General features: G+C 69.9%; 109 protein-coding genes and 1 tRNA gene (1 of these 110 only partly in view). 64 read left to right on the top strand and 46 right to left on the bottom strand.

The annotated features are described in order from the left end of the window. On the bottom strand, positions 1-2093 hold a 2093-nt coding region (locus FHW12_RS21350), incomplete at its 3' end, for a carboxypeptidase regulatory-like domain-containing protein (RefSeq protein ID WP_259393091.1). Between the two features lie 85 nt (positions 2094-2178). After that, the gene (locus FHW12_RS14500) at positions 2179-3039 is read right to left on the bottom strand and encodes a DUF4097 family beta strand repeat-containing protein (protein WP_182531764.1); all 861 of its coding nucleotides are present in this window, start codon (positions 3037-3039) and stop codon (positions 2179-2181) included. Positions 3040-3354: 315 nt separating this feature from the next. On the opposite strand from FHW12_RS14500, the gene FHW12_RS14505 reads away from it, so the two are divergent. Together FHW12_RS14505 and FHW12_RS14510 are read left to right on the top strand one after the other, a co-directional pair. Continuing rightward, positions 3355-4503 (top strand): pyridoxal phosphate-dependent aminotransferase, encoded by a 1149-nt coding sequence (locus tag FHW12_RS14505; protein WP_182531765.1) that lies wholly within the window; start codon positions 3355-3357, stop codon positions 4501-4503. A gap of 1 nt (position 4504) precedes the next feature. After that, positions 4505-5314, top strand: a complete 810-nt coding sequence (locus tag FHW12_RS14510) for an amidohydrolase (protein WP_182531766.1) — start codon at positions 4505-4507, stop codon at positions 5312-5314. A gap of 21 nt (positions 5315-5335) precedes the next feature. Here FHW12_RS14510 and FHW12_RS14515 read toward each other — a convergent pair whose 3' ends face one another. Genes FHW12_RS14515 through FHW12_RS14525 form a run of 3 tightly spaced genes read right to left on the bottom strand, consistent with a single transcriptional unit; the run spans position 5336 to position 8012 of the window. Continuing rightward, positions 5336-5539 carry a hypothetical protein gene (locus FHW12_RS14515; RefSeq protein WP_182531767.1) on the bottom strand — a complete coding sequence of 68 codons (204 nt, stop codon included), beginning with the start codon at positions 5537-5539 and terminating at the stop codon, positions 5336-5338. Positions 5540-5595: 56 nt separating this feature from the next. Beyond that, positions 5596-6933 (bottom strand): amino acid permease, encoded by a 1338-nt coding sequence (locus tag FHW12_RS14520; protein ID WP_182531768.1) that lies wholly within the window; start codon positions 6931-6933, stop codon positions 5596-5598. Between the two features lie 5 nt (positions 6934-6938). Further along, entirely contained in the window at positions 6939-8012 is a 1074-nt protein-coding gene (locus tag FHW12_RS14525) for an aromatic ring-hydroxylating oxygenase subunit alpha (RefSeq protein ID WP_182531769.1), read from the bottom strand. A gap of 96 nt (positions 8013-8108) precedes the next feature. On the opposite strand from FHW12_RS14525, the gene FHW12_RS14530 reads away from it, so the two are divergent. From FHW12_RS14530 to FHW12_RS14540, 3 genes are all read left to right on the top strand, one after another. After that, positions 8109-9848, top strand: a complete 1740-nt coding sequence (locus FHW12_RS14530) for an ArnT family glycosyltransferase (RefSeq protein WP_182531770.1) — start codon at positions 8109-8111, stop codon at positions 9846-9848. A 49-nt stretch (positions 9849-9897) separates the two neighbouring features. Continuing rightward, positions 9898-12315, top strand: a complete 2418-nt coding sequence (locus tag FHW12_RS14535) for a winged helix-turn-helix domain-containing protein (protein ID WP_182531771.1) — start codon at positions 9898-9900, stop codon at positions 12313-12315. Between the two features lie 344 nt (positions 12316-12659). Beyond that, a complete protein-coding gene (locus FHW12_RS14540) occupies positions 12660-14630 on the top strand; it encodes an LVIVD repeat-containing protein (RefSeq protein ID WP_182531772.1) in 1971 nt (656 codons plus the stop codon). 96 nt (positions 14631-14726) lie between these two features. Here the strand turns inward: FHW12_RS14540 and FHW12_RS14545 are convergent, their stop codons facing one another. Further along, positions 14727-15113 (bottom strand): helix-turn-helix domain-containing protein, encoded by a 387-nt coding sequence (locus tag FHW12_RS14545; RefSeq protein WP_310735247.1) that lies wholly within the window; start codon positions 15111-15113, stop codon positions 14727-14729. A 418-nt stretch (positions 15114-15531) separates the two neighbouring features. Here FHW12_RS14545 and FHW12_RS14550 point away from each other — a divergent pair, with 418 nt between their 5' ends. The 6 genes from FHW12_RS14550 to FHW12_RS14575 all read left to right on the top strand — a co-directional run bounded on the left by FHW12_RS14550 (position 15532) and on the right by FHW12_RS14575 (position 20898). Beyond that, positions 15532-16368: a hypothetical protein gene (locus FHW12_RS14550; protein ID WP_182531773.1), complete on the top strand. Its 837-nt coding sequence runs from the start codon at positions 15532-15534 to the stop codon at positions 16366-16368. Between the two features lie 123 nt (positions 16369-16491). Continuing rightward, positions 16492-16743, top strand: coding sequence for a hypothetical protein (locus FHW12_RS14555; protein WP_182531774.1), 252 nt, complete (start codon positions 16492-16494; stop codon positions 16741-16743). After that, entirely contained in the window at positions 16740-17054 is a 315-nt protein-coding gene (locus FHW12_RS14560) for a hypothetical protein (protein WP_182531775.1), read from the top strand. The genes FHW12_RS14555 and FHW12_RS14560 overlap by 4 nt, the downstream gene beginning before the upstream one ends. Before the next feature lie 76 nt (positions 17055-17130). After that, complete coding sequence (locus FHW12_RS14565) at positions 17131-17817, top strand: YceH family protein (protein ID WP_182531776.1); 687 nt, start codon at positions 17131-17133, stop codon at positions 17815-17817. 43 nt (positions 17818-17860) lie between these two features. After that, positions 17861-18961, top strand: coding sequence for an alpha/beta hydrolase family protein (locus FHW12_RS14570; protein WP_182531777.1), 1101 nt, complete (start codon positions 17861-17863; stop codon positions 18959-18961). A 302-nt stretch (positions 18962-19263) separates the two neighbouring features. Further along, positions 19264-20898: a hypothetical protein gene (locus FHW12_RS14575; RefSeq protein WP_182531778.1), complete on the top strand. Its 1635-nt coding sequence runs from the start codon at positions 19264-19266 to the stop codon at positions 20896-20898. A 29-nt stretch (positions 20899-20927) separates the two neighbouring features. On the opposite strand, the gene FHW12_RS14580 is transcribed toward FHW12_RS14575, so the two are convergent. Continuing rightward, positions 20928-22676 (bottom strand): hypothetical protein, encoded by a 1749-nt coding sequence (locus FHW12_RS14580; protein ID WP_182531779.1) that lies wholly within the window; start codon positions 22674-22676, stop codon positions 20928-20930. Between the two features lie 286 nt (positions 22677-22962). On the opposite strand from FHW12_RS14580, the gene FHW12_RS14585 reads away from it, so the two are divergent. Continuing rightward, positions 22963-23038 (top strand) — tRNA-Phe (locus FHW12_RS14585). Between the two features lie 200 nt (positions 23039-23238). Here the strand turns inward: FHW12_RS14585 and FHW12_RS14590 are convergent. From FHW12_RS14590 to FHW12_RS14600, 3 genes are read right to left on the bottom strand one after another with little or no spacing between them, the layout of a single operon-like run. Continuing rightward, a complete protein-coding gene (locus FHW12_RS14590; RefSeq protein ID WP_182531780.1) occupies positions 23239-23781 on the bottom strand; it encodes an RES family NAD+ phosphorylase in 543 nt (180 codons plus the stop codon). Positions 23782-23818: 37 nt separating this feature from the next. Continuing rightward, a complete protein-coding gene (locus FHW12_RS14595) occupies positions 23819-24157 on the bottom strand; it encodes an antitoxin Xre/MbcA/ParS toxin-binding domain-containing protein (protein ID WP_182531781.1) in 339 nt (112 codons plus the stop codon). 40 nt (positions 24158-24197) lie between these two features. Further along, positions 24198-25502 carry a hypothetical protein gene (locus tag FHW12_RS14600; protein ID WP_182531782.1) on the bottom strand — a complete coding sequence of 435 codons (1305 nt, stop codon included), beginning with the start codon at positions 25500-25502 and terminating at the stop codon, positions 24198-24200. A gap of 358 nt (positions 25503-25860) precedes the next feature. Here FHW12_RS14600 and FHW12_RS14605 point away from each other — a divergent pair, with 358 nt between their 5' ends. Then, entirely contained in the window at positions 25861-26154 is a 294-nt protein-coding gene (locus tag FHW12_RS14605) for a hypothetical protein (protein ID WP_182531783.1), read from the top strand. 14 nt (positions 26155-26168) lie between these two features. Here the strand turns inward: FHW12_RS14605 and FHW12_RS14610 are convergent, their stop codons facing one another. From FHW12_RS14610 to FHW12_RS14635, 6 genes are all read right to left on the bottom strand, one after another. Continuing rightward, positions 26169-26813, bottom strand: a complete 645-nt coding sequence (locus FHW12_RS14610) for an aquaporin (protein WP_182531784.1) — start codon at positions 26811-26813, stop codon at positions 26169-26171. Further along, a complete protein-coding gene (gene arsN2 / locus FHW12_RS14615) occupies positions 26810-27247 on the bottom strand; it encodes an arsenic resistance N-acetyltransferase ArsN2 (protein ID WP_182531785.1) in 438 nt (145 codons plus the stop codon). Before arsN2 ends, FHW12_RS14610 begins: the two co-directional genes overlap by 4 nt. Then, positions 27244-27729, bottom strand: a complete 486-nt coding sequence (locus FHW12_RS14620; protein WP_182531786.1) for an arsenate reductase ArsC — start codon at positions 27727-27729, stop codon at positions 27244-27246. The genes arsN2 and FHW12_RS14620 overlap by 4 nt, the downstream gene beginning before the upstream one ends. Positions 27730-27734: 5 nt before the next feature. Next, on the bottom strand, positions 27735-28205 hold the full coding sequence (locus FHW12_RS14625; protein WP_182531787.1) for an ArsI/CadI family heavy metal resistance metalloenzyme: 471 nt from the start codon (positions 28203-28205) through the stop codon (positions 27735-27737). Beyond that, entirely contained in the window at positions 28202-28543 is a 342-nt protein-coding gene (locus FHW12_RS14630) for an ArsR/SmtB family transcription factor (RefSeq protein ID WP_182531788.1), read from the bottom strand. Before FHW12_RS14630 ends, FHW12_RS14625 begins: the two co-directional genes overlap by 4 nt. A 749-nt stretch (positions 28544-29292) precedes the next feature. Beyond that, positions 29293-29481, bottom strand: coding sequence for a hypothetical protein (locus FHW12_RS14635; protein ID WP_182531789.1), 189 nt, complete (start codon positions 29479-29481; stop codon positions 29293-29295). 238 nt (positions 29482-29719) lie between these two features. Between FHW12_RS14635 and FHW12_RS14640 the strand changes: the two genes are divergently transcribed. From FHW12_RS14640 to FHW12_RS14650, 3 genes are read left to right on the top strand one after another with little or no spacing between them, the layout of a single operon-like run. Next, positions 29720-30070, top strand: a complete 351-nt coding sequence (locus FHW12_RS14640) for a hypothetical protein (RefSeq protein ID WP_182531790.1) — start codon at positions 29720-29722, stop codon at positions 30068-30070. Positions 30071-30072: 2 nt separating this feature from the next. After that, complete coding sequence (locus tag FHW12_RS14645) at positions 30073-30312, top strand: hypothetical protein (protein ID WP_182531791.1); 240 nt, start codon at positions 30073-30075, stop codon at positions 30310-30312. After that, positions 30309-30659 (top strand): hypothetical protein, encoded by a 351-nt coding sequence (locus tag FHW12_RS14650; RefSeq protein WP_182531792.1) that lies wholly within the window; start codon positions 30309-30311, stop codon positions 30657-30659. Before FHW12_RS14645 ends, FHW12_RS14650 begins: the two co-directional genes overlap by 4 nt. A gap of 91 nt (positions 30660-30750) precedes the next feature. On the opposite strand, the gene FHW12_RS14655 is transcribed toward FHW12_RS14650, so the two are convergent. Genes FHW12_RS14655 through ftsY form a run of 4 tightly spaced genes read right to left on the bottom strand, consistent with a single transcriptional unit; the run spans position 30751 to position 33908 of the window. Continuing rightward, positions 30751-31023 (bottom strand): oxidative damage protection protein, encoded by a 273-nt coding sequence (locus FHW12_RS14655; RefSeq protein WP_182531793.1) that lies wholly within the window; start codon positions 31021-31023, stop codon positions 30751-30753. Next, positions 31020-32066, bottom strand: coding sequence for an A/G-specific adenine glycosylase (gene mutY / locus FHW12_RS14660; RefSeq protein WP_182531794.1), 1047 nt, complete (start codon positions 32064-32066; stop codon positions 31020-31022). The genes FHW12_RS14655 and mutY overlap by 4 nt, the downstream gene beginning before the upstream one ends. Beyond that, entirely contained in the window at positions 32063-32740 is a 678-nt protein-coding gene (locus tag FHW12_RS14665; protein ID WP_182531795.1) for a hypothetical protein, read from the bottom strand. Before FHW12_RS14665 ends, mutY begins: the two co-directional genes overlap by 4 nt. Next, positions 32733-33908, bottom strand: a complete 1176-nt coding sequence (ftsY, locus tag FHW12_RS14670; RefSeq protein WP_182531796.1) for a signal recognition particle-docking protein FtsY — start codon at positions 33906-33908, stop codon at positions 32733-32735. The genes FHW12_RS14665 and ftsY overlap by 8 nt, the downstream gene beginning before the upstream one ends. A gap of 67 nt (positions 33909-33975) precedes the next feature. Between ftsY and rsmD the strand changes: the two genes are divergently transcribed. The 8 genes from rsmD (at position 33976) to FHW12_RS14710 (ending at position 39986) form a co-directional block, all read left to right on the top strand. Beyond that, positions 33976-34563 (top strand): 16S rRNA (guanine(966)-N(2))-methyltransferase RsmD, encoded by a 588-nt coding sequence (rsmD, locus tag FHW12_RS14675; RefSeq protein WP_182531797.1) that lies wholly within the window; start codon positions 33976-33978, stop codon positions 34561-34563. Between the two features lie 23 nt (positions 34564-34586). Further along, positions 34587-35102 (top strand): pantetheine-phosphate adenylyltransferase, encoded by a 516-nt coding sequence (gene coaD / locus FHW12_RS14680; protein WP_182531798.1) that lies wholly within the window; start codon positions 34587-34589, stop codon positions 35100-35102. Positions 35103-35109: 7 nt separating this feature from the next. Beyond that, positions 35110-35619 (top strand): hypothetical protein, encoded by a 510-nt coding sequence (locus tag FHW12_RS14685; protein ID WP_182531799.1) that lies wholly within the window; start codon positions 35110-35112, stop codon positions 35617-35619. Positions 35620-35679: 60 nt separating this feature from the next. After that, complete coding sequence (locus FHW12_RS14690) at positions 35680-35925, top strand: YfhL family 4Fe-4S dicluster ferredoxin (RefSeq protein WP_182531800.1); 246 nt, start codon at positions 35680-35682, stop codon at positions 35923-35925. A gap of 161 nt (positions 35926-36086) precedes the next feature. Next, on the top strand, positions 36087-37772 hold the full coding sequence (gene ggt / locus FHW12_RS14695; protein ID WP_220484481.1) for a gamma-glutamyltransferase: 1686 nt from the start codon (positions 36087-36089) through the stop codon (positions 37770-37772). A gap of 158 nt (positions 37773-37930) precedes the next feature. Continuing rightward, on the top strand, positions 37931-38794 hold the full coding sequence (locus tag FHW12_RS14700; protein WP_182531801.1) for an MBL fold metallo-hydrolase: 864 nt from the start codon (positions 37931-37933) through the stop codon (positions 38792-38794). Next, positions 38794-39495, top strand: coding sequence for a TMEM43 family protein (locus FHW12_RS14705; protein WP_182531802.1), 702 nt, complete (start codon positions 38794-38796; stop codon positions 39493-39495). The genes FHW12_RS14700 and FHW12_RS14705 overlap by 1 nt, the downstream gene beginning before the upstream one ends. Positions 39496-39587: 92 nt before the next feature. After that, on the top strand, positions 39588-39986 hold the full coding sequence (locus FHW12_RS14710; protein WP_182531803.1) for an MAPEG family protein: 399 nt from the start codon (positions 39588-39590) through the stop codon (positions 39984-39986). Positions 39987-40241: 255 nt separating this feature from the next. On the opposite strand, the gene FHW12_RS14715 is transcribed toward FHW12_RS14710, so the two are convergent. Next, positions 40242-40778, bottom strand: a complete 537-nt coding sequence (locus FHW12_RS14715; protein WP_182531804.1) for an NUDIX hydrolase — start codon at positions 40776-40778, stop codon at positions 40242-40244. Between the two features lie 73 nt (positions 40779-40851). Here FHW12_RS14715 and FHW12_RS14720 point away from each other — a divergent pair, with 73 nt between their 5' ends. Beyond that, the gene (locus tag FHW12_RS14720; RefSeq protein ID WP_182531805.1) at positions 40852-42330 is read left to right on the top strand and encodes a hypothetical protein; all 1479 of its coding nucleotides are present in this window, start codon (positions 40852-40854) and stop codon (positions 42328-42330) included. 186 nt (positions 42331-42516) lie between these two features. Here FHW12_RS14720 and FHW12_RS14725 read toward each other — a convergent pair whose 3' ends face one another. Both FHW12_RS14725 and FHW12_RS14730 read right to left on the bottom strand, forming a co-directional pair. After that, on the bottom strand, positions 42517-43407 hold the full coding sequence (locus FHW12_RS14725; protein ID WP_182531806.1) for a 5'-3' exonuclease: 891 nt from the start codon (positions 43405-43407) through the stop codon (positions 42517-42519). Between the two features lie 4 nt (positions 43408-43411). Next, positions 43412-43996 (bottom strand): nitroreductase family protein, encoded by a 585-nt coding sequence (locus FHW12_RS14730; RefSeq protein ID WP_182531807.1) that lies wholly within the window; start codon positions 43994-43996, stop codon positions 43412-43414. A 141-nt stretch (positions 43997-44137) separates the two neighbouring features. On the opposite strand from FHW12_RS14730, the gene FHW12_RS14735 reads away from it, so the two are divergent. The 7 genes from FHW12_RS14735 to FHW12_RS14765 all read left to right on the top strand — a co-directional run bounded on the left by FHW12_RS14735 (position 44138) and on the right by FHW12_RS14765 (position 51767). Next, positions 44138-45268: a Re/Si-specific NAD(P)(+) transhydrogenase subunit alpha gene (locus FHW12_RS14735; RefSeq protein ID WP_182531808.1), complete on the top strand. Its 1131-nt coding sequence runs from the start codon at positions 44138-44140 to the stop codon at positions 45266-45268. A gap of 50 nt (positions 45269-45318) precedes the next feature. Beyond that, the gene (locus tag FHW12_RS14740; RefSeq protein WP_182531809.1) at positions 45319-45705 is read left to right on the top strand and encodes a GxxExxY protein; all 387 of its coding nucleotides are present in this window, start codon (positions 45319-45321) and stop codon (positions 45703-45705) included. Between the two features lie 64 nt (positions 45706-45769). Continuing rightward, positions 45770-46063 (top strand): NAD(P) transhydrogenase subunit alpha, encoded by a 294-nt coding sequence (locus FHW12_RS14745; RefSeq protein ID WP_182531810.1) that lies wholly within the window; start codon positions 45770-45772, stop codon positions 46061-46063. Between the two features lie 49 nt (positions 46064-46112). Beyond that, positions 46113-47522: an NAD(P)(+) transhydrogenase (Re/Si-specific) subunit beta gene (locus FHW12_RS14750; protein ID WP_182531811.1), complete on the top strand. Its 1410-nt coding sequence runs from the start codon at positions 46113-46115 to the stop codon at positions 47520-47522. Positions 47523-47704: 182 nt separating this feature from the next. Beyond that, a complete protein-coding gene (gene pgi / locus FHW12_RS14755; RefSeq protein ID WP_182531812.1) occupies positions 47705-49357 on the top strand; it encodes a glucose-6-phosphate isomerase in 1653 nt (550 codons plus the stop codon). Then, a complete protein-coding gene (pgm, locus tag FHW12_RS14760; RefSeq protein WP_182531813.1) occupies positions 49354-51003 on the top strand; it encodes a phosphoglucomutase (alpha-D-glucose-1,6-bisphosphate-dependent) in 1650 nt (549 codons plus the stop codon). The genes pgi and pgm overlap by 4 nt, the downstream gene beginning before the upstream one ends. 110 nt (positions 51004-51113) lie before the next feature. Further along, a complete protein-coding gene (locus FHW12_RS14765; protein WP_182532132.1) occupies positions 51114-51767 on the top strand; it encodes a DsbA family oxidoreductase in 654 nt (217 codons plus the stop codon). Positions 51768-51853: 86 nt separating this feature from the next. On the opposite strand, the gene FHW12_RS14770 is transcribed toward FHW12_RS14765, so the two are convergent. From FHW12_RS14770 to FHW12_RS14780, 3 genes are all read right to left on the bottom strand, one after another. Then, positions 51854-52279, bottom strand: coding sequence for a hypothetical protein (locus FHW12_RS14770; protein WP_182531814.1), 426 nt, complete (start codon positions 52277-52279; stop codon positions 51854-51856). A gap of 111 nt (positions 52280-52390) precedes the next feature. Next, on the bottom strand, positions 52391-52801 hold the full coding sequence (locus FHW12_RS14775; RefSeq protein WP_182531815.1) for a GNAT family N-acetyltransferase: 411 nt from the start codon (positions 52799-52801) through the stop codon (positions 52391-52393). Next, positions 52798-53475: a pyridoxamine 5'-phosphate oxidase family protein gene (locus tag FHW12_RS14780; RefSeq protein ID WP_182531816.1), complete on the bottom strand. Its 678-nt coding sequence runs from the start codon at positions 53473-53475 to the stop codon at positions 52798-52800. The genes FHW12_RS14775 and FHW12_RS14780 overlap by 4 nt, the downstream gene beginning before the upstream one ends. An 88-nt stretch (positions 53476-53563) precedes the next feature. Here FHW12_RS14780 and FHW12_RS14785 point away from each other — a divergent pair, with 88 nt between their 5' ends. After that, positions 53564-55024 (top strand): PLP-dependent aminotransferase family protein, encoded by a 1461-nt coding sequence (locus FHW12_RS14785; protein ID WP_182531817.1) that lies wholly within the window; start codon positions 53564-53566, stop codon positions 55022-55024. On the opposite strand, the gene FHW12_RS14790 is transcribed toward FHW12_RS14785, so the two are convergent. Next, positions 55017-56951, bottom strand: coding sequence for a hypothetical protein (locus tag FHW12_RS14790; RefSeq protein WP_182531818.1), 1935 nt, complete (start codon positions 56949-56951; stop codon positions 55017-55019). The two genes, FHW12_RS14785 and FHW12_RS14790, sit on opposite strands and share 8 nt — an antisense overlap. Positions 56952-57074: 123 nt before the next feature. Here FHW12_RS14790 and sufT point away from each other — a divergent pair, with 123 nt between their 5' ends. The 4 genes from sufT to FHW12_RS14810 all read left to right on the top strand — a co-directional run bounded on the left by sufT (position 57075) and on the right by FHW12_RS14810 (position 62230). Then, positions 57075-57629, top strand: coding sequence for a putative Fe-S cluster assembly protein SufT (gene sufT, locus FHW12_RS14795; RefSeq protein WP_182531819.1), 555 nt, complete (start codon positions 57075-57077; stop codon positions 57627-57629). Positions 57630-57787: 158 nt separating this feature from the next. Next, positions 57788-58207: a hypothetical protein gene (locus FHW12_RS14800; protein ID WP_182531820.1), complete on the top strand. Its 420-nt coding sequence runs from the start codon at positions 57788-57790 to the stop codon at positions 58205-58207. Positions 58208-59076: 869 nt separating this feature from the next. Then, complete coding sequence (locus FHW12_RS14805) at positions 59077-61599, top strand: pre-peptidase C-terminal domain-containing protein (protein WP_310735250.1); 2523 nt, start codon at positions 59077-59079, stop codon at positions 61597-61599. A gap of 130 nt (positions 61600-61729) precedes the next feature. Continuing rightward, positions 61730-62230 carry a GNAT family N-acetyltransferase gene (locus tag FHW12_RS14810; RefSeq protein WP_182531821.1) on the top strand — a complete coding sequence of 167 codons (501 nt, stop codon included), beginning with the start codon at positions 61730-61732 and terminating at the stop codon, positions 62228-62230. 28 nt (positions 62231-62258) lie between these two features. Here the strand turns inward: FHW12_RS14810 and FHW12_RS14815 are convergent, their stop codons facing one another. Then, positions 62259-62750 carry an asparaginase domain-containing protein gene (locus FHW12_RS14815; RefSeq protein WP_182531822.1) on the bottom strand — a complete coding sequence of 164 codons (492 nt, stop codon included), beginning with the start codon at positions 62748-62750 and terminating at the stop codon, positions 62259-62261. Positions 62751-62789: 39 nt separating this feature from the next. Then, complete coding sequence (locus FHW12_RS14820; protein WP_428993630.1) at positions 62790-64448, bottom strand: acyl-CoA dehydrogenase family protein; 1659 nt, start codon at positions 64446-64448, stop codon at positions 62790-62792. A 126-nt stretch (positions 64449-64574) separates the two neighbouring features. Between FHW12_RS14820 and FHW12_RS14825 the strand changes: the two genes are divergently transcribed. The 3 genes from FHW12_RS14825 (at position 64575) to prmC (ending at position 70128) form a co-directional block, all read left to right on the top strand. Next, complete coding sequence (locus tag FHW12_RS14825) at positions 64575-65129, top strand: Pycsar system effector family protein (protein ID WP_182531823.1); 555 nt, start codon at positions 64575-64577, stop codon at positions 65127-65129. 77 nt (positions 65130-65206) lie between these two features. Then, a complete protein-coding gene (locus tag FHW12_RS14830; protein ID WP_259393093.1) occupies positions 65207-69295 on the top strand; it encodes a hypothetical protein in 4089 nt (1362 codons plus the stop codon). After that, positions 69292-70128, top strand: coding sequence for a peptide chain release factor N(5)-glutamine methyltransferase (prmC, locus tag FHW12_RS14835; RefSeq protein ID WP_182532136.1), 837 nt, complete (start codon positions 69292-69294; stop codon positions 70126-70128). The genes FHW12_RS14830 and prmC overlap by 4 nt, the downstream gene beginning before the upstream one ends. 9 nt (positions 70129-70137) lie before the next feature. Here the strand turns inward: prmC and FHW12_RS14840 are convergent, their stop codons facing one another. The 5 genes from FHW12_RS14840 to FHW12_RS14860 form a co-directional block, all read right to left on the bottom strand. After that, positions 70138-70851 (bottom strand): GGDEF domain-containing protein, encoded by a 714-nt coding sequence (locus FHW12_RS14840; protein ID WP_182531824.1) that lies wholly within the window; start codon positions 70849-70851, stop codon positions 70138-70140. 8 nt (positions 70852-70859) lie between these two features. Further along, positions 70860-71261: a DUF1987 domain-containing protein gene (locus FHW12_RS14845; protein WP_182531825.1), complete on the bottom strand. Its 402-nt coding sequence runs from the start codon at positions 71259-71261 to the stop codon at positions 70860-70862. Between the two features lie 4 nt (positions 71262-71265). Continuing rightward, positions 71266-71817 (bottom strand): SiaB family protein kinase, encoded by a 552-nt coding sequence (locus FHW12_RS14850; protein ID WP_182531826.1) that lies wholly within the window; start codon positions 71815-71817, stop codon positions 71266-71268. After that, positions 71814-73064 (bottom strand): SpoIIE family protein phosphatase, encoded by a 1251-nt coding sequence (locus tag FHW12_RS14855; RefSeq protein ID WP_220484482.1) that lies wholly within the window; start codon positions 73062-73064, stop codon positions 71814-71816. The genes FHW12_RS14850 and FHW12_RS14855 overlap by 4 nt, the downstream gene beginning before the upstream one ends. 484 nt (positions 73065-73548) lie before the next feature. Then, complete coding sequence (locus FHW12_RS14860) at positions 73549-74874, bottom strand: right-handed parallel beta-helix repeat-containing protein (RefSeq protein ID WP_182531827.1); 1326 nt, start codon at positions 74872-74874, stop codon at positions 73549-73551. A gap of 196 nt (positions 74875-75070) precedes the next feature. Between FHW12_RS14860 and FHW12_RS14865 the strand changes: the two genes are divergently transcribed. Next, the gene (locus FHW12_RS14865) at positions 75071-75349 is read left to right on the top strand and encodes a hypothetical protein (RefSeq protein ID WP_182531828.1); all 279 of its coding nucleotides are present in this window, start codon (positions 75071-75073) and stop codon (positions 75347-75349) included. 21 nt (positions 75350-75370) lie between these two features. On the opposite strand, the gene FHW12_RS14870 is transcribed toward FHW12_RS14865, so the two are convergent. Continuing rightward, positions 75371-76648, bottom strand: a complete 1278-nt coding sequence (locus FHW12_RS14870; protein ID WP_182531829.1) for an acetyl-CoA C-acyltransferase — start codon at positions 76646-76648, stop codon at positions 75371-75373. A gap of 141 nt (positions 76649-76789) precedes the next feature. Here FHW12_RS14870 and FHW12_RS14875 point away from each other — a divergent pair, with 141 nt between their 5' ends. Both FHW12_RS14875 and FHW12_RS14880 read left to right on the top strand, forming a co-directional pair. Beyond that, complete coding sequence (locus tag FHW12_RS14875) at positions 76790-77986, top strand: glycosyltransferase (RefSeq protein ID WP_182531830.1); 1197 nt, start codon at positions 76790-76792, stop codon at positions 77984-77986. A gap of 142 nt (positions 77987-78128) precedes the next feature. Next, positions 78129-78713: a hypothetical protein gene (locus FHW12_RS14880; RefSeq protein ID WP_182531831.1), complete on the top strand. Its 585-nt coding sequence runs from the start codon at positions 78129-78131 to the stop codon at positions 78711-78713. 83 nt (positions 78714-78796) lie between these two features. On the opposite strand, the gene FHW12_RS14885 is transcribed toward FHW12_RS14880, so the two are convergent. Continuing rightward, a complete protein-coding gene (locus FHW12_RS14885) occupies positions 78797-79102 on the bottom strand; it encodes a YkgJ family cysteine cluster protein (RefSeq protein WP_182531832.1) in 306 nt (101 codons plus the stop codon). A gap of 451 nt (positions 79103-79553) precedes the next feature. Here FHW12_RS14885 and FHW12_RS14890 point away from each other — a divergent pair, with 451 nt between their 5' ends. Continuing rightward, a complete protein-coding gene (locus FHW12_RS14890) occupies positions 79554-79934 on the top strand; it encodes a PAN domain-containing protein (RefSeq protein WP_182531833.1) in 381 nt (126 codons plus the stop codon). On the opposite strand, the gene FHW12_RS14895 is transcribed toward FHW12_RS14890, so the two are convergent. Then, positions 79931-81331, bottom strand: a complete 1401-nt coding sequence (locus FHW12_RS14895; RefSeq protein ID WP_182531834.1) for an amidohydrolase family protein — start codon at positions 81329-81331, stop codon at positions 79931-79933. The genes FHW12_RS14890 and FHW12_RS14895 overlap by 4 nt on opposite strands. A gap of 145 nt (positions 81332-81476) precedes the next feature. On the opposite strand from FHW12_RS14895, the gene FHW12_RS14900 reads away from it, so the two are divergent. The 7 genes from FHW12_RS14900 (at position 81477) to FHW12_RS14930 (ending at position 86545) form a co-directional block, all read left to right on the top strand. Beyond that, positions 81477-81842, top strand: a complete 366-nt coding sequence (locus FHW12_RS14900; protein ID WP_182531835.1) for a DUF4398 domain-containing protein — start codon at positions 81477-81479, stop codon at positions 81840-81842. Further along, on the top strand, positions 81839-82648 hold the full coding sequence (locus FHW12_RS14905) for a hypothetical protein (protein ID WP_182531836.1): 810 nt from the start codon (positions 81839-81841) through the stop codon (positions 82646-82648). The genes FHW12_RS14900 and FHW12_RS14905 overlap by 4 nt, the downstream gene beginning before the upstream one ends. Before the next feature lie 38 nt (positions 82649-82686). Next, positions 82687-83169: a hypothetical protein gene (locus FHW12_RS14910; RefSeq protein WP_182531837.1), complete on the top strand. Its 483-nt coding sequence runs from the start codon at positions 82687-82689 to the stop codon at positions 83167-83169. Between the two features lie 122 nt (positions 83170-83291). After that, a complete protein-coding gene (locus tag FHW12_RS14915) occupies positions 83292-83786 on the top strand; it encodes a hypothetical protein (protein WP_182531838.1) in 495 nt (164 codons plus the stop codon). Positions 83787-83868: 82 nt separating this feature from the next. Further along, the gene (locus tag FHW12_RS14920; protein WP_182531839.1) at positions 83869-84828 is read left to right on the top strand and encodes a bifunctional enoyl-CoA hydratase/phosphate acetyltransferase; all 960 of its coding nucleotides are present in this window, start codon (positions 83869-83871) and stop codon (positions 84826-84828) included. Continuing rightward, positions 84825-85985, top strand: a complete 1161-nt coding sequence (locus tag FHW12_RS14925) for an acetate/propionate family kinase (RefSeq protein ID WP_182531840.1) — start codon at positions 84825-84827, stop codon at positions 85983-85985. Before FHW12_RS14920 ends, FHW12_RS14925 begins: the two co-directional genes overlap by 4 nt. Beyond that, a complete protein-coding gene (locus FHW12_RS14930; RefSeq protein ID WP_182531841.1) occupies positions 85982-86545 on the top strand; it encodes a hypothetical protein in 564 nt (187 codons plus the stop codon). Before FHW12_RS14925 ends, FHW12_RS14930 begins: the two co-directional genes overlap by 4 nt. Positions 86546-86570: 25 nt before the next feature. On the opposite strand, the gene FHW12_RS14935 is transcribed toward FHW12_RS14930, so the two are convergent. Further along, positions 86571-88892, bottom strand: a complete 2322-nt coding sequence (locus FHW12_RS14935) for a hypothetical protein (RefSeq protein WP_182531842.1) — start codon at positions 88890-88892, stop codon at positions 86571-86573. Between the two features lie 226 nt (positions 88893-89118). Here FHW12_RS14935 and FHW12_RS14940 point away from each other — a divergent pair, with 226 nt between their 5' ends. The 6 genes from FHW12_RS14940 (at position 89119) to FHW12_RS14965 (ending at position 92500) form a co-directional block, all read left to right on the top strand. Beyond that, the gene (locus tag FHW12_RS14940) at positions 89119-89658 is read left to right on the top strand and encodes a hypothetical protein (RefSeq protein ID WP_182531843.1); all 540 of its coding nucleotides are present in this window, start codon (positions 89119-89121) and stop codon (positions 89656-89658) included. Beyond that, positions 89655-90197, top strand: a complete 543-nt coding sequence (locus FHW12_RS14945; protein WP_182531844.1) for an ankyrin repeat domain-containing protein — start codon at positions 89655-89657, stop codon at positions 90195-90197. Before FHW12_RS14940 ends, FHW12_RS14945 begins: the two co-directional genes overlap by 4 nt. Beyond that, positions 90194-90667 carry a DUF2127 domain-containing protein gene (locus tag FHW12_RS14950; RefSeq protein ID WP_182531845.1) on the top strand — a complete coding sequence of 158 codons (474 nt, stop codon included), beginning with the start codon at positions 90194-90196 and terminating at the stop codon, positions 90665-90667. The genes FHW12_RS14945 and FHW12_RS14950 overlap by 4 nt, the downstream gene beginning before the upstream one ends. A 124-nt stretch (positions 90668-90791) precedes the next feature. Beyond that, positions 90792-90950, top strand: a complete 159-nt coding sequence (locus FHW12_RS14955) for a hypothetical protein (protein ID WP_182531846.1) — start codon at positions 90792-90794, stop codon at positions 90948-90950. Further along, positions 90947-91273 carry a hypothetical protein gene (locus FHW12_RS14960; RefSeq protein ID WP_182531847.1) on the top strand — a complete coding sequence of 109 codons (327 nt, stop codon included), beginning with the start codon at positions 90947-90949 and terminating at the stop codon, positions 91271-91273. The genes FHW12_RS14955 and FHW12_RS14960 overlap by 4 nt, the downstream gene beginning before the upstream one ends. A 3-nt stretch (positions 91274-91276) precedes the next feature. Next, positions 91277-92500, top strand: coding sequence for an NAD(P)/FAD-dependent oxidoreductase (locus tag FHW12_RS14965; protein ID WP_182531848.1), 1224 nt, complete (start codon positions 91277-91279; stop codon positions 92498-92500). Positions 92501-92514: 14 nt separating this feature from the next. On the opposite strand, the gene FHW12_RS14970 is transcribed toward FHW12_RS14965, so the two are convergent. Then, a complete protein-coding gene (locus FHW12_RS14970; RefSeq protein ID WP_182531849.1) occupies positions 92515-94746 on the bottom strand; it encodes an EAL domain-containing protein in 2232 nt (743 codons plus the stop codon). A gap of 240 nt (positions 94747-94986) precedes the next feature. Between FHW12_RS14970 and FHW12_RS14975 the strand changes: the two genes are divergently transcribed. Both FHW12_RS14975 and FHW12_RS14980 read left to right on the top strand, forming a co-directional pair. Beyond that, entirely contained in the window at positions 94987-95586 is a 600-nt protein-coding gene (locus tag FHW12_RS14975) for a hypothetical protein (RefSeq protein ID WP_182531850.1), read from the top strand. Further along, positions 95583-96011: a nuclear transport factor 2 family protein gene (locus FHW12_RS14980; RefSeq protein ID WP_182531851.1), complete on the top strand. Its 429-nt coding sequence runs from the start codon at positions 95583-95585 to the stop codon at positions 96009-96011. The genes FHW12_RS14975 and FHW12_RS14980 overlap by 4 nt, the downstream gene beginning before the upstream one ends. 23 nt (positions 96012-96034) lie before the next feature. On the opposite strand, the gene FHW12_RS21635 is transcribed toward FHW12_RS14980, so the two are convergent. The 6 genes from FHW12_RS21635 to parE all read right to left on the bottom strand — a co-directional run bounded on the left by FHW12_RS21635 (position 96035) and on the right by parE (position 103407). After that, positions 96035-96538 (bottom strand): putative metal-binding motif-containing protein, encoded by a 504-nt coding sequence (locus FHW12_RS21635; RefSeq protein WP_182531852.1) that lies wholly within the window; start codon positions 96536-96538, stop codon positions 96035-96037. Positions 96539-96625: 87 nt separating this feature from the next. After that, positions 96626-97774, bottom strand: a complete 1149-nt coding sequence (locus tag FHW12_RS14990; RefSeq protein ID WP_182531853.1) for a DUF11 domain-containing protein — start codon at positions 97772-97774, stop codon at positions 96626-96628. Positions 97775-98190: 416 nt separating this feature from the next. Further along, complete coding sequence (locus FHW12_RS14995) at positions 98191-100011, bottom strand: DUF885 domain-containing protein (RefSeq protein ID WP_182531854.1); 1821 nt, start codon at positions 100009-100011, stop codon at positions 98191-98193. Between the two features lie 135 nt (positions 100012-100146). Next, positions 100147-100317 (bottom strand): hypothetical protein, encoded by a 171-nt coding sequence (locus FHW12_RS15000; RefSeq protein ID WP_182531855.1) that lies wholly within the window; start codon positions 100315-100317, stop codon positions 100147-100149. Then, positions 100314-101378 (bottom strand): serine hydrolase domain-containing protein, encoded by a 1065-nt coding sequence (locus tag FHW12_RS15005; RefSeq protein WP_182531856.1) that lies wholly within the window; start codon positions 101376-101378, stop codon positions 100314-100316. The genes FHW12_RS15000 and FHW12_RS15005 overlap by 4 nt, the downstream gene beginning before the upstream one ends. A gap of 139 nt (positions 101379-101517) precedes the next feature. Then, positions 101518-103407, bottom strand: coding sequence for a DNA topoisomerase IV subunit B (gene parE / locus FHW12_RS15010; protein WP_182531857.1), 1890 nt, complete (start codon positions 103405-103407; stop codon positions 101518-101520). Positions 103408-103566: 159 nt separating this feature from the next. Between parE and mdtD the strand changes: the two genes are divergently transcribed. Next, entirely contained in the window at positions 103567-104982 is a 1416-nt protein-coding gene (mdtD, locus tag FHW12_RS15015) for a multidrug transporter subunit MdtD (RefSeq protein ID WP_182531858.1), read from the top strand. An 81-nt stretch (positions 104983-105063) separates the two neighbouring features. Here the strand turns inward: mdtD and FHW12_RS15020 are convergent, their stop codons facing one another. Continuing rightward, complete coding sequence (locus FHW12_RS15020) at positions 105064-106662, bottom strand: hypothetical protein (RefSeq protein ID WP_182531859.1); 1599 nt, start codon at positions 106660-106662, stop codon at positions 105064-105066. 242 nt (positions 106663-106904) lie between these two features. On the opposite strand from FHW12_RS15020, the gene FHW12_RS15025 reads away from it, so the two are divergent. The 4 genes from FHW12_RS15025 to eno form a co-directional block, all read left to right on the top strand. After that, positions 106905-108578 carry a CTP synthase gene (locus tag FHW12_RS15025; RefSeq protein ID WP_182531860.1) on the top strand — a complete coding sequence of 558 codons (1674 nt, stop codon included), beginning with the start codon at positions 106905-106907 and terminating at the stop codon, positions 108576-108578. Then, positions 108575-109405, top strand: coding sequence for a 3-deoxy-8-phosphooctulonate synthase (kdsA, locus tag FHW12_RS15030; protein WP_182531861.1), 831 nt, complete (start codon positions 108575-108577; stop codon positions 109403-109405). Before FHW12_RS15025 ends, kdsA begins: the two co-directional genes overlap by 4 nt. 132 nt (positions 109406-109537) lie before the next feature. Then, complete coding sequence (locus tag FHW12_RS21370) at positions 109538-109897, top strand: hypothetical protein (RefSeq protein ID WP_182531862.1); 360 nt, start codon at positions 109538-109540, stop codon at positions 109895-109897. Further along, a protein-coding gene (gene eno, locus FHW12_RS15040; protein ID WP_182531863.1) for a phosphopyruvate hydratase crosses the window boundary here: on the top strand, positions 109894-111015 show its 5' portion. The gene runs 174 nt beyond the window's last position; the window shows 1122 of its 1296 coding nt (coding positions 1-1122); the start codon lies at positions 109894-109896; its stop codon lies beyond the right edge, outside the window. The genes FHW12_RS21370 and eno overlap by 4 nt, the downstream gene beginning before the upstream one ends.

Consider the following 111015-nt stretch of genomic DNA (forward strand, 5'->3'; position numbering starts at 1 on the left):
TTGGTCGCGGTCGAGGTGCCGCCGTCGCCGAAGGTCCACGCGCGCGAGGCGATCGTGCCGTCGCTGTCGGTGGAGCTGTCGGTGAAGTTGGCGGTGAGGCCGCTCGTCGTCACGCCGAAGTTCGCCACCGGCGGAGTGTTCGTCGTCGGCGTGCCCGTGAAGTTCTTGCCGCTGACGTTCGCGCCGCTGATCGTCACGCTCGTGCTCGTCGGCGAGAACGTGTAGCCGGCGAGGCTCGGAGTCAGCGTGTAGGTGCCGTTGGCCAGGCTGCCGAGCGTATAGGCGCCGCTCGAATTCGTCGTCGTGCTCGCCGAGCCCGTGCTGATCGTGACGCCCGCGATGCCGACGCCGGCGCCGGTCGTGACCGTGCCCGACACCGACCACGTGCTCGGTGCCGCGCCGCAGTCGTTGAACTTGAAGTCCTGGATGCGCGTGTTCCAGCTGCCCGACGGACGGTACATGCCGACCATCCAGAACGTGCAGTCGTCGGTCGGGTCGACCGCCATCTGGTAGTAGTCGCCCCAGCGGCCCGACGTTTCCGCGGCGGCGCCCGCCGCCACGGTGTTCTCGCCGAGCGTCATCACGCCGGCGGCGTCGGACGCCTTGCGGCCGGTGTAGCCGAGCGTCGCGTAGATCGTCGGCGAGCTCGTCTTGGTGACGTTGTAGCCGAGGCCGATGTTGCCCTTGTTGTCGGTCGCGATCGAACCTTCGAGGTGGTTGGTGCTGGTGTCGCCGGGGCCGAACGTGCCTTCCTGCTGCAACGTCCAGTTGCCGCCGCCGGTGCGGCGCAGCTCGAACCAGCGGATGCCCGCGTTGACGGTTGTGCCGCTGCGCGCGGAATTCATGTTCGTCGCGAACTGGCCGACGATCGACTCGTAGGTACCGAGGTTGCGGTACACGAGCGAATTGAGGATGACCTCGCGGATCGGATCGAGCAGCGAGCTAGAGCCCGGCTGCGGCACGGTCGCGAACGTCGAGTAGTCGCGGAACCAGCTGTTGAACTCGCTGATCGTGATGCGCGGCAGCGTGGTGATCGCGCTGTTCGCCGGCGTGGTCCAGTCGACGTTGATCGAGTACAGGTCGATGAAGTCGTGCGTGGTGTCGGCCGAGGCGCCGGCATGCGCTTCGTCGTCGTCGTGGCGCGCGAGGATCTGCTGCGCACCGGCGGGCGGTGCATGCGCGCTGTCGCCCATGAACGATGCCGGGGTCAGCGCCTGGAAGCCGTAGCCGGCGAGCTTGGGCACGCTCGCGAAGCGCTGTTGCGCGCGCGCGGTCGCGCCGTTGAGCATGTTCGCGCGGTCGTAGGCGTACGCGGTCACGTTCGCCGCGCCTTCGTTGTCGGTGCAGACGTAGGCGTTGGTCCAGATGCCGCAATGCGGATAGTCGTTCTGCGTCGGCGTCGAGAAGCCGTAGAACCACCAGCCGCCGGAGACCGGGTTTTCGGTCTTGGAGATGTAGATGCACATCTTCGCCGCCGACGAGGTGCCGCCCATCTCGAGCAGGAACCAGCGGTTGGCGAGGCGGTCGAACAGCACGATCGGGTCGCTCACCGACGTGCGGCAACCGTCACCGGCGGGCGCGAGCGACGAGAACGTCGTCGGCCCGGCAAGCTTGGTGCCGGTCTTGTCGTAGACCGTGAAGTTGGTGCCGCTGCTGCCGTTGATGCCGTAGACGATGTAGTTGGCACTGACGTCGACGACCGGGTCGCCCGGCGACACGCCGGTCGAGCCGTTGTTGATGCTCACGCGGCCCGGCGTTCCGGCCTGCACCGCCGACAGCGGCGCGTTGTCGTCCCACAGCTTCTGCAGTTCGGGCAGGCGGTCGGGCGCCGCTTCCATCCAGGCCGGTGCAGCAGGGCTGCGCTGGTCGGGCGGGAAGAACTGGCGCTTGTGCGCTTCCTTGATCGCCATGCCCGGCTGCCACTGCGGCGCGACCGGCAACTGGCGAAGGTCGACGTCGATGCTGATCGGCGTGACCGGTTCGCCGACCTCGACGTGCGCGCCACCGGCGCGGGAAAGATCGGCTGCATGTACGGTGCCGCACAGCAGCGCCGTCAGGGCTGCTCCGGCGAGTACGGTCCTCAAGCGTTTCATTCGAAATTCCTCCTGCGCAAGATCTGCTCTGGCTCGGGTTTCCCTGCGACGTCCTTCGACCGGCGCCGTCCGTGCGGACGGCGCGTCAGTCACTGTCGTTGTCCTCGTACTCCTGGTCCGCGGACTTGCCGCCCAACGGCGTGAATGCGCTCCGGCGCAGCAGGCGGATCTCGCCGCGCCGGCTTTCCACGGTGATGTGCGCGTCGTCGTCGCCGATGACCGTGCGGGCGCGCTTGTTCGGTTCCTGGTTCGCGAGACGCTCGACGTCGAGCGAGAATTCGGTGGCGAACACGCCGGAGGTCGAGAGTTCGAGCGCGGCGTCGAGGCGGTCGTCGATCGCGAGCACGATGTTGCCGGTGCTGGTCGCGAGCCGCTGGCGCGACGCCTTCGGCGCGGCGTTGAACGAGGCTTCGATCGCACCGATGCCGGTCTGCGCCTGCACGCGGCCCTGCGTGCCGCGGATCGCGATGTCGCCGGAGACGCTCTCCAGGTCGATGTCGCCGCGCACGCCGTGACTTTCGATGAGGCCCTGCTCGGTGCGCACCGCGACGGCGTGGCCGAGCGGAATGAAGGCGACGACGTCGAGGCGCTGCCCTTCGGCGGCGATCGCGCCGGCCGGCAGGCGCGGCGCGAAGCGGTAGCGACCCGACGCTTCGTCCGGCTGCACCGCGATCGGTGTCGCGTTCGCGGGCTGCTGCAGCACCGCGTGGATCTCCAGCGCATGCGCGAAACCACCGAAGCGCAGGCGCACGTCGCCGTAGGGGTTGTCGATCGTCACGGCCTCGCCGTCGGCGAGCGTCGCGCTGAAGTCGAGGCGTTCGGGTTGCGCGGTGGCGATGTCCACCGGCGGCGCGGGGGCAGGCTGCGGCGCTGCCGGATGGTCGGCAGCGACATGCGCACACCCATGCAGCGCGGCGAGCGCTGCGGCGAATACGACCGTCCTCATCTGCCTCTCCCCAGGCTTTGGAAGACTTGCTGGAATGTCCGCGGGCCCGCATTGCGCGCGTGCCGGCCCTCTCCGGCACTACGCCCGTGGACTGATGTTGCGTAGGTCTATCGGATCAAGAATGCCCGGGTCCGGGGAGGATTACAATCCTGCAAACCGTGCGCGGGTTCTCACCTCGCCCCCGCCGGCGAGATGGGCGGACCGGCCGGCGACCGGGCGTCCCACTCCATCGGTACCCATCGCACGAGGCTGCGTCGCAGACGCGTGCTACCATCGATCGTTCAGGCCATTTGGCCGTCCAAACGCAAAGGCGACATGCAGATCGAAACCAAGCTGCCGAAAGTCGGCACGACGATCTTCACCGTGATGAGCCAGCTCGCCGCCGAGCACAAGGCCGTCAACCTCGGCCAGGGCTTTCCCGATTTCGACGGCCCGCCCGCGCTGCGCGAGGCGCTCGCGCGCGCGATGGCGGAAGGGCGCAACCAGTACGCGCCGATGACCGGCGTGCCGGCGCTGCGCGAAGCGATCGCGCGCAAGACCGAGCGCCTGTACGGCTGCAAGGTCAACGCGGACACCGAAGTCACCGTGACCTCGGGTGCGACCGAGGCGCTGTTCGCGGCGATCGCCGCGATCGTGCGCACCGGCGACGAGGTGATCGTGCTCGATCCGTGCTACGACAGCTACGAGCCCGCGATCGAGCTCAACGGCGGCCGCGCGGTCCACGTCGCGCTCGATCCAAGCGACTTCTCGCCGGACTGGCAGCGCATCGCCGACGCGGTCACGCCGAAGACGCGCATGATCCTCGTCAACTCGCCGCACAACCCGTGCGGCGCGGTGTTCGACGCGGCCGACCTCGACGCGCTCGCCGCGCTCGCGCGCAAGCACGACCTGTTCGTGCTGTCGGACGAGGTGTACGAGCACATCGTGTTCGACGGCGCGCTGCACCAGAGCGTGCTGCGCCACAAGGAACTCGCCGAGCGCAGCTTCGTGGTCAGTTCATTCGGCAAGACCTACCACTGCACCGGCTGGAAGGTCGGCTACTGCATCGCGCCGCGCGCGCTGTCGGCCGAGTTCCGCAAGGTGCACCAGTACCTCACGTTCTGCACGTTCACGCCGGCGCAGTGGGCGCTCGCGGAAGCGATCGAGACCGATCCGCAGCACTACCTCGACCTGCCGGCGTTCTACCAGGCCAAGCGCGACCGCTTCCGCGATCTGCTCGCAGGCTCGAAGTTCCGCCTGCTGCCGGTCGGCGGCGCGTACTTCCAGGTCGCCGACTACTCGGCGCTGAGCCAGGCCGACGACCTCGCGTTCTGCGAATGGCTGGTCAAGGAAGGCGGCGTCGCCGCGATTCCGATCTCCGCGTTCTACGAGAACCCGCCCGCGGGGCAGCGCCTCGTGCGTTTCTGCTTCGCCAAGAACGACGCGACGCTCGAACAGGCGGCCGCGCGCCTGAAGGCGCTCTGACGTGGGCGCGCCGAAGCACCCGTTGCGGGTGTCGCTCGTGCAGGGCGCGACGCGCTGGCACGACGCGCCGGCGAACCGCGACTACTACGGCGCGCTCGTGCGCCCGCTGCGCGGCACTACCGACCTCGTCGTGCTGCCGGAGACGTTCCTGTCCGGCTTCACCAACGAAACGCTCGGCAACGCCGAGTCGATGGACGGCGAAGGACTGCGCTGGCTGCGCGCGCTCGCCGCCGAGGTCGATGCGGTCGTCACCGGCAGCATCGTCGTGCGCGACGGCGAGCGCTGCGTGAACCGCCTCGTCTGGATGCGCCCGGACGGCAGCCACGCGCTGTACGACAAGCGCCACCTGTTCCGCATGGCGGGCGAGCACGAACGCTATGCCGGCGGCAGCGAACGCATCGTGGTCGAACTCCACGGCTGGCGCGTCTGCCCGCTGGTCTGCTACGACCTGCGCTTCCCGGTGTGGTCGCGCAACCGCTACGACCGCGCCGCGCAGCAGTTCGACTACGACGTGCTGCTGTACGTGGCGAACTGGCCCGGCGTGCGCCGGCATCCGTGGCGCACGCTGCTGCTCGCGCGCGCGATCGAGAACTGGTGCTACTGCGTCGGCGTCAATCGCGTGGGCGTCGACGGCAACGAGCTGCACTACGCGGGCGACAGCGTCGTCGCCGATTTCCTCGGCCAGCCGCTGGTCGAGCTCGGCGCGCAGGAGCAGGTCGTCACCGTGGCGCTCGATCCTGAAGTGCTCGCCGCGCATCGCCAGCGCTTCCCGGCATGGATGGACGCGGACGACTTCACGATCACGACCTGAGGCCTCGACCGATCGTGCGGCTCACGCCGCGATCGAGGCGAGTTCGCGCGTGACGATGTCGCGCTCGGCTTCGGCGCGGTGCGCGAACGTGCCGAGCAGGGCCTGCGAATGGGGAGCGAGCACCTCGTACCACTGCGCGGCGACGTCGCCGCGCTCGTCGAAGGTGCGCACGCGTTCGACGCGGTAGCCGAGGACGTTGACTTCGGTATGACGCTGATCACTCATGGCGGGTCTCCGTTGTTGTTGTCGGCGCAGCTTACGGAGGCGCGGTGTGAGCGCGGTTAACGCGGTGTTGCAGCCTGGTTAACCCGCGACGTGCGTCGCAGGTGCCAGTGGATCGGCCATCCTGCGGCGACGAGCACGAGGCCCCACAGCAGCGCCTTCGCACCGGTGCCGATCAGTGCCGCGATGCTGAACACGAGCGCGAACGCGGCGACCAGGCGGGCGACCACGCGTGAACTCCGCGTGCCGTTCGCGGTCATCCGATCCGCGCCGCGCAGCGCGGCCGCACTGCACACGACGTACGGCAGCAGGCAGGCCGCGGTCGAGAGCAGGATCGAGAACGTGAACAGGCCGACCAGGTTCTCCTGGTAGTTGGCGAGCACCAGCATGCTCGCGAGCGCGCTGCCCGCGAGCAGTCCCTGCAGCGGCGTGCCGCGTTCGTCGACGCGCGCGAACCATGCAGGCAGCACGCCGTCGCGCGCGGCGGCGAGCGGCAGCTGTCCCTGCAGCAGCACCCACCCGTTGAGCGCGCCGAAACAGGCGACCGCCGCGGTCGCCGCGAACAGGACGCCGGCCTTCGCGCCCCACAGCCTCGACGCCGCGTCCGCGAACGGCGCCGACGACGTCGCGAGCACGTCGGCCGGCACGATCGCACCGACCACGCTGCACGCGAGCACGGTCACGACGATCGCGATGGCCGAACCGATCAGCGTCGCTCGCGGCAGGTTGCGGCGCGGATGCTCGACGTCCTGCGCGACGACGGTCGCGCTCTCCACGCCGAGGAACGCCCACAGCGTGAGCGCGGTCGTGCCGAGCGCGACCGACCACAGGCTTTCGCCGCTGCGGTTGAACGGCTGCCACGGCGCGTGCGGCAGTTCCGGTGCGGCGAGCAGCACGAGCACGAGCAGCGGCAGCAGTTTCAGCACGGTCGTCACGAGTTGCACGAGGCCTGCGCTGCGCACGCCGAGCGCGTTGGCGAGCGTGCACGCCCACAACGCACCGAGCGCGGCGAGCGGCGCACCCGTCGCGGTCGCCGCGGGTGCGAACAGCGAGCCAAGGTAGCCGGCGAACGCGACCGCGATCGCCGCGTTCGCGCACCAGATCGACACCCAGTAGCTCCACGCGATCGCGAAGCCGGCGCCGTCGCCGAACGCGGCGCGCGCGAACGCGTACGGGCCGCCGCTGCACGGCAGGCGACGGCCGAGGTCGGCGAACACGAACGCGAGCGCGAGGCCGCCGAGCGCGCTCGCGCCCCAGCCGAGCAGGGCTGCCGGTCCGTACGGTGCGAGCGACGCGGGCAGCAGGAACAGGCCCGAGCCGATCATGTTGCCCGCGACGATCGCGATCGCGGTGGCGAGTCCGAGGGCGGCGCGCGGCGGATCGGTCGGCGCCGCCATCGACGTCAGCCCGCGGCGCCGCGGTACGCCGCGCGCAGCAGCTCGTGGAAATGGTGCACGCCGCTCTCGCGCTTCGGGTTCAGCCGTCCGGCGACGTAGGAACCGGAGGCGAGGCCGCGCTGCACGTGCTCGCAGATCTCGACGTCTTCCTTCTGCACGGTGTCGCTGAACACGAGGTCGCGTTCCCAGCGCCCGACCGCGTCGAGGTCGGCCGGATAGTAGTAGTCGAACTCGACGCGGCAGCGGTTGCCCGGCAGCGGCAGCACGCGATTGGTCTGCAGGCGGTCGGGCAGGATGTTGAGCATCGTGTTCGGCCAGATCCAGTAGTACAGCGCCTCGCCTTTGCCGTACAGCTCGCTCGCGCTCTCGAGCGGGCTCCACTGCAGCGAGTGCCACAGTGCGACCTCGGTCACGTAGCTGCGGTAGTCGAGCATGCGGTTGAGTTCCGGATGGATGTGCGGAACGTGGTAGCCCTCGAGGTAGTTGTCGACGTACACCTTCCAGTCGCAGGCGATGTCGTAGCCGACGCGGCGCTGGAACGCGTAGTCGTGGAACGCGCCGGCGCCGACGCGCGCGTCGATGCCGTCGAACAGCGCGGCGAGCGGCGGCGCGTCGCCGAGTGCGACGAACACGAGGTCGCGCCAGCGCGCGACGCGCGCTTCCGGCAGGTGCACCGCGCCGACGTCGAAGTTGCGCGCGGCGTCCATCTCGGGGGCGCTCTGCAGGCGGCCGTTCAATGCGTAGGTCCAGCCGTGGTAGCGGCAGCGCAGGCGCTTGGCGCCGCGGCCGTCGCACAGCGCGAGCGGGCCCGCGCGATGGCGGCAGACGTTGTGCAGCGCGCGCAACTCGCCGTCGTCGCCACGCACGATCACGAGCGGCACGCCCGCGACCTCGGTCACGACGTGGTCGCCGACGCCGCTCAATTGCGCCGCATGCGCGGCGAGTTGCCAGCTGCGGCCGAACACCGCGCGGCGGTCGAGCGCCTCGGCGGCCGTGCCGACGTAGTGGTGCGCCGCGAGCGCGGACGCATTGGCGAGTGCCTGCGTGGCGAACTCGGGATGGGTGGAGCCGATGGCCATCGCATGTCACCTCTGACCCGCGGCCAGTATCCGGGCACGCGGGCCGCGCGCGCAACGGCCGGGCGAGCGAGGCCGAGCTGATACGATAGCCGCGATATGACCCCGTCGAATCCGCTGACGGCGCGCGAGCGCCGCGAATTCTGGCTGTTCATGCTGTTCGCGCTGGTCGTGCTCGGCGTCGGCATCGGCCTGCGCGACCCGTGGCCGGCCGACGAGCCGCGCTTCGCGCTCGTCGCCAAGCAGATGGTGGAGTCGGGCGACTGGCTGTTCCCGCACCGCGGCCGCGAGCTGTACTCGGACAAGCCGCCGATGCTGTTCTGGCTGCAGGCGTCGGCGTACGAGCTGCTGCGCAGCTGGCGCGTCGCGTTCCTGCTGCCGTCGTTGCTCGCCGGCCTGCTCACGCTCGGCCTCGTCTGGGACCTCGGCCGGCGCCTGTGGAATCCGCGCGCGGGGCTGTACGCGGCGATCGGCGTGCTGTTCGCGCTGCAGTTCACGTTCCAGGTCAAGCGTGCGCAGATCGATCCGCTGGTGATGGGCTGGATCACGCTGGCCAACTGGGGCCTGCTGCTGCATTTCCTGCGCGGACCGGACTGGCGCGCGTACTGGCTCGGCTGCTTCGCGGCCGGGCTCGGCGTGATCACGAAGGGCGTCGGCATCCTCGCCCTGCTCATGTTCGTGCCGTACCTGTTCGCGCGCGTGCGCGGATGGGACGGCGTCGTGCGCACGTCCGGCGCCGGCCTGCGCTGGCTCGGCGGCGCGCTCGCGTTCCTCGCGCCGATCCTCGCCTGGGGCGGCACGGTCCTGCTCGTCGCGAAGTCGAGTGCGACGCCCGAGTACACCGCGTACGTCAATGATCTGTTCTTCCGCCAGACCGCGGGCCGCTATGCCGGCTCGTGGTCGCACCCGCAACCGTTCTGGTACTACCTGCCCGTCGTGACGTTCCAATGGCTGCCGCTGTCGCTCGCCTACGTCGGTGCCGTGCCTCGCTGGTCGCGCGACCTGCGCGCGCGCGACGCGCGCGTGCTGCTGCCGCTCGGTTGGGCGCTGATGACCGTGCTGTTCTTCAGCATCCCGACCGGCAAGCGCGAGGTGTACCTGATGCCGGTGCTGCCGATGGTCGCGCTCGCGCTCGCGCCGCACCTCGCGCAGATCGTCGCCGCTCGCTGGCTGCGCGTGAGCGCGCTCGTGTTCGCGATCGTTGCCGGCGCCGGGCTCGTCGGGCTGGGCGCCTGGGCGCTGCTCGGCGATTCGCCGTCGGCGAACGACTTCCTGCGCCGGCACGAACTCGAGGAGCTCGGCCATGTCGTCTGGGGCATGTTCATCGCGATCGGCGCGGTGTTCCTGCTCGCCGCCGCGGGGTTGCGCGCGCGACGCGGCGTGCACGCGTTGCTCGCCGGCATCGCCAGCCTCTGGCTCGTCTGGAGCGTGTGCGCGTATCCGCTGTTCAACGATTCGAGTTCGGCCGCGGGCATCATGCGGCGTGCGCGCGAGATGGCCGGCGCCGACAGCGAAATCGGCCTGGTCGCGTGGAAGGAACAGAACCTGCTGATGGCGCAGGGACCGGTGCGCGACTTCGGTTTCCGCGAGCGCTGGGACCGCCAGTACGTCGAGGCCGCGCAATGGCTCGCCGAGTCGCCGGCGCGGCGGCGCATCTTCATCCTCGACCAGGCGATGGACGCCGCCGGCGCGTGCGTCGATCGCGCGAAGGCGCAGCGCGTCGGCCAATCGAACCGGCGCGAATGGTTCCTGCTCGGCGCGGACGCGCTCGTGCGCGGCTGCGTGCCGCCGCCGCCGGCATCGCCCGCCGCGGCCGGCACCGATGACGCGGATCCATGACGCGGATGCACACCCGCCCGGTGCCGCGCCAACGCGGCGGCAGGCTTCGATGACGACGACGTACCGCTTCGACGACTTCGAGTTCCATCCCGCCACGCGCGAGCTGCGCAAGGCGGGGCGGCCGCTCGCGCTGCCCGCGCGTGCGTTCGACTGCCTCGCCTACCTCATCGAGCATCGCGAACGTGCAGTCGGTCGCGACGAACTCATCGCCGCGGTGTGGGGCAGGGTGGAGATCAGCGACGCGCTGCTCGGCCACACGATCGTGCGGATCCGCCGCAGCCTCGGCGACACCGGCAACGAACAGCGCACGATCCGCACGGTGCCGCGGTTCGGCTACCGCTGGGCGCTGCCGCTCGAGGCCGTCGCGGAAGACGCGGCGGCCGCTGCCGATGCCGCGACCGACGCGGCGGCGGGCGCGCCGGTGATCGACGTCGCCGCGATCGAACCGGCGCTCGACGCCGACGCGTCGTCGTCGCCGCGCCGGTCGCACTTCGCGCTCGCGGCGATCGCAGGCGTCACGCTCGCGTTGGGCGTGCTCGGCTACGCGACATGGCGCCAGCTGCAGCGCGCGACACCGGTGGCTTCGTCGAAGCCGGTCGTGCCCGCGGTCGCGAACGCCGACGATACGAACGCCGACGCGCCGATCGCGGTCGCCGCGCTCGTGCTGCCGGCCGCGGTCGACGCGCCCGACGAGTGGCGCTGGCTGCGCCTCGGCGTGATGGATCTCGTCGCCAATCGCCTGCGCAGCGGCGCATTGCCGACCGCGCCGAGCGAAAGTGTCGTGAGCCTGCTGCGCCAGCACGGCAATGCCGACGCGGCGGACCTGCTGCACGACGCGACGCTTGCGCAGGCCGCGGCGATGCGCGTGCTGCCGCGCGTGAGCCTCGCCGACGGCCGCTGGCGCGTGCGGCTCGAGGCATTCGGCACGCAGCGCTCGCTGACCGCGGAAGCCGACGGCGGCGACGCGATCAGTGCCGCGCGCGACGCTGCCGACGCGCTGCTGCGCAAGCTCGGCAAGCAGCCGCGTGCGGTGTCGGCGAGCGACGCGCCGCCCGCGCTGGAAGCGCTCCTGCAGCGCAGCGGCGCGGCGATGCTCGCCGACCAGCTCGACCAGGCGCGCGCGCTCATCGAGGCGGCTCCGCCCGAGCTGCGCGAACGGCCGCAGGTCGAGCACCGCATGGCACAGATCGAGTTGCGCAGCGGCGAGTACGACGCCGCCGAGGCGCGCATGCACGCGCTCGTCGACCGCCTGCCGCCCGGGCGCGACGACGCGTTGCGCGCGCGCGCGATGCTCACGCTCGCCGCGGCGCAGGTGCGGCGCAACCACGCCGAACTCGCGGCCGACCTCTACGACGAGGCGATCGCGTTGCGCGCGAACGCGGGCGACCACGAAGTGCTCGGCGTCGCGCGGCTCGGCCGCGGTACCGTGCTCGCGCAGCAAGGGCGCTACGACGAGGCGACCGCGGAGCTGTCGCAGGCGCGCACCGAACTCGCGACGATCGGCGACAGCCTCGGTGTCGCCAGCGTCGACGTCAACCTCGGCGAATTCCAGCGCATGCGCCATCGCCCGGCCGACGCGCTCGCGGTATTGAAGGGCGCGGCGCGCCAATTCGAGCGGCTCGGCGCACGCGAAGGCCGCGCCTACGCGCTCGTGCAACAGGCGCTCGTGGAGAGCGAACTGCTCGACGTCGACGCCGCGTTCGCGACGAGCGAGCGCTTCTGGCCGGCCGAAGCGAACACGAACAACCGGCGCATGCGCTGGCAGCTGACGCGCGTGCGCGCGGTCGCGCTGGTCGGCGTCGGGCGCGTCGCCGACGCGCAGGCGCTGCTCGCGCAGATCGACAAGGACGCCGACGCGCAGCGCGACGCCCCGACGCGCGCGCAGGCCGCGCTGCTCGCGGCGCGGATCGCCGAGCGCACGGGCGACGCCGCGGCCGCGACGGCGTCGATCGCGCGCGCGCGCGTGCCGGCCTTGCGCGACGCCGATCCGTCCGACTGGACGCGCGCGCTCGTGCTGCATGCGCGCATCCAGCGCGAGCACGGCGACCTCGCCGCGGCCGCCGCGACGACCGTCGCCCTGCAGGCGGAAGCGGCGGGCGACGAGTGGCGCAAGCTGCAGGCATCGCTTGCGGCGGCCGAACAGGCCTGGGCCGAACGCCGTCGCGAACCCGCGCTCGAACGTTTCGCGCAGGCGATGCAGGCGGCCGAGCGCTTCGGCGTCCCGGACGACCTCGTCGCGGTCGGCGCGCCGTACCTCGCCGCGCTCGTCGATGCGAGCCAGCTCGACAGCGCGCGCACGGTCAGCGGACGCATCGCGCTATGGGCCGAGCACGACGCGCGCGCGGCGGGCGCGCAGGCACGCCTGTTCCGCGCCCTCGGCCAGGACGACGCCGCACGCGTCGCGGAAGAGAACGAAGCGCGCCTGCTGGCCGGCTACACCGGCCTCGCCGCCGACCGTTCCCGCTGAGCGCGCACGGAGCCCACCCTGTGGGTGACCGCAGCGCGTGGCGATCGCGGACGTCGCGGTCGCGCAGCAGGGTGCGCTTCTACGGGCGAATGGTGCCGGCACCGGGTTCGCGGGATCCCGCTCGCCGCCGTGGTGTTCTGCTGCACTCCATTGTTTTTGCTGGCCTTTCAATTGAAACGACACGCGGTACATCGATCGCGCATCGTTGCCGCATCGATGCGACATGCGCGCGCGTGGCCGGGCCGCGAGGATCGTCGGGTCCGCCGTCGTCACGGCGGCGGACCGGCGTGCGACGCCGCGAGGTGTCGCCGCGTCCACCCTTCACCCTGTCGAGGAATACCCGAATGAAGTGGCTGCGCACGGTGGTTTCATTGTGGTTCGGCGTGTCGATCCTGGCCGGTGCGGCCGGTGCGCAGACGCTCCAGCGGGTCGATGTGGGCGGCGGTGCGCTGTCGTCGCCGGCCGTGCACGGCAATTTCCTCTACGTCGGCACCGGCGCGACGGTCAACGTCTGGGACATGAGCAATCCGGCCCAGCCCGCCTACGTCGGCCGTACCGGCGCGAGTCCGGCGCCGGGTCCGATCAGCAGCCTCGCGGTCGTCGGCGACTACCTGTATGCCGCGTGGAGCTCGATGGGCACGAGCGCGGGCATCACGATCTATTCGCTCGCCGACCCCGCGCATCCCGCCGGCGCGGGCGAGTACGACGACTACGTCGCGTCGGAATTCTTCGGCCCGGTCGGCCTCGTCGCCGCGGGTTCCAACCTCTACCTCGGCGATGCACAGAACGGCCTGTTCGTGCTCGACACGAGCAACCCGACCGCGCCGAGCGTGATCGGCCAGACCTCGGACATCTACGCGTTCGACGCGATGGCGATCTCCGGCACGCAGCTGCTCACGAGCGGCAGCAGCTTCCTCGGCGACCGCCTCGTCTACGCGATCGACGTCTCCACGCCGACCGCGCCGAGCGTCGAGGGCAGTGCCGTGCTCAGCGGCGGCTCGGTGCTGCGCGCCGTGCTCACCGACGGCTACGCGATCGGCGTCGGCAACGACCTGCTCGTCTACGACACGCACGACGGCGCCAACATCACGCAGGTCTACAGCACGCCGATCGATCAGGCCACCGGCGCGATCCGCCTCGGCAACGTGCTCTACCTCGTCGGTGACAGCGGCATCCAGGTGTGGGACTTCACCACGCCGAGCGCGCCGTCGCTGATCCGCACGGTGACCGCGCCGACGTTCGCGCCGGACCAGGCCGCGGTGACGCCGTTCGGCCCGCTCGTGCTCACCCACACCGACCGCGCGGTGCTGCTCGGTACCGCCGATCCGCTGCAGCCGACGCTCGCGGCGCAGTTCACCGTGCCGGTCGGCGTCGCCGTGCACGCGGCCGGCTTCGACGGCACGCACGCGTACTTCGCCGAGGAAGGTTACGGCCTCGGCGTCGCCGACGGCACCACGCTCGCGCCGATCGGCCGCTACGACGCGGACCTGCCGCCGTTCCTCGCCGCGCGCGACATGGAGGACATCTCGGTCGACGGCGGCCACGCCTACATCGCCGCCTGGGGCTACGGCGTGCTGATCGCCGATCTCGCCAATCCTGCCGCGCCGGCCGAACTCGGCCGCTTCGAGTTCCCGTTCGCGAGTGCGATCGAGGCGCACGGCGACCGCGTCTACGTCGCGAGCACCACCAACGGCGGCATCTTCAAGGTGCTCGACGTCGCCAACCCGGCCGCGCCGCAGGAACTCGGTTCGCTGCTGACGAGCCAGACCTACGACCTCACCGTGCGCGGCAACTACGCGTTCCTCGTCGACGGCGCCGACTTCGGCGACGGCGGCCTGCGCATCGTCGACGTGTCGAACCCGGCCGCACCGACGGTCGTCGGACAGGAGCAGAGCTGCCCGTACGCGAACGGCGTGTACGTCAGCGACGACGGCAACACCGCCTACGTCGCGTGCGGCAGCGACGCCACCTTCGCGAACGCGCTGCAGGTCGTCGACACGAGCAACAAGGCGCAGCCGCTGCTGCTCGGCAGCGTGACCCTGCCGGGCCTGCCGCCGAACCTCACCGACTACAACGTCGCGCATTCGGTCGTCGTCGTCGGCAGCACCGCCTATGTCGGCAACGAGTTCGGCCTCGACGAAGTGGACGTGGGCAACCCCGCGACACCGACGTGGAGCGTGCGCCACGACACCGGCTACTTCGTGCGCAAGGTCGAACGCGCGCCGGACGGCCGCATCTTCGCGTTCACCTCGATCGGCGGCGTGTTCGTGTATGCGCCGCAGGACGCGATCTTCGCGGACGGCTTCGACGGCTGATCGTGCATCGCCGTCGCAGCCGCGCGCCGCGGCTGCGGTGATCGCGACGAAACGCAAGGGCGGCTCATGCCGCCCTTTTTCGTGCGCGTGCGGTTGCTAGAAGAACTCTTCCATCCAGCGCACGAACGCCTCGCGCTTGCGTCGCGGGACGCGCCGGAACGCGACCAGCAGGCGGTCCTCGAACTCGTCCGCGGCGAGTTCCCCGACATCGATCGCCGGTGTCTCCGCCACGCCTTGCACCGCCGCGCCGCGGCCGGTCGCGAGCCATTCGAACGACACGCTGCAGACGGTCGCGATCCGTTCGAGATGCTCCGCCGTCGGCGAGGTGCCGCTCGGCAATTCCCATTGCGCCACCGCGCTGGCGCCGACCCCGATCGCCTCGGCCAGCTTCGCTTGCGTGAGTCGTGCCAGGCGTCGGGCATGCCTGATCCGGTTCGGGCGCGGTCCTGTGAACGCGTGTTCGCGTATGTCGCGGTCCTTCACTGCGGCGTCCCTCAGCAATGCTGCATGTTTAGTGATTTTGACCGTATTTCCTCAGGCGGCCTTCCCACTGCCGGTACGCGAGAACATTTTTATCGCTTTTCTCAGCAATGTGCAGCAGGGCTGGCACTCACCGAGGGAATTTCCAGCTTGTTGCACCCCGTCGATCCGAAGAAAGATTTGCCCAACGAGTTGAAGTTTATACCTATACACGAACAACCGGCATCACCGAGGTCGCTCGCGCGATCCACGACCGCAAGCATTGCAACGGGCACTCCGGCCACCCCCTGAACGGCCTGGACCCGCCCCTCGACTCGGATGGGCCGCCGCCTCGCGGTAGCCCAGAACGCGATCGACGCGATCGCAAGGAAAACGGTGCAACCGGCACCGTTTCGAATGTCGTAGCAACAGGAGAAATGCGATGACTCTGCATCTGGGAAACGTGCGCAAAGCCGCCCTTGCCGCCGCGCTGCTGGTCGGCCCCGTCGCCGCCTACGCCGCCAACCCGGTCGGCAACGCCGACGCCTATGACCTCTCGGTCCACATCAACCTCATCGGCATCACCCAGCTCAACGTCGGCGCGCAGACGAGCGCTTCGCTGGTGAATGTCGTCGCCAGCGCGAGCGATTCCCAGACGCTGCCGTCGTTCGGCATCACCGACCCGCTCGCGCTGATCTCGCTGAGCACGGGCGTGCTGACTTCCGAAGCGGAATACGTCGGCGGGCCGATGTCGGCGATCGCCGCCCGCTCGAGCGTGGCCGACCTCGACCTCTCCGCGGGCACCGCGATCGTCGACGTACTCGGCCTCGCCGCCGGCGCGGTTACCTCGACCTCGTCGATGTCCGGCTACTGCCCGACCGCCGTGCCGGCTCCGAAATCGCTGCTCGGCGACTTCGTGTTCGGCACCGGCTTCGACTTCGGCAACCTGAGTGGCGGCGGAGGCGGTGGTGGTGGCGACGGCGGCGGTCTCGGCGGCCTGCCTCCGGGCGGCACCGACCTCATCGACCCGGTCGTCTCGATCCTCGGCATTCCCGTGCCGGGCCTGCCGCTGAACCCGCCGCCGAACACGACGATCGACCTCAGCCAGCTCGGCATCGTCGGCGCGACCCTCGTCCTCAACGAGCACACGAGCGACGGCGACGGCGTGCATTCGCTCACGCTCGGTTCGAACGGCGTGCATCTCACGTTGAACGTCGCGGGCCTCGTGACCGGCGACGTGATCATCGCCCACACCGAAGTCAGCATGGCTTGCCCCTGAGCGCAGGCGGGCCCCGCGCATCGGCCCGGCTTCGCTCGAGACCGGCCGGATCCAGGGAACGGATCCGGCCCAGGGGCAGCCGCCCCGGACACCCCCACGTACACCTTTTCCCAGGAGCATTCCATGTTCCCGAAGATTCCCATTGCCCACGATCCCCACCTTCCGCTCGATGCCCTCGAGCGCGGTTGCGACGATTCGGCCCAGCTCTGCTCGCTCGGCGAACCGATGACCGACGCGCAACTGCAGCTGCGCGCCGAACTCGTCGCGAAGATCCTCGAAACCCGCACCAAGCTGCGCATGATCCGCGACAAGGCCGAGGAGCTGCAGCTCGCGCTGGAGCGCTTCACCGCGACGCGCGGCACGCGCCGGGCATGAGCACGGCGATCATGCACAAGGGCGAGTTCGTGGTCGGCATGGCCGTGCGGCCGGTCGGCAGCATGCACGTGATGACGCTCGGCGGCACGGCCGACGAATGGATCTGCTCGTGGTACGACAACGACGAGCACCGCGCGATGCGCTACATGCCGGAGGACCTCGAGCCGGTGTGCATGCTCGTCGGCGACATGGACGACGACGATGCCGGCGACGACGACGAGCGGCGCGACGCGGAGGCTGCGCGGTTCAACGACTGGACCGCCGAAACGCCGATCGGCGAGAGGGCGGAGCTGAGCCTCGGCGAGGACTGAACACCGGTCACGGCGGGCAGGGGCAGCCGCGCCATCCTGTTAGACTCGACGGAAGCAACCGACCGCCGAGGCGCCCGTGGAAGAGAACGACGCGCCGAACGCGCGCCCAGCGACCATCGAACTCGATCCGATCGAGGCGCGCATCATCGGCTGCCTCGTCGAGAAGGCGGCGACGACCCCCGAAGCGTATCCGCTCACGGAGAACGCGATCCTCGTCGCCTGCAACCAGAAGACCAGTCGCGAACCGGTCATGCAGCTCGAGCCGGGCACGGTCGCCCATGCGCTGCGCGCGCTCGAAGGCCGCGGCCTGGTCAAGGTGGCGCCGTCGTCGCAGCGCGCGCTGCGCTACGAGCACCGCTTCGACGCGCATTGGGGCACGACCGCACGCCAGCGCGCCGTGCTCTGCGTGATGCTGCTGCGCGGGCCGCAGACGCTCGCCGAACTGCACGCGCGCACCGATCGGCTCGCCGAATTCCCGAGCATCGACGACGTGCGCGACACGGTCGATCGCCTGGTCCAGCGCGAGCCCGCGCTCGTCGTGCGCGTGCCGCGCGCGCACGGACAGCGCGAGGATCGCTACATGCACCTGCTCTCGGGCGCGGTCGACGTCGAGCAGCTCGCCGCGTCGTCGAGCCCGTCGTCTTCGTCTTCGTCGTCCTCGTCGCGCACGGATCTCGCCGAGCGCGTCGAGCGCCTCGAAGCCGAACTCGCCGCGCTGCGCGACGCCTTCGACGCGCTGCGCCAGCGCATCGGCGACGACTGAGCCCGGCCCCGCGTCCCTTCGCGTCCACCCACGGATCACGCCCATGCGCAGCCTGCCGACGCTCGTCCTCTCCCTGCTGGTCGTCGCCGTCGGCGCGCAGGCGGCGCCGGCGACGACCGAAACCGGCACGCTCGAGGGCGCCTCGTACCGCGCCGACATCCCGGCCGACTGGAAGAAGGGCGGCGGACTCGTCGTGTTCTTCCACGGCTACTCGGACGAGCCGATCGAGTACGGCAAGGACGATCGCCTCTCGCCGATGTTCGATCCGATGCTGCGCGAAGGCTACGCAGTGATCCAGTCCGGCTACACGCAACCGGGCTGGGCGATCGAGCAGGGCAGTGCGGACAGCGAGCGACTGCGCAAGTGGTTCGTCGCCAAACACGGCGCGCCCGCGCACACGTTCGCGATGGGCATGTCGATGGGCGGGACGCTCACCGTGCACGCGCTCGAGACGAACCCCGAGGTGTACGACGGCGGCCTCTCGCTGTGCGGCGCGATCGAGCCGTCGGACCGCATGATGCAGCGCGACTTCGCCGTGCGCGCCGCGTTCGACTACTACTTCCCGGGCGTATTCGGCGAACTCGTGCCGGTGCCCGCCGGCTACGTCGCCGACGACGCGACCGCGCGCCGCGCGGCCGCCGCGATGCGCGCGAACCCGAAGGCCGCCGCATCGCTGCGTGCGATCTACGGCGCCGGCGACATGAACAACCTGCCCGGCGTGATCGCCGCGATCACCTACGACGTGAAGGAGATGCAGCAGCGCACGCACGGCAACCCGTTCGGCAACGCCGACCTCGTCTACACCGGTTCCGCCGACGACGACGCGCTCAACGACGGCGTCAAGCGCTACCGCGCCGATCCACGGGCGGCCGCGTACATGGCGCGCTGGTACACGCCGAGCGGCAAGCTCGGCAAGCCCCTGCTCGCGCTGCACGACACGCGCGATCCGCTCGTGATCGCGTCGAGCGCGTTCGAGTACGCGCTCGCCGTGCAGCGCGCGGGCCACGCGGACAACTTCGTGCAGCAGTACGTGAAGCACGAAGGCCACTGCGTGTTCACGCCGGCGCAGATCGGCAAGGCATTCGACAGCCTCGTCGAATGGACGCGCAGCGGAAAGCGGCCGCCGTCGGGCGCGCAGCCCTGAGCGTAGTGCCGCGCCCATTCCGTTCGCCCCGAGCGCAGCGCCACCACCCACCCCGTTCGCCCTGAGCGCCGCGCCACAACCCATTCCGTTCGCCCTGAGCGCAGCGCTGCAGGCGCGGAGTCGAAGGGGGCTCACGGTGGCGTTTCGACTGCGCTCGCTACGCGAGCTTCGCTCAACGCGAACGAAGGGGTGTGCGACTCGTCGGTGCCGTTGCCGCGCACCGCGCGCGGGCGCATGATGCGCGCGGACCGCGCCGGCGAGCGCGGCAGGGCGTTCGAGTCCGGATCCGCGGGAGGGCGTGGATGCGCACGGTGTCCGATGGTTTCGACGTGCAGGCGCGCACGCGGCTCTGCGCGATCGCGGGCCTCGCGCTCGTCGCCGTGCTCGCGCTGCTCCACCTCTGGTATCCGTTCGACGACGACCAGGGCCTGTTCACGTTCGGCGCACGCGAACTCGCGCACGGCGCGCGCATCTACGCCGACTTCTGGGACCTCAAGCAACCCGGCATCTACTGGTACTACGAAGCGGCCGGCTCGCTGTTCGGGTTCGACGAAGTCGGCATCCACCTGTTCGACCTCGGCTGGATGCTCGTCGTCTGCCTCGTGCTGCTGCGCCTCGCGCCGCACGTCGCCGCGCGCCCGCTGCTGGTCGGCCTCGCGCCGGTCGCCTGCCTCGGCCCGTACTGGGCGAAGGCCGACCCGATCCACCTGAGCCAGGTCGAGATCGTCGTCGTGCTGCCGATCGCGCTCGTCGCGTGGCTGCTCGTCGACGCGACGCCCGCGCTCGCGCGACATGCGTGGCGCTTCGCGCTCGCGGGTGCGCTCGTCGTCGCGGTGGTCGCGTTCAAGGTGATCCTCGGCGCGATCCCCGCGGCGCTCATCGGCGTCGCGCTGCTGCACGCGTGGACCGCGCAACGCCTGCGCTTCGCCGACGTCGTGCTGCGCGGTGCGTTGCCCGCGCTCGCGGGTGGCGTGGTCGCGGCGGCCCTGCTGTTCGCGTACCTGTGGCAGGCCGGCATCCTCGACGGGACCTTGTGGGTCGCGTTCACCTATCCGCACCTCGCGCTCGGCGAATACGACTGGCAGCCGTCGTCGATGCTGCAGCGTTCGCTCGCGTGGTTCTTCAGCGGCGAGCGTTTCCTGGTTCCGTTCGCGGCGTTCGGGGCGTGGCGCGAACTCGTCGTGCGCCGCAGCCGGCTCGGCTGGCTGCTGTTCGCCTGGCTCGTCGTCGGCGTCGTCGCCGTGCTCGCGCAGGTGCTGTCGTGGTGGCAGTACCACTTCAACCTGTTCTTCGTGCCGATCGGCCTCTACGCGGTCGGCGGTCTCGAGATGTTCGCGGCGTGGGCGATGCGCTTGCGCGGCGGCCGCTGGGCGCTGCCGGCCGCGCTCGCCGCGCTCGCCGTGCTCTGCATCGGCGTGTCGATGCTGCACAAGATGCAGCGCTACTGGTACTCCGGCCCGTCGCCGCTGGTCGACCGCGTCGCCTACCAGATGCGCGTCGAACAGCGCCTCGACGCGATGGTCGAAGGCCGCGGCTTCCTCGCGCGCGCGGGCGCGCTGCCCGGTCGCATCGCCAACCTCGGCGACCCGCGCATGTTCCTCTACGCGGGGCGCGCGGCGATCGGCGCGGTCAACGGCTCCGGCTACATGCTCGCCGCGCAATGGCGTGATGCCGCCGCGCTGCTCGAACGCGAACGCCCCGCCTACATCTACCTCGGCAACGACACGCGTTACATCTGGACCCACGGCGGCGACGGCATCCAGCGCCTCGTCGGCACGCGCTACACCTTGTGCCACGTCGACCATCGGCGCGGCGAGTGGTACGAACTGCGCGGCGCGGCGCCGAGCGGCGTGTGCGATGCACCGGTGGCTACGGCGTCAGCAGCGGCGGCCACCACCGCGCCGGGAGCGGCGCCCGTCGATGCAGCGGAGCACTGAGCTCGTCGCATGCCGCGCCGGGGCGCGACCTACGCGTCGTACCCGTTCGCGAAAATCACGTCGCCTTCCGCGCGCATCGCCCACACGAAGCCGACGGCGACGCGCTGTTCCCAACCCCATTTGCGCCACGGCGCGACGCGGTACGCGGTGAGCCCCGATGCCGGGCCGGCCGGGCGGATCCAGTAGTTCACGCCGATGTCGTAGCTGTAGTAGAGCTCGGCTGCCGTGTCGCGCAGCGTGGGATCGGGCAGGCCGGTGAGGTCGGCGAAGTAGCCGGCCCAGGCCAAGCCCGCCGCGACGTCGAGCGCATGCTCGATGTCCTCGTAGTTGCGCTGGCCGTCGCTGCCGTCGCTGAGCATCGCGTAGCGCGGCAGCGGCAGCGCGTCCTCGTAGGTGTCGTAGCTGTGTTCCGGCGTGATCACCACCGACGCGCGCAGGAAGGTGCCGAGGCGGCGGATCAGCTGCGCGGTCGGCGTATCCTCCGCGGTCGCGTACGCGCGCAGCGCGGCGTCGACGAGCAGCACGCTCATCCAGCTCGACGCGCCGTAGGACGTCTCGTTCCAGTCGTAGTCGTGCTGCGTGCCGAGGTGGTAGAGGCCGCCGTCGACGTAGGCGGGCGGGTGCGGGATCTGGCCGTCCGCGCCGTCCTGGTGGCGCACGAGTTCGGCGATCTCGGCATCGACCTTCGCGCGCTGCGCGCTGCCGCCGTCGAGTTCCCACGCGATCGCGTTCGCGAGCAGCTTGAACGCGGCGTGGCGCTCGGTCCAGAAGCGGTCGGGGTTGGTCACCCAGACGTCGGGGAACGTATCGTGCGCGGCGAGCATCGCCGGCACGTGCGCGAGCTGCGTCGTGTCGCCGGTGAGCCACGCGGTGTAGGCGAGGTTCTCCGGGTAGACGTACTTGGTGTCCTCGCCCTTGAGCGTGAACCAGCCGTTCGCGTCGATGTGGTCGGCGTAGAAGTCCGACGCGCGCACCGCTTCACGCAGCGCCTTGAGCAAGCCGCTGCGGAAGTACAGCGCATACATCGTCGCGCTGCGGTCGTACAGCCACGGCTCGTAGTCGGTCTTGTACGGGCACTGGTTCGCCGCGGCGACGCCGGCGTCGTCCTCGTTGATGACCGAGAAGAAGTTGTTCTTCTGCGCGTGGTCGGCCTCGACGTAGCCGGGCCAGTGCTCGGTCGCGTCCATCGTCGCCGGGTCGTCGCGCGCGGGCGCGACGCTCGCGTCGAACGGCACGTCCTGCACGCCCTTGAGCACGCCCCTGGCGAGCCAGTCCTTCGGCAGCACCGCGTAGACATCGGGCTCCTGCACGCCGTCGGCCGCGACGAAGCTGCCGCTCGCGACCGTGTGCCACGCAGTGCGCGGCGGCACGAGTGCCGGACGGTTCTGCGTGCGCGGCACGCCGCCCCAGCTCACGCTCACGTTCTCGCACGCGCTGCCGGTGAACGCGTGCTCGATCTGGATGCGCGCGACGCGTACCGACGTGCCGTCGAGCGCCGCATTGGTGCGATGGCGCCACGGCGTCAGCTGTTCGACGAACGCCGGCACTTCGCTCGCGCCGGACAGCACGCGCACGTTCGCGAGCTGCGCACCCGTGACCGACCCGCGCGGGAACGGCAGTCCGAACGTGACGAGGTGCGCCGCCCCCGGCGTCACCGCCTCGGTCGGGCAGAGCGGCACCACGAGCGACCCGACCGGGACCGGCGCGGCGATGAACGGCGCCGCCGCGAACGCGACCGACGGCAGGCACAGGGACAGCAGGACTACGGCGGCGCGCATGGGCTCTCTCCTTCCCGGGGCGACGCCGCAGCGTAGCGCGCCGCCCGGAACCCGTCCGCGACCATCCCCGCAAAAATCCCCGCAAAACCCGCGCTCCGCGCACGGCGCGGCACAGCGGCAGCGTGAACCTGTGGAGCGGCGGAAGCCGCGATGCTCTCCCTGCAAGGCGGCGTCACGGCTCCCGCGTCCGCGACCCTCGTACCAACCCTTGACGTCGCCCCCGCGTGCGGCTTTAATACGCGGCCCCGCTGCAGTCCGTTCGGACCGCACGCATGCAAGACATCCTGGCCGGGTAGCTCAGTTGGTAGAGCAGGGGATTGAAAATCCCCGTGTCGGCGGTTCGATTCCGTCCCCGGCCACCATTGCATTCCCTTAGCGTCTCTTTGGCAGGATGCTCTCGCGCCGGCCGCGTGTACGCGTTAGCTATGCCATGTCCGGGCAGCTGGTCGCTAGGAGTACGGCTTCCCACACCGTGGTTCGTAAGGTGCTCTGGTCCGGTTTTTGGCAATTTGCCGAGCACTCGAAGGCGACATTTCGCGCAACTAGCGCAAGTGTGGCCTTTTCAGGAATCGATGTCGGACGGCAGCTCCCATCGATTGTTCGCCTTGCACCATTCCTGCCAATTCACTTGGCGCGGCTCACCGACAAGGTCAAGCTGCGCCTTTAAGGCGCCGTTCTCAAATAGGATCAAGTTGTCGCAGTTCCAGCGCGCCGATGGAACGATGAGTCCATCGTTATCTAGAAATGCGACAGCAGATCCGATTTCTTGTGTATGGGTGTAGTCCAACTCGCCAAAGCGATCGAGGTCAACGCCCAGCACTTTCAAGTCGGCGCGAATCAATTTCAGCGTCTGAGTCGCAGACACCCTCAACGTGTGCAGGACGACGGGCTTCGACGGCCGTGGATTCATCAAGCTCCAATGGTGAGCGACCTCCGCGATTGCTCCGTCCGGTTCCAGGCTCGTATAGAGAGCCGGATAGTCGTCCTTCGGTGCCCATCGACCGCCCCACGCAGAGTAGGCCGTCGGGTCTAGGTTCATTCGTGTGGCTCGGTAGACCTGCCCCTCGAAAGGTTCGGTCTTGAATGCAGCCAGCTTGTCGAGCAACTCTAGGTCGTGAATCAAGCTTCCGCCCTCTCACGCGTTAAACAAAAACGCCTGCCTTGAGCCTCTCGATTACGTCAATAACGGCATCAGCCTTGCCCTCTTGAATCAGGTCGGCAGGACTGTTCCCGCCTAACAACTTCTGCCGAGAGAACAGCCATAGCCGAGCTTCTTTAGGCTCGTAGATGTCCGAAAGCTCGTCCACGATGTACTCCAAGGCGAGCAGATTTTTTTGCGCATCAGGTCGCGGGAATGCTTTCCCTTGATTCCAGCGAGATACCGTTTCCGGCCTAGCGCCCAATAGGTTTGCCACGTCTACGGAACGCATGGCACTTTTTGTCTGGATCGAATCCAGTTTCCGTGCGATAGCGTTACTCATGATGGGTTCTTGCGTTCAAAACGCCTCCAATTGGAATAAATCAACGACCGCCACGACTTTCGCGGACCACCCTGGTTTCGGGAATTACTGCATACGAACGCGGCGGTGCCTTTTCCAACAGCTTGCCGAGTGCTACGCGCAAGTTGTCCAAGCGTTTGCGGTTGGCCTGTAATTTGGTGCTCAGTTTTTCATCGCCCACGGACTGCGAGGCCGCCTGCAGGGCCTTGTCCGTCGCTGGACGCAAGTTCTTGTCGAGAAATTGATGTGCGCGGATCGCTTCGGGAAACTGACCCAGCTCAGCAACTTCCTGCATGCGCTGCACCAAGTAGTGCCGCTTCGGATCCATCAACATGTCCTTGACCCCGCGTTTGCAGCAATGCGTATCGCGGCATGCGAACGCCGCCTTCGCCTGAGGGCTTGCGTTAAGCAGTAGCTCTGCTTCCTTCGAGCTCAACATGGCGTCAATGCCGGGTATGTATACCGGCATAGTCGGCGTGAACGGCGTCGAATTACTGGTACTACGTAGGTGGCCGGAGTCGAACTTCTCGAACACACCGATGCCATGTGCAATGCCACCTACAGCACCAAACGCCATCAGCGCCAAACCGACCTTGCCGCCAATGCAATCGGCAACCAGCTTGCGGCCGAGCTGGTGGAAATCAGCCGCGCCAGCGATGAAGTTCTTGACCGCAGTGGGGGTCGCATGAGCCCCCTGAAGGCCATCAATCTTCAGCCAAATGGCATCGGCTTTGATATTGATCAGCGCGTTGATCACATGTGCTCGCATGTGTGACGTTCTAAGAATCTCGTAGCTGATTGCGAGCGGGTAAATAAGCGGAATGTGACGCCCGTTGTTCTGATCGAGGTATTCGCGCAGCCGACGTGTGGAATCTACGTCAATCGCCAGCCATGGGTCATCGAACGCACGCAGCAAATGCGTCGGCGCCAATACTTCCGTGTAGCCGTGTTGCAAGGTGTGATCTCCGATCGCGGCGATCAGTCGGCGCCCTGTCATGCCTTGAAAGTCGCCAGGCAGATGCATGCGCTCCTTGTCTGCCCAAGGAAGCTTTGCCAAGTTCTTGGTATAGCCACCCGGCAATGCGAGCTGCATGGCCTTGGTATCGAGAATGGTGTCGAGCCGATTTGCGAGCACTTGCTCCTTGAGTTCCTTGTGCCTGTCCTCTTGAGCGGCGTCGAACACTACGCCGAAACAACCGGTGTCTCCGGCTGCGATCAGATTCATGAGCGCCAAGTGGTCATTGCGACCGGCGCGCAAATAGAGGGCGAGCGGCTCCGGGGCAGGCCGGACGGCCCGCGGCTGCAAGTGACTCACATTGCTGCGCATCACGTCCCTCGCTTTTCGGATGGTATGTACTGAAGTGACTATAGCATTGACATTTGCATTGCGCAATTAATTGACGCCGGCCTAGGCGAGTTACCTACCCTGCTGATATATATGCTTTATTCAACTTGCGCGAGGCGGCGCTGGCCGCGAGCCGCCGTAAGCGACGCGCGCACTTAGTCTGCTCAGATTGTGGCGCCGCCTGCATCGGCGCAGCATAGACGGCGTGTGGTATCGATGGGGCACGAGGGGGTTACCGGGCGCACCTGAGGCGGCGTATACGAATGAATCTTGTGGCGCATGCGGAGGCAGAGCAAACTGGTGGAGGCGAACACGCGCGGCGCGCCGCTCAGGGGCTTCGATGGGCAATATAGAAAAGGTTTTGGCTGGCATCATCGCGTTCGACGCGGCGCGCCTTGTCGATGCGAATCGGGCCCTCGTCGAGGCGGGACTCGTGGAGGTCGACCTCGAACCTCGCGATGACGATGCTTCTTGCCCGAAGCATGACGACTTGACGATGTATCGCGTGCTCGTCGATCGACCAATCGGGACGCAGGCGGAAATGTTTCAGTGGGTGGATCGCGTCAGCGCGGTGATCGAGCCCATAGTAGGGCGCATGCACAACTGTATGGGCGGCACGAACGTGCGGGACTAACCGGGTCAGATTACCTACAATGCCGTCTTGCGCGCCGCCCACACCGCAACCCCCGCACCGAACACCTCCGCCACGACGAACATCGGCACGCTCTGCGGCGCGATCCCCGCGAACGAATCGCTGAACATGCGCCCGAACGTGGCAGCAGGGTTGGCGAACGACGTCGACGAGGTGAACCAGTACGCCGCGCCGATGTAGGCGGCGACGAGCGCGGCGACTTTCTCCTTCGGTGCGCGCAGCACGACGAGCAGCAGGCCGGCGGTCGCGACGGCTTCGCCGAGCCAGAGGCCCAAGCCGGTGCGCGCGTGGGCCGACCACTGCAGCACGCGCAGGTCGAACATCGCGTTGGCGAGCCAGGCGCCCGCGGTGGCACCGGCGGCTTGTGCAATGAGGTACGGCGCGATCTCGCGTCGTTCGTGATGTCCGCGCACGGCGAGTGCGGCCGTCACGAGCGGGTTCATGTGCGCGCCGCTGATCGGGCCGGCGATCTCGATGAGCACGTAGAGGATCGCGATCGTCGCGCCGGTATTCGCGAGCAGCGCGATCGCCGCGTTGCCGCCGGCGAGGCGCTCGCCCATGATGCCGGAGCCGATCACCGCGCAGAGCAGCACGGCGGTCGCGACGAATTCCGCGACGAGGCGACCGCGCAGGCGCGTCACAGCGCGACGGCCATGCAGGTGGCGGACGCGGGGCAGATCGAGCGGAACTCCGCGCTGTCGCGCACCGCGGACGGCGCGTCGTCGCGATCGATCGTCGCGTAGCCGAGGCGCGCGAAGAACGGCGCGGCGGTCTGCGTGAGCAGCACGAGGCGCACGACGCCCGCCGCGCGAGCGCGTGCTTCGAGCGCGCGCACGAGCTGCGTGCCGAGGCCGCTGCCTTTCATCGCGGGCTGCACGACGAGCGAGCGCAGCAGGCCGCTGTCGCCGTGGCGTTCGATGCCGACGACGCCGACGAGCGCGTCCGCGTCGTCGGCGACGAGGAACTCGATCGGGCTCTGCTCGAGATCGGCAGTCGGCAGCCGGGCGGCGTCGAGCAGCGCGACGATCGCCGCGCGGTCGACTGCGAGTGCGGGACGGATCGCGGGCTGCGTCATGGCGTCTTGCCGATCTCGTGCAGCCGTGCCTGCGTCGACAGGCGATCGAGCTTGTCGAGCGGCAACGCGAGCAGCAGTTCGACGCGTCGCCGCAGCGTCGTCATCGCGGCGAGGTACGCGCGGCGCTTGGTTTCGTCGTCGCCTTCGACCGCCGCGGGATCGGGCACGCCCCAGTGCGCGGACGCGGGATGACCCGGCCAGATCGGGCAGGTCTCGGCGGCCGCGTTGTCGCACACGGTGATCACGAAATCGATCGTGGGTGCGCCGGGTGTCGCGAATTCGTCCCAGCTCTTGCTGCGCAGGCGATCGGCCGGATAGCCGAGTTCCATCGCGAGCTCCGCGGCGATCGGCTGCACGCGCCCCGCGGGCTGGCTGCCCGCGCTGTACGCGGCGAAGCGCCCCTGGCCGAGCGTGCCGAGCAGGGCTTCGGCGAGGATGCTGCGCGCGGAATTGCCGGTGCAGAGGAACAGTACGTTGCGCATGGCAATCAACCGCAGCGCGACGTCGAGGCGGGGCCGCAGCAGGCTGCCTTGGTTTCCTTCACGACCGGCGCCGGTCCGCGGCACGCCGCGTCGTCGGTCGGTGCGAAGTAGGTGGTTGCTTCGCCGTGCGTCTGGAACGTTTCCCAGCGCAGGCCCTGCGGATCCTCGGACCAGTATTTGTCCGAGCGCGCGTAGCAGCAGGTCGTGCCGGTTTCGGCGAGCTTGATCGCGTCGGCCGCGGCGAGGCGCGCGCCGATCTCGGCGAGTTCGTCGGCGGATTCGGCCTGCAGGCCGAGGTGATCGACGCCGGCGACGCGGTCGCGACGCGAGATCGCGAAGTTGATGCGCGGGTCCTCGAGCATCCATTTCGCATAGTCGGGCTTCACCACGGCCGGCGTGGTCGCGAACAGCTTCGAGTAGAACGCGATGCTGGCGTCGAGGTCGGTGACGTTCACGTGTACATGGAAACGTTTCATGGCTTGCTTCTCCGCGTGGGTTTCGGTGCGCAGCCGCGCTCGGGCGTGCAGGCATCGCCGGCGCAGCAGTTTTCGGTGAGGTAGGCGAGCAGGGCGTTCATCCGAGCGTAGTCGGCGCGGACGCGGATCACGCGACCCTGGCGCTCGTCGCTGACGAGCCCGGCCGCGCGCAGCACGTTGAGGTGCGCGGTGAGCGTCGCGGGTGGAAGCTCCAGCTGGTCGCGCAGTTCGCCGACCGACAGCCCGTCCTCCCCGGCCTGCACGAGGCTGCGGTACGCGGCCAGTCGCGAGGCATGGCTGAGCGCTCCAAGGGCGGTGACGGCGTGATCGGCATCCATGAATCGATAATTCCAGAATTATGGAAGTGTGTCAACGGGCCCCGCCGAAAGCGGTCGATCGGCGTGCGACCGACGACGCGGCCGCGTCACGCGTGCAGCGTGACCTTGCACTCGCGAAGCCGTGGGTTCGACCGTTGCATGGTTCGGTTGGAATGCTGCACGCCAGGCTTGAACCGTTGCACCAGCGCGGTGCAGCAGCGAAGCAAAAACTTCGACTCACGCACGAAAAAGATGGAACCGTCGAACGGGGAGCATCGACTATTCCAAGGTTCGCCCTCGACGCATGCATCGTCCGCGTGCACCGATGCACGAAAAAGATCGACGCGTGCACGCCGAGCATGGACGCGCGCATGTCCGGCGTGCGACGTCGCAGCAAAAAGCTTCGATGCGTCGGAGTGGAACCTTGCAACGTCGAACGAATGGGTTGCGCGCGTGGACGTCGACCATGCAACGCTCGAACCCGTTGGATCAACGCTGCACCCGCGTGGTGCAGCGGTCGATCTTCTTGATGGAACGCCCGAAGTTTTTCGTGCGAAGGTCCAGGGTCAGGCCTGCGTGCATGCAGCCGATACGTGCTCGAACGCACGGCGCGCATGGACGCGCCGATGCGAGCGCCGCATCGACGGACGGGAACGGCTCGAGGAAGGTTGCGGCCGCTTCGCGCGGCGAGCTCGCGCGAGGTCGAGCGCAACCCCGTGGATCATCGCCCGATGAACATGTCGGGCGCATCCACGGATCGCGTCACGCACTCAACGGGCGAGACGAACCTTGCCCGCCGGCCTTTCGTACGGACGCGGGGCGGGGACCGGTACGAGACGGCGCACGGGCCAGCCCTCGTTCTCGGCGATCGCGATCGCCTGTGCGAGCGCGGGATCGCTGGCGAACGGAAGCACGGGTCCGCACAGGCTCACGTAGCGGTGCTGCTTCTCGCGGTTCATGAACGGAATTCCTTCATGCCGAGCATCGGCATCGATCACTGTACTCCCAAGCCGGGGAAGGGGTCCGCGCGTGCTATGATGCACGCCTCCCTCCCGCTCTTTCCTGCCGCGGAACGCAGCGAACGCCGGTTGATCCACGCGCAGTTCGCGCCCTGGTCGCATCGACCTGACTGTTCCCTGGTGGCATCGCCACCTTGCGCCTGATCTCGCAAGTTCCACGAGATAGGACCGTATGGACATGCAAGCTTCCCAACAGCGCCGCATGCGCTGCTTCGCGACATTCGAAACGTCCGCGCCGGCCGACGACATCCGACTGCTGCTGCTCTCCGAATCGACCTGCATCGGCGCCGAGATCCATCGATCGCAGGATTCACCCGCGAACGCGGACTGGTTCGACATCTATGCCGACGAGAACCACCTCGAGAACGCGTTCCACTCGACCGCTTCGGTCCTGATCGCGCTCGATTCCGCGGCGGATCGCGGCCTGTTGCGCGACTTCCGCGTGCTCTCGGGTTCGCGCCTTTCGAAGGCCGGAGCACGACGGCCGCGCTGGAAATCGTGCACGCACTACCGCAGCCGGAGGAACTGAGCATGGACGTACATGCATTGATCTGGAACTTCGCCGAGGACCGCCTCCCGCGCACGGGCACGATGGTCTACTTCGCTCCGTGCGACGACCGTCGCATGCTGAACGGACGGTTCGCGAACGGCGGCTTCAACGACCTCGCGTCGGGGGATTTCTACGCGCCTCGCAGCGTCGACCGCTGGCGCGCCGAACCCCGCAGTGCCACGCATGTCCTGCATCGTCGTCGCCCGTCGGATCGCCCATGAAGCTCTCGACGAATCCGGACGGCGGCTGGCAGGCGGTGGCGGTGTTCGAAGTCGAATCGGATGCCGCGGTCGCGGTGGACGCGTTCGTCGTGCAGTTCGACGACGACGTCGATCGCACGAGCACGTGCAAGCTGGTCCGCGCCGCCGATGCCCCGCGCGGCTATTGCTGGTTCGAAGCGCTGCTCGACTTCGGTTCCGGTGAATGGCGCGCGATCCGCCGCGCTTCGGCGCTGATCAGCGGTCTCGAGCGCGCGCGCCTGCCGGGCTACCGGCTGCTCGCGGGGCGCGAATGGATCGGCCTCGCCGCGATGCAGCGGCAGCACGAAGCCGAGGCGATGACGAGGTAGGCACGCCGTCGGCGCTTCCCGAGCGCTGGTCGCCGTGATCGTGCGCCGCACGCGGCGACGAGCGAGGTTTCCGCGGCCGCCGTCACCCGCGTCACGCGTCGGGCGCGACGTACCCCACGGGCTTGTCCGATCCGTCGCCGAAGAAATACTTCTCCATCTCAGCAGCGATGAATGCGCGCGTCTTCGGCTCGAGCGGGTTGAGGCGGTTCTCGTTGATGAGCATCGTCTGGTGCGCGAGCCACGCGGCCCAGGCTTCCTTCGATACGTGCTCGTAGATGCGCTTGCCGAGTTCGCCCGGCCACGGCGCGAAGGCGAGGCCTTCGGCGTCGCGGTCGAGTTTCACGCAGTGCACGGTGCGCGTCATCGTGATTCCTCCAGTTGCATGAGCAGTTTGCGCACCGGCGCGGGCAGGCCGAGCGCGTCGTAGTCGCTCGCGGCGTGCCAGCGCGCGTCGGCGTCGGCGACGCGCGTCGCGCGCGCATCGTCGAACAGCAAGGGCGTGACGTCGAGTCGATAGTGGCTGAACGTGTGCACGAACGGCGCGAGCGCGCGCGACGTCGGCGCGCTCACGCCGTGGCGCTCGAGCAGGCGCGCGGCGGCGTCGCCGGCGTCGTCGACCTCGGGCAGGCTCCACAGGCGCGCCCACACGCCGGTCGGCGGCCTGCGTTCGAGCAGCACGCGGCCGTCCGCGTCGCGCACGACGAGCATGGTCGTGCGACGCGTCGGCACGTCGCGTGGCGGCTTCGGCTGCGGCAGCACTGCAGTGAGATGGTCGCGGCGCGCGACGCAGCCGTCGGCGACCGGGCAGTCCGCGCAGCGCGGCCGGCTGCGCGTGCAGACGGTCGCACCGAGATCCATGATCGCCTGCGTGTAGTCGGCGACGCGCGTCGCCGGCGTGTGTTCGTCCGCGTGCGTCCACAGGATGCGCTGGGTCGCGGTCGAGCCCGGCCAGCCGGACACGCCGTGCCATCGCGCGAGCACGCGCTTGACGTTGCCGTCGAGGATCGCATGGCGCGCACCGAGCGCCTGCGCGAGGATCGCCGCCGCGGTGGAGCGGCCGATGCCGGGCAGGGCGGCGAGCGCGTCGACGTCGCGCGGCAGCTCGCCGCCGTGGTGTTCGATGCACAGCTGCGCGGTGCGATGCAGGTTGCGCGCGCGGCTGTAGTAGCCGAGGCCGGACCACAGCGCGAGCACGCGATCCTCGCCCGCCGCGGCGAGCGCGGCGAGGTCGGGCAGCGCGGCGACGAAGCGCTCGAAGTACGGGATCACCGTGCGCACCTGCGTCTGCTGCAGCATGATCTCGCTGAGCCAGACGCGGTACGGCGTGCGCGGATGCTGCCAGGGCAGGTCGCGGCGGCCGTGGCGGTCGTACCAGGCGAGCAGCGCGTCGGCGAACGTATCGCTCATCGCGACGCCGGTGCGGGCTCGTCGCGCACCTCGACCTGGATGCCTTCGATGCGCGTCTCGCCGACCTGCATGGCGTCGACGTGCACGCTGCCGGCGACCGGCGGCACGAGTTCGCTGCCGGACGGATCCCAGCCGCGCAGCCACGCGACGAGATCCGCGCGGTTGGCCAGGTCGATCGTCACGCCTTCGGCGATCGGCTGCCCCGCGCGCAGCACGCGACCGTCCTCGACGTGCAGTGCGAAGCGCACGTCGGGCAGCGGTGCCTGCGACGGCGGAAGCGCGGCGAGCCATGCGTGCAGCGCATCGAGGTCGAGCACGGGTCGCACGAGTTCGACGCGTTCGATCTCGAGCTGCGGCGACCACAGGCTGCGCCACGGCAGCGCCGCGCGCAGCGCATCCGCGTGCAGCACGCGCGTGCCGCCGGCGACGAGTTCGGGTCGTGGCAGCACCGCGCGCAGGCCGGGCAGGAACGCGTAGCCGCCTTCGCCGCCGAGCCGCAGTTCCGCGCCCAGGTCGCTGCGCACGCGCTCGACCAGCAGCGCGGTGATGCGCTGCGGTCGCGTGTAGCGGTGCACGAGGAATGCGCCGGCCGCGCCGAGCACGAGCAGGGCGAGCAGGAGGCGCAGCCACCCGCGCCGGCGGCGCGGCGGTCGCGCCGGCGACGCCTCAGCCATGGCCGCCGAGCGAAGCGGGCAGCAGGCCGTCGACGAACGCGTTCGCCTCGAACACGCGCAGGTCCGCCGCGCGCTCGCCGAGGCCGACGTAGCGGATCGGCAGGCCGAACTCGCGCGCGAGCGCGAACACGACGCCGCCCTTCGCGGTGCCGTCGAGCTTGGTCACGACCAGGCCCGTCACGCCGATCGCTTCGCGGAACGTGCGCACCTGGTTGATCGCGTTCTGCCCGGTGGTGCCGTCGATGACGAGCAGCACTTCGTGCGGCGCCTCGGGATCGATCTTGCCGAGCACGCGACGGATCTTCGCGAGCTCGTCCATGAGGCCGGCCTGCGTGTGCAGGCGGCCCGCGGTGTCGGCGATCAGCACTTCGGTGCCGCGCGAGCGCGCGGTCTGCAGCGCATCGAAGATCACGCTGGCCGAGTCGGCACCCGAGCCCTGCGCGATCACGCTGACCGCGTTGCGCGTGCCCCAGGTCTGCAACTGCTCGACCGCCGCCGCGCGGAAGGTGTCGCCCGCGGCGAGCAGCACGCTGCGGTATTCGTTCTTGTAGCGATGCGCGAGCTTGCCGATCGTGGTCGTCTTGCCGACGCCGTTGACGCCGACGGTGAGGATCACGAACGGCTTGCGCCCGCCGGCGCCGACGTCGAGCGGCTGCTCGACCGGCTTGAGGCGCGCGACGAGGTCGGCGCGCAGCGCATCGAGCAGCGCGCCCGCGTCGGCGAACTCGCGCTTGCCGACGCGGCGGCGCAGGTCGTCCATGAGGTCGGTCGTCGTCGCGACGCCGACGTCGGCGGTGAGCAGGCAGGTCTCGAGTTCGTCGAGGAACGCGTCGTCGAGCAGCGGATGGCGCTTGAAGATCGAGGCGAGCCCGCGCGCGAAGCCGCTGCCGGCGAGGCGGTCGCGCCAGCTGCGCCGCGCCGGCGCTTCGTCTTCGTCGGCCGCGGCGGCTGCGTCGGCGGGGTCGCCGTCGCTGAGCGCACCGCCAGCGTCGTCGGCGTATGCGTCGGCTCCGGCGATGTCCGTCCCGCCGCCGGCGATCGCATCGATCGCGGCCTCGTCGAGCGGCGGCGCGGGCGCCGTCGCAGCCGCATCGGCGGCCACCGACGCAGGCACCGGCGGCGTGGCCTGGTCCGCGGCCGGCGGCTTCTTCTTCCAGAACTTCAGCATCGCGGGTGAATTGGGCGAAAATGCGGATCGACAATGCTAACACCCGGGCGTCGACGACACCGTGCCGATGCGCAATCCCCCCTCGAAATCCGCCGGTGCCGTGCGCATCGTCGCCGGTCGCCTGCGCGGCTCGCGCCTCGCCGTGCCCGAGCGCGAAGGCCTGCGGCCGACACCCGACCGCGTGCGCGAGACGCTGTTCAACTGGCTCATGCCGTACCTGCCGGGGATGCGCTGCCTCGACCTCTACGCGGGCACCGGCGCGCTCGGCATCGAAGCACTCTCGCGCGGCGCCGACGCCTGCACGTTCGTCGAGCGCGACCGCGAACTCGCCCGCGCGCTCGCCGACAACCTCGCGCGGCTGCGCGTGCCCGGCGCCGAGGTCGCCAACGCGGACGCGGCCGGCTGGCTCGCCGGGCCGGCGCGGCCGTTCGACCTCGTCTTCCTCGATCCGCCGTTCGACGCGAACCTCTGGCAGGGCGCGGCGGCGCTGCTGGAAAGCCGCGGCTGGCTCGCCGACGGCGGCTTCGCCTACGTCGAATCGCCGCGCGAGGCGCGCCTGGAACTGCCGCCGGCATGGGCGCCGCACCGCGAGGGTTTCGCCGGCGCGGTGCGCTACGCACTCTATCGCCGCTCCGGGGCGGTTCCGCTAAGCTAGCGGCCATTTCGCAGGGACGGCCCATGCCTACCACGCAGCAGCGCGCGCGCATCGCGGTGTATCCGGGCACGTTCGATCCGATCACGAACGGCCATATCGACCTCGCCAGCCGCGCGGCGCCGCTGTTCGACCGCCTCATCGTCGCGGTCGCCGACAGCTCGACCAAGGGCCCGGCGTTCGACCTCGCGATGCGCATCGACCTCGCGCGCACCGCGCTCGGCGGCCTCGCCAACGTCGAGGTGCGCGGGTTTTCCTCGCTGCTCGCCGATTTCGTCGAGGAGATCGGTGCGGGCGTGATCCTGCGCGGCCTGCGCGCGGTGTCGGACTTCGAGTACGAATTCCAGCTCGCGAGCATGAACCGGCACCTGATTCCCGCCGCGGAAACGCTGTTCCTCACGCCCGCGGAGCAATACAGTTTCATCTCGTCCTCGCTGGTGCGCGAGATCGCGCGCCTCGGCGGCGATGTTTCCGGATTCGTCCATCCGGTCGTGCAACAGGCGCTGCGCACGCGCTATCTCAGTTCGACAACCAAGAGGTGATTCCACCATGCGCAAGATCCTTCCGATCGTAGCCCTCGCCGTCGCCGCGACGCTGTCGCTCGGTGCGTGCAGCTCGGGCGAGCAGGCCGCGGTCCCGGCCGCCGAGCAGAAGCCCGCGATCCCGCCGATGCCGGCCAATCCGACCGACAAGAACGCGTGGAAGCAGTACCTGGTCGCGGTCGTCACCGCGAACATGCAGGGCGTCAAGAGCAATCACCCGTACATGTACTTCGTGCCGGGCGGCGACGACGACGCGTCGAAGTCCGATCGCAACAACCAGCTCGAGAACGTCAAGACGGTCGTCTCGCGCGGCGTGCTGCCGGGCAACATGATGGCGTTCGGCGGTCCGGACTCGAAGCTGACCTCGGGCCTCATCATCGAAGCGTTCAAGGACGCCACGCCGGGTTCGTTCAAGGACGTCGTGGTGCTCTTCGTCGGCGCGACCGCCGAAGGCGCGGCGGTCAAGCTCGCGCTCGATCCGACCGGCGCGGACGTGCGCTTCGTCGAAGCCAAGTAAGAGCGTCGCGCGGACCCGGGGCCGCACGCGCGGCCCCGGATCGCACGTCGACCATCCCGCATGTCACTCAAGATCACGGACCAGTGCGTCAACTGCGACGTCTGCGAGCCGGTCTGTCCGAACAAGGCGATCAGCCTCGGCAGCGAGTTCTACGAGATCGCGCCGAACCTGTGCACCGAATGCGTCGGCCACCACGACGAGCCGCAGTGCGTGATCGTGTGCCCGGTCGAATGCATCATCTCCGACCCGGAACACCCGGAGTCGCGTGAAGCGCTGCTCGCGAAATACGAACGCCTGACGGGTTGAATCGCGGCGGATCGCGCCGCATCGTGTCGATGTCGCGCGATGCGGCGGCACGCGCCGTGCGCGTACCGCGCTGCGCGCGTGCGGTCGTGCGACGCGCCGGCCGCTTTGCCCGCGACCGCGGGAATGACGCAGAATCCGAAACCCCGGGCGAGGAACACTCCATGAACCGTCGTTGGAAGCAGGTCGTCCTCGCCGCGCTGGTCGCTCTCGCCTGCAGCGGCGCGTCGGCGGCGGACAAGCCGAGCCACGCGGCGATCGCGAGCGCGCACACGCTGGCGACGCAGGCGGGATTCGAGGCGCTCGAGATGGGCGGCAACGCGTTCGACGCCGCGGTCGCGGTCGCGTCGACGCTGTCGGTGGTCGAACCACAGAGTTCGGGCATCGGCGGCGGCGGCCTGTTCCTGCTGCGGCGCGCCTCGGACGGCAAGGAAGTCATGCTCGACGCGCGCGAGACCGCGCCGACCGCGGTCGATCCGAAGGACTACCTCGACGCGAAGGGCCAGCCCGATCGCGACCACGCGCTCAACGGCCCGCTGTCCGCGGCGATCCCGGGCGAGCCGGCGGTGCTGGTCAAGCTCGCGAAGGAGTACGGCAAGCTGCCGCTGTCGAAGTCGCTCGCGCCGGCGATCCGCATCGCGCGCGACGGCTTCCAGCCCGATCCGCGCGCGATCCGCGCGATCGCGCGCCAGCGCGACATGCTGATGCGCTGGCCGGCGTCGGCCGCGCTCTACCTCGTCGACGGCGCACCGCCGAAGGACGGCTGGACCTTGCGCCTGCCCGACCTCGCTCGCGTGCTCGAAGCGATCGCGCGCGACGGCGACGACGGCTTCTATCGCGGCGACGTCGCCCGGCGCCTCGTCGCGGGCGTGCGCGACGCCGGCGGCCGCTGGAGCGAGGACGACCTCGCGAAATACGAGGTCAAGGAACGCGCGCCGATCACGTTCGAGTACCGCGACTGGCACATCGTCACTGCGCCGCCGCCGTCGTCGGGCGGCATCGCGCTCGCCGAGATGCTCAACATCCTCGGCGGCTACGACCTCGGCAAGCTCGATCGCACGCACCGCGTGCACCTCGCGGTCGAAGCGATGCGCCGCGCCTACCGCGATCGCGCCGAGTACCTCGGCGACCCCGATTTCGTGAAGATGCCGGTCGCCGAACTCACCAACCCGCTTTATGCGGCCGGGCTGCGCGCGTCGATCCATCCGGACAAGGCGACGCCGAGCGACATGCTGCCCGGCTACATGGCGCCGCCGGAGAGCATGCATACCTCGCATTTCTCGATCATCGACCGCGACGGCAACCTCGTCTCCGGTACGCAGACGGTCAACACGACGCTCGGTTCGAAGTTCGTCGTCGCCGGCACCGGCTTCGTGCTCAACAACGAGATGGATGACTTCGCACTCGTCGCCGGCAAGCCGAACGCGTACGGCCTGCTCGGCAACGACAACAACGCGCCGAAGCCGGGCAGCCGCCCGCTGTCGTCGATGACACCGAGCTTCATCGTCGGCAAGGACCGCATCGGCGTGATCGGCACGCCCGGCGGCAGCTACATCATCACGATGGTGCTCGAAGGCATCCTCGCCTTCGTCGAGGGCGAGACGCCGGAGAAGATCGTCGCGCTGCGCCGCTACCACCACCAGTACATGCCCGACGTGGTCGAGGCGGAAGTGGGTGCGTTCACGCCCGCGGAGAAGGCCGCGCTCGAAGCGATGGGCCACACCGTCAACGTCGCCGCGGGCACGTGGCCGTTCGGCTTCATGAACGTCGTGAGCTGGAACCGCCACACCGGCGAGATGCACGCGGGCTCCGACCCGCGTGGCGACTCGGGCAGCGGGATTGTCAAATAGGGATTGTCAAATAGACTGCGGCCGAGCGCCGTGTATTCCCGTGGGAGCGGCGGAAGCCGCGATGCTCTTCAGCCCTCAGCCCTCGGCCCTCGAGAAGCATCGCGGCTTCCGCCGCTCCCACAGAAGCATCGCCGCCAACGCACGCACGGGCATTCGAAATGAAACTCTGGTCCATCCTCGGCAACTCGCAGAAGCTCGACGGCGGCGCGATGTTCGGCAACGTGCCGCGCGCGATGTGGGAGCACTGGATCGCGCCCGACGCCGACAATCGCATCCCGCTCGCTTGCCGCGCGCTGCTCGTCGAGGGGCTCAACGGCAAGACCGTGCTGTTCGAGACCGGCATCGGCGCGTTCTTCGAACCGAAGATGCGCGAGCGCTTCGGCGTGGTCGAGGATCGCCACGTCCTGCTCGATTCGCTGCGCGCGGCCGGGTTCTCGCACGAGGACATCGACGCGGTGGTCGTCTCGCACCTGCACTTCGACCACGCGGGCGGCCTGCTCGCGCCGTGGGAGGCGGGCAAGGCGCCGACCCTGCTGTTCCCCAATGCGACCTACGTCGTCGGCGAGGAATGCTGGCAGCGCGCGACGCATCCGCATCCGCGCGACCGCGCCTCGTTCATCGCCGAACTGCAGCCGCTGCTCGAAGCGTCGGGCCGCCTCGAGCGCGTGCAGGGCACGCATTCGCTGACCCTCGGCATGCAGGTGCGCTTCGGCTATTCGAACGGCCACACGCCCGGCCTCATGCTCGCGGAGATCACGACGCCGAGCGGCGCCATCGTGTTCTGCGCCGACCTGATCCCGGGGCGCCCGTGGGTACACCTGCCGATCACGATGGGCTACGACCGCTATCCGGAACTGCTCATCGACGAGAAGCGCGCGTTCCTCGAGGACAAGCTCGCGCGCGACGTACGCCTGTTCTTCACGCACGACGTCGGTTGCGCCTGCGCGCACGTGACGCGCGACGAGAAGGGGCGCTTCGGCACGCGCGGCGAAGTCGCCGAACTCGTCGGCGAGGCCGCCTGATGGCGCGGCGCGGGCGTCGTTCCGGCGGCAGGCCGTCGCTGCTGCTCGTCCTCGTCGCCGTGCTCGCGGCCGGCGCCGCCGTCGTCTGGTGGCTGCGCCACCATCCGCACGCGATGCCGACCCTGCCTGCGCCGGACAAGCCGGGGCCGGCGAGCCTTGAGCGCGTCGATGCGCGCAACGAGGGACGCGAGATCGAATTGAGCGGGCCGCTGCGCGTGACGCGCCCCGCACGCGACGGCGCGCTGGCGATCCAGGCCGACGCGGTCATGCTGCTGCGCGACGTGCAGATGCTGCAATGGCAGGAGCAGTGCGCGGGCACGCAATGCCGCTACGCGCTCGAATGGTCGCCGCACCGGATCGACTCGCACGCGTTCCGCGAGGTCGCCGGCCATCGCAACGATGCGCCGTTCCCGTTCTCGGCCGAATCGTTTCCCGCGGGCGAGGTGCGCCTCGGTGCGTACGCGATCGACGCGAGCCTCGCCGCCGCGGGCGCGGCGGCGCAGCCCTATCCGGTATCGACCGCGCGCCTGCCGCCGAATCTCGCGGCAACGTTCCGCGACTGCGACGGCGCGCTCTGCACCGGCGATCCGAAGCATCCTGCCGCGGGCGACCTGCGCGTCGCCTACCGCGTCATCCCGGCCGGATCGCGCAGCCTGAGCGGCGTGCAGCAGGACGGACGCCTGCGCGCGGCGAAGCGCTGATCGGTCGAGGATCGCGACACGGCGGTCGTCGCCCGGTGTGACGCGCGCGGCGCGCGCGTGTACCGTAGCTGCCCAGCCACGAGGGGACGACCATGCACATCACCGGAATCTATGCCGCGCTCGCGACCCTGCTCGTGCTCGTGCTGGCCCTGCGCACGTCGCTCGGCCGCCACGGCAAGCGCATCTCCACCGGCGACGGCGGCGACCACGACATGTTCCTGCGCATCCGCGCGCACGCGAACGCGATCGAGAACCTGCCGCTCGCGCTGCTCCTGCTCGGCCTGCTCGAATGGAACCAGACCGCACCGCTGTGGCTGCACGTCTGCGGCTGCGTGCTGCTCGCCGGCCGCGTGCTGCACGCGCTCGGCATGTCGATTCGTGCGTTCGAGGGCGTCGGCCGCGTCACCGGCATCGCCCTCACCTGGGGCGTCATGGCCGCGATGGCGGTCCTGCTGCTGTGGCAGTGGCTGGTGTTCGCTTCGATCCGCTGATGTGGGGAGGGCGGAAAGATCGAAAGATTGAAACACGAAGGACACGAAGGACACGAGGGAAAAGAAAGATCGAGAAAAGAGCTTGAAACACGGAGCACACGGAGAAAGCAGGGCAAGGAGAGCTTTTCATATTTCGAAAGCTTTTCCTCCGTGTGCTCCGTGTGCTCCGTGTTTCAATCTCTGAATCTTTGCTTTCCTTCGTGTCCTTCGTGTCCTTCGTGTTTCAATCTTTCGCTCTTGCTAGCTCTTGCCAAATCACCGCGCGAACAGCGCCGCATGGTCGAGCATGTACAGGCCCGCGAACATCTTCGGGTCGATCGAGTAGCCCGCGTTGATCTTTTCGATCAGCCATGCGGCGGCCTCGCGGCGCGGCACTTCGTGCACGGTGATCTCTTCGGTCTCGTCGCCCCCACCTTGCTCGACGCGGACGAGGTCGCGCGCGTGGACGAACGCGAGGATCTCGTTGCTCATGCCGGCCGAGGTCGGCCCGGCCATGAGGAAGTCGATGCGGCCGGCGCGGTAACCGGTCTCCTCGACGAGCTCGCGATGGGCGGCGTCGACCGCGCTCTCGTCGGCGCTGCTGGCGACGTCGCCGACGAGGCCGGCCGGCATCTCGATCGTCATGCACTCGATCGCGGGGCGATACTGTTCGACGAACAGGATGCGCTCCTCGGGCGTCACCGCGATGATCATGACGCCGCCGCCCGGATTGGTACGCTCGGCGTATTCCCAGCGGCCGCGGCGCTTGAGGCGCAGCCACTTTCCGTTGCAAAGGGTTTCCGTTTCGGTCATTGTAGGCGGCTTTCCTGAAACTTATCAGGGCGTTGGCGGTCTGTGACCGCCCCACCCCCGCGAGGTACGCACGATGATCAAGCGCCGCATTCTATGCGCATTCACCTTCGCCTTCGTGGCGAATTGCACGTTCGCGCAGGAACCGGCGGCCGTCCCGCGCGGGCTCGACCCCGCCGCGCTGACCCAGGCGGACATCGCCAAGGCGACGACGCCGGCCTCGCTCGTGCGCCTCGCCGCGATCTACAAGGAAAAGGGCGACTTCGAGCACCTCGAATGGACCCTCGAGCGCCTCGGCACGCTGCTGCCGAACAGCGGCGAGATCAAGTTCGCCCTGGCCAAGACCTACGCCCTGCGCGACGAGAAGGCGAAGACCTACGACCTGCTGCTGGCGATGCAGAAGCAGGGCTATGCCTACGACATCGCCAACGACCCCGACTTCGCCAAGGTCAAGGAAACGAAGGTGTGGTCCTACATCCTCGACCGCTACGCCGAAACGGCGAAGCCGAGCGGCGACGGCAAGCTCGCGGCGACCTTGCCCGGCGGCGACCACCTCTACGACGCGATCGCCCACGACGCCAAGCGCGACAAATTGCTCGTCGGCAGCGTGCGCGACGGCCGCATCCAGCTGCTCGGCAAGGACGGCAAGCTCACCGACTTCATCAGCCCTGGCGCCGACAACGGCCTGTGGAGCGTGTACGCGCTCGCCACCGCGCCCGACGAGGACGCGCTGTACGTCGCGAGCACCTCGTCGGTGTATTTCAAGGAATTCAACCAGGCCGACTTCGGCAAGGCCGGCGTGTTCAAGTTCCAGTTGTCGACCGGCAAGCTGCTCGCCAAGTACCTGCTCACGCCGGACGCGAAGCCGCGCACGCTGTCGAGCATCGCGGTCGGCAAGGGCGGCGCCGTGTTCGTCGCCGACGGCTTGCGCAACATCATCTACCGCGTCGACGGCGACACCCTCAAGCCGACCGTCGCGAACCCGAAGCTCACGAGCGTGCGTGGCCTCGCGGTCAGCGGCGACGGCCGCAAGCTGTACTTCTCCGACTACGCGCTCGGCGTGTTCGGCGTCGACCTCGCCGCGGGCACCGGCTTCGACCTCGTCTACGATCCGACGAAGCTGCCGCTCGGCGGCGTCGACGGCCTCGCCTGGTACGACGGCACGCTCGTCGCCGTGCAGAGCGGCATGGCGCCCAAGCGCGTGATCCGCCTGCGCCTCGACGACGACGGCCGCACGGTGTCGCGCGCAGTCATCCTCGATTCGGGCAAGCCGGAGTTCGCGCTGCCGACGGTCGGCACGGTCGACGGCGACGGCTTCTACTTCATCGCGAACAGCCAGCGCGCCGGTTACGACTCGTACGGCAACCCGAGCGACCCGTCGAAGCTCGAGGCGGTGAAGATCTACCGCAGCAGCCTGCTCACGTCGTGGGACCAGGGTGGCGCACCCGCCAAGCCCGCCGCACCGGCCAAGCCGGCGGTGATCAGCGTGTCCAAGCCTGGCGGCGGCGCGTTCTCGAACGTCGACGGCGGCTCGCAGTCGGTCACCGGCAACTGACGCACGGCGGTACGCGCGACGCGCGTGCCGCCTCGCATCCCATGGGAGCGGCGGACGGTGGGAGCGGCGGAAGCCGCGATGTTTTTCGAGGGCCGAGGGCGGGCCGAAGCGCATCGCGGCTTCCGCCGCTCCCACGTTCATTCACCGCCCATCATCACGCGCCGGACGTGACGGCGCCCCGCAGTCTCAGCCGCCGCCGGTCAGCGCCCGCACGCGGGCGCGCGTGAGCGGGCCGAAGCGCATGCGTTCGAACAGCTCGTCGATCGCGCCGTCGAGCGGCTTGCGCCGGTAGTCGTCGGCACTCGCGGGCACCGGCGCATCGAGCGCGATGCCGGTCAGCGAACGCGACAGGCGCGCCAGGTCCGCGTGTTCGCGCAGGCGCATCGACGCGGCCGCAGCGCCGCGCGTGCGCAGGAACGCGACCTCGTCGGCGCGCGCGAGCAGCGCGTCGAGCGTGCCGAAGTGGTGCAGCAGGATCGCCGCGGTCTTCGCGCCGATGCCGGGCACGCCGGGGATGTTGTCGACCGCGTCGCCGGTCAGCGCGAGGTAGTCCGCGACCTGGTGCGGATGCACGCCGAGGCGCGACTTCACGCCCGCGCTGTCCCAGCGCTGGTTGCGCGCGGGGTCCCATTGTTCGTCGCCGCCGTCGATGAGCTGGCCGAAATCCTTGTCGGCCGACACGATGACGCCGCGGAAACCGGCCTCGCGCAGGCGCGCGAGCGCGCTGCCGATGAGGTCGTCCGCTTCGTACTGGCCGTCGCTGAGCACGGTCGTGCCGAACGCGCGCGCGACCGCCTTGCAACCGGCGAACTGGCGCATGAGGTCTTCCGGCGCGGCCGGCCGGTTCGCCTTGTAGGCGGGATAGAGCGCATTGCGGAACGAGGTGTTGAGCGACTCGTCGAACGCGACCGCGATGTGGGTCGGGCGCGCGCGCTCGAGCAGGTCGAGCAGGAAGCGCGCGAAGCCGTGCACCGCATGCACGGGATGACCGTCCGCGTCCTCCGCGTCGGGCACCTGCGCGAACCACGCGCGGCAGACGTACAGGCTGCCGTCGACGAGATGGACGGTGTCGGCCATCGCCTCAGGTCCATTCCGACCAGACGTCGGCGATCGCCGGCCGCGCGCGCTCGGGCGCGGGCTCCTTCGCGGTGCCGACGTGCACGAACGCGACCACGCGTTCGTTCGCGCCGAGGCCGAGCAGGCGCGCGACTTCGTCGTCGTAGGCGGCCCAGCCGGTCAGCCATTGCGCGCCGAAGCCGAGCGCCTGCGCGCCGAGCAGCAGGTTGTAGGCGACGCAGCCGGCCGAGAGCAACTGTTCCTGCGCCGGGATCTTCGGATGATCGGCTTGGATGCGCGCGATCACGGCGACGATCAGCGGCGCGAAGTTGAAGCGGTCGCGGTCCTTGTCGAGCACGCTCGGCGCGACGTCGGGTTCGGCGCGCGCGTGGATCTCGGCGAGGCTCTGGCCGAGGCGCGCGCGCGCCTCGCCGCGGATCGCGAGCAGGCGCCAAGGCACGAGCTTGCCGTGGTCGGGCACGCGCACCGCGGCCTGCAGCAGGCGTTCGAGCTGCGCCGCGTCGGGGCCGGGCTCGCCGAGCTGGCGTGCGGGCACGGAACGGCGCTGGTCGAGGAAGTCGAGCGGATTCAAGGCGGGCGTCGTCGTCATGTCGGAAGAGCGCAAGGATAGCCTGACGGGAGCGGGTGAAGTGCGGTCGCGCGCGGCACCGCGCAAGGCGCGCGGGCAGGCTCGCCAGCGTCGCGCGATCTGGGCTAGGATCGGTGCTCCGACCGATGGCTGAGGATGGTCATGCCGACGACCGTTGTCGCGCTGCGCGAAACCGTACCGGGCGAACGCCGCGTCGCGTTGACGCCCGAGGTCGCGAAGAAGCTCAAGGCGCGCGGCGCCGACATCGTGATCGAGCCGGGCATGGGGCAGGGCGCGTACTTCGCCGACGCCGCCTACGCCGGTTGCGAAGCCGCCGCCGACGCCCGCAGCGCGCTCGCGCGCGCCGACGTGCTGCTGCGCGTGCAGCCGCCTTCGCTCGAGGAGATCGCCACGCTCAAGGAGGGCGCGGTCGTCATCGCGCACCTGCAGCCGCATCTCGCGCCCGAGCGCACGAAGGCGCTGCGCGACCGCCGCATCACCGCGTTCGCGATGGAACTGCTGCCGCGCACGACGCGCGCGCAGGCGATGGACGTGCTCTCCTCGCAGGCCGCGGTCGCCGGCTACAAGGCCGTCCTGATCGCGGCGGAGGCGGCACCGAAGTTCTTCCCGATGCTGACCACCGCGGCGGGCACGATCCGCCCGAGCAAGGTGCTCGTCGTCGGCGCCGGCGTCGCCGGCTTGCAGGCGATCGCGACCGCACGCCGCCTCGGCGCGCAGGTCGAAGGCTTCGACGTGCGCCCGGAGACGAAGGAGCAGATCGAATCGCTCGGCGCGAAATTCCTCGATCTCGGCGTCAGCGCGGCGGGCAGCGGCGGCTACGCGCGCGAGCTCACCGCCGAAGAGCGCGAGCAGCAGCAGCGTGCGCTGGCCGAGCAGCTCAAGGCATTCGACGTCGTCGTCACGACCGCGGCGGTGCCCGGTCGCAAGGCGCCGCGCATCATCTCGGCGGCGATGGTCGCCGGCATGAAGGCGGGCGCGGTGATCGTCGACATCGCCGCGGAAACCGGCGGCAACGTCGAAGGCACCGAGGCGGGCCGCACGGTCGTCAGCGCCAACGGCGTGAGCATCATCGGCACGACCAACCTGCCGGCGAGCGCGCCCGTGCACGCGAGCGAGATGTACGCACGCAACCTCTACAACTTCCTCGAGCTCTCGCTCAAGGACGGTGCGCTCACCCTCGACTGGAACGACGAGCTGATCGCCAAGACCTGCCTCACGCACGCGGGCGAGATCCGCCACGAGGCGACCAAGGCGCTGGTGGGCGATAGTTGAACGCGAAAGATTGAAACACGGAGCACACGGAGCACACGGAGGAGCGATCGATGAGAAGGATCTCGTCGGAATTCGATGCTTTGTCCCACAAGGTCATAGGGTGCGCGATAGAGATCCATCGGCAACTAGGTCCTGGATTGCTCGAGTCGGTGTATCGAACCTGCCTCGCTTATGAATTGCAGGCCGCGGGGTGCGAACACGAATTGGAAAAGCCCGTGCCTGTTCGTTACAAGGGGGCCGAGCTTGATTGCGGGTTTCGCATGGACGTGCTGGTGGAACGGCAGCTCGTCGTGGAGTTGAAGTCGGTGGAGTCATTGATGCCGGTGCACAGCGCGCAGTTGCTGACATATCTCAGGCTCTCCGGCTTGCACAAGGGATTGCTCATCAACTTCAATGAAAAGGTATTGCGGCACGGTATCCGTCGCATGATCGTGTAGCTTTTCTCCGTGTGCTCTGTGTGCTCCGTGTTTCAATCTTTCGCTTTCCGGCGCAGGTGACGCAATGATCGACGGATTTCTCGCGCTGTACATCTTCATGCTCGCTGCATTCACCGGCAAGGAGATCATCGGCCGCGTGCCGGTGATCCTGCACACGCCGCTGATGTCGGGTTCGAACTTCGTGCACGGCATCGTCCTGGTCGGCGCGATGATCGCGCTCGCGCACGCCGAATCGCCGCTCGCGATCGCGATCGGTTTCGTCGGCGTGGTGCTCGGCGCGGGCAACGCGGCCGGCGGCTACGTCGTGACCGAACGCATGCTGGAGATGTTCAAGTCGAGCAAGGACGGCAAGAAATGAGGTCTCCCGCACTCGAATTCCACCGCTGCCGCACGCCCGGGAAGCATTGATGGATACGCAGACACTGCTCGTCTACTTCGCCAAGGCGTCCTACCTGCTGGCCGCCGCGCTCTTCATCCTCGGCATCAAGCGCATGTCCTCGCCGGTCACGGCGCGGGCGGGCATCAAGTGGGCCGGCATCGGCATGGTCATCGCGACGCTCGCGACGTTCGCGATCACCGGCGCGCACAACGTCGGCTGGATCGTCGCCGGCATCGCGATCGGCGTGATCCCGACCTGGCTGTGGGGCAGGAAGGTCGCGATGACCGACATGCCGCAGATGGTCGCGCTGTTCAACGGCATGGGCGGCGGTTCGGCTGCGGCGATCGGCGCCGGCGAACTGCTCAAGTTCTCGCAGCCGGGCGCGCCGGTGCCGCCGATCGCGACGCTCGCGCTGGCCGTGGTCGGTGCGCTGATCGGCTCGATCTCGATGACCGGTTCGATCATCGCCTGGGCCAAGCTCGACGGCCGCATGGACAAGGTGTTCCGCTTCGGCGGCCAGCAGGCGGTGAACTTCATCGTGTTCGCCGCGTCCGTGCTCGCCGGCCTCGCGCTCGTCGCGTGGAAGCTCGACGCGAACCTCGTGATCGTGTTCTTCGCGCTCGCGCTCGCGTTCGGCGTGCTCATGACCCTGCCGATCGGCGGCGCCGACATGCCGGTCGTGATCTCGCTCTACAACGCGTTCACCGGCCTCGCGGTCGCGTTCGAAGGCTACGCGATGGGCATCGAGGCGCTCATCGTCGCCGGCATGGTGGTCGGCGCGGCGGGCACGTTCCTGACCCAGCTCATGGCGAAGGCGATGAACCGGCCGATCAGCAACGTGCTGTTCTCGAATTTCGGCGGCGGCGGAAGCGGCGAGGCGATCGCCGGTTCGCAGAAGGCGATCGAGGCGAGCGACGCGGCCTCACTGCTGTACATGGCCGAGAAGGTCATCATCGTGCCCGGCTACGGCATGGCCGTCGCGCAGGCGCAGCACAAGATATGGGAGCTGTCGCAGGCGCTGATCAAGGCCGGCAAGGACGTGAGGTTCGCGATCCATCCGGTCGCCGGCCGCATGCCCGGCCACATGAACGTGCTGCTCGCCGAAGCGGGCGTGCCGTACGACCTCATCGCCGACATGGACGACATCAACCCCGAGTTCAAGACCTGCGACGTCGCGATCGTGATCGGCGCGAACGACGTGGTGAACCCCGCGGCGAAGACCGACAAGTCCTCGCCGATCTACGGCATGCCGATCCTCGACGTGGTCGACTCGAAGCAGACGATCGTGATCAAGCGCGGCAAGGGCACCGGCTTCGCCGGCATCGAGAACGCGCTGTTCTACGCCGACAACACGCGCATGCTGTACGCCGACGGCAAGGAAGCGGCGAACCAGCTGATCGCCGAACTCAAGGCCGTGGAAGGCGGTGGAGGACACTAGTGCGAAACATCCTGTTTCGCCGCGCCATCCAGTCTGCGCGGACCGGATGGTTGGCGCTGCCGGAATCCAGATGCGGCCATCCTCGGCACTCTCCAGGTGAAGCACTGAACGTCGCGATCGTTTCGGTGTGGTGGTCGAGGCACGCGTGCTGGTTCGCGGATGCATTCTGCTAGGCTCAGGCGATGGTGATTCGCACGACGAAGACGGTGCGCCTGATCGCACGACCGGAATGGAAGGCGCTGCAGCGCCACGCGGCGACGATGCGCCGGCGCCACCTGCGCGAGCTGTTCGCCGCTGACGCAAATCGCGCCGAGCGCTTCTCGCTCGAAGCCGCGGGCCTCTACTTCGACCATGCCAAGCAGCGCGTCGACGCGCAGACGCTGAAGCTGCTGCTGCGCCTCGCCGACGCTTGCGGCGTGCGCGAGCGCGGCGAGGCGATGTTCCGCGGCGAGCGCATCAACACGACCGAGGACCGCGCGGTGCTGCACGTCGCATTGCGCGCGCCGAAGCGCGAGCGCATCGTCGTCGACGGCCACGACGTCGTCGCCGACGTGCACGCGGTGCTCGATCGCATGGCTGCATTCTGCGAACGCGTGCGGGGCGGCGACTGGAAGGGGCATCGCGGCGATCGCATCCGCCACGTCGTCAACATCGGCATCGGCGGGTCCGACCTCGGGCCGGTGATGGCGTACGAGGCGCTGCGCGCGTACGGAGACCGTGCGCTCGACCTGCGCTTCGTCTCCAACGTCGACGGCACCGATTTCGCCGAGGCGACGCGCGACCTCGATCCCGCGCGCACGCTGTTCGTGGTCTGCTCGAAGACGTTCACGACGCAGGAGACGCTCGCCAACGCGCACGCGGCGCGGCGTTGGTGCGTCGCCGCGCTCGGCGACGAGGCGGCGGTCGCCCGGCACTTCGTCGCGGTGTCTACGAACGCGGCCGAGGTCGCGAAGTTCGGCATCGACACCGCGAACATGTTCGGTTTCTGGGACTGGGTCGGCGGCCGTTACTCGATGGATTCGGCGATCGGCCTGTCGACGATGCTCGCGATCGGGCCCGCGCATTTCCGCGACATGCTCGCCGGCTTCCGCGCGATGGACGAGCACTTCCGCAAGGCGCCGTTCGAGCGCAACCTGCCCGTGCTGCACGCGCTGCTCGGCATCTGGAACACGAACTTCCTCGGCGTCGAGAGCGTCGCGGTGCTGCCGTACGAGCAGTACCTCAAGCGTTTCCCGGCCTACCTGCAGCAGCTCGCGATGGAGAGCAACGGCAAGCGCGTCACGCGCGCGGGTGCGCGCGTGGGCGTCGACACCTGCCCGATCGTCTGGGGCGAGCCGGGCACGAACGGCCAGCATTCGTTCTACCAGCTCATCCACCAGGGCACGCGCCGCATCGCCTGCGACTTCATCGGCTTCTGCGAGAGTGCGAATCCCCTCGGCGACCAGCACGACCTGCTGATGGCGAACCTGTTCGCGCAGGGCGAGGCGCTCGCGTTCGGCAAGACCGCGACGGAACTGCGCGCCGAAGGCGTGCCGGCCGCGCTCGTGGCGCACAAGACGTTCGAAGGCAACCGGCCGAACAGCACGATCCTCGCCGCGCGCCTCGACCCGCGCACGCTCGGCGCGCTCGTCGCGCTGTACGAGCACAGCGTGTTCGTGCAGGGCGTGATCTGGGACATCGATTCGTTCGACCAGTGGGGCGTCGAGCTCGGCAAGGTGCTCGCCAGGCGCATCGGCACCGAACTCGCCGCACCGAAGACGCCGCGCCTCGCGCACGACGGCTCGACCAACGCGCTGATCCGCCGCTACCGCAAGCTGCGCGGGAGCGCGCCATGAGCGGCGGCGCGAGTCCGCTCGCGGGACTGCCGGCGACGTCGGTGCCGCTCGTCGACGTCGATCGCCTCGTCGCCGCGTACTACGAGGAACGCCCCGATCCGGCGATCCCGGCGCAGCGCGTCGCGTTCGGCACGTCCGGCCATCGCGGTTCGTCGTTCGCGGCGAGCTTCAACGAGGCGCACGTGCTGGCGATCAGCCAGGCGATCTGCGAGCACCGCGCCGCGGCCGGCATCGACGGTCCGCTGTTCCTCGGCATCGACACGCACGCGCTGTCGAAACCCGCGATGGACAGCGCGCTCGAAGTGCTCGCCGCGAACGGCGTCGAGGTGCGCATCGCCGCAGGCGGCGAGTACACGCCGACGCCGGCGTTGTCGCACGCGATCCTCGGCTGGAACCGCGGCCGCACGAGCGGCCTCGCCGACGGCATCGTCGTCACGCCTTCGCACAACCCGCCCGAGGACGGCGGCTTCAAGTACAACCCGCCGAACGGTGGCCCGGCCGACACCGTCGTCACCGGCGCGATCCAGCAGCGTGCGAATGCGCTGATCGCCGACGGCCTGCGCGAGGTGCGCCGCGTGCCGCTCGCGCGTGCGCTCGCCGCACCCACCACGCAGGAACACGATTTCCTCGGCGCCTACGTCGAGGAGCTCGGCGCGCTCGTCGACTTCGAGGCGATCCGCGCCGCCGACCTGCGCCTCGCGGTCGATCCGCTCGGCGGCGCCGGCGTGCACTACTGGCCGCGCATCGCCGAACGCTGGCGCATCACGCTCGACGTCGTCAGCGAGCAGGTCGACCCGACGTTCGCGTTCATGAGCCTCGACTGGGACGGCCGCGTGCGCATGGACCCGTCGTCGGCGCCCGCGATGCAGCGCCTGCTGGCCTTGCGCGAGCGCTACGACGTCGCCTTCGCCTGCGACACCGACCACGACCGCCACGGCATCGTCGCGCGCAGCGTCGGCCTGATGCCCGCGAACCACTATCTCGCGGTCATGATCGACTACCTGTTCCGCACGCGCGACGGCTGGCGCGCGGACGCGGCGATCGGCAAGACGATCGTCAGCAGCGCGATGATCGACCGCGTCGGCGCGCGCCTCGGCCGGCGCGTGTACGAGGTGCCGGTCGGCTTCAAGTGGTTCGTCGACGGGCTGTGCGACGGATCGCTCGGCTTCGGCGGCGAGGAAAGCGCGGGCGCGTCGTTCCTGCGCCGCGACGGCGGCGCCTGGAGCACCGACAAGGACGGCCTCGCGCCGGCGCTGCTGTCGGCCGAGATCACCGCGCGCGGCGGGCGCGATCCCGGCGAGTGCTACGCCCGCTTCGAGCAGGAACTCGGCGCCGTGCACACCGATCGCGTCGACGCGCCGGCGACGAAGGAGCAGAAGGCGCGGCTCGCCAAGCTCGCGCCCGCGCAGGTCGGCGCGGACACGCTCGCGGGCTCGCGCATCGTCGGCGTGCTCGATCGCGCACCCGGCAACGACGCGCCGATCGGTGGCATCAAGGTCGTCGCCGAGGACGGCTGGTTCGCCGCGCGCCCGTCGGGCACGGAGGACATCTACAAGATCTACGGCGAGAGCCGGCGCAGTCGCGAACACCTCGGCGAGATCCTCGCCGAGGCGCAACGGCTGGTCGACCACACGATCGCCGGATGACGTTCAGCGCATGCGGCGGGCGCGTGCGCTGCGCGTCCTTCGTCGCGGCTTGATCGGCGCGCGGATCGCCCTCATTTGCGGTGGATCGCAGCATCCAGGAATTCACGCCGATGGCCAACCCGCCGATCCGCATCGATTTCGTTTCCGACGTCGTCTGCCCGTGGTGTGCGGTCGGCCTCAACTCGCTCGAACGTGCGCTCGAGCGCATCGGCGGCGCGGTCGAGGTCGACCTGCATTTCCAGCCGTTCGAGCTCAACCCGGGCATGGTGGCGGAAGGCGAGGACGCAACCTCCCACCTCGTCGCCAAGTACGGCCTCTCGCGCGAGCAGCTCGACCGCAACCGCGCGACGATCCGCGCGCGCGGCGCCGACGTCGGCTTCGCGTTCGGCGAGCGTGGCCGCATCTACAACACGTTCGATGCGCACCGCCTGCTGCACTGGGCGGGCACGCTCGGCGCGGCGCAGCAGCGCGCGCTCAAGCACGCGCTGCTGCAGGCGTACCACGGCGATGCGCGCGACGTGTCCGACCACGACGTGCTCGTCGCGGTCGCCGAAGCGGCTGGCCTCGACGGCGCGCGTGCGCGCGCGCTACTCGCCTCGGGCGAATTCGCCGACGCCGTGCGGGAGCAGGAGCGCTTCTTCACCGAGCGCGGCATCCACGGCGTGCCCGCGGTGATCCTCAACGAGCGCCACCTGATCTCCGGCGGCCAGCCGGTCGACGTGTTCGAGCAGGCGCTGCGCCGCGTCGCCGCCGGCGACGTCTGAGCGACGGCAAGCGACCGCTCGACCGGTTTGCGCGCGTCGGGCGGCAGGCGCGACGCGCGTGCCGCCGAGGCACGCGCGTGGCTGCGTCACGCGCGTTTGACGAGCGCGCAGGCGAACACGATCGCGGCCGCGACGAGCGCGGCGCTGCCGACGCCGACGTTCGCGCGCGCGATGTCGATCGCCATGCCGGGGTCCATGCGCAGCAGCGCGTCGCGCATCGGCAGTCCGAGCATGCCGGCGATCTGCGCGACCGCCTGCAGGTAGAACGAATAGAGCGCCGCGAGCGCGACGCAGGCGCCGGCGACGAGCGCACCCGACCAGCGCCCGGCGTAACCGTGCCGGCGCAGCGTCCAGATGACCGGCAGCGCGACCACGAACGCGAGCGCGGCGAGATCGCCGCGGCTGTACAGCGAGAGCAGGCACCACAACGCGCCACCCGCGAGCGCGCACATGGCCGCGGTCGCGATGCCGATCACGCGCGGGCGGGGGGCGGGAGTGGGCTCGGCGGACATGCTGGCTCGGCGCGATGGCGGAACCGGCGATGATAGCCGCTCGCGGCGCTGCCCGGGCAGCAGGGAGACCGGGCCGCGGCGGGACTCGTCTCTTGCGCGGCTCGACCCCGCCTACGGGATCGACTCGTGCTCGCGCAGCATCCACGCCTGCGGGAAGTGGCTGAAGCCGACATGCGGGTAATAGCGTTCCGCAGCGGGCGCCGCGAGCAGCAGCAGCTTCGCCTGCGGCGCCGCCGCCTGCGTGCGCCGCATGAGTTCCTTGCCGATGCCGTTGCGCTGGTGCGATACGCGCACGGCGAGGTCGGCGAGGTAGGTCGTCCAGGCGAAGTCGGTCACGCAGCGCGAGATGCCGACGAGCAGGTCGCCGTCCCATGCGGTCACGGTGAGGTTCGCGTTCGCGAGCATCGCGGCGAAGCGCGTGTCGTCGTCGATCGGGCGGCGTTCGCCGAGCGTCGAGGCGCGATAGAGCTCGCGCGCCTGCTCAAGCCCTGGGCGCACGTCGTCGCGGTAGGTGATGGTCATGCGATGGCCTCGTTGGCGGCGAGCAGGCCGCGCACCGACGGGGGCAGGCTCGCATCGGCGAGGCCCGCTTCGGGCTGCGGCGCGGCGTAGTGCGTGCGCATCGGCACGACGCCGGCCCAGTGCGGCAGGGCGAGGTCGGCCGGGTTGCCCTTGACGCCGCCGCTGCGGATCTTCGCGCTGGCGTCCTCGATCACGAGCCGCAGCACCTGCGTCGCGGCGAGTTCGTTGCGATCGGCCGCGCGCGATTCCGCCGCGCGCCCGGGGATCAATGCATCGACGAAGCGCGACAGCGCCGCGGCCTTCTCGTCGGCGTCGCCGACCGCGCGCGCGCGGCCGAACACGACCACCGAGCGGTAGTTGACCGAATGGTCGAAGTGCGAACGCGCGAGCACGAGGCCGTCGAGATGGGTCACGCCGAGGCAGGCCGGCACGCCGTCGGCGAGTTCGCCCATGAGCCGGCTCGCGATCGAGCCGTGCAGGACGATCGTCTCGCCGTCGCGCGCGTACAGCATCGGGATCACGAACGGCTGGCCGGCGACGCTGAACGCGACGTGCGCGATCATGCCGGCGTCGAGGATCGCGTGCACGCTCGCGCGGTCGTAGCGCGCGCGCGCGCGGGTGCGGTCGACGCGGTGGCGCGCGTCCCGGGGCAGGGCTTGGGTTTCGGCGTCCATCGGCTTCCTCTGTCGTCCGGCACTCAACATTAGGCACGATTATTGGTACCCTCCAGTACCGGAATCGCGGATATCCACGGAGCCAATCGTGTACCTCGACCTGGACGGCCAAGGCGCCCGCTACGCGCAGCTGATCCGCGCGCTCAAGGGCGCGATCCTCGACGGTCGCGTCGCCGCCGGCGCGCGACTGCCGGCGAGCCGCTCGCTCGCGCGCGAACTCGACGTTTCGCGCAACACCGTGCTCGCCGCGTACGAGCAGCTGCAGGCGGAGGGCTTCCTGCTCGGCCGCGTCGGCTCGGGCAGCTTCGTCGCCAACGTCGGCAACGCGACGCCGCAGAAGCGCAGCGCGAACACGCTCGTCGCGCCGCTGTCGAGCTTCGCGCGGCGCGCGCTCGCCAACACCGACGGCCGGCGCATCCCCGGCCACCAGCACAGCGACCTGCGCTACGACCTGCAGTACGGCCTGCCGCTCGCCAATCCGCTGCTCGGCAGCGTCTGGCGTCGCGAGGTCAGCCGCGCCGCCGAGCACGTCGAGTTCGACTATCCCGACGCGCAGGGCCTGCTCGCGCTGCGCGAGCAGATCTGCGACTACCTCGCGCGCCGCCGCGGCGTGCCGGCCGCGCCGGAAGACGTCGTCATCGTCTCCGGCACGCAGCAGGCGTTCGCGCTCGCCGCGCGCGTGCTGCTCGAAGCGGGCGACACGGTCGTGCTCGAGGATCCGCACTATCGCGGCGCGCGCCAGGTGTTCGCCGCGTTCGGCGCGCACGCACGCGGCTGCCGCGTCGACAACGAAGGGCTCGTGCCGGCCGCGCTGCCGTCGAGCGCGCGGCTCGCGGTGGTGACGCCGTCGCACCAGTTCCCGACCGGTGCGCTGCTCACGCTGTCGCGACGCGTCGAGCTGCTCGATTGGGCGACCGAGCGCCACGCCTGGCTCATCGAGGACGACTACGACGGGGAATTCCGCTACGGCGGACGCCCGCTCGCGGCGTTGAAGTCGCTCGACCGCGACGGCCGCGTGATCTACATCGGCAGTTTCTCCAAGGCGCTGTTCCCGGCGCTGCGCCTCGGCTACATGGTGGTGCCCGCGTCGTTGCGCGAGGCGTTCTCGGCCACGAAGTGGCTCGAGGACCGCGGCTGCAACGCGCTCGAACAGGCGACGCTCGCGCACTTCATGGCCAACGGCGGCTTCGAGCGGCACCTGCGCCGCGCCGCGGTCGCGTTGCGAGCGCGACGCAGCGCGATGCTCAGCGGGCTGCGCCGGCACGCCGGCGACGCGGTGGAGGTGGTCGACTCGAACGCGGGCATGCACCTCACCGCGTGGCTCACGCGCGCGAGCCACGCCGACTGCGAACGCCTCGTCGCGCATGCGCGCACGCGCGGCCTCGGCCTCTACACGATCGCGCCGTACTGCCTCAAGCAGCCGCCGCGGCCCGGCCTCGTGCTCGGCTACGCGGGGCTGCCGCCGGCCGACATCGAGGCGGCGATGAAGCTGTTCGGCAAGTGCCTGCAGGAGACCGGGCTCGGGCCTTCCGCGCCGAAGGTCAGGTGACCCAGAAACTGAGCGTTGCGATGCGCCATTCGCCGTCGCGCAGGTCGAGTGCGCAGCGACCGCCCGACCAGCCCTGGTCGTAGACGAACTCCGCGTGCGTGGCGTCGAGCATGCGCAGGTCGACGCGCATCGGCATGAGCAGCGCGAACGAGGGATGCTGGCGCAGCAACGACGCATCGAGGCTGATCGGCAGGACGATGATGCGCCGGCCGCTGCTGATGCCGACGAAGGACTGCGGGTCGGCCGTCACGTAAAGCGTTCGTTCGTCCCCGCTCCGGCGCCGCGCGAACGTGCTGCTGCCGGGCACGAACGTGCTGATCGCGAGGTCGGGCAGGTGGGTGGCGAAGCGCAACGCCGTCGCCCATGCCCGATTGGCGACGCCGCCGCTCGCCGCGTTGGCGACATTCGGCAGGCTGTCATCGCCGTCGCGGATGCCGTCGCCGTCCGTATCCGCATTGCCCGGATCGAGCAGGAGCTGTTGTTCGGCCAGGTCGGTCAGGCCGTCGCCATCACTGTCGCGGGTGATGTCCGCGATCGGCGCGGACAGTTCCTGCGGGGCGGCGTCGCGTTGCAACGCCAGGCCGACGGGCGGGAACGTCACGCTGCCCGGATCGATCGCCGCCTTGCGCACGACGAGGCGCAGCATGCCGTCGGCGATCGACAGCGGATGCCCGTCGACGAGTTCGAACGGCACGTGCTCCTTGAGGCCGAGGTAGTACGCATGCCGCGAAGCGTCGGCGTCCGTGCGCGCGAGCCAAAAGCCGGGCGCCGGCACTTCACCGGTCGGGTCGTAGTCGTCGGACGCGAGCAGTTCCCATCGAGCATCGCCGCTGTCCGCACAGCGGAGGGCACCGCAGGCGGCGTTTGCCGGCGCCGTGGTGCGTCCGGGCGCGGATTTCCCGAGCGCCTTCACACGGTAGGGATCGGCGAGCGGGGCAGCGAGGCGGCGCCGCAGCTGGGCCGCGAGGGCGGAATCCCGTTCGCTCGCCGGTGGCCGATTCGCCCGATCCTGCCGCTCGGGCCCGAAATCGGCAGCGTGGTATTCGCGCTCGATCCAGCGTGCGTCGCTCGCATCGAGCGCACTCAGTTGCGCCTGCAATTGTTCGATGCGGGCGGTCCACCCGGGCAGGTCACGCAACGCGAGATCGATGGCGGCCCCGCGCTGCACGATTCCGTCGGCCGGTGCGCTGGCCGTCATCGCGACGCCCCGCCACGCCGCCGGCAGCGCGCTTTCGTCGAGCGCGCGCAACGCGCGTCGTTCGTAGCTGCGGGCCTTCGATGCCGTCCAGCAACTGCTCAATCGCTGTGGATCGTCGCCGAGCAGCCAGCGGAACCAGTCGGTCGCGCCGTCGGCGTGGACCAGGGCGCTGGCGCAACGGCCGATCAGCTTCGAGCGCTCGGTCACGCCGAAGTCGTCTTCGTTGCCGCCGGCGTCGACCGGTCGAAGTGCACGTTCGAGCAACGCCGGCACGGCATCCGCGCGGGATCGCTCGGCGTAGGCGACCGCGAGGTCGCCGGCGACCTCCTGCGGGCTCACGAGGATGACCGTCTTGGGGCTGATCGTCGCCGACACGAGCGCTCCGCTCGTCACTTCGTCGCGTGCTACCGGCGTGAGCGATTCGTACAGCTGCAGCGCTGCCTCGTCGAGGCCGGCCTCGAGGTAGCTTTCGATCAGCGCACCCGCAGCGATGCGGCGCACGCCGCTGCTGCTGGCCTCGTCGGCGAGGACGCGTTGCCGGAGGAGTTCGATGGCGGCGACGTCGTAGGCTCGCGTCGAGTTTCCGCCGGCCGCGTCGACGAACGCGACATCGGCTTTCGAAAGCAGGCGGCCGAACTCGGCCGTCTCCGCGGTTGCGTGCACCGCGGCGCCCGCGGCGGTTGCGACGAGCATTGCCAGCGTGGCGACGAGCAGGCGGATCGAAGGCATGGCGTGCTCCGTGGCGGCGCGAGTTGAAGCCGCCGTGAAAGCCCCGATATCGGCGATACGGGCGGCGAGCCGCCGCCGACGGCATAATAGTCGACCGCTACCGCGCGTTGCGTACACTGTCCCATGGGTTACAGCCAGACTTCCGAACCGATCCGCCTCGGACGCGATTGCGCCGCCGTAATGGTGCCGCAGGGCGACGAGGTGACGTTGCCCGCGGGGCAGGTCGGGTACATCACGCAGGCGCTCGGCGGCAGCTTCACCGTGTACGTCGACGGCAACCTGTTCCGCATCCGCGGCGCGGACGCGGACGCGCTCGGCAAGGAGCCGCCGGCGCCGCTCGAACTCGCCGAAGGCGCCGATGACGTCGAGGTCGAGAAACTCGTCTGGCAGCAGCTGCGCACGTGCTTCGACCCGGAGATCCCGATCAACATCGTCGAACTCGGGCTCGTCTACGACTGCGACCTCGAGCGCATCGAGGACGGTCGCCGCAAGGTCAGCGTGCGCATGACGCTCACCGCGCCCGGATGCGGCATGGGCGACATCCTCGTCGACGACGTGCGCACCAAGCTCGAAGCGATCCCGACCGTCGCCGAGGCGGACGTCGACCTCGTGTTCGACCCGCCGTGGACGCAATCGATGATGTCGGAAGCGGCTCGGCTCGAGACCGGCATGCTCTAGCCGGCGGCGGGAAGCGCCGCGCGTTCCCGATGCGATGCGCTCGACGCGCGTCCGGTTCGCGGCCGGGATCCACTGCACGACCCCGCCAGGGTGGCGGGCTTGCGTCCGGCAACGCCTTTCGTTTTACGATGGGTCCCCCTTGGCATGGCGCGCCCGCGATGAAACGCCACCTGCACGTGATCGCTCTCGGCCTGTTCGTACTGTTCCTGCTCTACGACATCCTCGTCTGGGGTTCCGCGCCGTTGATCCCGGACGTCGGCAACGACATCGTCGATTCGGCCAATCGCGAGGCGCCGCTTGCTGCGACCTACATCCTGCTCGGCCGATCGCTGGACGGCTCGATGCCGGCCCTGCAGGCCTTCGGTGAAGGGCGCCTCACGGCGGCGCTCAGCGAGGGTTTTCCACGCATCCGTGCAGACTCGACCGTCGCGATGGACCTCATCTTCAACACGACCTGGAACGTCGAACATCGCTGGTTGAAGACCATCTACTGGTTCCCGCCGCTGTTGCTCATCGCGACGGCGATCCTCTGGTGGCGTCGTCCGCGCCAGATATCGACGATCCGCGGGCGCCGCTGACCCGCGCGAGCGATCGTCCGCGCCGGCGTGCGGACGACTTTATTGCGGTGCGGCAGGTGAAACCGTATTCATGCCGCCGGTGCCGCGGCAGGCAAGGGCGCATCGCTTGTTGCCCTGCAGCACGGTCGCCTGAATATGCCTGCCACATCAATAAGTTATGCGGCCTCAGCCGCTTTTCATGTGGGCTCGATGCTGCTAGGTTGCGTACTTCCGCGTGGCTCCTCCACGCGGAACGGTACCCAAGGGCCGGGCTGGGGAGCAGTACCGGTTTCCGCAGCGCAAACGCATGCCGGGTCGAGAGAGGGGCCGGCACCGCGAAGGACGCGGACGTGGGACACAAGGAGGCCCGTCGGGTGTGGGGACACCTGCTGCGGGCATCCAGGGATCGTGGATCCGCGCGTGTCATCGCGCTCGTACGACTCGGCGAAGCCGTGACGACGAGCGATGCGCACGGAGCGATGCCATCAGGGAGGTGAACGGACGGCGGCCGGCGCAAACCGGCCGCCGTTTTTTTTTTTTTGCTCTGCAGCATCGTGCATTTTTTCGACGACCGCATCGCCGTTGCCGATCGACGACGGTCCTTTGTCAGGTTCGTGACAGCACGCGAGTGCTATCTCCTCGATGCGGACTGCATCCGCACCGAGCGACAGCCTGCATCCAAGAGAGGGGATGCGGGGACTGCAACCTCCCGTTCGCGCCACGGCGCACGGACCCTCGGCGCGGCTGCAGCAGGCAATACGTACCGACAACGTTGATCGTTCCGAAACGGCCCGCTGGACGCGCGCCGGGAACGGTTTCGCCGCGTGCGACCCGCATCGCTACACACAACCCATAGGTATTTCGAACTTTGCATATTGAGGGAGTCAGTAATGCGTAATTCGAGAATCACCACGCGACCCGCGGTGCTGGCCGCCGCCGTCGTCATGGCCTTCGGCGCAGCGTCGGCGGTTGGGGCCGCCTCGCTGAGCCCGGCGCAGCTTTCGCCGGCCACGGCACTGCGTTCCGGCGAAAACATCGACGGCATGGTGCCGTTCACCCAGCCGGTCCACATCGAAGTCGCGTTGAAGATGCGCGATCGCGCGGGCCTCGACAGCTACATCGCGTCGGCGGCGAACGCGCAGCGCATCACCGGCGTGCGTCCGATGCTGTCGACCGACGAGGTCATGCAGCGTCACGCACCGACCGACGACCAGGTCAAGGCCGTCGTCGATTTCCTCACCTCGGCGGGCTTCAAGAACGTCGTCGTCGCCGACAACCGCATGCTCGTCTCCGCCGACGGCACCGCCGACGTCGCGCAGGCCGCGTTCCAGACCTCGCTCGCACGCGTGACGAGGAAGGACGGCAGCGGTGCGATCGCCAACACCTCGCCGGTGCACATCCCGGCCTCGCTGCAGGGCATCGTGCTGGCCGTGCTCGGCCTGCAGGACGTGCATCGCCCGCACGTGATGTCGCAGGTCCTCGATGGCCCGCAGCCGCAGGCGGTGACCGGCCACTTCCCGAACGAGTTCTCCTCGATCTACAGCGGCACGGGTGTCGCCACGGGCGCCGGCGTCACGGTCGGCATCATCACGCAGGGCAAGCTGACGCAGACGATCACCGACCTCAACTCGTTCACGGCCGCGCACGGTTTCGCGACCGTGACCACGCAGACGGTGAACACCGGCGGCACGAGCAACGACACCAGCGGCATCGGTGAATGGAACCTCGACAGCCAGGACGTCGTCGGCATGGCCGGCGGCCAGGTCGGCAAGATCATCTTCTACAACGAGCCGACGCTGGCGAACTCCGCGCTCACCGCGAACATCAACACCGCGGTCACGGCGAATGCGGCGAAGATCATCAACATGTCGCTCGGCGAGTGCGAGACGGACGCGCACAGCGACGGTTCCGACGCGGCCGACGACCAGCTGTTCGCGACCGCGGTCGCGCAGGGCCAGACGTTCTCGATCTCGACCGGCGACTCCGGCGCGGACGAGTGCGGCGACGGTGGTACCAAGGCGAGCAACCCGGCGAATTCGCCGTACGTCGTCGCGGTCGCCGGCACCACGCTCAATGCGTCGACGTCGGCGTGGAGCAGCGAGACGGTGTGGAGCGGCTCGGGCGGCAGCGAGAGCACGATCGAGCCGAAGCCGAGCTGGCAGACGCTGTGGTCGGGCACGCATCGCGGCGTCGCCGACGTCGCGTTCGACGCTGATCCGAACTCGGGCGCGAAGGTGATCGTCAACGGCGGGTCGCAGCAGATCGGCGGCACCAGCCTCGCCGCGCCGATCTTCTCCGGCCTGTGGGCGCGCGTGATCGCGGTGAAGGGCACGTCGGTCGGCTTCGCCGGCCCGATCATCTACCAGCTGCCCGCCGGTGACTTCCACGACGTCACCTCGGGCAGCAACGGCATCTCGGCGGGTCCGGGTTACGACCTCGCCAGCGGCCGCGGCAGCATCATCCTGAGCAGCGCGATCAACCATATCGGTGGCGGTGGCGGCGGCAACGTCGCGCCGGTCGCGAACTTCAGCTTCACGACCAACGCGCTGGTGGCGAGCTTCACCGACAGCTCCACCGACAGCGACGGCACGATCGCCTCGCGTTCGTGGACCTTCGGCGACGGCGGCACCTCGACCGCGACCAACCCGAGCCACACCTACGCGAGCGCGGGCACGTACAGCGTGTCGCTGACGGTCACCGACAACGGTGGCGCGACCAACACCAAGACGAGCTCGGTCACGGTGACGGGCGGTGGCGGCGGCGGTGGCAACGTGCTGCAGAACGGCGTGGCCGTGACCGGCCTCACCGCGACCACCGGCAACCAGCTTGCCTACACGATGGTCGTTCCGGCCGGCGCGACGAACCTCAAGTTCGTCACCTCGGGCGGCAGCGGCGACGGCGACCTCTACGTGAAGTTCGGCAGCGCGCCGACCACGTCGAGCTACGACTGCCGCTCGTGGGTGTCCGGCAACAGCGAGACGTGCAGCATCACGACGGCGCAGGCCGGCACGTACTACGTGATGATCAACGCGTACTCCACGTTCAGCGGCATGAGCCTGACCGGCAGCTACACGGCCGGTGGCGGGGGCGGTGGCGGCACGACGCTGTCGAACGGCGTGCCGGTGACCGGCCTCGCGGCGACGGCGGGCAACTGGACGTCGGACTACACGCTGGTGGTGCCGTCGGGCGCGACCAACCTGAAGTTCCAGATCTCCGGCGGCACCGGTGACGCGGACCTCTACGTCCGCCTCAACGCGGCTCCGACGACCTCGAGCTACACCTGCCGTCCGTACCTCAGTGGCAACAGCGAGACGTGCACGTTCAGCGCGCCGACCGCGGGCACGTACCACGTGCGCATCAATGCGTATGCGACGTTCTCGGGCGTCACGCTGACCCCGAGCTTCACGCCGTAAGCGGAACGCGTTTCGCCACGGAAGGCGATCGAACGACGGCGGCCGGTGCGAACCGGCCGCCGTTTTTCTTTTTGACGGCGGCGCGCGATCGGCTATCGTCGGTCGTCGAACGAACGGCTGGAGATCGACGATGGGCAGTGGAATCGATGCAGTGGTCCGCACTGCGGTGCCTGCGGACGTCGACGCGCTCACCGACCTCTGGCACGCCGGCTGGCAGGACGCGCACGCGGCGATCCTCCCGCCCGAACTTGTACGCTGGCGAACGCGCGAGAGCTTCCGCGAGCGTCTCGCGGACGCGCTCGCGCAGGTGCGCGTGGTCGGCCCGATCGGTTCGCCGAGCGGGTTCTGCATGATCCACCACGACGAGCTCTACCAATTGTTCGTCGCGCGCGATGCGCGTGGCGGCAGCGTCGCGCCCACGCTCGTCGCCGATGCGCAAGCGCGCCTGGCCGAACGCGGCGTCGACGTCGCCTGGCTTGCCTGCGCGATCGGCAACGAGCGCGCGGCCCGCTTCTACGAGAAATGCGGCTGGCGCCGCGTCGGAACGATGGTCAGCCGGCTGGAAATCCCGCCCGGCCCATTCGATCTCGAGGTCTGGCGCTACGAGAAGCGCCTGGCGCCCGCGGCCTGACCGCCGGCAGCCCGTGCGCGTCGGACGCTCAGGCCCGCGAAGCCTCGAAGCGGTTCGCGTCGCGGTTCTTGCGCACGCGCGCCGGATCCCAGATGCGCCCGTTCATCGCGATGTAGATGCCGTCCGGCAAGGTCTGCACCGCACCGACTGCACAGCCGATGTTGAACACCGCGTCGGAGCCCTTGAACAGCGCCGGGTTGAGCGCGCCGGTGAGCACGACGACCTTGCCGACGAGACCGGCCAGCGCCTGCGCCGTCTCGACCATCGTGTCGGTGCCGTGCGTGACGAGCACGTGGCGGTGCGGCTGGTTCTCGATCGCGGTGCGGATCGCCGCGCGGTCGTCGGCATCGATGTGCAGGCTGTCCTTGCGCAGCACCGGCAGCACCTCGAACGTGAAGGCGACGCCGAGTGCTTCGAGGATCTCGCCGATCTGCGGCTCGCCGATCTGGAACGTCGACTTGTCGTCGAAATAGATCTTGTCGATCGTGCCGCCGGTCGTGACGATGGTGAGGTGCTGCATGGGACGCCGTTCCTGCGCTGGAGGACGCGCCGGTGCGCGTCAGGGGGCGCAATTGTCGGGCAGCAACGCGTCAACGTCCACCGCGGCGGCGAGGCGCGACAGGCCGGCGGCGGCGAACGCGTCGAGCGCGGCGCTCGCGCGCCGGTCGCCGCGCTCGCGCGTGGCCCATGCCGCGTGCCGCGCGAGCACTGCAGCGGCGAACGCGCGGGCGAGGGTGAGCGCGAAGCCGCGAGCGCCGGCTTCGAGCGCGTCGCGTGACGCGCGCCGGGCTGCGTGCCATGCGCGCGCGGCGTCGAGGCTGGCGCCGATGCCGTGGCGGTCGCCGCCGGCTTCGGCGAGCAGCGCCCGCGCTTCCGTCGCGAGCGCGTCGACGCCGTCCGTGCCGAGCGCGCGCAGCACGTCGAGCGCGAGCACGTTGGTCGTGCCTTCCCAGATCGGGAACACCTGCGCATCGCGCAGCAGTTGCGGGATGCCGGTGTTCTCGATGTAGCCGGCGCCACCGAACGCCTCGCAGGTCTCGCTCGCGACGCGCACGACGAGGCGGCCGGTCCACAGCTTCGCGAGTGGCGTGAGCACGCGCAGCAGCGCCCGTTCGCCCGGCGTCGCCTGCTCGCCGCGGCCGAGCAGGCCGGCGACGAAGAACACGAAGTGGAACGCGGCTTCGAACTCTGCCGCGAGCGCCGCGAGCGTCGCGCGGTGCAACGGCTGCCGCGCGAGCGGGCGGCCGAATGCTTCGCGCCGGCGCGCGTAGTCGGACGCGAGCGCGAGGCAGCGGCGCATCGTCGCGAGCGCGCAGACGGCGTTCCAGGTGCGCGTCACGTTGAGCATCGGCGCGATCAGGCGCACGCCGTGCGCAGGCTCGCCGACCGGCGTCGCGAGCGCGCCGTCGAGATGGATCTCCGCGGTCGGCAGCTCGCGCGTGCCGAGCTTGTCCTTGAGGCGGTCGATGCGGATGCCGTTCCAGCGACCGTGCGTGTCGCGCGTCTCGACGAGGAACAGCGCGAGCGCGTCGGTGCCGTCGCCGGCGCCTGCGGGGTGCGCGAGCGCGAGCGCCATCTCGCCGACGACGGCCGAGGTGAACCACTTGCGCCCGTACAGGCGCCACGCGCCGTCGCGATCGCGTCGCGCGACAGTGCCGGTGCGCGCGACGTCCGAGCCGCCCGCGGTCTCGGTCATCCATTGGCCGGACAGCCACAGCCGTGCGGGATCGCGTGCGAGCAGGCGCGGCACGGCGCGCTCGACCAGCGCGGTGGCGCCGGAGGCCTTCAATGCGGTCGCCGCGCCGTCGCTCATCGCGAGCGGACAGGTATGGAACTCGCTCGCGACGTGGTAGAGGTAGACGCGCGTAAACTGGTCGATGCGTGCGTGCACGCCGTGCGTGGATTCGTGGCCGGCGGCGACGAAGCCGTAGCGCGTCGTCATCGCCGCGCCGCGGCGCCATGCCGGCGTGACGTCGATGCGGTCGATGCGCCCGCCCCAGGCGTCCCATTGCTGCAGCGTCGGTTCCGCCGCTTCGCGCGCACGCGCCTCGGCCCACGCTTCGGCCGCGTAGGCCCCGAGTTCGTCGAGGTCACCCTCGATCGCGGCGAGCACGCCCGCGGGCAGGCTGCGCGCGAGCATCTCGCGCAGGACCGGGTCGTCGCGGTACTGGTTGCCGAGCACCGGCGCGCTCTGGATGAAGTCCATGGTGCGGCGCAAGCAGATCGAAGTCGCTCCAACATACGCGCCGCAGGCGCCGGCGGGCAAGCGGCGCCGGCCTCCGGCCGACGTACGCGCGCGGATCATCGTTGCTAAGATGCCGCGCACGAGCGCAGCGAGGCGACGATGGACGAGCATTCCCCCGCCGCGATGGCGGCATTCGCGCGGATTCCCGAACGCAACACCGGCGACAACCTGCTGCGCACGGCGCAGCAGCACCACGTCGCGTTGTCGAGCATGGCCGACACCAAGGCGAACATCATCATCACGGTGTCGTCGATCGTGCTGACGATCTCGATGGGCCACGTCAACGACCCCGAGCTGCGCACCTCGGTGATCGTGCTCGGCTGCTTCACGCTCGCCGCGCTGCTGCTGGCGATCCTCGCCGTGCTGCCGAAGTACCGGCCGCTGAAACTGCAGGGCGACCAGATCCCCGAGAATTTCAACCTGCTGTTCTTCGGCCACTTCTCCGAACTCTCGCGCGAACGCTACCTCGGCGAGATGGCGCGCGCGCTCACGCCGGACGGTTCACCCTACTACGTCTGGTCGAACGACATCTATTCGCTCGGCACCTACCTCAGGCGTTACAAGTACCGCTACCTGCGCTACAGCTATCTGTTCTTCCTCGCCGGCTTCCTGTTCGCGTCGGCGCTGCAGGGCTGGCGCATGCTCTCGCACTGACGCATCGCAAGGACAACCCCGGATCGGGCACCGATCCGTTGCACGCCGTCGCCGTGTAGTTCGCACAAGGACCGACCATGCGCCTGTTCGCCCGACTGTTCGTCGCACTCTGCCTGCCGTTCGCCGCGCACGCCGCCACCGAGGTGCCTGCTCCGCTCGAACCCTGGCGCGCCTGGGTCATGCACGAGCAGGAATTCCGCGGCTGCCCGCTGATTTCCGGGCACGCGGGCGCGCAAGCCGGCGACTACCTCTGCGCCTGGCCCGGCGTGCTCGCGCTCGCCGCGGACGCGCACGGCGCGAACCTCGTGCAGCGCTGGCGCGTCGATGCCGAAAGTTGGGTGCCGCTGCCCGGCGACGCCGAGCACTGGCCGCAGCAGGTCAGCGTCGACGGCCAGCCGGCCGCGGTGGTCGACCACGAAGGACCGGCGCTGCGCCTGGGCGCCGGCAGCCACGAAGTCCGTGCACGCATTCCGTGGACGGAGCGGCCGCAGACCCTGCGCGTGCCCGAAGCGATCGGTCTGCTCACGTTGAACATCGACGGCAAGGCGGTCGCGCCGGTGCAGCGCGACGGCGAGGAAGTCACGCTCGGCCGCGCCGCGGTCGAAGCGCCCGAGGCGGACAGCCTGCAACTGCGCGTCTACCGTCGGCTCGAGGACGGCGTGCCCGCGCTGCTCGCGACGCGCATCGAGATCGCGGTGTCGGGGCAGGCGCGCGAAGAGGTGATCGGTCCCGCGCTGCCGCCCGGTTTCGATCCACTCTCGCTCGCGAGCACGTGGCCGGCGCGCCTCGATGCGGACGGCCGCCTGCGCGTGCGCGTGCAACCGGGCAGCGACACGCTCACGCTCGAGGCGCGTGCGCTCGCGCCCGTCGACGCGGTCAAGGCGCGCGTGCCGGGCGAGCCGTGGCCGCAGCAGGAGATCTGGAGCTACGCGGCCGCGCCGCAACTGCGCGTGAGCGTCGCGAGCGGCGAGCTGCCGGTCGATCCCGCGCAGGCGCAGGTGCCCGCGGACTGGGCGCAGCTGCCCGCGTTCGCCCTCGCCGACGGCGCCACGCTCGCGATCGAGCAGCGCTCGCGCGGACAGGACCCCGACGCGCAGAACCAGCTGCGCCTCGAGCGCGAGATGTGGCTCGATTTCGACGGCCGCGGCTGGTTCGCGCGCGACCGCGTGCACGGCCGCATGCTGCGCGACTGGCGCCTCGACGTCGCGCCACCGTACGCGCTCGAACGCGCGCAGGCCGGCGACGATCCGCTGCTCGTCACGCGCGGCGCGCAGGCGGGCAGCACCGGCGTCGAATGGCGTTCGGGCAACGTCGATCTCGGCGCCGGCCTGCGCATCGAACCGGTGTCGGGCGCGTGGCCGATCGCCGGCTGGCGCAGCAACTTCGACGGCATCTCCGCGACCGTGCATCTGCCGGACGGCTATCGCCTGCTCGCCGCGCCCGGCGCGGATTTCGCGCGTGGCAGCTGGGTGTCGGCGTGGACACTCTACGACGTGTTCGTCGCGGCGGTGCTCGCGCTGCTCGCGTGGCGCCTGCTCGGCCTGGCCGGCGTGATCGTCGCGCTCGCCTACCTCGTGCTCGGCTACCAGGAAGGCGGCGCGCCGCGCTGGGTGCTGCTCGCCGCGCTCGGCCTCGCCCTCGCGGTGCGCGCGATGCCGGCGGGGCGGCTCGCTACCGCATTCGAATGGGCGCGCCGCGCCGCGCTCGTGCTGCTCGTGCTGTTCGCGCTGCCGTTCGTCGCAGACCAGTTGCGCACCGCGCTGCATCCGCAGCTCGAGGGCGACGCGTCGCGACGCGCGATCGGCTTCGGGGTCGCGCTGAATGCACCGGCTCCGCGCATGGCGCAAGAGCAGGTCGCGCAGGACGCGATGGAAGCCGAAGTACCGGTGCAGTCGGCGCCGATGCCGGCGACGGCTCCGGCAGCACCGCCGCCGCCCGCGGAGCCGGCGAAGGCCAAGGCCGCCGGTGGCGTGTATCGCCATCGCGCCGCGCGCGAAGACAAGATCGAGCGCTACAGCGAATCGACCGTGCTGCAGACCGGGGCGGGCGAGCCGGGCTGGGCGCGCGGCCAGCGCTACGAACTCGGCTGGAGCGGCCGCGTCGTGCCGGACCAGACGATGCACCTGCTGATCGCGCCATCGTGGCTCGTGCGCATCCTGCGCGTGCTGCTCGTCGCGTTGCTCGCCTGGCTGGTCGTGCGCCTGCTGCAGCCGGTCGTGCGCGCGTGGAAGGCGCCACCGCAGGCCGCCGCCGCCGCGCTCGTCGCTTGCGCCGCATTAGCGGCACCGCACGCGCGCGCGCAGGCGTTCCCGCCGAACGACCTGCTCGAAGGCCTGCGCGCGCGCCTCGCTGAAGCGCCGAAATGCGCGCCGAACTGCGCCGCGTACGCGAACGCGGAGATCGTCGCGCACGGCGACGAGATCCGCGTCGCGCTCGAAGCGCATGCGCTCGAGCGCGTGGCGCTGCCGCTGCCGACCGGCACCAGCGACCTCGAGCTGCGCCGCACGACGCTCGACGGCGCGCCGCAGGACGGGGTCGCGCGCGCTGACGACGCGCTGTGGCTGGCCGTGCCGCGCGGCGTGCACCGCATCGAACTCGCGTTCGCCGCCGCCGCCGACAAGCTCTCGCTCGATTTCCCGCTCGCGCCACCGCGCGTGTCCTTCAATGGCGACGGCTGGGAAGCGAGCGGCATCGAGGATGCGCACCTGCTCACGCGCACGCTGTCGCTGGTGCGCGCACGCGCGAGCGGCGAGCAGGCGGTCGGCAGCACGCAGCAGTTCGCGCCGTACGTGCGCGTCGAGCGCACGATCGACCTCGGCCTCGACTGGTCGGTGGCGACCGTGGTCACGCGGCTCGCGCCGCTCGAAGGCGGCTTCACCGTCGGCGTGCCGCTGCTCGACGGCGAGCACGTGACGAGCGCCGGATTCAAGGTCGACGATGCGCGCGTCGTCGTCGCACTCGGCGACGGCATGCCATCGACGAACTGGGACAGCAAGCTCGACAAGGCCGAGGTGCTCACTTTCGTTGCGCCGCCGCTCGGTGATCGAGCGGAAACGTGGATCGTGCAGGTCGGCCCGAGCTGGCACCTCGAATCGTCGGGCGTTCCCGCGGTCGCGGCGTCGCCCGCGGACGAGCACGGCACGCATCGCTACGAGTTCCATCCGCTGCCCGGCGAGAAGCTCGAGCTCAAGGTGACGCGACCGGAAGCCGCGCAGGGTGCATCGCGCGCGATCGACGCGGTCAGCCTCGTGCGCAGCGTCGGCCAGCGCGGCTCGGACGTCGTGCTGAACCTGCGCATGCGCGCGAGTCGCGGCGGCGAGCACGCGATCACGCTACCGCCGGGTGCCGAGCTCACCGGCAGCAGTCGCGACGGTCAGCCGCTCAACCTGCGCCTGCAGGAAGGCAAGCTGAGCCTGCCGCTCGTGCCGGGCGCGCACGCCTTCGAGATCCGCTGGCGCGACGACGAGGCGGCCGGCTTTTCCGTGCGCTCGCCCGCGCTCGCGCTCGGCCTGCCTGCGGCGAACATCGACCTCGGCATCGACCTGCCGCAGGACCGCTGGCTGCTCGCGACCACCGGCCCCGCCGCGGGTCCGGCGGTGCTGTACTGGAGCGAGCTCGCGGTCGCGCTGCTGCTCGCAGTCGCACTCGGCCGCTCGCGCCGGTCGCCGCTGCAGACGTGGCAGTGGCTGCTGCTCGCGCTCGGTTTCTCGACGTTCTCGTGGTTCGCACTGCTCGTCGTCGTCGCCTGGCTGTTCGCGCTCGACCAGCGCGCGCGCACGGCACCGCGCCAGTGGGTCGTGTTCAACCTCGCGCAGGTCGGCCTGCCGATCCTCACCCTGTTCGCGCTGCTGTGCCTGCTCGCAGCAGTGCAGACCGGCCTGCTCGGCACGCCCGACATGGCCGTCGCCGGCAACGGATCGGACGCGCATGCGCTGCGCTGGTTCGCCGATCGCAGCGCTGACGCGCTGCCGGTCGCGCACGCGATCAGCCTGCCGCTGTGGATGCACAAGATCGCGATGCTCGCGTGGGCGCTGTGGCTCGCGAGCGCGCTGGTCGGCTGGCTGCGGCGCGGTTTCGAGGCGTGGAGCCGCGGCGGCTACTGGCGCCAGGCGCCGAAGCCGCTCGTCGACGTCCCGCAGGTGGCGCCACCGGAGGTCGCGCCCTGAGCGACGTACGCGCCCTGCTGGCCGGCGCCGCCGTGCGCCTCGGCGGCGACGACGCGCGCGGCGAAGCGGAGTTGCTGCTCGCGCACGTGCTCGGCCGCACGCGCGCGTGGCTGTTCGCGTGGCCCGAGCACGCGGTGGGCGCGGAACAGACCTCCGCGTTCGAACGCCTCGTCGAAGCGCGCCGCGCGGGTGCGCCGGTCGCCTACCTGCTGGGCCGGCGCGGCTTCTGGTCGTTCGACCTCGCGGTGTCGCCCGCGGTGCTCATCCCGCGCCCCGAGACCGAGCTGCTGGTCGAACTCGCGCTCGAACGCATACCGAGCGACGAAGCGAGCGCGCTCGCCGATCTCGGCACCGGTTCGGGCGCGATCGCGCTCGCGCTCGCGCACGAGCGGCCGCACGCGAACGTCGTCGCGACCGATGCGAGTGCAGCCGCGCTCGCGGTCGCGTTCGCGAACGCGCAACGCCTCGGCATCGGCAACGTCCGCTTCGTGCACGGCGACTGGTACGCGCCGCTCGGTACGGCGCGCTTCGCGCTCGTCGCGTCGAACCCGCCCTACATCGCCGCCGACGACCCGCACCTCGCGCGCGGCGACCTGCGCCACGAACCGCTGTCCGCGCTCGCGTCCGGCCACGACGGCCTCGACGCGATCCGCGCGATCGTCGCCGACGCGCCGGCGCACCTGCTGCCGCGGGGCTGGCTGCTGGTCGAACATGGCTGGGAGCAGGGGGCCGCGGTGCGCGCGTTGTTCGTCGGCCGCGGTCTGGACGACGTGCAGAGCGTGCGCGACGTCGCCGGCCACGAGCGCGTGACGCTCGGTTGCCTGCCCGCCTGAGCGAACCGGTCAGGCGTCGACGTCGGCGAGCACGACGCGGTTGCGACCTGCGCGCTTGGCTTCGTAGAGCGCGGCGTCGGCGCGCGCGTAGGCGTGATCGAAGTCGCTGCCCGCGCTGTTCCAGCTCACGCCGAAACTCGCGGTGACCGCGCCCGCGCCGGCGAACGGAGCGGCGGCGATCGCTGCGCGCATGCGTTCGGCGAGCATGCCGGCGACGTCGAGGTCGAGCGAAGGCAGCACGACCGTGAACTCCTCGCCGCCGACGCGGCCGAGCTGCACCTCGGCCCGCAGCGCGCTGCGCAGCCGGCGCACGAGTTCGACGATGACCGCGTCGCCGGCCGGATGGCCGTAGCTGTCGTTGATGCGCTTGAAGTGGTCGATGTCGAGCACGACCAGCGACAGCGGCCCGCGTTGCAGGTGCTGGCTGACCAGGTCGATCACCGCGGCGCGGTTGAGCTCACCGGTGAGGGCGTCGTGGCGCGCCTTGTGGTCGAGCTGCTCGGCGAGCCGGCGCAGGCTCGCGTTGAGCTCGCTGAGTTCGCGCTCCTGGCGGTCGGAGTGGCGGATCAGCCGGCGCATCTCGCGCATCAGGCGCGTGTAGCGCGCGATCAGTTCGCCGAGTTCGGCGCGGTAGGCAGCGCTGTCCTCGCCATTGCGCGCGTGCATGGCGACCGCCCGCGCGAGCGCGGCTTCCTCGGCCTGGAACAGGTCGAAGCCGGACATCGCGTCGCTCAGGCGTCCACCGCGATGTCGCGGAAGTCGAGCGCGGGGAACTCCTCGTGCAGCTCGGCGCCGAACTCCTCGATCGTGTCGTCGTCGACGTCGTGGTGCCAGTTCAGCACGACGCGCGTGCCTGCTCCGGCGGCCTCGTTGAGCGCGTCGAACAACGCGAACAGCATCTTCGTGCTCGAGCTGTTGAAGTAGGTGAGGGCGACGTCGAAGGTGACTTCGCCGGCGCCGGCGAGGCCGGTGAGGTAGGCGCGCACGCGCGCGACGAGGTCGCCGTAGAACGCGGCGGCGTTCTCCGGGTACGACTCGCCCTTCAACGCGAGGCGGTGTTCGCTGAAACGGAAGTCGACCTCGGGCGAGGTGCCGGTGGCGGCCACGTGGAGGTCGCTGGATTCGCTGTTCATCGGATCAGATCGTCGCCTTGAGGTAGAACATCACGGTATCGCCGTCGTGCGGGGTGAACTCGAACTCGAGTGGCCCGCTCGCGTCGCGCGCGACGGTGAGGAAACCGAGCCCGGCGCCCTTGCTGCCTTCTTCGGGCTCGGCGCGCAGCGTCTCGCGGTAGGCGCGCTTGATCTCGTCGATGGTCATCGAGCGCAGCGGTTCGAGTTTGCGGCGCAATGCATCGACGTCGGTGCGCGCGACCGGGTTCGCGCACAGGAGGTAGTAGTGTTCGCCCTCCGCGCCGATGCACACCGAGCCCTGGCGCACCTGCCCGTCGCGCTGCTCCGGCGGCGTCAGCGCACCGGCCGAGTAGTGCGTGATGTTCTGCGCCATCTCGACGAAGCACGAGAACAGCTTGCGTCGCGTCGAGGCGACCGGCTCGGCCTGCTCGAACTGCAGGCGGATCGCCTCGGCCATCGCCGACACGGTGTTCTGCGAGAAATAGCCGAAGTAGTAGAAGACGATGCGGCGCCGGGCCACGGACGCGCTGAAGTCGCGGAACTCGCTGTAGTTCATGGGGTCGCCGTCGAGGGAGCGCGGAAGCAGAACAGGGTGAGGTCGTCACGGCGCGCGTGGCCCGCCTGGTAGTCGGCGTGTTCGTGCAGCAGGGCGTCGACGAACGCCGGCATCGGCAGCGCGCGCTCGCGCCGCATCGCCTCGCGCAGGCGGCGCTTGCCGTAGGCGACGTGTCGCGCGCCGCCGATCTGGTCGATCAGGCCGTCGCTGCACAGGCACACGATGCTGCCCGGCGTGAGCAGGAACTCGCGATTGGTCCAGGCGTGCTCCATCGGCGTGCCGACGTAGCCGAGGCCGAGTCGCTCGCCGTCGATCGTGCGCACCTCGTCGGCGCCGGGTTCGAGCAGGTGCAGCGGGATGCGCGAGCCGGCGAAGCGCAGGGTCGAACCCGCGCGATCGAACCACAGCGCGATCGCGTCGAGGCCGTCGTCGGACGCGCCGAAGTCGTCGCGCGCTTCGGTCTGCGCGAGCGCGGACTTGATGCTGCGGTTGAGTTCGCCGAGCAGGCGCGCGGGGTCGCGCGGCCCGGCCTGCTCGAGGCTGCGCGCCAGCCACGACGAGGAGATCAGGGTCATGAACGCGCCCGGCACGCCGTGGCCGGTGCAGTCGGCGAGCATGAAGAACCAGCCGTCCGCGTGTTCGCTGAAATGGTAGAAGTCGCCGCCGACGATGTCGCGCGGCTGCCAGGCGAGCGCGGCGTCGGCGAGCGTGCGCGCGAGCGCTTCCTGCGACGGCCGCAGCATCGCGCGCTGGATCACGCTCGCGTAGTCGATGCTCTGCAGGATCTGGCGGTTTTTCTCCGCCTGCAGCTGGGCGACGACGCGCATGAGGTCGAGGCCGGAGCCGACGCCCGCGAAGCGGCCGTCGCGCACGATGAGGAAGCCGTCGGTGAGCGCCTTGCCGCCGGATTCGACGATCGCGAACGCGGTGTCCTCGATCGTCGTCTGCGCTTCGACCACGAGCGGTTCGCGTTCCATGAACGCGGTGCATGCCTTGCGCTCGTAGAGTTCGCGATGGAACGGCTTGGCGAGCTCGGACATGAAGACGTGTCGCTTGATCATGCCGAGCGGCTTTTCGTCCTCGAGCACGGGCAGCGTCGCGAGTTCGGGGTGGCGACCGAACAGTTCGAGCACGAGCGCGTTGGTCGCGTTCGATGCGACCGTCGGCGACGGCGCGCACAGGTCGGCCGCGCGCGGTTGCGGCAGGTGGCGGTCGCGGGCCATCGTCAGCGGGCTGGCCGGGTGCATCGGCGGTTCGTCGGTCGGATCGAATCACCGAGCTTGCGTCAGTTTTGTGACTGCCGCGTGACACGGCCGTCGCGCCATCCCGGTTGTTGTCAACCCCGGATTGTGTGCGCCAGTTCGCAGTGCGCATGTGCACCGGTCGACCCGACGAGCGTTGGACCGCACACGGAACCTGGCGCCGGCAACCGTGAAGATATGCATCAGCTGCACGGCGCCCCCGCGCCGATGCAACGAGCAAGCCCCGAACCGCGTCGCGCGTGAGCGTCACGCACCGGACCTTTCCAATCAGGTACCGGGATCGTCCCGCCGGATGCGGGACCAGGGAACGAGCCAGGGATGGTGGCCACGGACGGTATTGCGCCTAGCGTGTTCCAGCCCCCGCGCGAGCGGGGGCTTTTTTCTAGTAGGCCCGACCAGCGCCGCGCCGCCGGCGCGGATGTGCAACCACCGCCGGTCGATCTTCGATCGCCCGGCCTGCGACCCCGGATCAGTCGAACCCGTTCGCGAAGATCCCGTCCCCCGCGAGTTCGATCGCGCCGATGTCGATCACGCCGTCGACGGCGCGGCCGATCGCGCCGCCGACCGGCAGGAGCGCGCGCTTCGGCTGGAAGTGCGGCGGGAACAGGGCGGCGGCGACCGCGTAGCCGGGAATCGGCTGCGGCGCGTCGTCGCCGGCATCGTGCAATGCACCCGCGAGCGTCGGCGCGAGGTCGAGTGCGGCGACGTTAGCAAAGCCGGGATTCGTGCCACTCAGCGTGCCGGTCCACTCGGCCGGCACGAAGGTCGCGCCGGTCGGCACCCAGTTGCGGCTGCCGCCGACCTGGCGTCCGTTCGCCCACACCGCTTCGACCGTTCGCTCGACGCGGATCGTGCCGCCCGCGCTCGCGTACAGCACGTTGTTGTGCGCCTCCACGGCCTGGATGCCCTCGAAGATGCGGAACACCGTCGCGTCCTGGCCCGATGTCACGAGGATCGTGTTGTTGACGAAGCGCGCGCGACCCTTGCTCTGGCCGGAGCCGTCCCCGCCGACGCGGATCACCGCGCCGAACGCGGGATTGCTGTGCACGATCACGTTGCCGACGACGTCCTGGTCCTCACGCACGAGGTCGATGCTCCAGCCGTCCTGCTGCGTGGCTTCGTCGGGGCCGATCAGTTCGAGTTCGTGGTAGGCCGCGCCTTCGAACCAGTTGTAGTAGATCTGGCTGCGCTCGTGACGGTCCTTGAGCAGGTTGCCGCCGTTGCCGTCGTGCACGTAGCAGTACTGCATGCGGAACAGCGAACCCGGATGCGCGATCTCGTCGCTCTGGATGTAGAGCGGGTGCTGCGAGGTGCCGTTGCCGGCGTCGTAGATCTCGCTGTATTCGAGCGTGAACGACCCCGAGAACTGGTCCGTGCTGAGGATGCCGTGCGCGGCGCAGCCGTGGATCACGCTGTCGCGCACGGTGACGTCGTGCGCGCCCTGCAGGATGCAGCGTGCGCTGCCGCCGGTGACCTCGAAGCCCTCGAACACGAGATGGTCGGACTGGCGGAACTCGACCGTGTTGCCGCCGCCCGAGATCACCGGGCGCAGGCCGTTCACGCGCACGCCGCGGATGACGAGCGGATGGCCGTCGCTGCCGCCCGCTTGTTCCGGCACGACCACGCCGCCCGGATACGTCGCGTTGCCGTCGACTTCGACGACGTCGTCGGCACCGAGCGCGACCGCGGCGAACAGCGCGTTCAACGTGTGGTACGTGCGCGTCGGGCCGACCTGGTAGGTCGCGGCATGCACGGGCAGGGCGGCGCAGAGCACTAGGAGGATCAGACGGCGCATGGCAGGTTCCGTGCGTGGGAAGGCGGCGCATCTTCGCGTGCGCGCGGTGTCGTCGCAGCGGCGCGTGTCGCAGTTTGCACGGCCGATGGCATGGCGCAGCCGGCGCGAGAATGGCGCTCATCGGTCGTGCGTCGCCGTCCCGTCGCGATCATCGAGTGGAGTAGGCCAAATGAAGGATCCAGCGGCATCATCGACCGTGAGCGCGAAACGTCGGCACGTCGATTCCATCGTCGCGGCGCTCGCCAGGCACGCGCAGCGTGCCACCTATGGAGCCGTCGGTGGCGTCGTCGGCCTGCCTGCGCGCTCGGTGATGTCAGGATGCGCGCGCACGCCGGCGAACTCCTTCGTCGTCTCCGCGAAGGCGGGCGTGCCTACCGGTTACGCAGGATCCGAATGCGATCCCGCGCTGAAGTCGCGCGCCGGCGTCATCGACACCGCGACGGCGCTCTCCCATTGGCTCGGCCAGCGCACCTAGTGTTCCGCAAGCGGAGCGGCTCTACGCACGCTCCAGCAACGCGACCGTCCCCTGGCCACCGTCCGTGCAGATGCTCACGATCGCGCGCGAGCCGGGCTCGAGCGCATCGAGTTCCTTGATCGCCTGGCTCAGGATGCGCGCGCCGGTCGCGCCGAACGGATGACCGAGCGCGACGCTGCCGCCGTGCGGGTTCATGCGCTCGCGCGGGAACGGGCCGAGGTCGTCGGCGACGCCGGCCTTGTCGCGCACGAATGCACCATCCTCGAGCGCCTTGAGGTGGAACAGCACCTGCGAGGCGAACGCCTCGTGGATTTCCCAGAGGTGGATGTCGGCGTACTTGAGGCCGTTGCGCGCGAGCAGGCGCGGGATCGCGAACGCGGGCGCCATGAGCAGGCCCTCGACGCGGAAGTCGACCGCGGCGATCTCGAAATCGAGCAGGCGTGCGCGCGGCGTGCGCGGCGGCAGTTTGGCGAGGCCCGCCGTGGTCGCGACCCACAGTCCCGCGGCGCCGTCGGTGAGCAGCGAGGAATTGCCGGCGGTCATCGTGCCCTTGCCGCTCGTGCGGTCGAACGCGGGCGGCAGCTTCGCGAGTTTCTCGAGCGAGGTGTCGCGACGCGGGATCGTGTCGCTCGCGACGTCGTCGGTCGGCACGACGAGGTCGTCGAAGAAACCGCCGTCCCAGCCTGCGACCGCGCGGCGATGGCTCTCGAGCGCGTACGCGTCCTGCTCGGCGCGACCGATGTCCCACTGCTTGGCGGTGATCTCGGTGTGTTCGCCCATGCTGAGGCCGGTCGTGCGGTTGGTCACCGCGGGCACGTAGAGGCCGACGTCGCCGGCGCGGATCTCCGCCGCGTGCGCGATCTTCTGGCCGAGCGAACGCGCGTGCTGGAAGCCGCGCAGCCAGTCCGACAGCGGCTGGCTCAGGCCGATCTGGATCTTGCTGAGGCTGTCGACGCCGCCGACGAGCGCGAGCTGGCGGCTCGTGTCGTTGAGCATGCCGGCCGCCTCGAACGCGGCGACCATGCTCGTGCCGCAGGCCATCACGGTCGAGAACGCGGGCACGGTCGCGCCGACGCCCGCGTCCATGAGCACTTCCCGCGCGATGTTGCTCCAGGTGAGGTTCGGCACGACGTGGCCCCAGACGAAGAAGTCGGGCAGGCCGCCGTGCAACTGGTCGACCATGTGGCGCGCGACGCGCACCGACAGCTGGATCGCGTCCAGCCCGGCGAGCGGGCCGTCGACCTTCGCGAACGGCGTGCGGACGCCCGCCGCCAGCCAGACATCGCCCGTGGTGCGCATGCAGGTCTCCTCGCCTCGGCAGGAAGCCGCCAGCGTACCGCGGCGCCCGCCGGATCGCCACGCCGCGTGTGTCAAACGCGTGACACTTCTGCGACGCAGACTCCGCCGCGCCGCGACCCGCGGCGGCGGGCGCGCGCACGAATGAAGATCCTCATGCTGTCGGACGTCTACTTCCCGCGCGTCAACGGCGTGTCGACGTCGATCCAGACGTTCTGCCGCGAACTCGTCGCGCTCGGCCACGAGGTCGCCATCGTCGCGCCCGACTACGGCAGCGACGCGCACGCCGACGCGTTCGAGCTGATCCGCCTGCCGTCGCGCCGCATCGCGTTCGATCCCGAGGACCGGCTGATCAAGGCGGGCGCGCTGCGCGAGCTGCTGCCGCGCCTCGCCAAGCGCCACTGGAGCGTGATCCATGTCCACACGCCGTTCCGAGCGCACCAGCTCGGCGTGCGCCTCGCGCGCGCGAGCGGCCGGCCGACGATCGAGAGCTACCACACGTACTTCGAGCAGTACGTCGCGGCGTATCTGCCGTGGTTGCCGAACCGCCTCGGCCGCTGGGCCGTGCGCGCGTTCTCGCGCCGCCTGTGCGCCGACGTCGACCACCTGCTCGTGCCGTCGCAGCAGATGGCCGACGTGCTCGCCGCCTACGGCATCGACACGCCATCGACGATCGTGCCGACCGGCGTGCGCCTCGACGAGTTCCACGGTGGCGACGGTGCGCGCTTCCGTGCCGCGCACGGCCTCGCGCCGGACGCGCCCGTGCTCGTCACCGTCGGTCGCGTCGCCATCGAGAAGAACATCGCGTTCCTGCTCGAGGTCGTGCGCGGCCTCGTCGCCGAATTCCCGCGCCTCGTGTTCGTGATCGCAGGCGAAGGGCCCGATGCGCCGCGCCTCGCCGCGCTGGTCGAACAGTTCGGCCTCGGCGCGCACGTGCGCTTCGTCGGCAACCTCGATCGCCGCGCGGGCCTGCTCGACTGCTATCGCGCGGCCGACGTGTTCGTGTTCGCCTCCCGCACCGAGACGCAGGGACTCGTGCTCATCGAGGCGATGGCGCTCGGCGTGCCGATCGTCTCGACCGCGGCGATGGGCGCGGCGAGCGTGCTCGAGGGCGCGCGCAGCGCGCGGGTCAGCGCCGAAGACGTCGACGAATTCACGACCGCGGTCGGCGCATTGCTGCGCTCGCCTGCGCTGCGACAGGCGCTCGCGGCGGCGGGGCCGGCCGACGCGCACGCATGGAGTGCGTCCGCGCTCATGCGACGCGTGGTGGACCTGTACGCACGGCTCGATGCAGGCGCCGACGCGCGTGCGACGGCGCGCGGCGCGGTCGGCGCGGGATGAACGCGGCGCGCATGTCGCCACCGTGTCACGTCGACCGCGCAGACTCGTGCCGTTCTGCTCGGAACATTCGGTCGCCCTCGCGGGCGGCCCTTTTTTTGCACGGCTGGCCGTGGTGCACGACGCGGCGCATCATCGCCGCACGATGGACGCTGCGGTCGGACTGAAGGCGCGTACGGGCAGGGCGATCCTCGTCGCGATTGGTGCGAGTGGCGATGCCCGGCTCGTGCTCGAGCGCTCCCAGATGCCGTTGCTGCCGCCGGGCGCGTTCGCGCCGTACCACGCGGCCGAAGGACTCGCGCCCATGGCGGCGCAGGCGAGCATCGACCACGACATCGCCGACGCGCATCGGCTCGCCGTCGACGGCGTTGGCGCGGCGATCGCCCGCCTCGCGTCGGCGGGACACGTCGTGCGCGCCTGCGGCGTGCTGGTGGGGCCGGGCATGCCCGGCTGGAGCACGGCCGAGATCCTCGCCGTGCACGTGCGCATGCACCAGGCTGAAGGCGAACTGTTCCGCGACGTGCTCGTCGCAGGCGCGCGCGCGTGCGGCCGGGTGCCGCTCACGCTCTCGGAGAAGGCGGCGCTCGACCAAGCCGCGCGTGTGCTCGGCGCGACGCGGGCGCAGCTCGACGCGCGCATCGCCGCGCTCGGCAAGCAGGCGGGCGCTCCGTGGGGCAAGGACCAGAAGGAAGCTGCCGCGGTCGCGCTGGCTGCGTTGCACGCAGCGTGATCGAGATCGCGCGGATCCCGCAGGGCGATCACGCGGCTGCTCGCCGCAGACCCGGCGCGCGCGCCGTCGCGTCGGCGACATGCTCAGCCGATCAGGGTGATCGGTATGCGCCGCGTTCCGGCCGCGTAGGCCGCGCGTTCGGCGAGGCAATATGGGCCGCCCATCGAAAAACGTCGGCATGCGGCGGGACGTTGTGCGTAGATGCTGCAGCACATGCGCTCGCGGTCGAGCGCGAGGCACCAGCCATCCTCGCCGTGCGCCATGAGGTCGAGGTCGCCGCGGTGCACGACGTAGGCGCTGGGCACGACGTCCTCTGCCGAAAGCACGACGGTGAGGCGGCAGCACACCGCATCGCAGTCGTGGCAATGGACGCTGCGGTCGCGGCTCATGGCCGGATGCGCGTGGCGCGCTCGCAGCAACGAAAGCGAAATGATGTCGTCGCGTCCGGACGTCGCTGCCGGCGAGCGGCGTGGTGGCCGATGCGAGGGCGGGTGCAGCGCGTCGCGTGGTCGTGCATGGGCGCTCCAGGTGGACGCCGCACCGGAGCTCGGTGCGGAGACGCGTGGATGGGAGCGAAGCGGACGACGAGAGAAGTCGGTCGGGACGCGCGGGACGACGTAACGCGGAACGATCCTACACCCCGACGTGCTCCGGCGATACGCCGGCATCGGGCCAGGGCGTGCACGGGCGAGGCGACGGGGCTCGCGTCGGAATTTTCGTACATGCGCCCGCGCGATTTGCCGCTCGTGCGGCGAGCGGCGGCGATGCAACCTCGGCATGCTGCGGGCGCGCGCCAAGCGGGTTGCGCGCCCGCATCGTGGGAGATTCGGGAAGAAGATCATGTCCGGGTCGACGGGGCGTGTCGCGGGTTTCGTCTGGCTGCTGGTGCTCGGCATCGTCGCCTGGCAAGCCTATCTCGGGATCACGATCCAGGAGGTCGGCATCCCGGGCGTGTTCGGCGTGAAGTTCGGCAACCGGCCGCCGCCACCCCCGCCCCCGCCGACGATGTCGGCGATCGAGCGCGACATCGACCGCTTCGGATCCGACTACAAGGACTTCGTCTCCGGCACGATCGACGCCTGCCTGCAGGAATGCGCGCGCGACGCGCACTGCAAGGCGGTTTCATTCAACCGTGCCTCCGAGCAGTGCTGGATGAAGGGTGCGGTCGCGTTGCGGCGCGACCACCCGGGGTTCGATTCGGCAGTGAAGATCGGCGACTAGCGCGCATCGTCGCGCGGCGGGCCTGGACGCAGCAATGCGTCGAGGTCGGCGCGACGCAGCAGGCGTCCGCCCAGCAGCACGGCGTCGATCCGGCGCGTGTTGCGCACGTCGCGCAGCGGATCGGCCGCGAACAGCACGAGGTCGGCCCGCTTGCCGGGGGCGACCGTTCCACTCGTCGCGGTGATGCCGAGGAAGCGCGCAGGCGCGAGCGTCGCCGCGCGCAATGCATCGCGTGGCGCGTAGCCCGCGTCGACGAGCCGTTCCAGTTCGTCGTGCAGCGAGAAGCCGGGATACACCTCGGGCATCGGCGCGTCCGTGCCTGCCATGATGGGCACCTTCGCGCGGTGGAACGTTGCGGTGATCGCGCGCGAAACCTCCCAGCGCCGCCGCGCGAGCGGATCCGGATGCGCGGCGATGTCGCCGAGGATGCGCGACCAGCGTGTGCGCTCGTCCGCGCGCAGAAGGAGCCAGCGCGGATCCGCGTCCGGCGCCGTGCCGCGATGCGTTTCCACCCACGGCAGCACGAGCGTCGGTACCTGCCACTGGCCACTCGCCGCGAGGCGCCGCGCGATGCGCGCGCACGTGCCGCGGTCGAAGGCGTCGAGGGCGCGGGATTCCTGCGCGTCGCGCAGCGCGGCCAGCGCGTCGCCGGTGAGTCCGGCGCGCTCCCGCAGCAACGTGTCTTCGATCGAGGAGCACGCTTCGTATGCCTGCATGAGATGCTCGTCGGTGCGCTGGCCGCGCGCGGCCGCCTCGAGTAGCGTGACCGAGGCCGGCACGTGGCCGGCTACCGGCAGCGCGCGCTCCTGCGCGGCGGCGAGGATCGCCTGCCATTGCGGCGCGCCGACCTCGGAGAACACTTTCACGAAGTCGGCGCCGCCGTCGCCGATCGCGGCGATCGCCGCCGGTGCGTCCGACGCCTCGCGCACCCACGCGGCGATGCCCGCGGCGAGCACGCGCGGCGCGATCCGCTCGCCGGCGTCCGTTTCGCGCCGCCATTGCTCCAGCAACGCGATCGACGCGGCGTCCGCGTTCATCTCGCGCACGCCGGTGACGCCGTTGGCGACGAACAGCGGCAGCGCCCAGTCGTTCGGCGCCCGGTGCGACACGATGTTGAACAGGTGCACGTGCATGTCGACGAGCCCCGGCACGAGCCAGCGGCCGCGACCGTCGACGCGCACGGCACCGTCCGGAATGCGCGCGTCGCTCGCGCGCACGATCGCGGTGATGCGATCGCCGTCGACGAGCACGGTGCGATGAGGTGCGTCGCGGCCGCCGTCGACGTCGACCACGGTGACGTCGACGATCGCGACGCCGGCAGCGCCGGCGACGCGCAAGACGGCCGTGCAGGCGAGCGCGGCGAGGGCGAAGCGGCGTGACGGGGACCAAGGGCGCATGGAGATTCCCGCGAGGGTCGGCGCAGCCTAGCGCATCGCGCGAAAGGAAACGAAGCCTGAAGCGCGCGCGCCGGGTTTCGGCGGCGTTCAACTCGCGCGCTCCAGGCTCGATCCGCCGACCCGGCACGAATGGTCCGGAGAACCCATGAACACGATACGCAGTGTCCTCGCCGTCGCGCTCGCCGCATCGTGCGGCTTCGCGCAGGCGATCGATCGCGACGCCGCGCAACTCGAGCTCGCGCAGGCCGCGACCGCCGTGCAGGCGGCCGAGCGCGACGATGCGATGCGCTACGCGCCGCGCGACCTCGACGAAGCGCACGCGACGTTCGAGGTCGCGCAGCGCGCGGCCGACGCACGCGAGTGGAACGACGCGGCGTACTACGCCGAACGCGCGAAAGTGAACGGTGATCTCGCCTCGGCGCGCTCGCGCCAGCAACGCGCCGAGGCGGCGACCGAAGAGATCCGTCGCAGCGTTGATGCGCTGCGCGCCGAGACGGGAGGTGCGCCATGAAACGTTCGTCCTCGATGATGCGGATCGCGCCTCTCCGGCCCCTGCTGCTCGCGGCTGCGATCGCCGGCGTTGCCGCATGCGCGACGACGCCGCACGGACCGCCGCCGGAGATCGTGCGGCTGCAGCAGGAACAGGATCGCCTGCACGCCGATCCGCGCATCGCCGCGAACGGCGGTGTCGAACTCGCCAACGCCGATGCCGCGCTCGCGGCCCTGTCGGCGAATGCGCGCGCGCTCGATTCGCGCTCGTACCAGCAAGGCGTGTATCTCACCGACAAGCTGCAGCAGGTCGCCGAGGCGAGCGCGCTCGCGCGCGACGCGGAGGCGCGCGGTGAGCAGCTCGGCTTCGAGCGCGACCGCCTCGGCGCGCGCGGCGTGCGCGGCGAGATGCGCGTCGTCGCGGCGAGCCAGGACCTCGACATGCGCGAGCGCGCGCCGCTGCCCGATTCGCGCGCGCGCCTGTTCGCGATCCAGCGCGAGCTGGTCGGCAGCGAATCTTCGGTCGACGAACGCGGCCTCGTCGTGCGCCTCGCCGACTTCAACTTCGGCCCGGGCGAAACCGGGCTCACCGCGAGTGGCGAGCGCTCGCTGACGAACCTCGCGCGTGCGCTCGACGACGAGCCGCGCGCGAACGTGAGCATCGTCGCCTACGGCGACCGCGGCCTGCCGCGTGCGCATGCACGGGTCGTGCGCGACTACCTCGACGCGCGCGGCATCGACCCGGTCCGGCTCGACGTGCGCGAAGCGCATCGCGATACGCCGCCCGGTGGTGCGCGGGGCGACGTGCTCGTCGTCGTGCGCGAATAGGCCGAGCCTCGCCATCCAAAGAACGGAGACCCCATGTCATGAATCCCATCCTCGCGAATTTCCGTACGCTCGGACTGTCGGCCGCCTTGCTCGTCGGCTTCGCCGTCGCCAACGCGCAGACGAGCCCGCCACCGCCGCCGCCCGCAGCGCCGCCCGTGAACACGTCGACGCCGCCCGCGCCGTCGACGCCGCCGGTCAACACCGCGACGCCACCGGTGAACGCCACGCCGCCACCGATCGGTACGCCGACTAACGACGGCCGTCAGAACGCGAACCGCCAGCAGGACGTGCCGCGCGACGCGAACGGCAACCCGCTGCCGGCCACCGGTTCGACCGTGAACGCGCCGCCCGCGGCACCGCAGCCGCTCGACTTCGGCATGCTCGATACCGACAAGGCGGGTGCGATCAAGCTCGAACAGGCGCGCAACGACCCGTGGCTGCGCCAGCACTTCGCTGCCTGCGACATCAACCACAACGACGAAGTCACGCAGAGCGAATACGAGAAGTGCACGCGTCGATGAGGTCGCCGATCGACGGCGGATGATCCCCACGGGCGACGCAGCGCGCGTCGCGCTCCGGCATCCGCAGGATTTGCGCGGGCCCACCGCAGCGCGGAGAATGCCGGCGCGGGCAGGGGACGAACATGATGACGACGACGCGCATGCTGCTGCTGGTCGTGGTATTGGCGGCGTTCTACATCCTCGCGTCCGGCAGCGCGCTGCCGGACGTGGTCGCCGCGCATTTCCGAGCCGGCGGCGCCGCCGACGGAGCGATGACGCGCGGCGCGTACCTCACGCTGATGATCGGCGTCGCGACCGTGCTGCCGCTGCTCATCGTGCTGCCGATGCGCCTGGTCGGGCGCATGCCGGCGGCGCTGCTGTCGCTGCCGAACAAGCACTACTGGCTCGCGCCCGAACGCGTGGCGCAGACGCGTGCCTGGCTCGCCGACCAGTGCGCCGGCTACGGCATCCTGCTCTGCGTGTTCCTCTGTTACGTGCACACGCTCGTCGTGCGCGCGCACGCGCGCACGCCACCGCACCTCGACGAGCGCCTCATGTTCGGCGGACTGGTCGCGTTCGGCATCCTCGCGGCGACGTGGCTCGTGCGCTTCCTGTTGCATTTCCGCGCGCCGCGTTGACGTCCGTCCGCGGTCGCGCGGGCGGTCGCGCGGGCCGCGTTCCACGGTAGGATGGGTGACCACGGGGAGAGCGGAGTCGTCCATGCCTTCAGTGCCGCCGGCGACATCGCCGATCGACGAACACGCGCACGGTGGCTACGAGCGCCTGCTGCGCGCCGCGCAGGCATTGCCGCCGATCCGCGTCGCGGTCGCGCATCCGTGCAGTCGCGAGGCGCTCGAAGCGGCGATCGAGGCGCGCGATGCCGATCTCATCGTGCCCGTGCTGGTCGGGCCGCGTGCGCGCATCGACGCGCTCGCGGTCGAGGCCGGCCTCTCGCTCGACGGCGTCGAGCGCGTCGACGTCGAACACAGTCATGCGGCGGCCGCGGCCGCGGTCGCGCTCGCGCGCGAGTGCAAGGTCGACGCTGTCATGAAGGGCAGCCTGCACACGGACGAACTGCTGCACGCCGCGCTCGATCGCGAGAACGGCCTGCGCACCGCGCGGCGCGTCTCGCATGCGTTCCTCATGGACGTGCCGATGTACCCGCGGCCGATGCTCATCACCGACGCCGCGGTGAACATCGCGCCGACGCTGGCAGAGAAGGCCGACATCGTGCAGAACGCGATCGATCTCATGCACCGCGTCGGCTACGAACGCCCGCGCGTCGCGATCCTGTCGGCGGTGGAAACGGTCAATCCGGCGATCGCCTCGACGGTGGAAGCCGCCGCGCTGTGCAAGATGGCCGATCGCGGCCAGATCACCGGCGGCGTCCTCGACGGCCCCCTCGCTTTCGACAACGCGGTCAGCGAGGAGGCGGCGCGCATCAAGGGCATCGACTCGCCGGTCGCCGGTCGCGCCGACGTGCTCGTCGTGCCCGACCTCGAATCGGGCAACATGCTCTACAAGCAGCTCGTCTACCTCGCGGGCGCCGACGCGGCCGGCGTCGTGCTCGGCGCCCGCGTGCCGATCATCCTAACCAGCCGAGCGGACAGCGTGCGCATCCGCCTGGCTTCGTGCGCGCTCGCGGTCCTGCTCGCGCAACCCCGGAGGCCTGCGTCGTGAGTTCCGTGCTGCTCGTCGTCAACGCCGGTTCCTCGAGCCTCAAGTTCGCCGTGTTCGGCGTGGACACGCGCCTGTCGCGGCTTGGGGGCGGCCAGGTCGAACGCATCGGTCGCGGTCCGCGCCTGCGCGCGGTGCGCCCCGGCGAAACAACGCGCCTGTTGCCGTTGCCCGCGGATGCCGGCCAGGCCGAAGCGTTCGACGCGATGCTGCGCTGGTTCGACGCCGAGTTCGGCGATCGTGCGCTCGCGATCGTCGGCCATCGCGTCGTGCACGGCGGCATGTCCTACACTGCCCCCGTGCGCGTCGACGATGCCATGCTCGCGCGACTCGAAACGCTCGATCCGATCGTGCCGTTGCACCAGCCGTACAACCTCGCGGCGATCCGCCGCCTGCGCGAGCGCGCGCCGCAGGTGCCGCAGCTCGCATGCTTCGACACCGCGTTCCACGCGCAGTGGCCCGACGTGGCGCGCCGCTTCGCGCTGCCGCGCGCGCTGCACGACGAGGGCGTGCGGCGGTACGGATTCCACGGCCTTTCCTACGACTACCTCGCGGGCGAAGCGCACCGGCTCGAACCGAAGGCGCGCCGCGTCGTCATCGCCCATCTCGGCAGCGGCGCGAGCGTGTGCGCGGTCGACGGCGGCCGCTCGATCGACTGCTCGCTCGGTTTCACCGCGCTCGACGGGTTGCCGATGGGCACGCGTTGCGGTCCGCTCGATCCGGGCGTCGCGTTCCACCTGCTGCGTGCCGGTGCGGCGACGCCGGCCGCGGTCGAGAAGATGCTGTACCAGGACAGCGGCCTGCTCGGCGTGTCGGGCATCAGCGCGGACATGCGCGAGCTGCTCGCGAGCCCCGCGGCGGAGGCGCGCGAGGCGGTCGACCTGTTCGCCTACCACTGCACGCGCCAGGTTGCGGCGATGACCGCAGCGCTCGGCGGCATCGACGCGCTCGTGTTCAGCGGTGGCATCGGCGAGAACGCGGCTGCCGTGCGCGAGCGCGTCTGCGCACCGCTCGGCTTCCTCGGCGTCGCACTCGATGCCGCGGCGAACGCGCGCAACGCCGAACGCATCGGCGCTGGGCGCGTGCCCGTGCTGGTCGTGCCGACCGACGAGGAAATCGTCATCGCGCGCGCATGCCGCGACGCCCTCGCCTCCGCGTGAACGCGGACGCGATTGCGGTCGACGTGGTGGTCGCCGCGTTGCGACGGCACGGCTGGCGCATCGAGGCACCCACGCGAGCGACGCTGCCAGCGGAGTTCGCCACGCGCTACGTCGCGCCGTTGCCCGATGCGCTCGTCGCGTGGATGGGCGCGTTCGCGAGTTGCGTCGACCCCGCCGATCGCGCCTGGTTCGTCACGCTCGACGGCATCCGCACCGACCTCGAACGCGAAGGCGAGGTCGAGGGCTTCGCGTTCGATGCATTCGAACGCATGTCGATGGAAGCGGCCGCCGATGATGCGCTCGCGCAGGCGCAAGTCGAAACCTTCTGGCGCGCGCACGTGCCGCTGCTCCTGTCGGTATACGGCAGCTATCAGTATTTCGCGCTCGCGCTCGACGGCGAGCGGCGCGGTGCCGTCGTCTACGGCTGCGAACCCGAGTTCGAGGAAACCGAAACGGTTGCCGATTCGCTGCCGGCGTTCCTACAGCGCCTCGTCGACGTGCTCGACGGTGGCGACGACGTCGCGCCGTTCTCGTTCGCACTGCCGGTACGGGAACCGTGAGGCAGCACACCGGCGACGGCCGGGCTCATTCGAAGCCGTTCGCGAAGACCATGTCGTCGACGAGGGCGAAGCGCGCGACGTTCGCCGACAGCCAGCCGCCCGCGTGCGCGAACAGCCCGCCGATGAACACATCGTCGTCGCGTACGGTGATCGCGCTGACGTAGCCGCTGGCATCGATGCCGTTGTTGCCGTAGCCGAGTGCATGGACGCCACTGCCGTCGACGAGTGCGACGCCCACGGCGCGCGCGCCGCCCGCCTTGTCGAACGAGCCACCGACGAACAAGCCGCGCGGCGACGCGGAGAGCGAGGTGACGAAGCCGGGGTAGATGTCCATGTAGGTGACGCCGTTGCCGAGCGCGGTGGTCACCGCCGACCACTGGGTGCCGTCCCAGCGCGCGATGCTGTTCGCGGGCACGCCACCGGCGTGGGAGAAGTAGCCGCCGACATAGAGGTAGCCGTCGCTGACCGCGAGCGCCATGCCCTGGCCGTCGAGACCGCCGGCGACGTCGACCCAGGCGCTGCCGTTCCAGGCTGCGATGTAGTTCATCGGCACGCCGCCGACATCGGTGAAATAGCCGGTCGCGTACAGGCGCCCCTGGTACCAGGCGACCGCGTTCGGCGCGGAATCGATGCCGGCGCCGAACGCGTGCCACGCCACGCCGTCCCACATCGCGACGTTGTTGACGTTGATTCCGCCCGCGCCGCCGAACCAGCCGCTCGCGTAGACGTCGGTGCCGTCGACGAAGATCGACATCGGCCCGCTGTCGGTGCCTTCGCCGAGATCGTGCGCGATCGCACCGTCCCAGCGCCGGATGCAGCAGCTGCCCGGGTCCGGATAGAAGTAGCCGCCGATGTAGAGGTCGTTGCCGGAGGCGGCCAGCGCGTTCGTGAAAGCGGGGATCTCCGCCGAGATCAGCGGCGCCCACGCATTGCCGTCCCAGCAGGCGATCGAGCCGGTGCCGGTGTGCATCTCGCCGAAGCCGCCGAAGCACGGTTCGGACGCGTAGCTCGCCGCGGCGAGCGGGGAGGCGAACAAGCCCTGTCCCGCAGGCGCGGCCAGTGCGGCCCAGGTGCCGTTCCACAGCGCGATGAAATGCGCGGGCGTGCTGCCACCGACCTGGCGGAAGTCGCCGCCGACCGCGACCGCGACGACACCGGCTGCGAGCGTGCTCACGGCGCCGAATCCGGCCTGCACGCCGCCACCGACGTCGCCGAACGCGCTGCCGTTCCAGAGCGCGAGGTTCTCGTGCGGCGCGCCGCCGGCATCGTCGAAGTCGCCGCCGACGAACAGGCCGGACAGCGTGCCGACGAGTGCGTTGACGGGACCATCGACGCCGCCGCCGATCTCGACCCAGTCGTCGCCGTCGAAACGTGCAAGATGAGCGATCGGCGTGAGACCGCTCGCCTGCATCCTGCCGCCCGCGTAGACGGAACCGTTCCATCCCGCGAGTGCGTAGACGTCGTCGTCGAATCCCTCGCCCGGCTGCGACCAGCCATTGCCATCCCACGCGGCAACGTGGTTCGCAGGCACGCCCCCGGCGTGGTCGAAGTCGCCGCCGGCGTAGACGACGCCGGCGTACACGCTGATCGCGCGCACCGACGCGGTGCCGAGCACGCGCGTCATGCCGCTGCCGAGCGTCGACCAGGTTTGCGTCACGCTGTTCCAGCGCGCGATCGACGCCGCGGGTTGGCCGCCTGCGCTCTCGAATCGGCCGCCGACGTAGAGATCGTTGCCGCTCGCGGCGAGCGCGTAGACGAAATAGCTGCCGCCGAAGCCGGAGACGCCGTCACCGAGCGCGTGCCATTGCGTGCCGTCCCAGCGCGCGACGCCGCTGACCGGCACGCCGCCCGCATCGCTGATCTGGCCGGCGACGTAGATGTCGTTGCCGATCGCGACCATCGCCTCGATGCGCGAGTTCGTTCCGCTGCCGAGCGCCGACCAGGTGCTGCCGTTCCAGCGCGCGATGGAAGTCGCCGGCTGGTCGCCGCAGATGCCGAAGCTCCCTGCGACGTAGAGATCGCCGTTGGCGGCGAACGTGGAAGCGCCGATGGTGCCGCCGCAGCCTTCCGGCAAGCCGCCGAAGCCATGCCACACGCCGCCGGCCGGTGCGGTGTCCAGCGGCGAACCAGGATTGCGTGTCGCTGCGACACCACCGACGCGATTCGGCGCGACGATCCGCGGCAGGCGCGCCTCCGCCAGCGCGCGCAGGTCTGCCGGCGCGTTCGCTGCGGGCGATGGCACCGTCGCGATCGGCAGGCTCGCGCGGGTCGTCGCTGCGGTCGTGGCGAAGCCAACGGAAAGCATCACGGCGGTGAGCGCCGACGTGGCGAAGCGATGCGTGCGCATCCGGATCCCCTTCCGAAACGGACCGGCGGAGTATGCGCCTTTCCCGATCGGGCGCGGCGCGCGCCATGCACGTCCGGACGGCTGACCCGCGCGGCGCCTTGGAGAAGGCGCGGCCGGCGTGGATACTTGGCGGGACGCCCGACGTCTCGTGACATGGTTCGCGCGGCGCCGTCGCGCGGCGCCGCCGATCGTGCCGGAACGCGGCGGCCTCGACCCGGGAACCGGAATGACCGCAACCAACACCCGCTCGACCTTCGTCACCGTCGTCGCATGGATCTTCATCGTGCTGTCGGGCTTCGCCACCTTCGTCGGCGCGTTGCAGAACATCATGGTCGCGACCGTGTTCTCGAAACCCGAGTTCGAAGCCGCGATGCGCGCTCCGCCACCGGGCGCGCCGCCGCTCGCGGCGTTCATGCTCGGCCACCTGCGCCTGTTCATCCTCGCGGTGCTGCTGGTGTCGGCACTCACGCTTGCTTCTTCGATCGGCCTGCTGCTGCGCAGGAACTGGGCGCGCCTCGTATTCATCGGCCTCATGCTGCTCGGCATGCTCTGGAGCATCGGCAGCGTGCTGCTGCAAGTGGCGATGTTCTCGTCTATGCGCGAACAGTTCCACGCAGTCAAGGGTGGGCCGGACATGACGGCGTTCGTCGCGGCGATCGTCGCTTTCAGCGCAGTGTTCGCGATCGGCTTCGCCGGACTCTACGGCTGGATCGCGAAGCGGCTGGCGTCGCGCGAGATCGCGGCGGAGTTCGGCGGTGATCCGTGAAGGCGCTCGCCTTCCTGCTGCTGATCGGTTCGACCGGTGCGGCCGCGGCAGCCTCCCGCGATCGGGTGATCGACTACTTGTCACTCTGCCATGCGACGGCCGCGCACGACGAGTTGCTCGTGAGGGCATTGCTCGATCGCGGCGCGCCGGTCGACGCGCCCGCGTCGACCGACGTGCTCGCGAGTCACGCCAGCGAGGTGGATTCTCCGTTGCAGACGGCTGCGGGAGACGGCGACGCGAAGCTCGTGAGATTGCTGCTCGCGCACAAGCCATGGGTCGACCACCGGTGCTGCACGGATCCGCCTGCGCTCGGCATCGCCGTTGCTGCGGGGCACGTCGAAGTGGTGAGACTCCTGCTCGAGGCGGGTGCTGACCCGTCGATCACGAGCGTCTACGACAAGCCGCAGCTCGAGACGCCGCTCGACGTGGCGCGCCGCAAGGGGTACGCGGCGATCGCCCGCATGATCGAGCGCGCTGCCGAGGAGAAGGCCCGGGCCAAGCCGTCATCGGCGCCGTCCCGCGGCGGCCGGTTTCCGTGAGCGGTCACCGCGCCATCGACGTGGTCGCCGCCGTCGAGGCATTCAAGGGCGCGATCGTGCTGGTCGCCGCGTCGGGTCTCGCGATACTCGTGCACGAGGACGTCGGCGCGATCGCCGAGGCGCTGGTGCGTCACACGCACCTCAACCCGGCATCGCGTTATCCGCGCATCTTCATCGAAGCGGCGGGGCACCTGCAGGATGCGCACCTGCTGTGGCTCGCTTGCGGCGCGGCCGCGTATTCGACCTTGCGTTTCGTCGAAGCCTGGGGCCTGTTCCGGCGCGCTGCCTGGGCCGAAGTGCTCGCGGCGGCGAGCGGTGCGATCTACGTTCCGTTCGAAGTCGCCGGCGTCCGGCATCATGTCGGCTGGATCGGCCTCGGCAGCCTCGTGCTCAACCTGCTCGTCGTCGCCGTGATGCTCGCGGCGCTGTGGCGACGCCGAAGCGGGGCGGGCCGTGCATCGCGGCCCTGAGACGAGGCATCGCGCAGGAAACTGGCCGTTGCATGAACACCGCGCAGCGCATTCAGGCACCGCTCCGCGCGCGGGCGCTAGCGTCGCCGTCGTCGATTCCCGCGAGGATGCGCCGATGTGCGCGATGCCGCTGCTGCTGCCGATCTTCAAGCTCGCGCGCTCGCGCGCTCTGCCGTTCGTGCCGATCCGGCCGCTGCTCGCGCCCGCAGCCGTCGCACCGGCGCGTACGCATACCGCAGATCGGCACGCGACGGCGGGTCCGTGGCGGAGGACCGCATCGTGAGGCTTCTCGCGCATGTAGCGACGATGATGGCCGCGGTCGCGCTCGGCGCGTGCGCGACCCCCGGCATGCACGTCGGCGACGGTGGTTCGCACGCGTCGTCGGACGCGGCATGGGCCGCGCTCGACAGCAACGCCGATGGCGCGCTGTCGCTCGACGAACTCGAACGGCAGCACGCGGTCGCATTGCAGGAGGACCTGCCGAACGCGGACGCCGACCATGACGGCCGCGTGTCGCATGCCGAATTCGATGCCTGGTGGCCGTGGATGACGCGCGTGCCCGAGCCGGCGAGCATGGCTCGCCTCAACGCGAGTTCGAGCCGCTGAGGCGTGGACCTCAAGAGCGGCTATCCGTTCTGGACGGTCCGCAGCGGCCTGATCGGTTCCTTTCCCGCACTCGATCGCCCGATCGAGTGCGACGTCGCGATCGTCGGCGCGGGCCTCGGCGGCGCATTGATCGGCCGACGCCTGCAGCTCGACGGCCATCGAGTCGTGCTCATCGACCGGCGCGAGGTGGGCTGGGGCAGCACGGCGGCGACCACGGCGTTGCTGCAGTACGAACTCGATACGGAAATGCGCGACCTCGCCGCGCGTCACGGCAGCGACGCGGCGAAGGTCGCCTATCGATCCTGCGCGGCGGCGCTCGATGTGCTGTGCAGCGAGATGGCGCGCTTCCGCGGCATCGGATTCCGGCGAGCGCGCAGCCTCTATTTCGCGTCACGCGAATCCCATCGCGATCGCCTGCGCAGCGAGTGGCAGCGCCGTCGCGATGCGGGGCTGCGCGCGGACTGGCTCGAACACGATGCGCTGCACCGGCGATTCGGCATCGACGCCGCCGCGGCGATCCTCACCCGGCCGGCGGCGCAACTCGATCCATACCGGAGCTGCCACGCGTTGCTGCGCGCGATCGTGCGCAGCGGCGGCCGCGTGTTCGACCGTACGACGATGACCGGCTTCGCGGTGCGAGCGCGTGGCGTGCGCGTCGACACCGATCGTGGCGCAAGCGTGCGCGCACGCCACCTCGTCGTCGCCGGAGGCTACGAATCGCAGTGCTGGCTCGACGCGCGCGTCGCGTGCAACCGCAGCAGCTACGCGTTCGTGACCGATCCTCGCGCGGATCTCGCGCGCCTTCGCGGCATGCTCGCGTGGGAAACGGCCCGGCCGTACCTGTACCTGCGCGTGACCGATGACGACCGCGTGCTCGTCGGCGGAGCGGACGACCGCAGCGACGTACCAGCCGTGCGCGACGCGCGCGTTGCGGCCAAGGCGAACCGGCTCGCGCGCGATGCCGGGCGACGACTCGGCACGGTGATCGAGCCGGCGTGGGCCTGGGCCGGCACGTTCGCGGAAACCGAAGACGGTCTGCCGTTCTTCGACGCGCACGCGCAGCACGGCCCGCGCGTGCTGTTCGCGCTCGCCTACGGTGGCAACGGCATCGCCTATGCGCGCCTCGGCGCGGACGTGATCGCCGCGCGCCTGCGGCGGCGTGCGCACCCGTGCGATCGGCTGGTTTCGTTCGCGCGTTTCGATCGGCACGCACGGGCGCCGGCCTAGGTGCCGCCGACGCCTCAGTGCGCCTCGCCGGATGCGGTGGCGCCCGCCGGAGCGAGCAGCACCTCGTCGATCGGCCGTGGACGCGCGAGATGGAACCCTTGCGCCCAGTCGACACCGAGTTCACGCAGCAGCACGAGCGTGGGTTCGTCCTCGACCCACTCGGCGACGGTTTCGGCGCCGTAGGCGCGCGCGATCGCGACGATCGCGCGCACGGTGGCGAGGTCGCGCGGATCGCGCACGAGGTTGCGCACGAAGCTGCCGTCGATCTTGATCACGTTCGCCGGTATCTGCTTGAGGCGCTCGAATGACTGGTAGCCGATGCCGAAGTCGTCGATCGCGATGCAGCAACCGCGTTCGCGCAGTGCGTTGAGCAGCCCGATGGCGTCGCCGGCATGGGTGATCGCCGCGGTCTCGGTGACTTCGAAGCAGAGAGCGCCCGGCACCAGCGAGAAGTCGTCGACGAGGGCGAGCAGGTCGCGCGCGAAGCTGAGCGAGGCGAGCGATTGGCCGGCGAGGTTGACGCTGAGGCGGCTGATCGGCAGGCGCGCGCCGTCGTGCCTGCGTAGCCAGCGGTCGAGCGATCGCACCACCGCGAGGTCGAGTTCCGCCATCCGCCGGTCCGCCTGCAGCTCGCGCAGGAACTCCTCGGGCAGCAGCAGGCGGCCGACCTCGTCCTGCAGGCGGCAGAGGATCTCGCCGTGGGCGCCGCTGTCCGCTGCATGTCCGGAGAGGGCGACGAGCGGCTGGCAATACAGCTCGATCTCGCCGGCGCGGATGCGCGCCAGCGCATTGGTCGAAACCTGCAGCGAGCGTCCGTGGGTCGAAAACGCCTCGCGCGCGTCGCGCGAGCCCGCGTGCAGCGGTCGCAGCTCGCCGCGGTCGCGCGCTTCCATCGCCACGTCGGACGCGCGTGCCATGCGCACCTCGAAGCCCTCGCCGTCGACTTCGCCGGCGACGCCGAGGTAGGGCAACACGCGCACCGGCCGCTCGAGCCAGAGGAACTCGCCGCCGTGGAGGCGGCGCAGCACGGCGTCCCAGGCCGCCGTGGCCGCATCGCCGCGCGGATCACCGTGCAGGAGGACGACCAGATGGCCGGTGCCGATGTCGTAGGTTTCGCCGATGTCGCGCAGCAGGTCGGCGATCCAGCGCGACAGCGTCGCCTGCGCGCGCAGCCCGAGGCCGGCGAGGATCGATTCGCTGCGGTCGAGCAGCACGAATCCGAGCGGGGGCAGCGCGCTGATCGCGCAACGGCGGCGCAGCGCCGACAGGTTGGGCAGGTCGGACAGGGGGTCGTGCAGGCTCGCGCGCTGGTGCCGCTGCGCGGCGGCATCGCGTTCGTAGCCGTAGAGCAGCAGTGCGAGCACGAGCCAGAGCGCGATCACGCATTCGATCGCGAAGCGCAGCAGCAGCGCGGTGTCGAGCAGGGTCTTGGGACCGGCGTTGCGGGCGAGCGCGCAGACGAACAGGAATTCGGCGAGCACGAGCGCGGTCATGCTGAAACGCAGGCTGCATCGTTTCGCGGCGAGCACGAGCAGGGCCGCCACGAGCAGGCGGTAGTCGGTGAAGGCCGTCAGCACGGCATCGACGGCCGCTGAATCGATCGGTGCGACCCGCAGTGCGAGCGCGGGCACGCCGATCCCGACGAGGAGCAGCGTCCACGGCACGCGTACCGCATCCTCACCTGCACTGCGCCCGCCCGTCGTGTGCGTCGCGAACACGATCACCGGCAGGCTGACGATGAGCACGCCGAACAGCTTGGCGAACAGGACCTGCGCCGCCTCGTTGGCGGCCACGATCGGGCCCGCGTACGGCTCGATGTAGAGGCCGGCGAACAGGGCGACGGCGATCGGGTAGGCGAGCATGCCGACGAGCGCGAAGCCCGGCAGATCGCGCGCCGCGAAGACGAACGGCTGGCGTGCGGACGGAGCCAGCCAGCGTGCAGCCGCGCGCAGGCCCGCGTAGGTAAGTGCATAACTGAGCGCGCCGCCGGCATAGACGAGCGCGCCGCCGCCCTCGAACAGTGCGACGCGCGAGGCCCATGAAGCGAACGCGACGACCACGCAGACCGCCAGGCTCGCGCGGTCGCGATACAGCATGGCGACGGCGAACAGCCATCCTGCGTGCAGGTGCGCGAGCGACCCCTGCGCCGGGATGTCGAAGAACGTCGCGCGATAGGGCACGTCGACCCAGAAGAGGGCCGTGCATACCAGCGCGAGGATCCCCTTGCGTCGCCACTCGCGACCCATGCGAACCCGTCCCCTTCCGCGGATGACCGACACGAGCCGGTCGCATCGCGTCGGCGACACTCTAGTCCTTTGCAGGCGACGATGTAAAACCCGCCTGCATCGGCGATCGGTGGCGCGGGTCGCGGATGAGACGATCATGTATCGCGCCACGGTGCATTCTGCGCGTCGTCGCCGATCCGGCGCGCCATGCCGATACAATCGCACGATCGGCCATCGACGGCCGGCGGGAGCCCGTACCCCATGCGCCTCGAAGAGATCCTGCGCGGCCGCCCGCTGCTCGGATGGCTGACCGAACTCGCGCTCGTCAGCGCCGGCGTGTTCCTCGCGCTGCTCGCCGACCAGTGGCGCGAGAGCCGCGAGCATCGCCAACTCGCGGCCGACGCGCTGCGCAATTTCGCCGAGGAGATGCGCGTCAACCGCAAGGCGGTCGCCGACGTGCGCGCCTACCACGAGCGGCTCGCCCGCGACATCGACGCCTTCCTCGCGAGCGACGTCCCGAAGACGATGCAGGGTTTCCAGGTCGCGACGCAGTTCCGCGGCGTGCAGCCGGTCGTGTTCGAGCACACCGCGTGGGACCTCGCGCTCGCGACGCAGGCCCTGTCGTACCTGCCGCAGGATATCGCCTATGCGATTTCCCGCGTGTACACGCAGCAACAGACGTTCCAGACCTACGAGAACAACTTCGCGCAAGGCATGTTCAGCCCGAGCACGTTCCAGAACGACGACACCCGCGCGCTCGCGCGCGCGATGCTGGTATACGTCACCGACGTCAACATCCAGGAACCGAAGCTCGTGCAGTCCTACGACGAGGCGCTGCCGCGCATCATGGTGGCACCGTGAGCGCGGCCACGGACCCGCTCCGCGAGATCCTCGCGCGCTACGCGCGGGCCGTGCTCGCCAAGGACGTCGACGCGTTCGTCGCGCTCTACGCCGACGACCTCCAGGTATTCGACATGTGGGGTGCATGGTCGCTGCGCGGCGTCGACGCGTGGCGCACGATGGCGACGGACTGGTTCTCCTCGCTCGGCGACGAGCGCGTCGTCGTCGGCGTCGAGGAGGCCGCCTGCACGGCGATGGGCGATCTCGCGTTCGGCCACGCGATCCTCACCTACGCGGCGCAGGCCGCGGACGGGACGCCGCTGCGCGCGCTGACCAATCGCATCACGCTCGGCCTGCGGCGCGTCGGTGGCGAATGGCAGATCGCGCACGAGCACACGTCCGCGCCGATCGACCACGCGACGACGAAGGCGATCCTGCACCGTTGATCGGCGTCGCCCGGCGCGCGCGCTCAGCCGGCACTTTCGAATCCCGACGCGAAGATCGGATCCGGCGCGATGATCACCTGGTCGCCGTCGTGGTCGGCGGCATCGTTCGACGGATGGTCCGCGGCGTCCTCGTCGGCGAGTCCGTCGCAGTCGTCGTCGACGTAGTTGCCGACGACTTCGACGGCGCCGGGATGGATGCTGCCGGCGGTGTCGTTGCAGTCGCCCATCGCGAGGCTGACGCCGTCGCCGTCGAGGTCGTTGATGTCGCCCGACGGGTTGTCGTTCGCATCCTCGTCGGCGAGCCCGTCGCAATCGTCGTCGACGCGATTGCCGACGATCTCGACATGGCCGGGATAGACGTTGGGATCGTTGTCGTTGCAGTCGCCGCCGCCCGGCGTGGCGCCGTGCGGCGGACGCATTTCCCACATCGGGGCGCGCGCGGCGACCGTCGTGGACGCAATGGTGGCGAGGACGACGACAGCAAGCCCGACGAGAGCAGGGCCGAACCGGACGAGGAAAGCGTTCATCGTGCTGCTCCGCGGTGGCGTCGGCACGAGTGTCGCACGCGGCTTCGCCGAAGCGAATCCGCGCGCGCCTCGCCCGACGCGGCGGGCTCAGGGCAGTTCGAACCCGTTCGCGAAGATCGTGTCGTCGATGGCGAGCGTGGCGATGTCGTTGCCTGCGTCCGTGTCGTTCGACGTCGTCGCCGCCTGCACGGTGACGAGCGAACTCGGCGTGCCGTCGTAGGTCGCTGCGATCGTCACCGTCGCCACATCGCCGCCGAACAGCACGGGCAGGGTGCAGGTGGGAATGCCGGTCGGATCCTCGGCGCAGCCGGTCGTGCTCGCGGCGCTGAGCGACGCGGGCAGGGTGATCGTCAACGTCGGCGCGAGCGCGCGCGCGGGGCCCGCGTTGGGGACCTGCACGTCGAGCGAGACTGCACCGGCCGGCGTCGGTTCCGCGGGCGCGATCGACAGCGTCGGCGACAGGTCGACGTCGCAACTGTTCGGCCCGACGAGGGCAAGTCCGCGGACGTCGTCGGGCGTGGTGCCGTACTGCGGCGTGACCGTGCCGTCCGGCGCGAAGGTGTTGAACGCACTGTTGATGTTCGACGTGATGAACACGCCGGTGCACTCGTCCCACACCGCGCCGAAGGTTTCGCCGTTGGTCGCGCCGACGATCGGAATGTTCGTGACGGTGTACGGCGGCGAGGACTCGAGCTTCTCGAATACGACCGTACCGTTGCCGGACCAGTGGTAGAGCATGCCGTCGCGCGGCTCGAAAGCGATGACTTCGCCGTCGGCGCCGTTGCCGAGCGCACTCGCGAGCGTGACGCTCGCGTTGCCCTTGTCGATGAGGTAGAGCGTTTCCGGCACCGTCGCACCGTCGCCGGTGACGCCGAACAGCTGGCCGTCGGCGCGGAAGGCGAGCGACGAGAAGTTGTCGCCGAGGTTGCCGATCTCGACGCCGACCGCGGTGTCGAGGTCGATCGTGACGAGCAAGCGACCGGTGACGCCGCTCGCCTTGACGACCGCGTACGCGATGTTCGTGGTCGGGTCGATCGTGACGGAATTGGTGCCCGTGATCGTACGCGTCGGCACATCGATGGCGTTCGTCGTGATGGCCGCGCCGGTCACCATGTCCAGCTTGTAGAACTGGTTCTGGAACGGGCTTGCGCCGTAGAGTTGCGCCTGCGCCGCGGGCGCGAGCGCCACGCCGGCGGCATAGGCCGCTGCGCGGAGGGCTTTCGATCGAGTGTTCATGACGGCTCCCCAGGTCGGATCGAAGGGTGTCGATCGCTGCGCCGCGTCCCGGGCCGAGTGCACTGCCCGGGGGAGGCGGGCAGCGAAAAGCATACTCCTGTGGGCGGAGTGCAGTCGTTCTCCCGTTGCGCGGGCATCGGTCGCGCCGTGGCGCATGCGGCGCCGACCCGTTCGGCGAACACACACGGCTCCGGTGCCGGAGCCGCGTGCACGGCGGATTGGTCCGCGACGCCGCCACGTCCCCGGCGCGCTTCTCAGCGGGCCCGCGTGCGGTCGCCACGGGAAGCGCAGGATGCCCGAGCGCGCATTCGGATTGCGTTAGCGCGCGGGCGTCCTTACATGCGCCTCGATCGGTCGTTCATGCGGCGGTCGGCGAAGTGGCGCGTTCGCGTCGCTGCGCCGGCGTGGGCGTACGCTCACGTCGATTGCTTCTGCTTGATCCAGTCCTCGATCACGCGCTGCAGCAACGCGAGCGGCAGCGAGCCGTGGGTAAGCACCTGGTCGTGGAATTCGCCGAGCTCGAACTTCGCGCCGAGCGCCTGCTTGGCGTGCTCGCGCAGCTCGAGGATCTTCAGCATGCCGGCCTTGTAGGCGAGCGCCTGGCCGGGATCGACGAAGTAGCGTTCGATCTCCGAGGTAACGGAACTTTCGGCCATGCCGGTGTTGTCCATCATGTACTGGATCGCCTGTTCGCGCGTCCAGTGCTTGTAGTGGATGCCGGAATCGACGACGAGGCGCACCGCCCGCATCATCTCGTCGCGCAGGCGGCCGAGGTCGTCGAGCGGGTCCTTCTCGAAGCCGAGTTCCCAGGCGAGGCGTTCGGCGTACAGCGCCCAGCCTTCGGCGTACGCGGTGAACGGCAGCACGCGGCGGAAGAATGGCACGCCCTGGAGTTCCTGCGCGATCGAAATCTGGAAGTGGTGGCCGGGGATGCCCTCGTGGTAGGCGAGCGTGCGCATGCCCCATTTCGGGTTCTCGGTGGTGTCGCGCATGTTCGCGTAGAACACGCCGGGTCGCGTGCCGTCGAACGAGCCGGGTTCGTAGTACGCGCCCGGCGCGGTCTTTTCGGAGAACGCGGGCACCGGCTTGACCACGACGCCGAGCTTCGGCCGCACGTGGAACGCCGAGCCGAGTCCGGCGTTCACCTCGTCGAGGATCGCCTGGTACTGCTTGAGCATCGCGTCCTTGCCTTCCGGCGTGTTCGGATAGGCCGCGTCGGGCATATGGGCGAGCTGCTGCACGCGCGGGCCGATCGGTCCCTCGGCGAGGCCCTGCGCCTTCAGGATCGCGTCCATCTCCGTGCTCACGCGCGCGACTTCGGCGAGGCCGAGCGCGTGCACCTGTTCGGGCGTCATGTCCGTGGTCGTGTGCATGCGCACGCACCACGCGTAGTAGGCGTCGCCGTCGGGCAGGCTCCACGCGCCGTCGTTGCGCGTGACCTTCGGCTGCAGCTCGGCGAAGTGGTCGATCAAGGTGCGGTAGGCCGGGTACACGCTGCGTTCGATCGAGGTGGCGACGCGCGCGAGCAGCACGTCGCGGTCGGCGGCCGGGATCGCGTCGTCCGGCAGCTTGCCGAGCTTGTCCTTGAAGCTCGTGTAGAGCATGTGCTCCTTCGGCTGCGGCGCGATGAAGCCGCGCATCTGCGCGAGCACTTCGTCGACGGTGAACTTCGGCGGCACCACGCCCTTCGCCTCGCGTTCCTTCAAGCCGTCGATGACCTGGGCGAACTTCTGCGGGAACAGGTCGAGCCGCGCGACGTAGGCGTCGGCGTCGTGGCGATTGTTGACCTGGTGCGTCTGCGCCATGAAGTTCGGCAGGCTCGATTGCACGCCGAACATCTGGTTGACCGGGAAATCGTGGCCGCGGAATTTGTCGCCTTCGACCTGGATCGCTAGGAAGTAGTCGAGTACGTCGTAGGACAGCTGGCCGGCCGGGTCGAGCGCGGTGCGGTCGTAGCGGTGCAGCATGTCGAGGTCGTCGCGCACCATCTGCGCCATCTCGGCCTCGTGCTGCGGCGACGCGTCGTCGAGCTTGCCACTGTAGAAGTCCGCCCACGGCGGCAGGATGCGCAGGCTGCTGAGCAACTCCGGGCTCTTCAGCGCGAATTGCGCGAACACGCGTCCGTAGAACCAGTCGATCGAATACGGCTTGAAGTACCAGACGTGCACGAAGAACGCGCCGCCGAGCACGAGCACGAGCAGGACCAGGCGCAACAGCCATTTCAACAAGGTACGCATCACGACTCCTCCCGGGAAGCGCGCAGCCTAGCGCAGGCGGCGCGACACGGGGAGCGGGCGGCGTCGGTACGCGGTCGCCGAGCCGTCCCTACGCCGCATGGCGGAACCCCGGCTCCGCCTTGCGGGGTGCCGCGTTCACGCGGGTCCGTCGCCGGTGCGCCGGCACGGCGGGTGCGCGCCCGGCGCCTTCCATTCGGGATGATCGAACGGGATGTAGCCGGCCCAGTACCACGGGAAGCAGACCGGCCCGAGCGTCGCCTCGATCAGCTGCGGGAAGATCGATTCGCCGTTCGAGCTGTTGCTCATGAGCAGCACGCAGTCGCGCGAGCGCGCGAGGCAGAGCGCGAGGTTGTTGGTGCCGTCGTCGTGGCCCTCCTTGAACCAGGCCGGGCCGCGCGGCGATTCGAAGCGCGCGATGCCGAGCGCGTACGACAACGCGATGCCGTCGTCGTCGTCGGTGTCGGCGACGCCCATCGTCGGGAACTGCTGCGCGGATCGGATGCGCACCTGCGGCGCCTGCCACGCCGCGTGCGTCGCGGTCGCAGGCCGTCGCCACGCACCATCGCGGCGAGCAGATGCGCATAGTCGTCGACCGTCGTGTCCATCGAGCCCGCCGCGCGCACGCTGCCGCGCTGCTTGTGGCCGAGCGCTGCGCCATGCTCGTCGTAGCCGATCGCGACGTTGCCTTCGAAATCGCTGCGCCAGGTCAGTGACGTGCGCGTCATGCCGAAGCGCTCGAACAGATGCGTGCCGAGGTAGTCGCCGACGTCGATGCCGCCGCCATTCTCGAGCGCGAACTGCAGCAGGTTGATGCCTTCGCCCGAATACGCGAAGCGCGTGCCGGGATCGAAGTAGAAGAACAGCTTGCCGTCCGGATCGTACGGCTTGCCCGGCTGCCAGAAGCGGAAATTCGCGAAGCCGGAGCGATGGCTGAGCAGGATGCGTGGCGTCAGCAGGCGCCAGCGTTCGTCGCCGGCGAGGTCGGCGTACTTGTCGTACTCGGGCAGCGGCTTGGCGAGCAGCGCATCGATCGACCGATCGAGGTCGATGCGTCCCTCGTCGGCCATCATCATCACACCGTACGCGAACGTGGCCTTGGTCAGCGACGCGGCGTACATGACCGTGTCGGCCTGCAGCGGCAGCTGCCGCCCGGTGTCGCGTTCGCCGTAGCCCTTCACGTAGACGACCTGGCCGTCTCGGACGAGCGCGAGCGCAAGCCCGGGCACGTGCGCCTGCGCCATCAGCGCCTCGACGCGGCGATCGAGCGCAGCGCGATCGAGGCGGGGCGATTCGCGTGCGCCTGGAGAGGCACAGCCCGCGCAGGTCAGAGCGACGAGGACGACGAGGGAACGGAATGACGCGAACACGTGCAAGGCGGTTCTCCCGATCGGACAAGGAACGCGCGCGCGATCCCGCGCGCGCGGCGGTGGCGACCGCCGGCTCCGCTTCGATGCGGGTCGCCGGCCGCGGGTTTAACGCGCCGGATTCCGTTCGCCGCGAGCAGGCTCAGACCTCGAGCGAAGCGAGGTCGCCCTTCGTCTCGAGCCATTCCTTGCGATCGCTCGCGCGCTTCTTCGACAGCAGCATGTCCATCACCTTCGAGGTGCCGTCGTCGGCCTCGATGGTGAGCTGCACGAGGCGGCGCGTGTCGGGATGGATCGTCGATTCGCGCAGCTGCGACGGATTCATCTCGCCGAGGCCCTTGAAGCGCGTGGTGCTGACCGCCCCCCTGATTTTCTCGCGCTGGATCTTCTCGAGCATCGCGTCGCGCTCGGCTTCGTCGAGGCAATAGAACACCTGCTTGCCGACGTCGACGCGGAACAGCGGCGGCATCGCGACGAACACGTGGCCGTCGCGCACGAGTTTCGGGAAATGGCGCAGGAACAGCGCCGACAGCAGGGTCGCGATGTGCAGGCCGTCGGAGTCGGCGTCGGCGAGGATGACGACCTTGCCGTAGCGCAGGCCGGAGATGTCGTCCTTGCCCGGGTCGCAGCCGATCGCGACCGCGAGGTCGTGCACTTCCTGCGAAGCGAGCACCGAACCGGATTCGACCTCCCAAGTGTTGAGGATCTTGCCGCGCAGCGGCAGGATCGCCTGGAAATCCTTGTCGCGCGCCTGTCGCGCGGAACCGCCCGCGGAGTCGCCTTCGACGAGGAACAGTTCGGTACGCGACAGGTCGCTCGACGCGCAGTCGGCGAGCTTGCCGGGCAGGGCCGGGCCCTGCGTGATCTTCTTGCGCACGATCTGCTTCTCGGCCTTGAGCCGGAGCGTCGCGCGCTCGATCGCGAGCTGGGCGATCTTCTCGCCGATCTCGACGTGCTGGTTGAGGTAGAGCGAGAAACCGTCGTGCACCGCGTTCTCGACGAAACCGGCGGCGTCGCGCGAGGACAGGCGTTCCTTCGTCTGGCCGGAGAACTGCGGGTCGGTCATCTTCAGCGACAGCACGAAGCAGAGCCGGTCCCAGACGTCCTCGGGCGCGAGCTTGATGCCGCGTGGCAGCAGGTTGCGGAACTCGCAGAACTCGCGCAGCGCATTGGTGAGGCCGGAACGCAGGCCGTTCACGTGCGTGCCGCCCTGCGCGGTCGGGATGAGGTTGACGTAGCTTTCCTGCGTGAGCTCGCCTTCGGGCAGCCAGGCCACCGCGAACTCGACCGCGCCGTTCTCGCGCTGGTGATGGCCGACATACAGGTCGGCGGGCAGGTATTCGACCGCGCCGAGCATCGAGCGCAGGTAGTCGCGCAGGCCGTCCTCGTAGTACCACTCGAGTTTCTCGCCGCTCGCCTCGTCGGTGAGGCGCACGGTGAGGCCTGCGCACAGCACCGCCTTCGCGCGCAGCACGTGCTTGAGGCGCGCGAGCGCGATCTTCGGCGAGTCGAAGTACTTCGGGTCGGGCCAGAAGCGCACGGTCGTGCCGGTCTGCTTCTTCGGCACGGTGCCGGTCACGCCGAGGTTGCTCGCGCGTTCGCCGTCCTTGAAGTCCATGCGATAGACCTGGCCGTCGCGGCGGATCGTCACCTCGACGCGCTGCGACAGCGCGTTGACGACCGACACGCCGACGCCGTGCAGGCCGCCCGAGAACTGATAGTTGCGGTTGGAGAACTTGCCGCCCGCGTGCAGGCGCGTGAGGATGAGTTCGACGCCCGGGATGCCTTCCTCGGGATGGATGTCGACCGGCATGCCGCGGCCGTCGTCGGCGACTTCGACCGAGCCGTCCGTGAACACGGTCACGTCGATCGTCTTCGCATGCCCGGCGAGTGCTTCGTCGACCGAGTTGTCGATGACTTCCTGCGCGAGGTGGTTCGGCCGCGACGTGTCGGTGTACATGCCCGGCCGGCGCTTGACCGGGTCCAGGCCGGAGAGGACTTCGATGTCGGCGGCGTTGTAGCGACTGCTCATGCAAGGACTCTTGGTACGCGTTGGAGCGTCGGAAACGGGACGCCGGATCGGTTCTTCGCGTCCGGCGGGGGACGCGCAGCAAAACAGCATGGCGAGCACGGCGCCGGGGGTCAAGCGGCCGAGGCGGTTCAGCGATCGTCGACTACACTGCACGCGCCGATGACGACCGAACCGACCGCCGCGACGCCGTCCCGCGCCCTGCTGTGGCTCGTCGCGCTCGGCGTATTCATGCAGATGCTCGACTCGACCATCGTCAACACCGCGCTGCCGGCGATGGCGACCGGGCTCGGCGAGAGCCCGTTGCGCATGCAATCGGTCGTGATCGCCTACTCCCTGACGATGGCGATGCTGATCCCCGCGTCGGGCTGGCTCGCCGACCGCTTCGGCACGCGTCGCGTGTTCTTCGGCGCGATCGTGCTGTTCACGCTCGGCTCGCTGCTGTGCGCACAGTCGCACACGCTCGTGCAGCTCGCGGCGTCGCGCGTCGTGCAGGGCATCGGCGGCGCGATGCTGCTGCCGGTCGGACGCCTCGCGGTGCTGCGCTCGGTGCCGCGCAAGGACTTCCTCGCCGCGATGAGCTTCGTGACGATCCCGGGCATGATCGGCCCGCTGATCGGCCCGACCCTCGGCGGCTGGCTGGTCGAGGCGATCTCCTGGCACTGGATCTTCCTCATCAACCTGCCGGTCGGCGCGATCGCCGCGCTCGCGACCCTGCGCTTCATGCCGGACGCGCGCAGCGCCGTCGCGCGCTTCGACCTCGGCGGCTACTTCATGCTGTCCTTCAGCATGGTCGCGATCTCGCTCGCGCTCGCCGGACTGACCGAGCTCGGCACGCAGCACGCGGGCATGCTCGTGCTGCTGATCTTCGGCCTCGCGAGTTTCGTCGCCTACTGGCTGCACGCGACGCGCAGTCCGCGGCCGCTGTTCCCGCTCGCGCTGTTCGCCGTGCACAGCTACCGCGTCGGCGTGCTCGGCAACCTGTTCTCGCGGCTGGGCAGCGGCAGCATGCCGTTCCTGATCCCGCTGCTGCTGCAGGTCGGCCTCGGTCATTCGCCGACCGAGGCGGGCATGATGATGATCCCGGTCGCGCTCGCGGGGATCGTGTCCAAGCGCCTGATCGTGCCGATCGTGAAGACGTTCGGTTACCGGCGCGTGTTGCTCGTCAACACCTTGCTCGTCGGTGCGGCGATGGCGAGCTTCGCGCTGATCGGGCCGGCGCAGCCGGCATGGCTGCGCATCGTCCAGCTCGCCGCGTTCGGCATGGTCAACTCGCTGCAGTTCACCGCGATGAACACGGTCACCCTGCGCGACCTCGAGGGCGACCTCGCGAGCGGCGGCAACAGCCTGCTGTCGATGGTGATGATGCTGTCGATGAGCCTCGGCGTGGCGATGGCGAGCGGCCTGCTCGCCGCGTTCACTGCGGTGTTCGGTGCCGCGCGTGGCGCGGCGACGCTGCCGGCGTTCCACGCGACCTTCGTCTGCATGGGCCTCGTCACCGCGGTATCGGCGTGGATCTTCTGGCAGCTCGAGGCGAAGCGGCGCTTCCCGGTGTCCGCTCCGGTCGATCCGCTGTAGGCCGGGCCCCGGCCCGCCGCTCCTTCGCGATCGTGTCGCGCGACGCGAGGCGGGCCAAGGCCCGCCCTCCGTACGTGTTCGTCAGCGCGGCGCTTCCATCCCCGACGTGAAGACGCGATCGAACTCGTAGGCGCCGAGGTCGTAGCGGCCGAGGTCGTTCGCGCCCGGGCCTTCGATGCCGCGCGGGGTGCCGTCGAGGTCCGGATCCTCGACCGGTGCGTGGGTGTCGTCGCAGTAGTCGATCGCGCGATTGCCCGCGGCGAGGCGGAAGTCGCCGCGCGCCGGGTCCTGGAACGTGATCGGACCGATGTCGCTGCGGCCCATGCCGCCCTCGATCGCGCCGCTGTCCTTCATGACGCAGTCGGCGGCGAAGATCGGCGCCGCGCCATTGGTGCCGAAGATCATCGGCTTGCCGGAAACGAGCGTCGAATCCATCGAGACGATCGTGCGCGAATTGCCGGGCACGCCGTCGCCGAACAGCAGCAGCGGCCGGCCGGCGTTGTCGGCGAACGTCGCGTACTGGAAGCGCGCGGTGCCTGCGCTCATGCCGATCGTGTCGCACTGCGGTTCGGCGTCGTCGCAGCGATTCCGCACGACGAGCAGGCCGAATCCGCGCAGCGTCGAGTTCTCGTCGGCGATCGACAGCGCCGAGCCGCGCGCCGCCACGTTGCCGCGGACGATCGTGCGAGAAAGGTGGCCGGTGCCGCCGGCACGCACCGCGACGCCGCCGCCGCGCGTCGCGCGGTTGCCGGAGACGCGCAGGCATTCGAGCGACGGTGGGCAGTGGCGGAACGGGCCGGTCAGGTTGCTGGCGAACTGGGCGTAGCCGCCGTCGGTGGCGAACACGCCGCCGCCTTCGCTCGCCTGGTTGTCGCGCACGACGATGTCGTCGGCGAGCAGCATGCCGTTCGCGCCCGCCACGTGCACGCCGCCGCCGTTGCCGCTGGCGCCGTTGCCGGCGACGAGGAAGCCGGTGATCGGCGTGGCGGGGTCGTCGATGTCGCTGCCGACGTTGACCAGGCCACCCGAGATCGCGACGCCGCCGCCGGACACGGCGAGGTTGTCGTGCACGGCGACCGCTTGCGGGCGGATGTTCGCCGTCGCGGTCTCGACATACAGGCCACCGCCGAACGTCGCCTGGTTGTCGTGGACGTCGACGTTGCGCTCGAGGACGAGGCGCGCGCTCGCACCGGACACGCCGATGCCGCCGCCGTAGATCGCGCGGTTGTGGTGGATGGCGACGTCGGCGACGTGCACACGCGCGACGCCTTCGATGGCGACGCCGCCGAAGCTGCCGATGTCGCCGCCGATGCCGCCGCCGCTGATCTCGAGGTGTTCCAGGCGAACGTCGACGCCGTCGCCGTTCGGGCCGAACACGGCGACGGTGGCCCAGGTGCCGGTTCCCTCGAGGCGGGTGTTGCCGGTCGGCGTCGCGTCGCCGCAGGCGGCATGCCCGCCGACGAGGTTCACCGACGTGTGAATGTCGAGGGCGAGCCCGGCGTAGGGTTGGTCGTCGGCGAGGCGGATCGTGTCCACCTCGGGCGTGCCGGCGGCGATCGCGAGCGCCTCGCCGACCGAATGGGCGGTGCAGGCGGCACCGGCGCCCACGCTGATGTCGGCGGCCCGCGCCGACGTCGAGGCGAGGCCGAACACGGCCGACAACAGGAAGAAGAATCGCATCGATGGGCTCCGTCGTGACCGCCCATGGCGGCCGTCACCCCTCAGAACGGCGCCACGGCGGGCTTCCTATCACGAGGCGCGTCGTAGCCGGGCGCGTCCGTTCGACGGATGTTCAGCTTGGCGGAAAGGTGGGCGCGCGCGGGTCGGGAGGGCGACCGCTGCGGCGATTCGCGCCGATGCGCAAGGGTGCGCGGGAACGGCGGAGCCACTAGAATACGGGTTTCCGGCAGAAAGCTCCGTCCATGACCCCCCTCATTTTCGTGACCGGCGGCGTGGTGTCCTCGCTTGGCAAGGGCATCGCCGCTGCGTCGCTGGCTGCCATCCTCGAAGCACGCGGGCTGCGCGTGACGATGATGAAGCTCGATCCGTACATCAACGTCGACCCGGGCACGATGAGCCCGTTCCAGCACGGCGAGGTGTACGTCACCGACGACGGCGCCGAAACCGACCTCGACCTAGGCCACTACGAGCGCTTCGTGCGCACGCGGTTGACCGGCAAGAACTCCATCACGACCGGCAAGATCTACGAGAGCGTGATCGCCAAGGAGCGCCGCGGCGACTACCTCGGCGCGACCGTGCAGGTGATCCCGCACATCACCGACGAGATCAAGCACCGCATCTACGAGGCGACGCAGGGTTACGACGTCGCGCTGGTCGAGATCGGCGGCACGGTCGGCGACATCGAATCGTTGCCGTTCCTCGAGGCGATCCGCCAGATCCGCATCGAGCACGGCGCCGAGCAGGCGATCTTCATGCACCTCACGCTGGTGCCTTACATCAAGGCCGCCGGCGAGATCAAGACCAAGCCGACGCAGCATTCGGTGAAGGAACTGCGTTCGATCGGCATCCAGCCCGACGTGCTGCTGTGCCGCTGCGAGCAGCCGCTGCCGCAGAGCGAGCGGCGCAAGATCGCGCTGTTCACCAACGTGCCCGAGAAAGCGGTCATCAGCGCGACCGACGTCGACGTCATCTACCAGCTGCCGATGTGGCTGCACAGCCAGGGCCTCGACGAGATCGTCATCGACAAGCTGCGCCTCGCGGCGAAGCCGGCGGACCTGTCCGGCTGGGAGCGCACGGTCGAGGCGGTCGAGCACCCGCAGGGCGAGGTCACGATCGCGATCGTCGGCAAGTACGTCGAGCACAAGGACGCCTACAAGTCGCTCGGCGAGGCGCTGCGCCACGGCGGCATCAAGCAGAAGACCCGCGTGAACCTGCGTTGGGTCGAATCGGAGGAGATCGAACGCAAGGGCGCCGACATGCTCAAGGACGCCGACGGCATCCTCGTGCCGGGCGGCTTCGGCAAGCGCGGCTTCGAAGGCAAGATCGCCGCGGCGCGCTACGCGCGCGAGCATCGCATCCCGTATTTCGGCATCTGCTACGGCATGCACGCGGCGGTGGTCGACTTCGCGCGCAGCATCGCCGGTCTCTCCGGCGCGAATTCGAGCGAGAACGACCGCAACTGTTCCGATCCGGTGATCGCGCTGATCACCGAGTGGACGACCGGCGCCGGCGAGGTCGAGAAGCGCGACGAGAGTTCCGACAAGGGCGGCACGATGCGCCTCGGCGCGCAGGAGTGCCGCCTCAAGGCAGGCACGCTGTCGCGCGAGCTGTACGGCCAGGACGTCGTGCGCGAGCGCCACCGCCACCGTTACGAGTTCAACAACCGCTATCGCCAGAAGTTCGAGGACCTCGGCCTCGTCATCTCGGGCAAGTCGATGGACGACCTGCTCGTCGAGATGGTCGAGCTGCCGAACCATCCGTGGTTCGTCGCCTGTCAGGCGCACCCGGAATTCACCTCGACCCCGCGCGACGGCCACCCGCTGTTCATCGGCTTCGTGCGTGCCGCGCGCGAGCAGAAGGCCGTGCGCGAAGCGCCGCGCCTCGCCGCGGCGGATGCGAAGGAAGCGGTGGCATGAACCTCTGCGGGTTCGAGGTCGGCCTCGACAAGCCGCTGTTCCTCATCGCCGGGCCTTGCGTGATCGAGTCGATGCAGCTGCAGCTCGACACCGCGGGCCGGCTCAAGGAGATCACCGGCAGGCTCGGCGTGCCTTTCATCTTCAAGTCGAGCTTCGACAAGGCGAACCGCACCTCCGGCACGAGCTTCCGCGGCCCCGGCCTCGAGCAGGGCCTCAAGGTGCTCGCCGAGGTGAAGCGGCAGGTCGGCGTGCCGGTGCTCACCGACGTGCACGAGTACACGCCAATGGCCGAAGTCGCGAGCGTCGTCGACGTGCTGCAGACGCCGGCATTCCTGTGCCGCCAGACCGACTTCATCCAGAACGTCGCCAGCGCGGGCAAGCCGGTCAACATCAAGAAGGGCCAGTTCCTCTCGCCGTGGGAGATGAAGCACGTCGCGGCGAAGGCGAAGGCGACCGGCAACGAGCAGATCATGGTCTGCGAACGCGGCGCGAGCTTCGGCTACAACAACCTCGTGTCCGACATGCGCAGCCTCGCCGTGATGCGCGACACCGGCTGCCCGGTCGTGTTCGACGCTACCCATTCGGTGCAGCTTCCGGGCGGCGCGGACGGAAAGTCCGGCGGCCAGCGCGAGTTCGTCCCGGTGCTGTCGCGCGCTGCGGTCGCGGTCGGCATCGCGGGCATCTTCATGGAAACGCATCCGGATCCGGACAAGGCGCTCAGCGACGGGCCGAATGCGTGGCCGCTCGGCAAGATGCAGGCGCTGCTCGAGACGCTGGTCGAGTTCGACCGCATCGGCAAGCGCAACGGTTTCCTCGAAACGGTCTGACGGAGGCACGATGCGGTTCGATGGTCGTTGCGCGGTCGCTGTCGTGATCTTCGCGTTCCCGGCGCGCGCAGCCGCGGTCGCATCGCGATGACGTCCGCGCCCAAGGCAAGTCTCGGGCGGATCCGGCGCGCGATGGCGGCGACGGCGTTCCTCGCATGCGCGTGCGCGCACGCGGACGAACCTGCGCCGAAGGTGAACACCGGCCACGACGACTGCACCGGTGCGAGCGTCGTCGCCACCTATTCGCCGCAACTGCAATTCGGCATCGACGGCCAGAACATGTCGCCGTCGATGTTCACCGCCGAAGTCGTCCGGCGACGCGAAGGCCAGCCGCTGCGCTGCGTCATCGTCGTCGCTTCGTGCCGCGACGCGGCGCTCTCGAAGCAGACGTTCAAGGCGCTCAAGCCCTACGGCGTCACGCGCATTTCGTGGCAACCGGACCGCAAATTGTTCCCCGACCCCACCATCAAGATGCCGGAGTGCAAGCAGTGAGCCGAATTGAACGCATCCATGCCCGCGAGATCCTCGATTCGCGCGGCAACCCGACCCTCGAAGCCGAAGTCACGCTCGCCGACGGGTCGCTCGGTCGTGCCGCGGTGCCGTCCGGTGCGTCGACCGGTTCGCGCGAGGCGGTCGAGCTGCGCGACGGCGACAAGGCGCGCTACCTCGGCAAGGGCGTGCGCAACGCGGTCGCCAACGTCAACACGACGATCGCGGAAGCATTGAAGGGCTTCGATGCCGCCGACCAGCGAGGGCTCGATGCGAAGCTGATCGCGCTCGACGGCACGCCGAACAAGGGCAAACTCGGTGCGAACGCGCTGCTCGGCGTCTCGCTCGCCAACGCGCACGCGGTCGCTGCGTCGAAGAAGCTGCCGCTGTGGAAGTACCTCGCGGGTGATCGCGCCGCACGCCTGCCGGTGCCGATGATGAACATCATCAACGGCGGTGCGCATGCGGACAACAACGTCGACATGCAGGAATTCATGGTCCTGCCCATCGGCCTGCCGAGCTTCGCCGAAGGCCTGCGCGCGGGCACCGAGATCTTCCACGCACTGAAGTCGGTGCTGAAGGGGCGCGGCCTCAACACCGCGGTCGGCGACGAAGGCGGCTTCGCGCCGAACCTCAAGTCGAACGAGGAAGCGATCGAGACGATCCTCGCGGCGGTCGAGAAGGCCGGCTACGCGATCGGCAAGGACATCTGGCTCGGCCTCGACGTCGCGAGTTCCGAGTTCTACAAGGACGGCGCCTACCACCTCGAAGGCGAGGGCAAGGTGCTGAGCGCGGAACAGCTGATCGAGTTCTACGCCGGCTGGTGCGCCAAGTATCCGATCGTCACGATCGAGGACGGCATGGCCGAAGGCGACTGGGACGGCTGGAAGAAGCTGACCGATCGCCTCGGCGACCGCGTGCAGCTCGTCGGCGACGACCTGTTCGTCACCAACACGTCGATCTTCAAGCAGGGCATCGACAAGCACATCGCCAACGCGATCCTGATCAAGGTCAACCAGATCGGCACGCTGACCGAAACGCTCGACGCGATCGCGATGGCCGACGCGGCGAAGTACGCCTCGATCATCTCGCACCGTTCGGGCGAGACCGAAGACACGACG

Source organism: Dokdonella fugitiva (assembly GCF_014138265.1).
In the GTDB taxonomy this organism is placed as follows: domain Bacteria; phylum Pseudomonadota; class Gammaproteobacteria; order Xanthomonadales; family Rhodanobacteraceae; genus Dokdonella_A; species Dokdonella_A fugitiva_A.

Bases quoted from the DNA above. Each gene is read 5' to 3' on its own strand.
- FHW12_RS14515 (WP_182531767.1), bottom strand. From the start codon at position 5,539: ATGAGTGATCAGCGTCATACCGAAGTCAACGTCCTCGGCTACCGCGTC.
- FHW12_RS14570 (WP_182531777.1), top strand. From the start codon at position 17,861: ATGCGCAGCCTGCCGACGCTCGTCCTCTCCCTGCTGGTCGTCGCCGTC.
- FHW12_RS14690 (WP_182531800.1), top strand. From the start codon at position 35,680: ATGTCACTCAAGATCACGGACCAGTGCGTCAACTGCGACGTCTGCGAG.
- FHW12_RS14665 (WP_182531795.1), bottom strand. From the start codon at position 32,740: ATGGCTGAGGCGTCGCCGGCGCGACCGCCGCGCCGCCGGCGCGGGTGG.
- FHW12_RS14810 (WP_182531821.1), top strand. From the start codon at position 61,730: ATGGGCAGTGGAATCGATGCAGTGGTCCGCACTGCGGTGCCTGCGGAC.
- rsmD (WP_182531797.1), top strand. From the start codon at position 33,976: ATGCGCAATCCCCCCTCGAAATCCGCCGGTGCCGTGCGCATCGTCGCC.
- FHW12_RS14970 (WP_182531849.1), bottom strand. From the start codon at position 94,746: ATGGGTCGCGAGTGGCGACGCAAGGGGATCCTCGCGCTGGTATGCACG.
- FHW12_RS14935 (WP_182531842.1), bottom strand. From the start codon at position 88,892: ATGCGCACGCATCGCTTCGCCACGTCGGCGCTCACCGCCGTGATGCTT.
- FHW12_RS14915 (WP_182531838.1), top strand. From the start codon at position 83,292: ATGATGACGACGACGCGCATGCTGCTGCTGGTCGTGGTATTGGCGGCG.
- FHW12_RS14990 (WP_182531853.1), bottom strand. From the start codon at position 97,774: ATGAACACTCGATCGAAAGCCCTCCGCGCAGCGGCCTATGCCGCCGGC.
- FHW12_RS14830 (WP_259393093.1), top strand. From the start codon at position 65,207: ATGCGCCTGTTCGCCCGACTGTTCGTCGCACTCTGCCTGCCGTTCGCC.
- sufT (WP_182531819.1), top strand. From the start codon at position 57,075: ATGGGTTACAGCCAGACTTCCGAACCGATCCGCCTCGGACGCGATTGC.
- FHW12_RS14560 (WP_182531775.1), top strand. From the start codon at position 16,740: ATGAGCACGGCGATCATGCACAAGGGCGAGTTCGTGGTCGGCATGGCC.
- FHW12_RS14880 (WP_182531831.1), top strand. From the start codon at position 78,129: ATGGACGCTGCGGTCGGACTGAAGGCGCGTACGGGCAGGGCGATCCTC.
- mutY (WP_182531794.1), bottom strand. From the start codon at position 32,066: ATGAGCGATACGTTCGCCGACGCGCTGCTCGCCTGGTACGACCGCCAC.
- pgi (WP_182531812.1), top strand. From the start codon at position 47,705: ATGGTGATTCGCACGACGAAGACGGTGCGCCTGATCGCACGACCGGAA.
- FHW12_RS14920 (WP_182531839.1), top strand. From the start codon at position 83,869: ATGCCTTCAGTGCCGCCGGCGACATCGCCGATCGACGAACACGCGCAC.
- FHW12_RS14620 (WP_182531786.1), bottom strand. From the start codon at position 27,729: ATGCGCAACGTACTGTTCCTCTGCACCGGCAATTCCGCGCGCAGCATC.
- FHW12_RS14745 (WP_182531810.1), top strand. From the start codon at position 45,770: ATGATCGACGGATTTCTCGCGCTGTACATCTTCATGCTCGCTGCATTC.
- FHW12_RS14775 (WP_182531815.1), bottom strand. From the start codon at position 52,801: ATGACCATCACCTACCGCGACGACGTGCGCCCAGGGCTTGAGCAGGCG.
- FHW12_RS14630 (WP_182531788.1), bottom strand. From the start codon at position 28,543: ATGGATGCCGATCACGCCGTCACCGCCCTTGGAGCGCTCAGCCATGCC.
- FHW12_RS14765 (WP_182532132.1), top strand. From the start codon at position 51,114: ATGGCCAACCCGCCGATCCGCATCGATTTCGTTTCCGACGTCGTCTGC.
- FHW12_RS14550 (WP_182531773.1), top strand. From the start codon at position 15,532: ATGACTCTGCATCTGGGAAACGTGCGCAAAGCCGCCCTTGCCGCCGCG.
- FHW12_RS14725 (WP_182531806.1), bottom strand. From the start codon at position 43,407: ATGGCCGACACCGTCCATCTCGTCGACGGCAGCCTGTACGTCTGCCGC.
- pgm (WP_182531813.1), top strand. From the start codon at position 49,354: ATGAGCGGCGGCGCGAGTCCGCTCGCGGGACTGCCGGCGACGTCGGTG.
- FHW12_RS14605 (WP_182531783.1), top strand. From the start codon at position 25,861: ATGGGCAATATAGAAAAGGTTTTGGCTGGCATCATCGCGTTCGACGCG.
- FHW12_RS14975 (WP_182531850.1), top strand. From the start codon at position 94,987: ATGCGCCTCGAAGAGATCCTGCGCGGCCGCCCGCTGCTCGGATGGCTG.
- FHW12_RS14750 (WP_182531811.1), top strand. From the start codon at position 46,113: ATGGATACGCAGACACTGCTCGTCTACTTCGCCAAGGCGTCCTACCTG.
- FHW12_RS14875 (WP_182531830.1), top strand. From the start codon at position 76,790: ATGAAGATCCTCATGCTGTCGGACGTCTACTTCCCGCGCGTCAACGGC.
- FHW12_RS14700 (WP_182531801.1), top strand. From the start codon at position 37,931: ATGAAACTCTGGTCCATCCTCGGCAACTCGCAGAAGCTCGACGGCGGC.
- FHW12_RS14780 (WP_182531816.1), bottom strand. From the start codon at position 53,475: ATGGACGCCGAAACCCAAGCCCTGCCCCGGGACGCGCGCCACCGCGTC.
- FHW12_RS14955 (WP_182531846.1), top strand. From the start codon at position 90,792: ATGCCGCTGCTGCTGCCGATCTTCAAGCTCGCGCGCTCGCGCGCTCTG.
- FHW12_RS14730 (WP_182531807.1), bottom strand. From the start codon at position 43,996: ATGACGACGACGCCCGCCTTGAATCCGCTCGACTTCCTCGACCAGCGC.
- FHW12_RS14685 (WP_182531799.1), top strand. From the start codon at position 35,110: ATGCGCAAGATCCTTCCGATCGTAGCCCTCGCCGTCGCCGCGACGCTG.
- parE (WP_182531857.1), bottom strand. From the start codon at position 103,407: ATGAGCAGTCGCTACAACGCCGCCGACATCGAAGTCCTCTCCGGCCTG.
- FHW12_RS14825 (WP_182531823.1), top strand. From the start codon at position 64,575: ATGGACGAGCATTCCCCCGCCGCGATGGCGGCATTCGCGCGGATTCCC.
- FHW12_RS14650 (WP_182531792.1), top strand. From the start codon at position 30,309: ATGAAGCTCTCGACGAATCCGGACGGCGGCTGGCAGGCGGTGGCGGTG.
- FHW12_RS14710 (WP_182531803.1), top strand. From the start codon at position 39,588: ATGCACATCACCGGAATCTATGCCGCGCTCGCGACCCTGCTCGTGCTC.
- FHW12_RS14635 (WP_182531789.1), bottom strand. From the start codon at position 29,481: ATGAACCGCGAGAAGCAGCACCGCTACGTGAGCCTGTGCGGACCCGTG.
- FHW12_RS14525 (WP_182531769.1), bottom strand. From the start codon at position 8,012: ATGGCCATCGGCTCCACCCATCCCGAGTTCGCCACGCAGGCACTCGCC.
- FHW12_RS14520 (WP_182531768.1), bottom strand. From the start codon at position 6,933: ATGGCGGCGCCGACCGATCCGCCGCGCGCCGCCCTCGGACTCGCCACC.
- FHW12_RS14900 (WP_182531835.1), top strand. From the start codon at position 81,477: ATGAACACGATACGCAGTGTCCTCGCCGTCGCGCTCGCCGCATCGTGC.
- FHW12_RS14855 (WP_220484482.1), bottom strand. From the start codon at position 73,064: ATGCACCCGGCCAGCCCGCTGACGATGGCCCGCGACCGCCACCTGCCG.
- FHW12_RS14770 (WP_182531814.1), bottom strand. From the start codon at position 52,279: ATGTCCGCCGAGCCCACTCCCGCCCCCCGCCCGCGCGTGATCGGCATC.
- FHW12_RS14580 (WP_182531779.1), bottom strand. From the start codon at position 22,676: ATGCGCGCCGCCGTAGTCCTGCTGTCCCTGTGCCTGCCGTCGGTCGCG.
- FHW12_RS14790 (WP_182531818.1), bottom strand. From the start codon at position 56,951: ATGCCTTCGATCCGCCTGCTCGTCGCCACGCTGGCAATGCTCGTCGCA.
- FHW12_RS14555 (WP_182531774.1), top strand. From the start codon at position 16,492: ATGTTCCCGAAGATTCCCATTGCCCACGATCCCCACCTTCCGCTCGAT.
- FHW12_RS14805 (WP_310735250.1), top strand. From the start codon at position 59,077: ATGCGTAATTCGAGAATCACCACGCGACCCGCGGTGCTGGCCGCCGCC.
- FHW12_RS21370 (WP_182531862.1), top strand. From the start codon at position 109,538: ATGGCGGCGACGGCGTTCCTCGCATGCGCGTGCGCGCACGCGGACGAA.
- FHW12_RS15020 (WP_182531859.1), bottom strand. From the start codon at position 106,662: ATGCGATTCTTCTTCCTGTTGTCGGCCGTGTTCGGCCTCGCCTCGACG.
- FHW12_RS14575 (WP_182531778.1), top strand. From the start codon at position 19,264: ATGCGCACGGTGTCCGATGGTTTCGACGTGCAGGCGCGCACGCGGCTC.
- FHW12_RS14715 (WP_182531804.1), bottom strand. From the start codon at position 40,778: ATGACCGAAACGGAAACCCTTTGCAACGGAAAGTGGCTGCGCCTCAAG.
- FHW12_RS14735 (WP_182531808.1), top strand. From the start codon at position 44,138: ATGCCGACGACCGTTGTCGCGCTGCGCGAAACCGTACCGGGCGAACGC.
- FHW12_RS21635 (WP_182531852.1), bottom strand. From the start codon at position 96,538: ATGAACGCTTTCCTCGTCCGGTTCGGCCCTGCTCTCGTCGGGCTTGCT.
- FHW12_RS14870 (WP_182531829.1), bottom strand. From the start codon at position 76,648: ATGCGCACCACGGGCGATGTCTGGCTGGCGGCGGGCGTCCGCACGCCG.
- ftsY (WP_182531796.1), bottom strand. From the start codon at position 33,908: ATGCTGAAGTTCTGGAAGAAGAAGCCGCCGGCCGCGGACCAGGCCACG.
- FHW12_RS14600 (WP_182531782.1), bottom strand. From the start codon at position 25,502: ATGCGCAGCAATGTGAGTCACTTGCAGCCGCGGGCCGTCCGGCCTGCC.
- FHW12_RS14815 (WP_182531822.1), bottom strand. From the start codon at position 62,750: ATGCAGCACCTCACCATCGTCACGACCGGCGGCACGATCGACAAGATC.
- FHW12_RS14540 (WP_182531772.1), top strand. From the start codon at position 12,660: ATGAAGTGGCTGCGCACGGTGGTTTCATTGTGGTTCGGCGTGTCGATC.
- FHW12_RS14800 (WP_182531820.1), top strand. From the start codon at position 57,788: ATGAAACGCCACCTGCACGTGATCGCTCTCGGCCTGTTCGTACTGTTC.
- FHW12_RS14595 (WP_182531781.1), bottom strand. From the start codon at position 24,157: ATGAGTAACGCTATCGCACGGAAACTGGATTCGATCCAGACAAAAAGT.
- mdtD (WP_182531858.1), top strand. From the start codon at position 103,567: ATGACGACCGAACCGACCGCCGCGACGCCGTCCCGCGCCCTGCTGTGG.
- ggt (WP_220484481.1), top strand. From the start codon at position 36,087: ATGAACCGTCGTTGGAAGCAGGTCGTCCTCGCCGCGCTGGTCGCTCTC.
- FHW12_RS14705 (WP_182531802.1), top strand. From the start codon at position 38,794: ATGGCGCGGCGCGGGCGTCGTTCCGGCGGCAGGCCGTCGCTGCTGCTC.
- FHW12_RS14860 (WP_182531827.1), bottom strand. From the start codon at position 74,874: ATGCGCCGTCTGATCCTCCTAGTGCTCTGCGCCGCCCTGCCCGTGCAT.
- FHW12_RS14720 (WP_182531805.1), top strand. From the start codon at position 40,852: ATGATCAAGCGCCGCATTCTATGCGCATTCACCTTCGCCTTCGTGGCG.
- FHW12_RS14655 (WP_182531793.1), bottom strand. From the start codon at position 31,023: ATGACGCGCACCGTGCACTGCGTGAAACTCGACCGCGACGCCGAAGGC.
- FHW12_RS14535 (WP_182531771.1), top strand. From the start codon at position 9,898: ATGACGACGACGTACCGCTTCGACGACTTCGAGTTCCATCCCGCCACG.
- FHW12_RS14940 (WP_182531843.1), top strand. From the start codon at position 89,119: ATGACCGCAACCAACACCCGCTCGACCTTCGTCACCGTCGTCGCATGG.
- FHW12_RS15000 (WP_182531855.1), bottom strand. From the start codon at position 100,317: ATGAGCAACAGCTCGAACGGCGAATCGATCTTCCCGCAGCTGATCGAG.
- FHW12_RS14505 (WP_182531765.1), top strand. From the start codon at position 3,355: ATGCAGATCGAAACCAAGCTGCCGAAAGTCGGCACGACGATCTTCACC.
- FHW12_RS14895 (WP_182531834.1), bottom strand. From the start codon at position 81,331: ATGCGCCCTTGGTCCCCGTCACGCCGCTTCGCCCTCGCCGCGCTCGCC.
- FHW12_RS14625 (WP_182531787.1), bottom strand. From the start codon at position 28,205: ATGAAACGTTTCCATGTACACGTGAACGTCACCGACCTCGACGCCAGC.
- FHW12_RS14890 (WP_182531833.1), top strand. From the start codon at position 79,554: ATGTCCGGGTCGACGGGGCGTGTCGCGGGTTTCGTCTGGCTGCTGGTG.
- kdsA (WP_182531861.1), top strand. From the start codon at position 108,575: ATGAACCTCTGCGGGTTCGAGGTCGGCCTCGACAAGCCGCTGTTCCTC.
- FHW12_RS14850 (WP_182531826.1), bottom strand. From the start codon at position 71,817: ATGAACTACAGCGAGTTCCGCGACTTCAGCGCGTCCGTGGCCCGGCGC.
- FHW12_RS14995 (WP_182531854.1), bottom strand. From the start codon at position 100,011: ATGCGTACCTTGTTGAAATGGCTGTTGCGCCTGGTCCTGCTCGTGCTC.
- FHW12_RS15025 (WP_182531860.1), top strand. From the start codon at position 106,905: ATGACCCCCCTCATTTTCGTGACCGGCGGCGTGGTGTCCTCGCTTGGC.
- coaD (WP_182531798.1), top strand. From the start codon at position 34,587: ATGCCTACCACGCAGCAGCGCGCGCGCATCGCGGTGTATCCGGGCACG.
- FHW12_RS14500 (WP_182531764.1), bottom strand. From the start codon at position 3,039: ATGAGGACGGTCGTATTCGCCGCAGCGCTCGCCGCGCTGCATGGGTGT.
- FHW12_RS14645 (WP_182531791.1), top strand. From the start codon at position 30,073: ATGGACGTACATGCATTGATCTGGAACTTCGCCGAGGACCGCCTCCCG.
- FHW12_RS14885 (WP_182531832.1), bottom strand. From the start codon at position 79,102: ATGAGCCGCGACCGCAGCGTCCATTGCCACGACTGCGATGCGGTGTGC.
- FHW12_RS14905 (WP_182531836.1), top strand. From the start codon at position 81,839: ATGAAACGTTCGTCCTCGATGATGCGGATCGCGCCTCTCCGGCCCCTG.
- FHW12_RS14845 (WP_182531825.1), bottom strand. From the start codon at position 71,261: ATGAACAGCGAATCCAGCGACCTCCACGTGGCCGCCACCGGCACCTCG.
- FHW12_RS14640 (WP_182531790.1), top strand. From the start codon at position 29,720: ATGCAAGCTTCCCAACAGCGCCGCATGCGCTGCTTCGCGACATTCGAA.
- arsN2 (WP_182531785.1), bottom strand. From the start codon at position 27,247: ATGACGCAGCCCGCGATCCGTCCCGCACTCGCAGTCGACCGCGCGGCG.
- FHW12_RS14740 (WP_182531809.1), top strand. From the start codon at position 45,319: ATGAGAAGGATCTCGTCGGAATTCGATGCTTTGTCCCACAAGGTCATA.
- FHW12_RS14840 (WP_182531824.1), bottom strand. From the start codon at position 70,851: ATGTCCGGCTTCGACCTGTTCCAGGCCGAGGAAGCCGCGCTCGCGCGG.
- FHW12_RS14910 (WP_182531837.1), top strand. From the start codon at position 82,687: ATGAATCCCATCCTCGCGAATTTCCGTACGCTCGGACTGTCGGCCGCC.
- FHW12_RS14530 (WP_182531770.1), top strand. From the start codon at position 8,109: ATGACCCCGTCGAATCCGCTGACGGCGCGCGAGCGCCGCGAATTCTGG.